General features: G+C 74.1%; 102 protein-coding genes, 2 tRNA genes and 6 pseudogenes (2 of these 110 cut by a window edge). 62 read left to right on the top strand and 48 right to left on the bottom strand.

Annotated elements, in window-relative coordinates; genetic code table 11:
• On the top strand, positions 1-561 hold the final stretch of the coding sequence (gene pknB / locus JKP75_RS19035; protein WP_200489776.1) for a Stk1 family PASTA domain-containing Ser/Thr kinase. The gene continues 1,407 nt to the left of window position 1, outside the view; 561 of the gene's 1,968 nt are visible here — the last part of the coding sequence; the start codon falls outside the window, past its left edge; it ends in the stop codon at positions 559-561.
• A 169-nt stretch (positions 562-730) separates the two neighbouring features.
• Here pknB and JKP75_RS19040 read toward each other — a convergent pair.
• Both JKP75_RS19040 and JKP75_RS19045 read right to left on the bottom strand, forming a co-directional pair.
• A pseudogene (locus JKP75_RS19040) lies at positions 731-1,415 on the bottom strand (aminodeoxychorismate/anthranilate synthase component II).
• A gap of 34 nt (positions 1,416-1,449) precedes the next feature.
• Positions 1,450-2,178, bottom strand: coding sequence for a DUF881 domain-containing protein (locus JKP75_RS19045; RefSeq protein WP_309230041.1), 729 nt, complete (start codon positions 2,176-2,178; stop codon positions 1,450-1,452).
• 149 nt (positions 2,179-2,327) lie between these two features.
• Here JKP75_RS19045 and crgA point away from each other — a divergent pair, with 149 nt between their 5' ends.
• A complete protein-coding gene (crgA, locus tag JKP75_RS19050) occupies positions 2,328-2,603 on the top strand; it encodes a cell division protein CrgA (protein ID WP_200489779.1) in 276 nt (91 codons plus the stop codon).
• Positions 2,604-3,041: 438 nt separating this feature from the next.
• Here the strand turns inward: crgA and JKP75_RS19055 are convergent, their stop codons facing one another.
• A complete protein-coding gene (locus JKP75_RS19055) occupies positions 3,042-4,202 on the bottom strand; it encodes a thiolase family protein (protein WP_200489780.1) in 1,161 nt (386 codons plus the stop codon).
• A gap of 93 nt (positions 4,203-4,295) precedes the next feature.
• Between JKP75_RS19055 and JKP75_RS24205 the strand changes: the two genes are divergently transcribed.
• Positions 4,296-4,709: a PH domain-containing protein gene (locus JKP75_RS24205; RefSeq protein WP_200489781.1), complete on the top strand. Its 414-nt coding sequence runs from the start codon at positions 4,296-4,298 to the stop codon at positions 4,707-4,709.
• Here JKP75_RS24205 and JKP75_RS19065 read toward each other — a convergent pair.
• The 7 genes from JKP75_RS19065 to JKP75_RS22145 form a co-directional block, all read right to left on the bottom strand.
• Positions 4,706-5,467 carry a rhomboid family intramembrane serine protease gene (locus JKP75_RS19065; RefSeq protein WP_200493408.1) on the bottom strand — a complete coding sequence of 254 codons (762 nt, stop codon included), beginning with the start codon at positions 5,465-5,467 and terminating at the stop codon, positions 4,706-4,708. The genes JKP75_RS24205 and JKP75_RS19065 overlap by 4 nt on opposite strands.
• A 134-nt stretch (positions 5,468-5,601) precedes the next feature.
• Positions 5,602-6,135 carry a peptidylprolyl isomerase gene (locus JKP75_RS19070; RefSeq protein ID WP_200489782.1) on the bottom strand — a complete coding sequence of 178 codons (534 nt, stop codon included), beginning with the start codon at positions 6,133-6,135 and terminating at the stop codon, positions 5,602-5,604.
• Positions 6,136-6,187: 52 nt separating this feature from the next.
• Positions 6,188-6,682, bottom strand: coding sequence for a DUF1059 domain-containing protein (locus JKP75_RS19075; RefSeq protein ID WP_200489783.1), 495 nt, complete (start codon positions 6,680-6,682; stop codon positions 6,188-6,190).
• Positions 6,683-6,830: 148 nt separating this feature from the next.
• Positions 6,831-6,903, bottom strand: a tRNA-Ala gene (locus JKP75_RS19080).
• Positions 6,904-6,928: 25 nt separating this feature from the next.
• Positions 6,929-7,072, bottom strand: coding sequence for a DLW-39 family protein (locus tag JKP75_RS19085; protein WP_200489784.1), 144 nt, complete (start codon positions 7,070-7,072; stop codon positions 6,929-6,931).
• 74 nt (positions 7,073-7,146) lie between these two features.
• A tRNA-Ile gene (locus tag JKP75_RS19090) sits at positions 7,147-7,220 on the bottom strand.
• A 50-nt stretch (positions 7,221-7,270) separates the two neighbouring features.
• Positions 7,271-7,726 carry a DUF3566 domain-containing protein gene (locus JKP75_RS22145; protein ID WP_309230042.1) on the bottom strand — a complete coding sequence of 152 codons (456 nt, stop codon included), beginning with the start codon at positions 7,724-7,726 and terminating at the stop codon, positions 7,271-7,273.
• A gap of 30 nt (positions 7,727-7,756) precedes the next feature.
• Between JKP75_RS22145 and JKP75_RS22150 the strand changes: the two genes are divergently transcribed.
• Positions 7,757-7,990 (top strand): hypothetical protein, encoded by a 234-nt coding sequence (locus JKP75_RS22150; RefSeq protein ID WP_242473646.1) that lies wholly within the window; start codon positions 7,757-7,759, stop codon positions 7,988-7,990.
• Between the two features lie 345 nt (positions 7,991-8,335).
• Here JKP75_RS22150 and gyrA read toward each other — a convergent pair whose 3' ends face one another.
• The 6 genes from gyrA to JKP75_RS19125 form a co-directional block, all read right to left on the bottom strand.
• Entirely contained in the window at positions 8,336-10,804 is a 2,469-nt protein-coding gene (gyrA, locus tag JKP75_RS19100) for a DNA gyrase subunit A (protein ID WP_200489785.1), read from the bottom strand.
• Between the two features lie 86 nt (positions 10,805-10,890).
• Positions 10,891-12,924, bottom strand: a complete 2,034-nt coding sequence (gene gyrB / locus JKP75_RS19105; RefSeq protein WP_200493409.1) for a DNA topoisomerase (ATP-hydrolyzing) subunit B — start codon at positions 12,922-12,924, stop codon at positions 10,891-10,893.
• Positions 12,925-13,190: 266 nt separating this feature from the next.
• Positions 13,191-14,612 carry an APC family permease gene (locus JKP75_RS19110; RefSeq protein ID WP_200489786.1) on the bottom strand — a complete coding sequence of 474 codons (1,422 nt, stop codon included), beginning with the start codon at positions 14,610-14,612 and terminating at the stop codon, positions 13,191-13,193.
• A 270-nt stretch (positions 14,613-14,882) separates the two neighbouring features.
• A complete protein-coding gene (locus tag JKP75_RS19115; protein WP_200493410.1) occupies positions 14,883-15,476 on the bottom strand; it encodes a hypothetical protein in 594 nt (197 codons plus the stop codon).
• Positions 15,477-15,868: 392 nt separating this feature from the next.
• Positions 15,869-16,369 carry a DciA family protein gene (locus JKP75_RS19120; RefSeq protein WP_200489788.1) on the bottom strand — a complete coding sequence of 167 codons (501 nt, stop codon included), beginning with the start codon at positions 16,367-16,369 and terminating at the stop codon, positions 15,869-15,871.
• A 79-nt stretch (positions 16,370-16,448) separates the two neighbouring features.
• The gene (locus JKP75_RS19125) at positions 16,449-17,165 is read right to left on the bottom strand and encodes a DNA replication/repair protein RecF (protein WP_375539258.1); all 717 of its coding nucleotides are present in this window, start codon (positions 17,163-17,165) and stop codon (positions 16,449-16,451) included.
• Between the two features lie 117 nt (positions 17,166-17,282).
• Here JKP75_RS19125 and JKP75_RS22155 point away from each other — a divergent pair, with 117 nt between their 5' ends.
• Positions 17,283-17,483, top strand: coding sequence for a hypothetical protein (locus tag JKP75_RS22155; RefSeq protein ID WP_242473647.1), 201 nt, complete (start codon positions 17,283-17,285; stop codon positions 17,481-17,483).
• A gap of 20 nt (positions 17,484-17,503) precedes the next feature.
• On the opposite strand, the pseudogene JKP75_RS24815 reads toward JKP75_RS22155, so the two are convergent.
• From JKP75_RS24815 to dnaA, 5 genes and pseudogenes are all read right to left on the bottom strand, one after another.
• Positions 17,504-17,614, bottom strand: a pseudogene (locus JKP75_RS24815) (hypothetical protein); the annotation flags it as partial.
• A gap of 50 nt (positions 17,615-17,664) precedes the next feature.
• The gene (locus JKP75_RS24210; protein WP_375539263.1) at positions 17,665-18,228 is read right to left on the bottom strand and encodes a hypothetical protein; all 564 of its coding nucleotides are present in this window, start codon (positions 18,226-18,228) and stop codon (positions 17,665-17,667) included.
• Between the two features lie 3 nt (positions 18,229-18,231).
• Positions 18,232-18,664 (bottom strand): annotated as a pseudogene (locus JKP75_RS22170) (NAD(P)-binding domain-containing protein); the annotation flags it as partial.
• A 40-nt stretch (positions 18,665-18,704) separates the two neighbouring features.
• Positions 18,705-19,856 (bottom strand): DNA polymerase III subunit beta, encoded by a 1,152-nt coding sequence (gene dnaN, locus JKP75_RS19135; RefSeq protein ID WP_200489791.1) that lies wholly within the window; start codon positions 19,854-19,856, stop codon positions 18,705-18,707.
• A gap of 1,027 nt (positions 19,857-20,883) precedes the next feature.
• Entirely contained in the window at positions 20,884-22,617 is a 1,734-nt protein-coding gene (dnaA, locus tag JKP75_RS19140) for a chromosomal replication initiator protein DnaA (RefSeq protein ID WP_200489792.1), read from the bottom strand.
• A 641-nt stretch (positions 22,618-23,258) separates the two neighbouring features.
• Here dnaA and rpmH point away from each other — a divergent pair.
• The 8 genes from rpmH (at position 23,259) to JKP75_RS19180 (ending at position 28,818) form a co-directional block, all read left to right on the top strand.
• Positions 23,259-23,396 carry a 50S ribosomal protein L34 gene (gene rpmH / locus JKP75_RS19145; RefSeq protein ID WP_040338882.1) on the top strand — a complete coding sequence of 46 codons (138 nt, stop codon included), beginning with the start codon at positions 23,259-23,261 and terminating at the stop codon, positions 23,394-23,396.
• 1 nt (position 23,397) lies between these two features.
• The gene (rnpA, locus tag JKP75_RS19150) at positions 23,398-23,787 is read left to right on the top strand and encodes a ribonuclease P protein component (RefSeq protein ID WP_200489793.1); all 390 of its coding nucleotides are present in this window, start codon (positions 23,398-23,400) and stop codon (positions 23,785-23,787) included.
• A complete protein-coding gene (gene yidD / locus JKP75_RS19155) occupies positions 23,784-24,137 on the top strand; it encodes a membrane protein insertion efficiency factor YidD (RefSeq protein ID WP_200489794.1) in 354 nt (117 codons plus the stop codon). The genes rnpA and yidD overlap by 4 nt, the downstream gene beginning before the upstream one ends.
• On the top strand, positions 24,130-25,206 hold the full coding sequence (gene yidC / locus JKP75_RS19160; protein WP_200489795.1) for a membrane protein insertase YidC: 1,077 nt from the start codon (positions 24,130-24,132) through the stop codon (positions 25,204-25,206). The genes yidD and yidC overlap by 8 nt, the downstream gene beginning before the upstream one ends.
• 80 nt (positions 25,207-25,286) lie before the next feature.
• Positions 25,287-25,892: a protein jag gene (locus JKP75_RS19165; protein WP_200489796.1), complete on the top strand. Its 606-nt coding sequence runs from the start codon at positions 25,287-25,289 to the stop codon at positions 25,890-25,892.
• Positions 25,889-26,563 (top strand): 16S rRNA (guanine(527)-N(7))-methyltransferase RsmG, encoded by a 675-nt coding sequence (gene rsmG / locus JKP75_RS19170; RefSeq protein WP_200489797.1) that lies wholly within the window; start codon positions 25,889-25,891, stop codon positions 26,561-26,563. Before JKP75_RS19165 ends, rsmG begins: the two co-directional genes overlap by 4 nt.
• A gap of 328 nt (positions 26,564-26,891) precedes the next feature.
• On the top strand, positions 26,892-27,710 hold the full coding sequence (locus JKP75_RS19175; protein ID WP_375539259.1) for a ParA family protein: 819 nt from the start codon (positions 26,892-26,894) through the stop codon (positions 27,708-27,710).
• 25 nt (positions 27,711-27,735) lie between these two features.
• Positions 27,736-28,818 carry a ParB/RepB/Spo0J family partition protein gene (locus JKP75_RS19180; protein ID WP_200493411.1) on the top strand — a complete coding sequence of 361 codons (1,083 nt, stop codon included), beginning with the start codon at positions 27,736-27,738 and terminating at the stop codon, positions 28,816-28,818.
• A gap of 70 nt (positions 28,819-28,888) precedes the next feature.
• On the opposite strand, the gene JKP75_RS19185 is transcribed toward JKP75_RS19180, so the two are convergent.
• From JKP75_RS19185 to JKP75_RS19225, 9 genes are all read right to left on the bottom strand, one after another.
• On the bottom strand, positions 28,889-29,884 hold the full coding sequence (locus JKP75_RS19185; protein ID WP_200493412.1) for a D-alanine--D-alanine ligase: 996 nt from the start codon (positions 29,882-29,884) through the stop codon (positions 28,889-28,891).
• Positions 29,881-31,305 carry a PLP-dependent aminotransferase family protein gene (locus tag JKP75_RS19190; RefSeq protein WP_200489798.1) on the bottom strand — a complete coding sequence of 475 codons (1,425 nt, stop codon included), beginning with the start codon at positions 31,303-31,305 and terminating at the stop codon, positions 29,881-29,883. The genes JKP75_RS19185 and JKP75_RS19190 overlap by 4 nt, the downstream gene beginning before the upstream one ends.
• A gap of 282 nt (positions 31,306-31,587) precedes the next feature.
• Positions 31,588-32,775 carry an N-acetylmuramoyl-L-alanine amidase gene (locus JKP75_RS19195; RefSeq protein WP_242473661.1) on the bottom strand — a complete coding sequence of 396 codons (1,188 nt, stop codon included), beginning with the start codon at positions 32,773-32,775 and terminating at the stop codon, positions 31,588-31,590.
• Between the two features lie 140 nt (positions 32,776-32,915).
• Entirely contained in the window at positions 32,916-33,242 is a 327-nt protein-coding gene (gene trxA / locus JKP75_RS19200; protein ID WP_089338036.1) for a thioredoxin, read from the bottom strand.
• 86 nt (positions 33,243-33,328) lie between these two features.
• A complete protein-coding gene (gene trxB / locus JKP75_RS19205; RefSeq protein WP_200489799.1) occupies positions 33,329-34,309 on the bottom strand; it encodes a thioredoxin-disulfide reductase in 981 nt (326 codons plus the stop codon).
• Positions 34,310-34,392: 83 nt separating this feature from the next.
• On the bottom strand, positions 34,393-36,039 hold the full coding sequence (locus JKP75_RS19210) for a protein kinase family protein (RefSeq protein ID WP_200489800.1): 1,647 nt from the start codon (positions 36,037-36,039) through the stop codon (positions 34,393-34,395).
• 82 nt (positions 36,040-36,121) lie between these two features.
• Positions 36,122-38,095: a murein biosynthesis integral membrane protein MurJ gene (gene murJ, locus JKP75_RS19215; protein WP_309230047.1), complete on the bottom strand. Its 1,974-nt coding sequence runs from the start codon at positions 38,093-38,095 to the stop codon at positions 36,122-36,124.
• The gene (locus tag JKP75_RS19220) at positions 38,092-40,497 is read right to left on the bottom strand and encodes a DUF6049 family protein (RefSeq protein ID WP_200493413.1); all 2,406 of its coding nucleotides are present in this window, start codon (positions 40,495-40,497) and stop codon (positions 38,092-38,094) included. The genes murJ and JKP75_RS19220 overlap by 4 nt, the downstream gene beginning before the upstream one ends.
• Positions 40,494-40,970 carry an NUDIX hydrolase gene (locus JKP75_RS19225; protein WP_200489803.1) on the bottom strand — a complete coding sequence of 159 codons (477 nt, stop codon included), beginning with the start codon at positions 40,968-40,970 and terminating at the stop codon, positions 40,494-40,496. The genes JKP75_RS19220 and JKP75_RS19225 overlap by 4 nt, the downstream gene beginning before the upstream one ends.
• A 105-nt stretch (positions 40,971-41,075) precedes the next feature.
• Between JKP75_RS19225 and JKP75_RS19230 the strand changes: the two genes are divergently transcribed.
• Positions 41,076-42,524: a CCA tRNA nucleotidyltransferase gene (locus tag JKP75_RS19230; RefSeq protein ID WP_200493414.1), complete on the top strand. Its 1,449-nt coding sequence runs from the start codon at positions 41,076-41,078 to the stop codon at positions 42,522-42,524.
• 61 nt (positions 42,525-42,585) lie between these two features.
• Entirely contained in the window at positions 42,586-43,440 is an 855-nt protein-coding gene (locus JKP75_RS19235; RefSeq protein WP_309230048.1) for a matrixin family metalloprotease, read from the top strand.
• Between the two features lie 6 nt (positions 43,441-43,446).
• On the opposite strand, the gene JKP75_RS19240 is transcribed toward JKP75_RS19235, so the two are convergent.
• Positions 43,447-44,787, bottom strand: a complete 1,341-nt coding sequence (locus JKP75_RS19240) for an MFS transporter (protein ID WP_309230049.1) — start codon at positions 44,785-44,787, stop codon at positions 43,447-43,449.
• 19 nt (positions 44,788-44,806) lie between these two features.
• Here JKP75_RS19240 and JKP75_RS23210 point away from each other — a divergent pair, with 19 nt between their 5' ends.
• Both JKP75_RS23210 and JKP75_RS23215 read left to right on the top strand, forming a co-directional pair.
• On the top strand, positions 44,807-45,268 hold the full coding sequence (locus JKP75_RS23210) for a YqgE/AlgH family protein (RefSeq protein WP_309230050.1): 462 nt from the start codon (positions 44,807-44,809) through the stop codon (positions 45,266-45,268).
• Between the two features lie 58 nt (positions 45,269-45,326).
• Positions 45,327-45,455, top strand: coding sequence for a hypothetical protein (locus tag JKP75_RS23215; protein WP_309230051.1), 129 nt, complete (start codon positions 45,327-45,329; stop codon positions 45,453-45,455).
• A 125-nt stretch (positions 45,456-45,580) separates the two neighbouring features.
• Here JKP75_RS23215 and JKP75_RS19250 read toward each other — a convergent pair whose 3' ends face one another.
• From JKP75_RS19250 to JKP75_RS19260, 3 genes are all read right to left on the bottom strand, one after another.
• Positions 45,581-46,330 carry a hypothetical protein gene (locus JKP75_RS19250; RefSeq protein ID WP_200489805.1) on the bottom strand — a complete coding sequence of 250 codons (750 nt, stop codon included), beginning with the start codon at positions 46,328-46,330 and terminating at the stop codon, positions 45,581-45,583.
• A gap of 129 nt (positions 46,331-46,459) precedes the next feature.
• A complete protein-coding gene (locus JKP75_RS19255; RefSeq protein ID WP_200489806.1) occupies positions 46,460-47,539 on the bottom strand; it encodes an inositol-3-phosphate synthase in 1,080 nt (359 codons plus the stop codon).
• Positions 47,527-48,219, bottom strand: coding sequence for a PadR family transcriptional regulator (locus JKP75_RS19260; RefSeq protein ID WP_309230052.1), 693 nt, complete (start codon positions 48,217-48,219; stop codon positions 47,527-47,529). The genes JKP75_RS19255 and JKP75_RS19260 overlap by 13 nt, the downstream gene beginning before the upstream one ends.
• Positions 48,220-48,451: 232 nt before the next feature.
• Here JKP75_RS19260 and JKP75_RS24215 point away from each other — a divergent pair, with 232 nt between their 5' ends.
• The 3 genes from JKP75_RS24215 (at position 48,452) to JKP75_RS19275 (ending at position 53,151) form a co-directional block, all read left to right on the top strand.
• Positions 48,452-48,862, top strand: a complete 411-nt coding sequence (locus JKP75_RS24215; protein WP_200489807.1) for a DUF5318 family protein — start codon at positions 48,452-48,454, stop codon at positions 48,860-48,862.
• Positions 48,863-49,437: 575 nt separating this feature from the next.
• Positions 49,438-51,606, top strand: coding sequence for a transglycosylase domain-containing protein (locus JKP75_RS19270; RefSeq protein ID WP_309230053.1), 2,169 nt, complete (start codon positions 49,438-49,440; stop codon positions 51,604-51,606).
• 87 nt (positions 51,607-51,693) lie between these two features.
• A complete protein-coding gene (locus JKP75_RS19275) occupies positions 51,694-53,151 on the top strand; it encodes a glycosyltransferase 87 family protein (protein ID WP_309230054.1) in 1,458 nt (485 codons plus the stop codon).
• Between the two features lie 167 nt (positions 53,152-53,318).
• Here the strand turns inward: JKP75_RS19275 and JKP75_RS22175 are convergent.
• A pseudogene (locus JKP75_RS22175) lies at positions 53,319-54,011 on the bottom strand (deoxyribonuclease IV); the annotation flags it as partial.
• A 65-nt stretch (positions 54,012-54,076) separates the two neighbouring features.
• On the opposite strand from JKP75_RS22175, the gene JKP75_RS19285 reads away from it, so the two are divergent.
• From JKP75_RS19285 to JKP75_RS19320, 8 genes are all read left to right on the top strand, one after another.
• Positions 54,077-55,117, top strand: coding sequence for a hypothetical protein (locus tag JKP75_RS19285; protein ID WP_200493415.1), 1,041 nt, complete (start codon positions 54,077-54,079; stop codon positions 55,115-55,117).
• A gap of 218 nt (positions 55,118-55,335) precedes the next feature.
• Complete coding sequence (gene rpsF / locus JKP75_RS19290) at positions 55,336-55,623, top strand: 30S ribosomal protein S6 (protein ID WP_200489813.1); 288 nt, start codon at positions 55,336-55,338, stop codon at positions 55,621-55,623.
• A gap of 2 nt (positions 55,624-55,625) precedes the next feature.
• Positions 55,626-56,126 (top strand): single-stranded DNA-binding protein, encoded by a 501-nt coding sequence (locus JKP75_RS19295; protein WP_200489814.1) that lies wholly within the window; start codon positions 55,626-55,628, stop codon positions 56,124-56,126.
• Positions 56,127-56,165: 39 nt separating this feature from the next.
• Positions 56,166-56,402: a 30S ribosomal protein S18 gene (rpsR, locus tag JKP75_RS19300; protein ID WP_200493416.1), complete on the top strand. Its 237-nt coding sequence runs from the start codon at positions 56,166-56,168 to the stop codon at positions 56,400-56,402.
• An 11-nt stretch (positions 56,403-56,413) separates the two neighbouring features.
• Positions 56,414-56,860 (top strand): 50S ribosomal protein L9, encoded by a 447-nt coding sequence (gene rplI / locus JKP75_RS19305; protein WP_200489815.1) that lies wholly within the window; start codon positions 56,414-56,416, stop codon positions 56,858-56,860.
• Between the two features lie 619 nt (positions 56,861-57,479).
• Complete coding sequence (gene dnaB / locus JKP75_RS19310) at positions 57,480-58,850, top strand: replicative DNA helicase (RefSeq protein ID WP_200489816.1); 1,371 nt, start codon at positions 57,480-57,482, stop codon at positions 58,848-58,850.
• A gap of 65 nt (positions 58,851-58,915) precedes the next feature.
• Positions 58,916-59,893, top strand: a complete 978-nt coding sequence (locus JKP75_RS19315) for a DUF2804 domain-containing protein (protein WP_200489817.1) — start codon at positions 58,916-58,918, stop codon at positions 59,891-59,893.
• Complete coding sequence (locus JKP75_RS19320; RefSeq protein WP_200489818.1) at positions 59,890-61,776, top strand: Ig-like domain-containing protein; 1,887 nt, start codon at positions 59,890-59,892, stop codon at positions 61,774-61,776. The genes JKP75_RS19315 and JKP75_RS19320 overlap by 4 nt, the downstream gene beginning before the upstream one ends.
• A gap of 69 nt (positions 61,777-61,845) precedes the next feature.
• Here JKP75_RS19320 and JKP75_RS19325 read toward each other — a convergent pair whose 3' ends face one another.
• Together JKP75_RS19325 and JKP75_RS19330 are read right to left on the bottom strand one after the other, a co-directional pair.
• Positions 61,846-63,048, bottom strand: coding sequence for an acyl-CoA desaturase (locus JKP75_RS19325; protein ID WP_200489819.1), 1,203 nt, complete (start codon positions 63,046-63,048; stop codon positions 61,846-61,848).
• A gap of 25 nt (positions 63,049-63,073) precedes the next feature.
• On the bottom strand, positions 63,074-64,183 hold the full coding sequence (locus JKP75_RS19330; RefSeq protein WP_200489820.1) for a ferredoxin reductase: 1,110 nt from the start codon (positions 64,181-64,183) through the stop codon (positions 63,074-63,076).
• Between the two features lie 92 nt (positions 64,184-64,275).
• Here JKP75_RS19330 and JKP75_RS19335 point away from each other — a divergent pair, with 92 nt between their 5' ends.
• From JKP75_RS19335 to JKP75_RS19345, 3 genes are read left to right on the top strand one after another with little or no spacing between them, the layout of a single operon-like run.
• The gene (locus JKP75_RS19335; protein ID WP_200489821.1) at positions 64,276-65,484 is read left to right on the top strand and encodes a CdaR family transcriptional regulator; all 1,209 of its coding nucleotides are present in this window, start codon (positions 64,276-64,278) and stop codon (positions 65,482-65,484) included.
• A 10-nt stretch (positions 65,485-65,494) separates the two neighbouring features.
• Entirely contained in the window at positions 65,495-66,079 is a 585-nt protein-coding gene (locus tag JKP75_RS19340; protein ID WP_200489822.1) for an alpha/beta hydrolase, read from the top strand.
• Complete coding sequence (locus tag JKP75_RS19345; protein WP_200493417.1) at positions 66,076-68,259, top strand: CoA transferase; 2,184 nt, start codon at positions 66,076-66,078, stop codon at positions 68,257-68,259. Before JKP75_RS19340 ends, JKP75_RS19345 begins: the two co-directional genes overlap by 4 nt.
• An 83-nt stretch (positions 68,260-68,342) precedes the next feature.
• Here the strand turns inward: JKP75_RS19345 and JKP75_RS19350 are convergent, their stop codons facing one another.
• From JKP75_RS19350 to JKP75_RS19360, 3 genes are read right to left on the bottom strand one after another with little or no spacing between them, the layout of a single operon-like run.
• Positions 68,343-68,948 carry a bifunctional 2-polyprenyl-6-hydroxyphenol methylase/3-demethylubiquinol 3-O-methyltransferase UbiG gene (locus JKP75_RS19350; protein WP_200489825.1) on the bottom strand — a complete coding sequence of 202 codons (606 nt, stop codon included), beginning with the start codon at positions 68,946-68,948 and terminating at the stop codon, positions 68,343-68,345.
• Between the two features lie 10 nt (positions 68,949-68,958).
• Positions 68,959-70,515, bottom strand: a complete 1,557-nt coding sequence (locus JKP75_RS19355; protein WP_200489826.1) for an FAD-binding oxidoreductase — start codon at positions 70,513-70,515, stop codon at positions 68,959-68,961.
• On the bottom strand, positions 70,512-71,873 hold the full coding sequence (locus JKP75_RS19360) for a DNA polymerase IV (RefSeq protein ID WP_200489827.1): 1,362 nt from the start codon (positions 71,871-71,873) through the stop codon (positions 70,512-70,514). Before JKP75_RS19360 ends, JKP75_RS19355 begins: the two co-directional genes overlap by 4 nt.
• A 30-nt stretch (positions 71,874-71,903) precedes the next feature.
• On the opposite strand from JKP75_RS19360, the gene JKP75_RS19365 reads away from it, so the two are divergent.
• From JKP75_RS19365 to JKP75_RS19375, 3 genes are all read left to right on the top strand, one after another.
• Positions 71,904-72,449: a DinB family protein gene (locus JKP75_RS19365; RefSeq protein WP_200489828.1), complete on the top strand. Its 546-nt coding sequence runs from the start codon at positions 71,904-71,906 to the stop codon at positions 72,447-72,449.
• A gap of 269 nt (positions 72,450-72,718) precedes the next feature.
• A complete protein-coding gene (locus tag JKP75_RS19370) occupies positions 72,719-73,084 on the top strand; it encodes an NfeD family protein (RefSeq protein ID WP_200493418.1) in 366 nt (121 codons plus the stop codon).
• Complete coding sequence (locus tag JKP75_RS19375; RefSeq protein ID WP_309230055.1) at positions 73,081-74,604, top strand: SPFH domain-containing protein; 1,524 nt, start codon at positions 73,081-73,083, stop codon at positions 74,602-74,604. The genes JKP75_RS19370 and JKP75_RS19375 overlap by 4 nt, the downstream gene beginning before the upstream one ends.
• On the opposite strand, the gene JKP75_RS19380 is transcribed toward JKP75_RS19375, so the two are convergent.
• Together JKP75_RS19380 and JKP75_RS19385 are read right to left on the bottom strand one after the other, a co-directional pair.
• A complete protein-coding gene (locus JKP75_RS19380; RefSeq protein WP_200493419.1) occupies positions 74,567-77,962 on the bottom strand; it encodes a DEAD/DEAH box helicase in 3,396 nt (1,131 codons plus the stop codon). The genes JKP75_RS19375 and JKP75_RS19380 overlap by 38 nt on opposite strands.
• A 126-nt stretch (positions 77,963-78,088) precedes the next feature.
• The gene (locus JKP75_RS19385) at positions 78,089-79,825 is read right to left on the bottom strand and encodes a helicase (RefSeq protein WP_200489833.1); all 1,737 of its coding nucleotides are present in this window, start codon (positions 79,823-79,825) and stop codon (positions 78,089-78,091) included.
• Between the two features lie 69 nt (positions 79,826-79,894).
• On the opposite strand from JKP75_RS19385, the gene JKP75_RS19390 reads away from it, so the two are divergent.
• Together JKP75_RS19390 and JKP75_RS23225 are read left to right on the top strand one after the other, a co-directional pair.
• A complete protein-coding gene (locus JKP75_RS19390) occupies positions 79,895-80,743 on the top strand; it encodes an alpha/beta fold hydrolase (protein WP_309230056.1) in 849 nt (282 codons plus the stop codon).
• 333 nt (positions 80,744-81,076) lie between these two features.
• Positions 81,077-81,244 (top strand): annotated as a pseudogene (locus tag JKP75_RS23225) (DUF4190 domain-containing protein); the annotation flags it as partial.
• A 65-nt stretch (positions 81,245-81,309) separates the two neighbouring features.
• Here JKP75_RS23225 and JKP75_RS19395 read toward each other — a convergent pair.
• Entirely contained in the window at positions 81,310-82,986 is a 1,677-nt protein-coding gene (locus JKP75_RS19395; protein WP_200489836.1) for a GGDEF domain-containing protein, read from the bottom strand.
• Between the two features lie 132 nt (positions 82,987-83,118).
• Between JKP75_RS19395 and JKP75_RS19400 the strand changes: the two genes are divergently transcribed.
• The 6 genes from JKP75_RS19400 (at position 83,119) to JKP75_RS19425 (ending at position 88,614) form a co-directional block, all read left to right on the top strand.
• Positions 83,119-83,970 carry a helix-turn-helix domain-containing protein gene (locus JKP75_RS19400; protein ID WP_200489837.1) on the top strand — a complete coding sequence of 284 codons (852 nt, stop codon included), beginning with the start codon at positions 83,119-83,121 and terminating at the stop codon, positions 83,968-83,970.
• Positions 83,967-84,386 (top strand): VOC family protein, encoded by a 420-nt coding sequence (locus JKP75_RS19405; RefSeq protein ID WP_200489838.1) that lies wholly within the window; start codon positions 83,967-83,969, stop codon positions 84,384-84,386. The genes JKP75_RS19400 and JKP75_RS19405 overlap by 4 nt, the downstream gene beginning before the upstream one ends.
• A 22-nt stretch (positions 84,387-84,408) precedes the next feature.
• The gene (locus JKP75_RS19410) at positions 84,409-84,744 is read left to right on the top strand and encodes a YnfA family protein (RefSeq protein WP_200489839.1); all 336 of its coding nucleotides are present in this window, start codon (positions 84,409-84,411) and stop codon (positions 84,742-84,744) included.
• 182 nt (positions 84,745-84,926) lie between these two features.
• Entirely contained in the window at positions 84,927-85,613 is a 687-nt protein-coding gene (locus JKP75_RS19415) for a TetR/AcrR family transcriptional regulator (protein WP_200489840.1), read from the top strand.
• Positions 85,613-87,859, top strand: a complete 2,247-nt coding sequence (locus tag JKP75_RS19420) for an MMPL family transporter (protein WP_200493420.1) — start codon at positions 85,613-85,615, stop codon at positions 87,857-87,859. The genes JKP75_RS19415 and JKP75_RS19420 overlap by 1 nt, the downstream gene beginning before the upstream one ends.
• Positions 87,860-87,882: 23 nt before the next feature.
• Positions 87,883-88,614 (top strand): hypothetical protein, encoded by a 732-nt coding sequence (locus tag JKP75_RS19425; protein WP_200489842.1) that lies wholly within the window; start codon positions 87,883-87,885, stop codon positions 88,612-88,614.
• Between the two features lie 4 nt (positions 88,615-88,618).
• Here JKP75_RS19425 and JKP75_RS19430 read toward each other — a convergent pair whose 3' ends face one another.
• Complete coding sequence (locus JKP75_RS19430; RefSeq protein WP_200493421.1) at positions 88,619-89,527, bottom strand: sensor domain-containing diguanylate cyclase; 909 nt, start codon at positions 89,525-89,527, stop codon at positions 88,619-88,621.
• Between the two features lie 144 nt (positions 89,528-89,671).
• On the opposite strand from JKP75_RS19430, the gene JKP75_RS19435 reads away from it, so the two are divergent.
• From JKP75_RS19435 to JKP75_RS19445, 3 genes are all read left to right on the top strand, one after another.
• A complete protein-coding gene (locus JKP75_RS19435) occupies positions 89,672-90,607 on the top strand; it encodes a hydroxymethylglutaryl-CoA lyase (RefSeq protein ID WP_200489843.1) in 936 nt (311 codons plus the stop codon).
• On the top strand, positions 90,604-91,113 hold the full coding sequence (locus JKP75_RS19440) for a flavin reductase family protein (protein WP_309230057.1): 510 nt from the start codon (positions 90,604-90,606) through the stop codon (positions 91,111-91,113). Before JKP75_RS19435 ends, JKP75_RS19440 begins: the two co-directional genes overlap by 4 nt.
• Before the next feature lie 67 nt (positions 91,114-91,180).
• Positions 91,181-91,897, top strand: coding sequence for a hypothetical protein (locus JKP75_RS19445; RefSeq protein ID WP_200489844.1), 717 nt, complete (start codon positions 91,181-91,183; stop codon positions 91,895-91,897).
• A gap of 32 nt (positions 91,898-91,929) precedes the next feature.
• Here the strand turns inward: JKP75_RS19445 and JKP75_RS19450 are convergent, their stop codons facing one another.
• Together JKP75_RS19450 and JKP75_RS19455 are read right to left on the bottom strand one after the other, a co-directional pair.
• Positions 91,930-92,247: a hypothetical protein gene (locus JKP75_RS19450; protein WP_242473648.1), complete on the bottom strand. Its 318-nt coding sequence runs from the start codon at positions 92,245-92,247 to the stop codon at positions 91,930-91,932.
• Positions 92,248-92,357: 110 nt separating this feature from the next.
• Positions 92,358-92,720: a hypothetical protein gene (locus tag JKP75_RS19455; protein ID WP_200489846.1), complete on the bottom strand. Its 363-nt coding sequence runs from the start codon at positions 92,718-92,720 to the stop codon at positions 92,358-92,360.
• Between the two features lie 187 nt (positions 92,721-92,907).
• Between JKP75_RS19455 and JKP75_RS19460 the strand changes: the two genes are divergently transcribed.
• The 8 genes and pseudogenes from JKP75_RS19460 (at position 92,908) to ngg (ending at position 102,070) form a co-directional block, all read left to right on the top strand.
• Positions 92,908-93,924, top strand: a complete 1,017-nt coding sequence (locus JKP75_RS19460) for a siderophore ABC transporter substrate-binding protein (protein ID WP_200489847.1) — start codon at positions 92,908-92,910, stop codon at positions 93,922-93,924.
• A 169-nt stretch (positions 93,925-94,093) separates the two neighbouring features.
• Positions 94,094-94,717: pseudogene (locus JKP75_RS24820) on the top strand (iron chelate uptake ABC transporter family permease subunit); the annotation flags it as partial.
• A 61-nt stretch (positions 94,718-94,778) separates the two neighbouring features.
• Positions 94,779-94,982 (top strand): iron chelate uptake ABC transporter family permease subunit, encoded by a 204-nt coding sequence (locus tag JKP75_RS22190; protein WP_200493434.1) that lies wholly within the window; start codon positions 94,779-94,781, stop codon positions 94,980-94,982.
• On the top strand, positions 94,972-95,982 hold the full coding sequence (locus JKP75_RS22195) for an iron chelate uptake ABC transporter family permease subunit (protein WP_309230058.1): 1,011 nt from the start codon (positions 94,972-94,974) through the stop codon (positions 95,980-95,982). Before JKP75_RS22190 ends, JKP75_RS22195 begins: the two co-directional genes overlap by 11 nt.
• A complete protein-coding gene (locus tag JKP75_RS19480) occupies positions 95,979-96,737 on the top strand; it encodes an ABC transporter ATP-binding protein (RefSeq protein WP_200489851.1) in 759 nt (252 codons plus the stop codon). The genes JKP75_RS22195 and JKP75_RS19480 overlap by 4 nt, the downstream gene beginning before the upstream one ends.
• Before the next feature lie 171 nt (positions 96,738-96,908).
• Positions 96,909-98,396, top strand: a complete 1,488-nt coding sequence (locus JKP75_RS19485; RefSeq protein ID WP_200489852.1) for a S8 family serine peptidase — start codon at positions 96,909-96,911, stop codon at positions 98,394-98,396.
• 93 nt (positions 98,397-98,489) lie between these two features.
• Entirely contained in the window at positions 98,490-100,322 is a 1,833-nt protein-coding gene (locus JKP75_RS19490; RefSeq protein WP_309230059.1) for an N-acetylglutaminylglutamine amidotransferase, read from the top strand.
• A complete protein-coding gene (ngg, locus tag JKP75_RS19495; RefSeq protein WP_200489853.1) occupies positions 100,319-102,070 on the top strand; it encodes an N-acetylglutaminylglutamine synthetase in 1,752 nt (583 codons plus the stop codon). Before JKP75_RS19490 ends, ngg begins: the two co-directional genes overlap by 4 nt.
• A 122-nt stretch (positions 102,071-102,192) precedes the next feature.
• On the opposite strand, the gene JKP75_RS19500 is transcribed toward ngg, so the two are convergent.
• Positions 102,193-103,251, bottom strand: a complete 1,059-nt coding sequence (locus tag JKP75_RS19500; RefSeq protein ID WP_309230060.1) for a CaiB/BaiF CoA-transferase family protein — start codon at positions 103,249-103,251, stop codon at positions 102,193-102,195.
• 80 nt (positions 103,252-103,331) lie between these two features.
• Between JKP75_RS19500 and crcB the strand changes: the two genes are divergently transcribed.
• Positions 103,332-103,784, top strand: a complete 453-nt coding sequence (gene crcB, locus JKP75_RS19505; protein ID WP_309230061.1) for a fluoride efflux transporter CrcB — start codon at positions 103,332-103,334, stop codon at positions 103,782-103,784.
• Complete coding sequence (locus JKP75_RS19510; protein WP_200489856.1) at positions 103,781-104,140, top strand: CrcB family protein; 360 nt, start codon at positions 103,781-103,783, stop codon at positions 104,138-104,140. The genes crcB and JKP75_RS19510 overlap by 4 nt, the downstream gene beginning before the upstream one ends.
• A 42-nt stretch (positions 104,141-104,182) precedes the next feature.
• Here JKP75_RS19510 and JKP75_RS23530 read toward each other — a convergent pair whose 3' ends face one another.
• Positions 104,183-104,401 carry a hypothetical protein gene (locus JKP75_RS23530; protein WP_304504694.1) on the bottom strand — a complete coding sequence of 73 codons (219 nt, stop codon included), beginning with the start codon at positions 104,399-104,401 and terminating at the stop codon, positions 104,183-104,185.
• Between JKP75_RS23530 and JKP75_RS19515 the strand changes: the two genes are divergently transcribed.
• From JKP75_RS19515 to JKP75_RS19545, 7 genes are all read left to right on the top strand, one after another.
• A complete protein-coding gene (locus JKP75_RS19515; RefSeq protein ID WP_309230062.1) occupies positions 104,301-105,662 on the top strand; it encodes a trehalose-6-phosphate synthase in 1,362 nt (453 codons plus the stop codon). The genes JKP75_RS23530 and JKP75_RS19515 overlap by 101 nt on opposite strands.
• Complete coding sequence (gene otsB, locus JKP75_RS19520; RefSeq protein WP_200489857.1) at positions 105,659-106,402, top strand: trehalose-phosphatase; 744 nt, start codon at positions 105,659-105,661, stop codon at positions 106,400-106,402. Before JKP75_RS19515 ends, otsB begins: the two co-directional genes overlap by 4 nt.
• Positions 106,403-106,608: 206 nt before the next feature.
• Positions 106,609-108,213: a methyl-accepting chemotaxis protein gene (locus tag JKP75_RS19525; protein WP_200489858.1), complete on the top strand. Its 1,605-nt coding sequence runs from the start codon at positions 106,609-106,611 to the stop codon at positions 108,211-108,213.
• 265 nt (positions 108,214-108,478) lie between these two features.
• Positions 108,479-110,125, top strand: coding sequence for a methyl-accepting chemotaxis protein (locus JKP75_RS19530; RefSeq protein ID WP_242471191.1), 1,647 nt, complete (start codon positions 108,479-108,481; stop codon positions 110,123-110,125).
• A 300-nt stretch (positions 110,126-110,425) separates the two neighbouring features.
• The gene (locus JKP75_RS19535; RefSeq protein ID WP_200489859.1) at positions 110,426-112,027 is read left to right on the top strand and encodes a methyl-accepting chemotaxis protein; all 1,602 of its coding nucleotides are present in this window, start codon (positions 110,426-110,428) and stop codon (positions 112,025-112,027) included.
• Between the two features lie 250 nt (positions 112,028-112,277).
• A complete protein-coding gene (locus JKP75_RS19540; RefSeq protein WP_200489860.1) occupies positions 112,278-113,888 on the top strand; it encodes a methyl-accepting chemotaxis protein in 1,611 nt (536 codons plus the stop codon).
• Positions 113,889-114,112: 224 nt separating this feature from the next.
• Positions 114,113-115,343, top strand: the 5' portion of a protein-coding gene (locus JKP75_RS19545; protein WP_200489861.1) for a methyl-accepting chemotaxis protein. Its footprint extends 368 nt past the window's final position; the window shows 1,231 of its 1,599 coding nt (coding positions 1-1,231); its start codon is at positions 114,113-114,115; its stop codon lies beyond the right edge, outside the window.

The raw sequence follows: 115,343 nt of genomic DNA on the forward strand, positions 1-115,343 counted from the left end.
GTCTCGGTGAGCCCCGACGAGGGCCAGCCGGTGTCGCCCGAGGGCACGATCACCCTGGGCATCTCGACCGGCAGCCTCGACCTGCCCGACGTGCTGGGCCGCAGCGAGGCCGACGCCCGCAAGGCGCTGACCGACGCCGGGTTCCGCGAGGCGCAGATCAGCACCGAGCAGGTCGACTCGCCGCAGCCCCCGGGCACCGTCGTCGCCACCACCCCGGGCGGCGGGAGCACGGCGTCGGCGGACACGCGCATCGTCCTGCAGGTCTCCGGCGGGCGCGGGAACATCGTCGTCCTCAACGTCGCGGGGCAGTCGCCGTCCACGGCCGAGACGAACCTGCGGGCCGTGGGCTTCACCAGCTTCCAGCGCGAGTCCGCCCCCAACGACGGGTCCGTGGACGCCGGTGAGGTGCTGACCACCGAGCCGCCGCCCGGCACCGCCGTCCCGGCGGACACGGTGATCATCCTGCTGATCGCCGAGGCCGCTGCCCCCGGCACCGGCGGTGGCGGTGGCGGTGGCGGCGGCGGTGGTGGCGGCGCCGGAACGGGCGGCGCCGGCAACTGAGCGACCGGATGACGAAGGGCTCCTCCCAGCCGGGAGGAGCCCTTCGCCGTTCCCGGGCCCCCGCGCTGGGATCAGGGAACCTGATCGTGGCGCGTCCTCCCTCACCGCCCACGCTGAGGGAGGACGCTCGATGATCAGGGACCCTGATCGTCGAACGGGTGCGGGAGGGTCAGGCGGTGGCGGCGTTCAACCGGTCCGCGGCGGCCGACGCGGCGGCCAGGGCGTCCGGGTCCGGGGCCAGGCCGCAGGTGGTCAGCCAGGTCGCGAGCATCCGGTGACCGCCCTCGGTGAGCACCGACTCGGGGTGGAACTGGACGCCCTCGATGGGCAGCTCGCGGTGCCGCAGCGCCATGACGATGCCCGAGGGCGTCGACCCGGTGACCTCGAGCTCCGCGGGCACCGTGGCGGCGTCGACGGCCAGCGAGTGGTACCGGGTGGCGGTGAACGGCGAGGGCAGGCCGGCGAGGACGCCCACGCCGTCGTGGACCACCTGGCTGGTCTTGCCGTGCAGCAGTTCCGGCGCACGGACGACGTCGCCGCCGAACGCCTCGGCGATCGCCTGGTGACCGAGGCAGACGCCCAGCACGGGCACGCCCTGCTCGGCGGCGGCGTGCACCATCGGCACGGTCACGCCGGCATCGGCAGGGGTCCCGGGCCCGGGGGAGAGCAGCACGCCGGCGACGTCGAGGTCGGCCAGCTCGTCCACGGGTGACGGCGTCGTTCCGCCGCACGATGCAGCGCACGCCCAGCTGCCCCAGGTACTGGACCAGGTTGTAGACGAAGCTGTCGAAGTTGTCGACGACGAGGACCGGGCGCTCGGTGGCGGTCCCGGTGGGGCGGCTCTCGGCGGGCACGGATCTCCCGGGGTGGGCTCGGTCGGGCGCTGGATCAGCCCGCGGCGGCGTACTGCAGCGCCAGGGGCCCATCGTAGGCGGGCAGCTCCACCGAGGGCCGGTCGCGCACCTCGAAGGTGAGCCCGAAGGCGTCCGCGGCCTCCTGGAACACCCTGACCTGCGGAGAGGCGGCCAGCCGCTGGCGCACGGCGGGAGCGTCGACGACGGCGCTGATGACGAACGGCGGCGAGTAGGTGCGGCCCTGCAGCAGCAGGGTGTTGCCGACGCACCGGACGGCGCTGGTGGCGATCAGCCGCTGGTCCATCACCGAGACGCCGGTGGCGCCGGCGGACCACATGGCGTTCACGACCGCCTGCACGTCGGACTGGTGGATGACCAGGTCGTCGGGCCGGACGCCGGCGGGGAGGGTGCCGTCGGCGCGCCGGGGGGCGTCGTCGAGCGTGACGACCATCCCCGGGCCGCTCACGGCGGCGAGCCCGGCCGCGGGGATCACGGCCTCACCGGCGGCGCGGGCGTCGGCGACGGCGCCGTCGCGGGCGGCCGCCTGCTCGGTGAGCCGCTCCGAGCGGCGCTGCAGCTCGGCCAGGCGCTGCTCCTGGACGGCGATGGCGTCGTCCCGCTCGCGGATCAGGGCGGCGAGCTCGGTGACCTCCCCGGCGCGCAGGTCGGTGCCCTGGGCGGTGCTGCCCGAGGTGGCGAACAGCAGGCCGGCGGCGAGGGCCACGACCGGCACCAGGGCGCCCCACGGCGACAGACGGGCCACGGGCACCTCCTGCGTCGCTCCCGGCGCGCTCCGCCCCTCGGAGGAGGGTCTCCGCCACCGTGGCGGCGTCGTCGCGCTCCTCCCACACCTTAGGCTGGACGGCGACACGGCCGGTGAGGACGCACCCGGCCTTCCGGAGGGAGCAGCACGTGCCCAAGTCCAAGGTGCGCAAGAAGTCCGTCTACACCCCGCCCGAGGGCGTGCTGCAGGCGCGCTCGGCGGAGAAGGCCCGCCTCGCCCAGCCGAGCCCGCGCTGGTACGTGGGGCTCATGGTCGGGCTGATGCTCGTCGGCCTGCTGTGGATCGTCGTGTACTACGTCGCCGGCGACGAGATCCCGTTCATGGTGTCGCTGTCGGCCTGGAACTTCGCCATCGGTTTCGGCGCGATGGTGGCCGGGCTGATCATGTCGATGCGCTGGCGCTGACCCCGGCAGGCCCCTCGGCGGCCCTCGTCCCACCCGGGACGGGGGCCGTCGTCGTTCCTGGGGACATGTGCACAGCCGATCACCGCCGTCCACAGGTCGACATGGCGGCCCACCCCCAGGGTTGTCCACCGGATGTGGAGGGACGGGACCGGCCCGTACCGCGCTGACCTGCGACGATGTCCGGCGTGGGACGGGTGTGACGGATCGTCCATGCGCGTAACTACACCACTGTGAGTCTGTCCCCAGCTGTGCACGCAGCTGTGGACGAGTCGACTTGTCCGCCGCTCCGAGGCGGTGGTGTCGCTGCCCTCTACCCGCTCTGACCTGCGATGACACCCTAAAATCGGCCGATCACAGCAGCCTGGGGACGACGACAGCCCCCGGAGCCTGGGGCTCCGGGGGCTGTCGGGTGCGGTCCTCAGGACCGCGGGGTGCGGATCAGGCGTCGATGAGCTCGAGGATGGTGGCGTTGGCCATGCCGCCGCCCTCGCACATCGTCTGCAGGCCGTAGCGGCTGCCGGTGTTGCGCATCCGGTGGATGAGCGTGGTCATCAGCCGGGCGCCGGAGCCACCGAGGGGGTGGCCCAGGGCGATCGCGCCGCCCATCGGGTTGAGCCGGCTCGTGTCGGCTCCGGTCTCGACGGCCCAGGCCATCGGCACGGGCGCGAACGCCTCGTTGACCTCGTAGACGCCGATGTCGTCGATCGACAGGCCCGAGCGGTCCAGGACCTTCTTGGTGGCCGGGATCGGGGCGGTCAGCATGATGACCGGGTCGTCGCCGGCCATGACCGTGGTGTGGATGCGCACCAGCGGGGTGAGGCCCAGCTCGCGGGCCTTCTCGCTGGTGGTGATCAGCAGGGCGGCCGAACCGTCGGAGATCTGGCTGGCGTTGCCCGCGCTGATGACGCCGTCCTCCTTGAACGGGGTCTTCAGCGAGCCGAGCTTCTCCAGGGTGCCGCCGGGGCGGATGCCCTCGTCGGCGCTCACGATGCCCTCGGCGGTGGTGACCGGGGAGATCTCCTCCTCGAAGGCGCCGTCGGCCTGGGCCTTGGCGGCCTTCTCGTGCGAGGCCAGGGAGAACTCGTCGAGCTGCGTGCGGGAGAAGCCCCAGCGCTCGGCGATCATCTCGGCGCCGATGCCCTGGTTGATCGGCTGGCCGGCGTAGCGCTCCATGAACTTCGGGCCCATCGGGCGGCCGGCCCCGGTGGCCGGGTTGCTGGCCGAGCCCATGGGGACGCGGCTCATCATCTCCACGCCACCGGCGACGACGACGTCGGCCTGGCCGCTGATGACCGTGGCGGCGCCGAAGGCGACGGCCTGCTGCGACGAGCCGCACTGGCGGTCGACGGTGGTGCCGGGGACGGCCTCGGGCCAGCCGGCGGCCAGCGCCGCGCTGCGGGCGATGTTGAAGGTCTGCTCGCCGACCTGGCTCACGCAGCCCCAGATGACGTCCTCGATGACGGCCGGGTCGATGCCGGCGCGCTCGACGAGGGACTCCAGCACGTGGGCCGACAGGTCGACGGCGTGCACCCCGGACAGCCCTCCGCCCCGCTTGCCCACCGGCGTGCGAACGGCGGCACAGATGACGGCATCCCGCATGGACCTACTCCTCAGACGACGATTCGGGCGCGCCCGAACGGTCGGCCCTGACCGTCATCGTATGACGTGGGCCTCTCCTGGCAAGGTCCCCTCGTGACCTGGACCACCCGGACGGTAGAGACGGTGACCGCCGCGGCCCTCGGCGCGGCCCTCGCGGCCGGAGCGCTGCTCGTCGGCGACGCCCCCGGCCGGCTGCTGCTGCTCCTCGCCGCGACCCTGCTCCTGGCGCTCGCCGTCCGCGACCTGCTGCAGCGCCCGCGGCTGGCGGCGGGGCCCGACGGCGTGGCCGTGCGACGGCTCTCCGGCCGCCTGCACCTGCCGTGGGGCCGGCTGCGCGTGCGGGTGCGGGAGACGCGCCGCCTGGGGCTGCGGACGGTCACCCTCGAGCTGGACACCGCCTCGGGCCCGGACGACGACGGCGTCCTCGTCGTGCTGGGCCGGCGCGACCTGGGCGCCGACCCGGCCGCGGTCGCCGCGCGGCTGCACGAGCTGGACCCCAGCCGCTAGAAGTTCAGCACCGTCAGGGTCGGCACGGTCAGCGACACCACGAGCAGCACCGCCGCGAGCAGCGCCACCCCGGGGATCTGCAGCTGGGGCCGCCGGCGCAGCACCCAGAGGATCCCGCCGGCGAGCGCGCCGGCGACCAGCCCGCCCAGGTGCCCGAGCAGGGAGATGCCGGGCAGGAAGCTGATGAACACGTTGATGGCCAGGAGGGTGAGCAGGCCGCGGACGTCCTGCCGGCCGGCCAGCATGAGCACGCCGAGCGCGCCCAGCAGGCCGTAGATGGCGGCCGAGGCACCGGCGACGACGACCCGCGGGTCACCCAGCAGCTGGATGGCGACCGCCCCGCCGAGCGCGGAGGCGACGTAGAGGGCGAGGTAGCGGGCCCGGCCGATCTGCCGTTCCAGCTCGGAGCCGAAGACGAGCAGCGCGAGCATGTTCACGGCCAGGTGCACCGGTCCGATGTGCAGGAAGGCTGCGGTGATCACCCGCCACCACTCGTCCAGGTAGTGGACGCCGGCCGGCCACTGCGCGAGGTCGACGAAGACCGGGGAGCGCTGGTTGTCCGCGGGCGAGTTGCCGACGGAGGCGGCCGACACCGCGGTCACGACGAACATCGCCACGTTGACGGCGATGAGCGCGAGGGTGACGACACCCCAGCGGCGACCGGCGGCGCGCAGGCCACCGCTGCGCGCGGTGCGGACCGAGGCGTTGCCGGCGGCCACGCACTCGGGGCACTGGAAGCCGACCGAGGCCGGGATCATGCACTCCGGGCAGATGGGCCGGCTGCACCGCGTGCAGGCGATGCCGGTGGGCCGGTCCGGGTGCCGGTAGCAGGTGGCGGGCGGGGGCACCGGCCGGTCGAGCCGGCCGGCACCCCCGTCGTCCGGGGTGGTGGTCAGCTGCGCTGCACCTCGACGGACTGGATCACCACGTCCTCGAGGGGCTTGTCGCCCCGGGCGGTCGGCACGGCGGCGATCTTCTCGACGACGTCGCGGCTGGCCTGGTCGGCCACCTCGCCGAAGATCGTGTGCTTGCGGTTCAGGTGCGGGGTCGGGCCGACGGTGATGAAGAACTGCGAACCGTTGGTGCCGGGACCCGCGTTGGCCATGGCCAGCAGGTAGGGGCGGTCGAAGGAGAGCTCGGGGTGGAACTCGTCGCCGAACTGGTAGCCGGGGCCACCGAAGCCCTGACCGAGCGGGTCGCCGCCCTGGATCATGAAGCCGGAGATGACGCGGTGGAAGATCGTGCCGTCGTAGAGCTTGTCGGTGGTCTTCTGCCGGGTCTCGGGGTGCGTCCACTCGCGGGCGCCCTCGGCGAGGTCGGCGAAGTTCGCCACCGTCTTCGGGGCGTGGTCGGGGAACAGGTCCACGGTGATGTCGCCGTGGTTGGTGTGCAGGACCGCGCGGCGGGCGGGAGTCGATTCAGTCACCCCTCCACTCTCCCACCGCGCGGCCCGGCGCGGCCTCCCGGGCCGGGAACCGTCACATCGTGAGGACCATGGCGACGTCGAGGTTGCGGAAACCCGTCTCGCCCTCGGTGACCTCCTGCATCTGCTTGGCGAAGTCGGAGGTCACCGGGTGCTCGGAGTTCCGCATCGCCGCGGCGTGGTCCGGGAAGGCGACCACCTCGACGTAGGTGTCGGGGCGGTCGCGGTCGGCGGCGACGATGCCCCAGCGGGCGGTCGTCTCCCCGCCCATGCGCTCCCGCCACAGCTCGACGAGGTTCCGGAAGCCCCCGAGGTCACGGGCGTGGAACTCGACGAACTGGAGGAAGGCGCCGTCGTCGACGGTCAGGGCGTTATCCGGCCGCATGGCCTCCCGCAGGTCGCGGCGCAGCTCGTCGCCGTCGGTGTGCCCGTGGGTGGCGACGGCGTGCGCGGCGGCGAGCTCCAGGAGCTCGTCCTCCTCGGCGCTGATCGTCACCGTGCAGTCGGTGTCGCTGGGAATCGACCGGCAGTCGATCGTCTTGCGTGCCACAGCTCCTCCTCGGTGCCGGGCCGGCCCACGGCGCGCGGGCCGGGTGCCGCTCACCGTGGCGCGAGCAGAGGCCAGACGACAGGGGCCGAGGGCCCGGCGGCTCCACGTGAAACGTGCCCACCAGGGGCGCGGGAGGCGGATCAGAGGGTGGAGACGAGGGGAATCGAACCCCTAACCCCCGCCTTGCAAAGGCGGTGCTCTGCCAATTGAGCTACGTCCCCGGCGGGGCCGGAGCCCCGGGGTTGATCAGCGTGCGGTGGGGGTGCTGACGGCCTGGGGGCCGCTGGTGGCCTCGCGCCAGAGGTCGGCCTCGACCTTGCCGCTCGACCGCTTGCGGAGGGCGGCGACGGCACCGACGGCCGCCGCGACCAGCGCCAGCTTCTTCAGCACGCGACGACCTCCTCGGGCGCGGGAGCGCCGACTCGATGCGGGCCCTGCGGCGCCCGAGGACGCCGGCACACGGGTGGGCCTGGGAGGACTTGAACCTCCGGCCTCATCCTTATCAGGGATGCGCTCTAACCGCCTGAGCTACAGGCCCGTGAACCTCCGAAAGCGTACCTGGCCCGGATCGAGGCCCCGACGCGGGGTCTAGTCGCGCTCGGAGAGGGTCAGCTCCAGGCCGCCGACGAGGTCGGAGCACATGTTGTAGATGAACGTCCCGACGGTGCACAGCGCGGTGAGCAGCACGACGTTGATCGCGCCGATGACGGCCGCCCCACCGAAGACGACGCCGGGGGTGAGCACCTCGCTGCTGCCCTCGGACCCGCTGTCGGTGCCGAGCTGGCCGAAGAGCTCGTTGAGGGTGTCGAACACCCCGAGGGCGTTGAGGACGCCGTAGAGCACGCCGACGGCGACCATCCAGATGAAGAACAGCGCAATCGACAGGACCAGCGAGATCTTCAGCGCCGACCAGGTGTCGATGTGACGCAGCTGGAGCCGGGCCCGGCGGGGGCCGCGGGCGGTGGTCCGCCCGGTCTTGCCCTTCGCGGGGCCGGTCGTGGAGGTGCCCGTCGCGCCGGGCGCGCCGGCACCGGCGGGCTGCACCGGGGGGACGCCGGGGCGCGCTGCGCGCCGGTGGCCGGGCCGGTCGGTGCGCCGGCGGGGGGCACCGGGGGTGCGGCCGGAGCCGAGGCCGCCGGAGCCGAGGGCGCCGAGGGCGCCGAGGAGCTGCTACCCCTCGCCGGGCCGGCCGGTGAGGACGCGGTGCGGGCTCCGGCGGCCCGCGCGGCCTGCTGCGTCCCCGTCGTCGGGATGGCCTGCGTCCCGGTGGTCGGGACGGCCTGGGTGCCCGCGCCGGCGGCGGGCTGAGCGCCGGTCGCCGGCTGGGCCACCTGGGCGCCGGTGGCCGGCTGGGCGACCTGGGTGCCGGTGGCCGGCTGGGCGGCAGCGGCGCTGCCGGACTGCTTCCCGGCGCCGGGGATCGCGTGCGTCCCGGTGTCGGTGGGTGCCGGCGCCGAGCCGTCGACCGGGGTCTCGGCCGCCGACCCGCCGGCCGTCTCGCCGCTGCGGGATCCGGTGCGCACCGAACCGTCGGGTCGGTCGCTCATGCCAGTCTCCCCATCGCCTGCGGCACGGACCGCTCCCTCCGCGACCGGCTCCCGGGCGACGCTCGCGCGCGCCCGGGACCCGATCAGTTCAACGCCTGAGGTCACCCTAGGCCGACGGCTCGTCGTTGTCCGTCGTACGGGCGATTGCCACGATGGACACGTCCTCCGGCAAGTTCATGAGCTTGACGCCCATGGTGGCGCGGTCCTTGTTGTGCCGCACCCCGTTGACCGGCGTCCGGATGACGCCGCCCCCGGAGGTGATGGCGTACAGCTCGTCCCCGAGGGTGACCGCGAGCGCACCGACGAGCGCGCCCTTGCGGGCCTTCGGGTCGGCGGTGAGCACGCCCTTCCCGCCGCGGCCCTGGTTCGGGTAGTTCTCGATGCCGGTGCGCTTGGCGAAGCCGCGCTCGGTGGCGACGAGGACGTCGACACCCTCCTGGACGACCATCATCGACAGCAGCCGGTCGTCCTCGGCCAGCGAGATGCCGCGCACGCCCTCGGTGGCACGCCCCATCGGCCGCAGCGCGGTGTCGTCGGCGGTGAACCGGATCGACATCGCCTTGCGGGTCACCAGCAGCAGGTCGGACTCGCTGTCGATCAGCGCGGCGCCGACCAGCTCGTCGCCGTCCCGCAGGTTGATGGCGATGACGCCGCCCTGGCGCGGGGAGTCGAAGTCGGTGAGCCGGGTCTTCTTCACCTGCCCGCGGGCCGTGGCCAGGACCAGGAACGGGGCGACCGTGTAGTCCTTGATCTGCATGACCTGGGCGATCTTCTCGTCCGGCTGGAACGCCAGGATGTTCGCCACGTGCTGGCCGCGGGCCGTGCGGTTGGCCTCGGGCAGCTCGTAGGCCTTCGACCGGTAGACCCGGCCCTTGTTCGTGAAGAACAGGATCCAGTCGTGGGTGGAGCCCACGAAGAAGTGGTCGACGATGTCGTCCTGCTTGAGCGCGGCCCCCATCACGCCCTTGCCGCCGCGGCGCTGCGAGCGGTAGAGGTCGCTCTTCGTCCGCTTGGCGTACCCGGTGCGGGTGATGGTGACGACGACCTCCTCCTCCGCGATGAGGTCCTCCATCGAGACGTCGCCCTCGTTCGCCACGAACTGGCTGCGGCGGTCGTCGCCGTACTTCGCGACGATCTCGGCCAGCTCGTCTCGGACGATCTGCCGCTGCCGCTCGGGGGAGTCGAGGATGGCCTGCAGGTCGGCGATGCGGGCCTCGATCTCGGCCAGCTCGTCCATGATCCGCTGGCGCTCCAGCGCGGCCAGGCGGCGCAGCTGCAGGTCCAGGATCGCGACGGCCTGGATCTCGTCGACGTCGAGCAGCTCCATCAGGCCGGAGCGCGCCTCCTCCGCCGACGGGCTGCGGCGGATGAGGGCGATGACCTCGTCGAGCAGGTCGAGGGCCTTGGCGTAACCGCGCAGGATGTGCGCGCGCTCCTCGGCCTTGCGCAGCCGGTACCGGGTGCGCCGCTGGATGACCTCGATCTGGTGGTTGACCCAGTTCCGCACCAGCTCGTCCAGCCGCAGCGTGCGCGGCACGCCATCGACGATGGAGAGCATGTTGCAGCCGAACGACGTCTGCAGCTGGGTGTGCTTGTAGAGGTTGTTGAGCACGACCTTGGCGACGGCGTCGCGGCGCAGGGTGATGACCAGCCGGCGGCCGACGCGGTCGGAGGACTCGTCGGCGATCTCGCTGATGCCCTGGAGCCGGCCCTCCTTCACCAGTTCGGCGATGTTCTCGGCCAGGTTGTCGGGGTTCACCTGGTAGGGCAGCTCGGTGACGACGAGCTGCACCCGGCCCCGGGAGTCCTCCTCCACGGTGACGACGGCGCGCATCTTCACCGAGCCGCGGCCGGTGCGGTAGGCGTCCTCGATGCCCTCGCGGCCCACGATCAGGCCGTAGGTCGGGAAGTCCGGGCCCTTGACCCGCTCCATGCAGGCGGTGAGCGCTTCCTCGGCCTCGGCGTCGGGGTGGTCGAGGATCCAGTAGGCGGCCTCGGCGACCTCGCGCAGGTTGTGCGGCGGCATGTTGGTCGCCATGCCGACGGCGATGCCGGCCGACCCGTTGATCAGCAGGTTCGGGATCCGGGCCGGGAGCACGACCGGCTCCTGGGTGCGCCCGTCGTAGTTGCCCTGGAAGTCGACGGTCTCCTCGTCGATGCCGGCGAGCATCTCCATGGCCAGCGGGGTCAGCCGGCACTCGGTGTACCGCATGGCGGCCGCCGGGTCGTTGCCCGGGGAGCCGAAGTTGCCCTGCCCGTCGATGAGCGGGTAGCGCATCGACCACGGCTGGGCGAGCCGGACGAGGGCGTCGTAGATCGCCGAGTCACCGTGGGGGTGGTAGTTGCCCATGACCTCGGCGACCGGGCGGGCGCACTTGACGTAGCCGCGGTCGGGCCGGAAGCCCTGGTCGTACATGGCGAACAGCACCCGCCGGTGCACCGGCTTCAGGCCGTCGCGCACCTCGGGCAGCGCGCGCCCGACGATGACCGACATCGCGTAGTCGATGTAGCTGCGCTGCATCTCCTGCTGGAGGTCGACCGCTTCGATGCGGTCGCGGGGAGGGGTCTCTGTCACGGTTCAGGTCTCCACAGGTGGGTGCACAGAGGTGGACAACGTCGCTGCTCGACGGGCGGTCCCCGCCAGGTGCGGGGACCGGCCGGTCACACGTCGAGGAAGCGGACGTCCTTGGCATTGCGGGTGATGAAGCTGCGGCGGGCCTCGACGTCCTCGCCCATGAGGATGCTGAAGATCTCGTCGGCGGCCGCGGCGTCCTCGAGGGTCACCTGGCGCAGGATCCGCGTCTCGGGGTTCATCGTGGTCTCCCAGAGCTCGCTGGCGTTCATCTCGCCGAGCCCCTTGAACCGCTGGATCATCTCGTCCTTGACCTTGCGGCCGCTCTCGGCGCCGGCCTTGACGACGGCGTCGCGCTCCTTGTCGCTGTAGGCGTACTCGTCGCCCACCTTGCCGCCCCACTTGATCTTGTACAGCGGGGGCTTGGCGAGGTAGACGTACTGCCCCTCGACCAGCGGGCGCATGAAGCGGAACAGCAGCGTCAGCAGCAGCGTGCTGATGTGCTGGCCGTCGACGTCGGCGTCGGCCATCAGCACGATCTTGTGGTAGCGCAGCTTGGTGATGTCGAACTCGTCGTGGATGCCGGTCCCGAAGGCGGTGATCATCGACTGGACCTCGGTGTTCTTGAGGACCCGGTCGATGCGCGCCTTCTCGACGTTGATGATCTTCCCGCGGATGGGCAGGATCGCCTGGTACATCGAGTCGCGGCCGGACTTGGCCGAGCCACCGGCCGAGTCGCCCTCGACGATGTAGACCTCGGAGTTGCTCGGGTCGGTGGAGCGGCAGTCGGCGAGCTTGCCGGGCAGGCCGCTGACCGAGAGCAGGCTCTTGCGGGCCAGCTTGCGGGCGTCCTGCGCGGCGCGGCGGGCGCGGGCGGCCGACGACGCCTTGTTGATGATCGTCTTGGCCTCGGTCGGGTTCGCCTCGAACCAGTGGCCGATCTGCTCGTTGCAGATCTTCTGCACGAAGCCCTTGACCTCGGTGTTGCCCAGCTTGGTCTTGGTCTGGCCCTCGAACTGCGGGTCCCCGAGCTTGACCGAGATGATCGCGGCGAGGCCCTCGCGGATGTCCTCACCCGTGAGCTTCTCGTCCTTGCCCTTGAAGAGCTTCTTCTCCTCGGCGTACCGGTTGACGATCGAGGTGAGCGCCGTCCGGAAGCCCTCCTCGTGCGTGCCGCCCTCGTGGGTGTTGATCACGTTGGCGAAGGAGTAGACCGACTCCGAGTAGGCCTCCGACCACTGCATCGCGACGTCGACCGACATGGGCATGTCGTTCTTGCCGGTGCCCTCGGCGGCGAAGCTGATGACCGACTTGTGGATCGGCGACTTCTTGGCGTTGATGTGGCCGACGTAGTCGATCAGGCCGCCGTCGTAGCGGTAGGTGATCTCGGTGGGCTCGAAGGCCTCGACCTCGGCAGCCGGGTCGGGGGCGATCTCGGCGACCGAGACCTCGTCGGCCAGGCCGGTCTCGACCTTGCTGTGGCCCGGGCGCTCGTCGCGCAGGACGATCGTGATGCCCTTGTTGAGGAAGGCCATCTCCTGCAGCCGGCGGCTGATCGTGTCGAACGAGTAGGTCGTCGTCTCGAAGATGTCGCCGTCGGCCCAGAAGGTGACCGCCGAGCCGCGCTTCTTCGTGCTGCCGACCTGCTCCAGCGGACCGGGCTTGGCCATGTCGTAGCGCTGGAACCACTCGCCGCCGTCGCGCCAGACGTTCACCTCGAGCCGGGTGGACAGCGCGTTGACGACGGTGACGCCGACGCCGTGCAGACCGCCCGAGACGCCGTAGCTCTTGCCGTCGAACTTCCCGCCCGCGTGCAGGACGGTCATGATCACCTCGAGGGTGGGCCGCTTCTCGACCGGGTGCATGTCCACCGGGAAGCCACGGCCGTTGTCCTCGACCCGCACGCCGCCGTCGGCCAGCAGGGTCACCCGGACGGTGTCGCAGTAGCCGGCCAGCGCCTCGTCCACCGCGTTGTCGACGACCTCCCACACCATGTGGTGCAGGCCGCGCTCGCCGGTGGAACCGATGTACATGCCGGGGCGCTTCCGGACCGCCTCGAGACCCTCGAGGACGGTGATGGAGCTGCCGGAGTAGGCGTTCTCGGTCTGCGGTGCTGCGACCACGGGGGGCCTTCCTTTCGCGCAACCGGCACGCGTTCCCCCGGGTGCGGGTGGGGGGTGACGCGCAGAACGGCTCTGGCCCTCAGGGGCGCAGGACGACGCTGGGCCGGTTGCTGGCGGTTTCTGCTCCCGAGGATACCGGGTCCACCGACAGGAATGCCGCCGTCCACGCCCTCACGTCGTGTCTGCGGCCCTTCGGACCCGTCTCCCACCACAGATGCTGCCCCCGGTATCGACACGCCGTCCTCGGGGGCCTCACCCGGTCGGGCTCAGTTCTTGGGGCCCGCGGGGCGGTCGCCGCTGAGATTGCTCGGGTCGAAGGAGGCCCGCTCGGCCCCGGTCCGGCGGTTCACCAGGACGGTCACGAACCACAGGACGACGCCGATCGCCAGCAGGATCCCGGCGATCCGGTACTGCTCCGCGGGACGGCCGGCCCACGGCGTCGCGAGATACCCGCAGGCCAGCGCGCCGATGACCGGCAGCACCGTCGGCGTGCGGAAGTGGTCGGCGTCCACGGGGTCGCGGCGCAGCACCAGCACCGCGACGTTGACCACCGTGAAGACCAGCAGCAGGAGCAGCGCCGTGGTGCCGCCGAGCGCGGGGACCGCCCCCACGAAGGTGATCAGGCCGAAGGCCAGCGCGGTGGTGAACAGGATCGCCGTCGTCGGCGTCCGGCGGCGGGCGTGCACCCGGCCGAGCAGCGGCGGCAGCACCCGCTCCCGGCTCAGCCCGTAGACCAGCCGGCTGGCCATGAGCATGTTGATCAGCGCCGAGTTGGCGACGGCGAACATGGTGATGACGCCGAAGAGCCCGATCGGGAAGCCCGGCGCGCCGGCCTCGACCACCTGGAGCAGCGGGGTCTCGCCCTCGCTGAGCCGGTCCGGCGGCACGAGCGCGATCGCCGAGATCGACACCAGCACGTAGATGACGCCGGTCGCGACCAGCCCGCCGAGCAGCACCTTCGGGAAGATCCGCCGCGGCTCCTTGCACTCCTCGGCCATGTTCACCGAGTCCTCGAAGCCGACCATGGCGAAGAAGGCCAGGCCGGTCGCGGCGATGACGCCGCCGAGCACCGACCGCTCGCCGGTGTCGAACTCCGTCACCCGCGAGAAGTCGCCCTCCCCGCCGCCGAGGGCCCAGACGCCGACGCCGATGACGATCAGCAGGCCGGTGAGCTCCACGCAGGTGAGGACGACGTTGGCCTTGACGCTCTCGCCGACGCCCCGGTGGTTGACCAGCGCGACCAGACCCATGAAGCCCAGGCCGATGAGCGTGATCCCGAAGCCGTCACCGAGGTCGAGGTCGAACACGCTGGCGAAGTTGGCGCTGAAGGCCCGGGCCGCGGTCGAGGCCGAGGTGATGCCCGAGCTCATGACCGCGAAGGCGACCAGGAACGTCAGGAAGTGCACCCCGAACGCCTTGTGCGTGTACAGCGCGGCGCCGGCGGCCTGCGGGTACTTCGTCACCAGCTCCAGGTAGCTGAACGCGGTGACCAGGGCGACGAGGAAGGCCACCAGGAACGGCAGCCAGACCACCCCGCCCACCTCGGCGGCGACCTGCCCGGTGAGCGCGTAGATCCCGGTGCCCAGGACGTCGCCGATGATGAACAGCAGCAGCAGGCCCGGGCCCATCACGCGCTTGAGCGCGGGCTGGCCGTCGGTGGTGCGTTCGTCGGTGGCGGCGTCGGCCATCGGGCCCTCCTGGGACGTCGTGCTGCGCCGGCGGGCGCCGTCGAGCGCGTCGATCGTCCGCCCTGTCCGCCGGCTCCGCGATCCGGGGGATCACCCGATCGGAGCGGCCCCCCGACCCCGCGCCCGTTCCACGTGGAACACGGCGCCCGCGGCGTCCCGTCGTCCTCCCCCGGCGCCCGTCGTCCTCCCTCCCCGTAGCGCGTCCTCCCTCCCCGCGCACCGCGAGGGAGGACGCGCTGGGATCAGGTCACCTGATCCCAGCGGGGGGCGTCAGTAGCCGGCGGCGAGGGCGGTGACCAGCGCGGTGAGCAGCCGGGCGTGGTGCTCGATCAGCTCGGGGCGGTGGCCGTCGGGGCGGATCGCGGCGAGGTGGCCCGCCGCCGTCCAGAACTCGTCGCCGTCGTCGGTGCCCAGGAGCAGCCCGTGGACCGCCGGGTCCGCGGCGAGCCGGCGCACCTGCGGGCCGTCCTCGGCGGCGAGCAGGGTCCAGCGGCGGTCGAAGTCGGGGTTCTCGATGGGGATCTGCACCATCCCGCCGACGCGGTGCTTCCACAGCCGCGCCGGGGAGAGCCGCAGCGCCTGCGGTGCGCCGAGCAGCGGCGCGGCGGTGATCGCGTACTCCGGCACCAGGTGCCGGCCGGAGGCGTAGACGGCGTCGAACGCGACCAGCTCCAGCGATCCCGCGCGCCCGCGCAGCACGCTGCCCGGGCGGTGGTCCTTGGTCAGCCGGACCGGCGCGGAGGTGATCAGCTCCTGGAGGGCGGCGTCCTCGGGAGCGCTGCCGTCGGAGATCGTCCAGCCGCGCTGCAGCGCCCAGCCCTGCGCGCCGACGACGTCGCCCTGGTAGGTGAACGCCCGCTCCATCTCCGGATCGCTGCGCCGGCGGCCGCCGAACAGGCCGCGCCTCGGGGGCTCCGGCTGCGCGGGGGCCTGCTGCGGCGGCGCCCACGAGGGTCGACGCCGGCCGCGCCGCGCGCCGGGTCGGGTGCGGGCCGGTCGGGCTCGGCCGCGGGCAGGTCCCACCCGGCGGGCTGCCAGGTCGCGGGGTCGACGGGCGCCTCGTCGCGCGGCTGCCGGCGGCGGTCGGCGAAGTTCGGCTCGTCCGCGGCGGGCTCGTCCGGGGCGGGCGACGGCCGGTCCTGCGCGGGGTCCTCTCCGCCGAGGTGGGCCGGCTCCTGCCAGTGGCGGCCGGTGTCGTCGTCGAACCCGTCGCGGTCCCGGGGCGTGCTCATCGCTGACCTTCCGTCGTGGTGCGGCTATCCGTACGTGTCGCGGGGCCCCCGGCCGCGCACGGAGCGCGGGCCCTTCTTCCAGCTGGGGGCCGTCGGTCCGACAACGCGCAACCGGGTCACGACGTCCCCGCCGACCCCGGCGCGCAGCTTGCCGAGGATGGTCGGGGCGAGCAGCCGCAGCTGGGTGGCCCAGGCGGTGGACTCCGCCACGATCAGCAGCTCGCCCTCCGTCAGCGTCTGCGGCGCGCAGTGGGCGGCGATCTCCGGGCCGACCAGCGCCTCCCACCGGCCGAAGACGGCGCCGGTGCGCGTGCGCTCGGACCAGTCCTGCTGGCTGACCAGCGAGTCGACCAGCCGGCCCAGCGGCTGCGGGTCGTCGGCACCGGGACCGGGGCCGCTCCAGCTGCGCCGCGGCCCGGCGATCCGCCGCCGGGTCGGCCGCGGGCGGGAGGCGGACGCCGCGCGGGCCGCCTCGAGCGCGGCGCGGGCGATGTCGCTCGGCCGGGCCGGCTTCTCGTCGCTCATGGCTCGACTCCGCGCTCGTTCCGCTCCTCGCTCGCCGGCGCTCGCTGCGATGCTCGCTCGCCCGTCGTCCTCGCGTCGCTCATGACGCCACCTCCCCGGGGTCGAGCACGCGCACGGTACCGGCGCCGACCTCCACCCGGCCGCCGCGCAGCTCCGGCGGGACGTCCTCCAGCACCGCGGCGGTGATCAGCGTCTGCTCCGCGGAGCGGGCCACCTCGGCCAGGGCGGCGCGGCGCTCGGCGTCGAGGGTGGCGAAGACGTCGTCGAGGATCAGGATCGGGTCCTCGCCGTCGGCGCGCAGCAGCGCGAAGGTGGCCAGCTTGAGCCCGAGCGCCAGCGACCAGGACTCCCCGTGGCTGGCGAACCCCTTCGCCGGTGCCGGCCCCAGGTGGATGACCAGGTCGTCGCGGTGCGGGCCGACCAGCGTCATGCCGCGGTCCAGCTCGTCGCCGCGGCGCTCGGCCACCCGCTCGCGCATCGACGCGGTCAGCTCGGCCGCCGTGGGCAGCACGCCGTCCGGTCGCATCGCCGCACCGTCACCGGCCAGCGGGGTCGTCGACGAGTAGCCCAGGCCCGCGGCCAGCGCGCCGTCCCCGGCGACCTCCGCGTAGGCGCGGGCGAGCTGCGGGGCGAGGTCGGCGATCAGCCCGAGGCGGGCGGCCAGCAGCTGGCCGCCGAGGTCGGTGAGGTGGCCGTCCCACACGTCGAGGGTCTCGATCGCCTTGCCGCGGGGCAGCCGCGCGGTCTTGAGCAGCGCGTTGCGCTGCTTGAGCACCCGGTCGTAGTCGGCGCGCACCCCGGCCAGCCGCGGCGTGCGGCTGACCAGCAGCTCGTCGAGGAACCGGCGCCGCTCGGTCGGGTCGCCGCGGACCAGCGCGAGGTCCTCGGGGGCGAAGAGCGCACGGTGCGCACCATGCCGAGGAGGTCCCGCGGGCGCTGCATGGGCGCCCGGTTCACCCGCACCCGGTTGGCCCGGCCCGGGTTGATCTCGATCTCGACCAGCAGCTCGCGGTCCCCGCGGCGCAGCGCGGCGCGCACCACCGCCTGGCCGGCGCCGTGCCGCACCAGCGGGGCGTCGGACGAGACCCGGTGGCTGCTCATCGTCGCCAGGTAGCCCACGGCCTCGACCAGGTTGGTCTTGCCCTCGCCGTTGCGGCCGACGAACACCGTCGGCCCCGGGGCCAGCGGCAGGTCGACGGCGTCCCAGCTGCGGAAGGAACCGAGTTGCAGGTGGCGGACGTACACCTCGGCCCTTCGGCTCGCGGGGGTGGTCGGACGGGGGACGTGCGGGGGGGTCAGGCGGGGCGCTCGGCCTCGGCCTGCTGCACCGCGCGGACGGCGTGGCCGCCGAACTGGTTGCGCAGCGCCGCGACCGCCTTCATCGTCGGCGAGTCCTCCTGGCGGGAGGAGAAACGGGCGAACAGCGACGCCGCGATCGTCGGCATCGGGACGGCGTTCTCGATCGCCTGCTCCACCGTCCAGCGGCCCTCGCCGGAGTCCTCGGCGTAGCCGCGCACCCGCTCGAGCGAGGGGTCCTCCTCCAGGGCGCGCACCAGGAGGTCCAGCAGCCAGGAGCGGATGACGGTGCCCTGCGTCCAGGACTTGATGACGCCGGGCACGTCCTCGATGAGGTCGACGGCCTCGAGCAGCTCGTAGCCCTCGCCGTAGGCCTGCATCAGCGCGTACTCGATGCCGTTGTGGACCATCTTGCTGAAGTGGCCCGCACCGACCGGGCCGGCGTGCACGAAGCCGGCGTCGCCGGGCACCTCCTGACCGGACTCGTCGGTGGGCGCCGGCGGCTTGAGCGCGTCGAAGACCGGCTGGACCTTGGCGACGTCCTCGGCGGTGCCGCCGACCATCAGGGCGTAGCCGTTCTCCAGGCCCCACACGCCGCCGGAGCACGCCGGCGTCGACGTAGCCGATGCCCTTGTCGCGGCACAGCACGTCGTGCACCTGGTCGTCGGTGTACTTGGAGTTGCCACCGTCGACGATGACGTCACCCGGCTCGAGCAGCTCGGCGAGCTCCTTGACGGTGGCCCGGGTGGGCTCCCCCGAGGGCACCATCACCCAGACCACGCGCGGGGCGGACAGCGCCTCCACCAGCGCCGGCAGGCTGTCGACGTCCCGCTTGCCCGGCGCGTGGTCGTACCCGACGACCTCGTGGCCGGCGCGGCGGATCCGCTCGGCCATGTTGCCACCCATCTTGCCCAGCCCGATCAGCCCCAGCTGCACGTCTGCTCCCTCGGTGACATGGCTCCGTGGCCTCGGTTGGAAGGCCCCGTCGCAGGGTCCCACGCCGAGCGGAGCGAGGCATGGGGGGCGACGGGGTCCTCCATCAGCCCGGCAGGCGCACCGGCATGATCAGGTACCGGTAGCTGCCCGGCCGCGGCGCGGGGGCGTCGTCGCCTTCGGCGGGCTCCTCGACGCCGGACAGGACGGCGGGCTTGAGCGGGCTGGTGAAGTCCATCCGCGCCCGCGGGGTGTGGACGGCGGCCAGCCCGTCGAGCAGGAACGTCGGGTTGAAGCCGATGGTCAGCGGCTCGCCGTCGAACTCGACGTCGCAGCGCTCCTCGGCCTGGCCCTCGTCGTCGGTGCCGCCGGCCCGCAGCGTGACCTGGCCCGGGGTGAACTCGCAGCGCAGCGGGGTGCCGCGCTCGGCGACCAGGGCCACGCGCTTGGCGGCGTCGGTGAACAGGCCGACCGGCAGCGTGGCGCTCGAGGCGGACTCGCTGGGCATGATCGCCCGGTACTTGACGAACTCGGCGTCGAGCAGCCGGGTCGTGGTCTGCCGGTCCTTGCCCGACAGGCCCAGGATCCCCTCGCCGGAGCTCCCCGAGGAGAGCGAGACGGTGATCTCCGGTCCGCTGGTCAGCGTCTTCGCGGCGTCGGCGAGCGTGCGGGCCGGCACGAGGACGGCGGCGGAGAGACCCGGGGTGTCCGGGCGCCAGGCGAACTCGCGGACCGCGAGCCGGTAGCGGTCGGTGGCCGCGAGGGTGATCTGGTCGCCCTCGATCTCCAGCCGGACGCCGGTGAGCATGGGCAGCGTGTCGTCCCGCCCGGCGGCCACGGCCACCTGGCCCACGGCCTCGGCGAAGACGTCGCTGTCGACGGTGCCGGCCGACGAGGGCATGGACGGCAGCGACGGGTAGTCCTCGACCGGCAGGGTCGGCAGGCTGAACCGGGCGTTGCCGCAGGTGATGGCCAGGCGCGGGCCGTCGGCGGTCACGTCCACCGGGTGCGGCGGCAGCGCGCGGGTGATCTCGGCGAGCAGCCGGCCGGGCACCAGGACCCGGCCGCTCTCGGTGGACTGGACGTCGGCCTCGGCGCGCGCGGACACCTCGTAGTCGAAGCCGGACACCGACAGCTGGTTGCCGTCGACCTCCAGCAGGATGCCGGCGAGGACGGGCACCGAGGGGCGCGGCGGCAGGCTGCGCGCCGTCCACGCGACGGTGTCGGCGAGCACCTCTCGTGCCACCCGGAACTTCATCTGTCCATCCACCCGATCTCTTCTGCGTCCACGGTGCGCCGGGCGGGGAGGGCAGGCCTCCGCGCCGGTGCGCTGCTCATGGTGCCTGCTGGGGTGCCCCGGGGGGAAACCCTGTCCCTCGATGAGTGCCCGTGCAGCTCTGCTCGTTCCTGCTGAGAGCTCCGCGGGGCCTGCCCGAGCGGAGCGTCCCCACCCTGAATGTGGTTCGAGAAATCCTGGTTGAAATACCTCATCCTCGTCATCACAGGTGTGGAAGCTGGGGATCCGACCCGTTTGCGCAGGTCACGGCCCGGATGGCCCTGTTGGCCCGATGTGGGCGGTGACCGTGCAGCTGTTGTCGACACGTGGACAAGACGACGCCCGTGCACAGCGACCGCTCCCCGTCCACCTGCACTCCCCTGGTTGCCCCCTGTCCGTCCCCATCCCCTGTGCATCGCGGTCGATGACGCCTCCCGAGGGGCCGGCGAGCGCCTGCGACCGGGTCCGGTGCCGCTCTCGTGCTCGCGCGGCCCGCTGCGCCCGGCTGAGGGGATACGTGCAGGTCAGCGACGTGCCAGCAGGTGCGGGTGGGTCGCCGTCCGTTCCGGGCCGGCGTGGTCCGGTCGACATGGCGGACCGGCATCGGGACGGATCTCCCCAGCCTGTGCACATGTCTGGGGACAACTTCTCGACGTGTCGACGCGATCGCCGGTGACCGACCGCCGTCCGTCGCTCCGTACCTGGGATTTCTCCGTCCACCGGGATCCGCACAACTGTGGACAGCGACTTGTCGACCCCGAGCGACGAGGGGGCCCGGAGGGTCCCCGAGGAGCGAAGGACCGCGCGGCAGAGAACCCGACCCCACGACGCAACTCGCGGTCCGGAACGCACGCCGCCCCGCGAGGCGGCCTCGCCGAGGCGGGCCCGGAGGGTCCCCGAGGAACCGCAGAGCAGGGCTCATCGGCACAGGGGAACGGCACGTGGCCGCGGTGCGGTCCGGAGGACCGCGATCGTCAGGGCCGCGGTGCGGTCCGGAGGACCGCAGACATCACTGCCGGGCGCGGCTCTTGATCCGCGCGGTCAGCTCGGTGACCTGGGTGTAGGTGGCCCGCCGCTCGCTCATCAGGTTGGTGATCTTCTTGACGGCGTGCATGACGGTGGTGTGGTCCTTGCCGCCGAAGGAGGCACCGATGCGCGGGAGGGAGAGCTCGGTCAGCTCGCGGCACAGGTACATGGCGATCTGACGGGCGTTGACCAGCGTGCGGCTGCGGTTGGAGCCCTGCAGCTCCTCCATCGTCACGGAGAAGTACTCGGCGGTGGCGGCCATGATGATCGCCGCGGTGATCTGCGGGCCCTGCTCGTCGCTGATCAGGTCCTTGAGGACGAGCTCGGCCAGGGGCAGGTCGACCTGCTGCTTGTTGAGAGAGGCGAACGCGGTGACGCGGATGAGGGCGCCCTCGAGTTCGCGGATGTTGGTCTGCACCTTGCTGGCGATGAACTCGAGCACGGCGTCGGGCACCTGGAGCCGCTCGCCCCACGCCTTCTTGCGCAGGATGGCGATGCGGGTCTCGAGGTCGGGCGCCTGGACGTCGGTGATCAGGCCCCACTCGAACCGGGTGCGCAGCCGGTCCTCCAGCGTCGTCAGCTTCTTCGGCGCGCGGTCGGAGGTGATGACGATCTGCTTGCTGGCGTTGTGCAGCGTGTTGAAGGTGTGGAAGAACTCCTCCTGCGTGCGCTCGGCGCGCTCGAGGAACTGGATGTCGTCGATCAGCAGGAAGTCGATGTCCCGGTAGCGCCGGCGGAAGTCCTCGGCCCGGCCGGAGTGCACCAGGTTGATGAACTCGTTGGTGAACTCCTCGGTGCTGACGTACCGCACCTTGACGTTGGGGAACATCCGCGCGGCGTAGTGGCCGATCGCGTGCAGCAGGTGGGTCTTGCCCAGCCCGGACTCCCCGTAGATGAACAGCGGGTTGTAGGCGCGGGCGGGGGCCTCGGCGACGGCGACCGCCGCGGCGTGGGCGAAGCGGTTGCTGTTGCCGATGACGAAGCTGTCGAAGACGTACTTGGGGTTCATGCCCGGGTCCAGGCCGGCGGGCCGGCTGGTCTCCGGGCGCCGGCCGCGGCCGGATGCCGAGCGACCGCCGCGCTGGTCGCCGTCGGCGGAGGCGAACGGGAGGACGTCGGCGGACTCGCCACCCCGGTCGTGGGTGCTCGAGCCGGGGTCGGTCGGCCCCCAGGGGGTGGTGCTCCAGTCCTCGGGTGCGCCGCGGTCGACCGGCGGGCGGCCCCCGTCGAGCGGGCGCAGCTCGCGCACCTCGGGGGCCCGGCCGGCGGTCTCCTCGGAGGAGTCGCGGTCCCAGGGGGCGGTGCCGACGACGTCGGTGCGGACGCCGAACGCGCTTCGCCCGTCGTCGGCGCGGTCGCGGGTGGCCTGGTCCTCGGCGGCGCGACGGGCCTCGAGCTCGGCGGCGGACCACGGACGGCGGGTCGGCTCGGGGTCGTCCTGCTCGTCGGCCTGCGGCGGCGCGTCCTCGAGCTGGATGGCGACGCGGATGTCGCGGCCGAACTGCTCGGACAGCGCCTCGGCGAGCACCCGGCGCATGCGCGACTCGAGCACGGTCTGGGTGAACTCGTTCGGTGCGGCGAGCACCGCGGTGTCCTCGACCAGCCCCAGCGGGCGGGTGAGGTTCAGCATGGCGTTCTGCTGCGGGGAGAGGCTGGTGGCCAGCCGCTCCCGGATCTGGTCCCAGACCGTCGCCAGGTCCAGCGTGGCGTCCGCCATGCCGTCGTCCTCCCCATGGTGTCGACCCCGGTGGCCCGAGCCCCTCGCTGCCACTCCCGTCAGCGTGCCGCCTGCCGGGTGTGGATGGTGCGTTCCCCGGCGGGCAGTGCGGACGCTCGTGTTCCACACGAGTGTCCACAGGCTGTGCACGAGCGGGGGCACCGGCTCCGGGGCCGGTGAGGGCCCCGGCAACCGACCAGCGTTTCCGCTGGTCAACGCCCCGTCGTCGGAGCTACGGGCGCAGAGGGGGCTGGGATGACCTTCGGGTCGGCCCGCGCGCCGTGACCCTGTCGTCCGGTGCGGGGCGACGGCGACGCTAACAGCCCCGTCCACAGCCCGGCAACGACGCGGTCGCCGCTCCGGGCGCGTCGCGACGGCGCGTCGTTCCCCCGCCGGGGCATCATGGGCGGTCCGGATCGCTCCCGGCCACCGTCGGGCGGGATTCCTCGGTTATGCTGTCCGGAGTCCGTGACGGCTCCTGCTGCCATGCCCGCCCTCGCGCGCGGCTGGTGGGCGGTGGGCCCGTTCCGGAAGACCAGCTTCCGGGGTCCGGAGCGGTGCGGCTCTCGCCGTCCCGCCCGCCCCCTGCGCGTCCGCCCACCGGTGGCGCGCACCGCCGAACGTGATTGTGGGAGTACCTCGTGAGCAAGCGCACCTTCCAGCCGAACAACCGTCGCCGGTCCAAGACCCACGGCTTCCGGCTGCGGATGCGCACCCGCGCCGGCCGGGCGATCCTCGCCGGCCGCCGGCGCAAGGGTCGCGAGAAGCTCTCCGCCTGACGTGCTGCCCGCGCAGGCACGCCTGCGCCGGCGCCCGGAGTTCACCGCGGTCGTCCGGTCCGGTCGACGTGCCGGGCGGCCGACCATGGTGCTCCACCTCCTCCCCGAGCGGCCCACCGCGGCCGCTCCCCCGTCGCCGTCCCGACCCGTGCACCCCGCCGGTGCACGGGCCGGTTTCGTCGTGGGCAAGTCGGTGGGCAACTCCGTGGTGCGCCACCGCGTGACCCGCCAGCTGCGGGCCGTCGTCCGCGCCGAGCTCGACCGGCTGCCCGCCTCGGCCGACCTCGTCGTCCGGGCCCGCCCGGAGGCCGCGACCGCCGGCTCCGCGGTGCTGCAGCGCGACCTCCGCAGCGGACTGGACCGGCTCCTCGGCCGCCGGGACGGCCGGTGAGCGGCCGCGCGCCGGTGCGCCGCGCCCTGCTGGCCGCGATCGGCTTCTACTCGCGGGCGATCAGCCCCGCCCTGCCGCCGCGCTGCCGCTTCTACCCGACGTGCAGCGCATACGCCGCCGAGGCGGTCGAGCGCCACGGCGCCGCCCGCGGGAGCTGGCTGGCGCTGCGCCGGGTCCTCAAGTGCGCCCCCTGGCATCCCGGCGGCGTGGACCCGGTGCCGACCGCCCCCGGAACCAGCGAGCCCGCCCGGGCGTCGAGCACTGCGGTGCCCGCGTCGGCGGGAGCCGCCCCCGACCGTGCCACCCCGCCGGCCCTGTGCCGGGCGAACGAGGAGATCTCCGTTGCTTGACTGGCTGTACACCGCCATCTCCTGGGTGATGGCCCGGTGGCACGACCTGCTCTCCACCTTCCTGGACCCCGCGGGCGGCCTCACCTGGGCGCTGTCGATCATGCTGCTGGTCGTCACCGTCCGGCTGCTGCTGTTCCCGCTGTTCGTCAAGCAGGTGAAGTCGCAGCGGGCGATGCAGGAGCTGCAGCCGGAGATCGCGAAGCTGCGCAAGCAGTACGGCAGTGACCGCCAGGGCATGAGCCAGGCGATCATGGCGCTGCAGAAGGAGCGCGGGGTCAACCCGCTGGCCGGCTGCCTGCCGATCCTGCCGCAGATCCCGATCTTCATCGCGCTCTTCCACGTGCTGCGCCGGCTCGCGCCGGGCGCCGACGGCCTCTACAGCTGGTCGGACGAGCTCACCGACCAGGCGGCCAGCGCCGACCTGTTCGGGGCGCCGATCTCCGCGTCGTTCAACATGGACGGCGCCAAGGAGGCGGCCATCCTGGCGCTGCCCGGGGTCACCTACGGCAGCATCCGCACCGTCGCCCTGATCCTCATCCCGATCATGTGCATCACGACCTTCTTCACGCAGAAGCAGATCATGAAGCGCTCCGGCCCGGTCGAGGGCCAGGCCGCCACCGTGCAGAAGCTGCTGCTCTACGGCATGCCGCTGAGCCTCTTCGTCACCGGCTTCTTCTTCCCCATCGGCGTGCTCATCTACTGGGTCGTCAACAACTCCTGGACCTTCGGCCAGCAGTTCTTCATCCTGCGCAAGATGCCGCCGCCCGGATCCCCCGCCGCGAAGGCCAAGGCCGCCGCCGACAAGCCCGCCATCGACCCGAAGGCCCTCGCCCCGAAGCCGGGCGCCAAGCCGGTCCGCCCGAAGCAGGGCCGGCCCGCGACGATCGCCCCGGAGAGCACGGTCGACACCGGCGCCGCTGACGGCGACGGCGTCCCCGGCGCGAACGGCGCGACCGCGTCGGGTGCCGCCGACGGCCGCCCGGCCGGAGCGGCGGGCAACGGCCCGCGCGGCGGCGCCGGCCGCGCCGGCCAGGGCCCCGCGAACCGGGGCAAGCGCAAGCGCCGCTGACGGCGCACCCCGGACCGACGGTCCGGACACCGACCACCGGGCCCGCCCCGGATGCCCGAACCCACAGTGGAGGAACCTCCGTGAGTGCCCCGCAGCAGCCCACCACCGACAGCGCCCCCGCGCTCCCAGACGCGGACGCGGCCAGCGACGACGCGCTCGTCGGGCCCGTCGACGTCGAGACCGGCGGGGCGGGTGAGGCCCCCGGGTCCACCGCGCCGCGTGGGGAGGCCCTGCTCGTCCAGGAGGGCGACGTCGCCGGCGACTACCTCGAGCGGCTGCTCGACATCCTCGACGTGGACGGCGACATCGACCTCGACGTGGAGGGCGACCGCGCCTCGGTGGCGATCGTCGGCGGCCGGCTGAACGACCTGATCGGCCCGGACGGCGCCACCCTGGAGGCGCTCCAGGAGCTCACCCGGCTGGCCGTCGCCCAGTCGACCGGCGTCCGCAGCCGGCTGATGCTGGACGTCGGCGGGTTCCGCGCCAAGCGGCGCACCGACCTCACCGCTCTGGCGGGCGAGACGGCCCGCCGGGTCGCCACCAGCGGCCAGCCGGAGCGGCTGAGCCCGATGAACCCGTTCGAGCGCAAGGTCGTCCACGACGTCATCGCCGGGGTCGCCGGCGTGCACAGCGAGTCGGAGGGCGAGGAGCCCAACCGCCGCGTCGTGGTCCTGCCGGACGCGTGAGCGACCCCGCCGTCGGCACACCCGCTCCCCCACCCCCGCCCGGGGTGGCCGGGGAGGTCTTCGGGGACGCCCTGCCGGGGGCCCGTGCCTTCGTCGCGAAGCTCGCCTCCGACGGGGTCACCCGGGGCCTGATCGGGCCCCGGGAGGTGCCGCGGCTGTGGGAGCGGCACGTCCTGAACAGCGCGGCGGTCGCCGAGGCCGTCGCCGAGGGCGCCCGCGTCGTCGACGTGGGCAGCGGAGCCGGCCTGCCGGGCATCCCGCTCGGCCTGGCCCGCCCCGACGTGACGCTCACCCTGGTCGAGCCGATGGCGCGTCGGGTGGAGTTCCTGCAGGAGGCCGTCGCCGAGCTCGCCGAGCACCAGCGCTCACCCTGGCGGGTGCTCCGCGGCCGCGCGGAGGAGCGCTCGATCGCCCAGGCCGTGGGGCCGGTCGACGTCGTCACCGCCCGGGCGGTCGCCCCACTCCCCCGCCTCGTGGGGTGGTGCCGTGGACTGCTGCGCCCGGGCACACAGCTGGTCGCCCTCGTCGGCGCCCGGGCGCTCGAGGAGCTGCCCTCGCTCGTCCCCGAACTCGAAGCGGCGGGCATGCGCGACATCCACCCGCGGGCGGTCGGTGCGTCCCTGGGGTCGGCTGCCACTACCGTGGTGGTCATGACGCGTGGGGCGCGGTGACCGTCTCTCCCCCGAGAGGTCGGAGAGCGTTGCCACCGTCGTCCTGTTCCACGTGGAACAGGTGCAGTAACCCGACCCGTTCCACGTGAAACGCCACCAGGAAGGACTGCGATGACCGACCCGGGCGAGCGGCTGCGGAGCAGTCTCGCCGCAGACCAGTCCTCCTCCGGTTCCGCGACGGACTTCGACAGCCCCATCGCCATGCGAGGCGCTCCGGGCGACGCGCGTCCTGCACGCCGCCGACCAGGACCCGTTCCCGGCGCCGTCGCGGATCCGCGTCATCACGATCGCCAACCAGAAGGGCGGCGTCGGCAAGACCACCTCGACGGTGAACCTGGGCGTCGCGCTCGCGCTGTACGGGCTGCGGACGCTGGTCATCGACCTGGACCCGCAGGGCAACGCGAGCACCGCCCTCGGCGTGGACCACACCGTCGGGACGCCGTCGATCTACGACGCCCTGGTCGGCGACAGCACGCTCACCGAGGTCGTGCACCCGACGACGGCCAGCCCGCACCTGCTCTGCGTGCCGGCCACGATCGACCTCGCGGGTGCCGAGATCGAACTCGTCTCCGTCGTCGCGCGCGAGCACCGGCTGAGGCGGGCGATCGAGGGCTACATCGCCGCGCTCCCCCCGGAGAAGCGCCCGCACTACGTCCTGATCGACTGCCCGCCGTCCCTGGGGCTGCTCACGCTGAACGCGCTCGTGGCCGGCGACGAGGTGCTCATCCCGATCCAGTGCGAGTACTACGCGCTCGAGGGCCTGGGCCAGCTGCTCAACAACATCGACCTGGTCCGGCAGCACCTGAACCCGGGCATCTCCGTGCGCACCATCCTGCTGACCATGTACGACGGGCGGACCAAGCTCGCCGATCAGGTGGCCGACGAGGTGCGCAACCACTTCGGCGACGTCGTGCTGGACGCCGTCATCCCGCGGAACGTGCGGGTGTCCGAGGCGCCGGGCTACGGGCAGTCCGTGCTGACCTACGACCCGGGCTCGCGCGGCTCGACGAGCTACGTCGAGGCGGCCCGCGAGCTGGCGCACCGCGGGTTGGACCTCCCCCCGGTTGACCGCTCGGGCACCCCCGCCGCGGCGACGGCGTTCGCCGTCGCCGATGCCCCCGCAGCAGGCACGCAGGACGGCCAGTGAGTGCGAACGTGAGCGAGGAGCAGCGATGAGCAAGCGCGGTGGACTGGGTCGCGGGCTGGCCGCCCTCATCCCGACGGGCCCGCCGCCGTCGGCGCCGGTCCCGGCGGTCGAGCCGCAGCCCACGGCGGCTCCCGCCGGCGAGCAGGGTGAGGCCGGCGAGGGGCACCCCGCCGAGCAGCGGCCCAGCTCGCCCGTCAGCCTCGTGCCGCCGCCGGCCGAGCCGGCTCCTGCCGCGACGCCCGCGCCCGCAGCTGTCGACGACGGGGCGCTCGGCGTCCCCGGCGCGCAGCTGCGCGAGGTCGCGGTGGAGGACGTCGTCCCCAACCCGAAGCAGCCGCGGCAGGTCTTCGACGACGAGGCGCTGGAGGAGCTCAGCCACAGCGTCAAGGAGTTCGGGCTGCTCCAGCCGATCGTCGTCCGCGAGAACCCCGCGACCGACGGTGCCGGTGTCACCTACGAGCTCATCATGGGCGAGCGCCGGCTCCGCGCCGCCCGCGCCGCCGGCCTGGAGAGCGTGCCGGCGATCGTCCGGGACACCACCGACGACGCCATGCTGCGGGACGCGCTGCTGGAGAACATCCACCGCGTCCAGCTCAACCCGCTCGAGGAGGCGGCCGCCTACCAGCAGCTGCTGGAGGAGTTCGGCGCCACCCACGAGGAGCTGGCCAGCAAGATCGGGCGCAGCCGCTCGCAGGTCACCAACACCATCCGGCTCATGAAGCTGCCGGTGAAGGTGCAGACCCGGGTCGCCGCCGGCGTCATCTCCGCCGGCCACGCCCGGGCGCTGCTCGGCCTGCCGGACGCCGACGCGCAGGACGCCCTCGCCACCCGCATCGTCGCCGAGGGCATGTCGGTGCGGGCCACCGAGGAGGCCGTCGCGATGGCCGCCGCGGAACGGCCCACCGCCAAGCGCCGGGCCCGCAACATCTCCGCCCCCGGGGTGGAGGAGCTGGGCTCGCGGCTCTCCGACCGGTTCGAGACGAAGGTCAAGATCCAGATCGGCCGGTCCAAGGGGAAGATCGTCGTCGAGTTCGGCTCGGTCGACGACCTCCAGCGGATCATCGGCGTGATGGCCCCGGAGATCACCGGGCGCCGTACGGAGCCCTGACCAGGCCTGTCATGGAGAACGCCCCCATAACGTCACAGACGTTATGGGGGCGTTGTCGTCGAGCGGGTGATCAGCGGGCGCGGCCCGCCCGCGCCGAGAGCAGCCGGGCGATGACGTCGCCGAGCTCGTAGCCGGCCGCCTCGACGGCCATCGGGAACATCGACGTCTCGGTCAGCCCCGGGGAGACGTTCACCTCGAGGAAGTGCACCTCGCCGTCCGGGGTGATGATCGCGTCGGTGCGGGACAGGTCGGCGAGCCCGAGGACCTCGTGCACCCGGACCGCCACCTCCGCGGCGCGCGCGGCGACGTCGTCGTCGAGTCGGGCGGGCGCGTGGTACTCGGTGAGGCCGGGGGTGTAGCGGGCGGTGTAGTCGAAGACGCCGGACTCCGGCTCGATCTCCACCGCGGGCAGCGCCTGCGGGCCGTCGCCGAGGTCGATGACGGCCAGCGCCACCTCCACGCCCTCGACGTAGCGCTCCACCATGACGGTGTCGCCGTAGGCGAAGCAGCTCACCATGGCCGCGGGCAGGTCCTCGACCCGGTTGATCCGCTGCACACCGAGCGCCGAGCCACCCGAGGCGGGCTTGACCATGAGCGGCAGGCCCAGGCGGGCGACCATCAGGTCGAGCACGGTGCCCGCGCCCAGCTCGCGGAAGGTGCTGTGCGGCAGCGCCACCCAGTCCGGGGTCGTGAGCCCGGCGGAACGGACGACGGACTTCGCGGCCGGCTTGTCCCACGCCAGCCGGCAGGCGGCGGCCGGCGAGCCGACGTAGGGCACCCCCGCGAGGTCGAGCACCGCGCGCAGGGCGCCGTCCTCACCGGTCGCGCCGTGCAGCGCGATGAACACCGCGTCCGCGGGCGCGGCGGCGAGACCCGGCAGCAGCTCGGCGTCGGCGTCCCGCAGCTCGGCGTCCAGACCGGCGCGGGTGAGCTCCTCGACCACCTGGGTGCCCGAGGAGAGCGACACCTCGCGCTCGAAGGTCAGCCCACCGGCCAGGACGACGGCGCGCAACGGGTGCGCCTCCTCGGCCGGAGCGGGCGCCGGGGCGGGTGCGGACTCGGTCATCGGCCGTCCTCGTAGGCGTTGCTGTTGGCGGGCCCGACGATCGTGCCCGAGCCGGTGAACGGGGCGTCACCCGCCGGCCGGACCGCCCGGAACGAGCCGGTGTCCACGGCGTCGAAGGTGCTGTGCAGGTCGAGCTCGGCCTCGATGACGCGGGCCAGCCGGCGCACGCCCTCGCGGATCTGGTCGGGCTCGGGGTAGCAGTAGGAGAGCCGCATGAACTCCTGGCCGCTGCCGTCGGCGTAGAAGCCGATGCCCGGCACGTAGGCGACCAGCGCGTTCACCGCGCGCGGCTGCATGAGCTTGGCGTCCAGGCCGCGGGGCAGCTTCAGCCACACGTAGAAGCCGCCGTCGGGCCTGGTCCAGGTGGTGCCGGCCGGCATGAGCGCCTCGAGGGAATCCAGGCAGGCGTCCCGCCGCTCGCGGTACAGCTCGGTGAACAGCTTGATCTGCTCGCGCCACGGCTGGGTGTCCAGGTAGCGCGCGACCGCGTACTGGGTCAGCGACGGCGGGCAGAGCACCTGCGCCTCGGTGGCCAGGACCAGCTTCTCGCGGACGGCGAGCGGCGCCAGCACCCAGCCGACCCGCAGGCCCGGGGAGAAGGTCTTGGAGAACGACCCCAGGTAGATGACCCGCTCGGCGTTGCGGGCGCGCAGCGCGCGCATCGGCTCGTGCTCGAAGCCGAGCAGGCCGTAGGGGTTGTCCTCGATGATCAGCAGGTCGTACTTCTCGGCCAGCGCGACGATCGCCTCGCGGCGCGGCTCGGTCAGCGTGACGCCGGCCGGGTTGTGGAAGTTCGGCACCGTGTAGAGGAACTTGACCCGGTCGCCGCGGGCGCGGCAGTCGATCAGCGCCTCCTCCAGCGCCTCGGGGATCAGCCCGTCGTCGTCCATCGCGACGTGCCGGACGGTCGCCTGCGCGGACTGGAACACCCCGAGCGCCCCGACGTAGGACGGCGCCTCGGCGAGGATGACGTCACCGGGGTCGACGAAGACGCGGGTGACGAGGTCCAGACCCTGCTGCGAGCCGACGGTGACGACGACCTCGCTGGCCGACGCGTCGTGGATGCCCTCCAGGGCCATGACGTCGCAGATCCGCTCGCGCAGCCGCGGATCGCCCTGCCCCGAGCCGTACTGCAGCGTCTGGGCGCCCATGCCGGAGACCAGGTCGCCGATCATCGAGCCGACGGCGTCGAGCGGGAGGGCGGTGACCGCGGGCATGCCGCCGGCCAGGGACACCACCTCGGGCCGGCTGACCACGGAGAACAGCGCCCGGATCTCCGAGCTCTTCATCCCGTGGGTGCGTGCTGCGTAGCGGTCGGCCAGCGGGTCCAGCCGCGGATGCCGCGGTGAGGGGTGGGCGGCACCGCGGTGCGCGCCCTGCTGTCCGGAACCGGCCGACGAGCCGGGCGGGAGAGTGGCCACCCCCGGAGTCTAGGCCCGCCCTCCACCGAGTTCCGGGAGGCGATGAGACCGACCCGTCACAGTGACATCGTCGTCCTCCGGACGACACCGCGGCCACGTGCCGTCCCCCTGCGGCGGCGAGCGCGTCGGTCATCCCTGCGCGGGACCCTCCGGGCCCCACTCGGGCTGCGCACTGCCGACTGCGCCCGCCGTCGTCGTCCTCCCTCAGCTCCGAGCGTCCTCCCTCACCGCGCACCACGAGGGAGGACGCTCGACGATCAGGTGACCTGATCGTGGCGGGGGTCAGAGGTCGCCGGGGAGGGCGAAGGTGCCCGTGGGAGGGTCGGCCTCGGCGGGCAGGAAGAGCCGCTGGACGGCGGCGAGCACGCCCTGGGCGATCGAGCCGCGCAGGCGGGCGTCGAGCAGCAGCAGCCGGTCCACCGGGTGGGAGAGGTAGCCGACGTCGAGGCGGACGGCCGGCATCCGGCTCATCCGGAGCAGGTCCCAGGTCTTGGCGTGCGAGTCCAGGTCGAGCAGGCCGGTGCGGGCGACCACCTCGCGGCGGGCGAGGTTGGCGAACTGCTCGCCGACGGTGGACGACGCCCCGGAGCCGGTGCCGTAGTAGAAGCTGGCGACCCCGCGGGCGTGCTCGGACTCGTGCGCGTCCACGTGCAGGGAGAGGAAGAGGTCGGCCCGCGCGTCGTTGGCGAAGGCGGTGCGCTCGGTGGCCGTCGGGTTCTGGTGCCGGCCGCGGGTCAGGTAGACCGTGGCGCCGGCGGCCGCCAGCCGGCCCTCGATCCGCGAGGCGAGGTCGAAGACGAGGTCGGCCTCGGTCGTCTCGCCGTGCGTGTGGCCGGGGTCCTCGCCGCCGTGGCCGGGGTCGATGACGATCCGGCGGCGGATGAGGTGCGGCCCGCTGTCGACGAACGACGCGCTCTGCCGCAGCAGCTGGGGGCGGCCACCGGTGACCTTGCGGCCGAGCTGGCGCAGCGCGCGCAGGGTGGCCGGGCCGCAGGTGCCGTCGGAGGTCAGGCCGTAGTCGCGCTGGAAGGCCCGCAGCCCGGTCTCGGTGTCGACGCCGAAGACGCCGTCCACCGGGCCCGCGTCGTAGCCGAGCTCGTGCAGCCGCTCCTGCAGGTTGATGACGTCGTCACCGCGGACGGCGCGCTCGGGGTCGTAGCGCAGCAGCCGGTCACCGAGGGACCAGCGGGCCTCGTTGAGTGCGCGGTAGGTCTCCTCGCCCACCCGGCCGTCCACCGACAGCCCGCGGTTCTGCTGGAAGTGCCGGACGGCGAGCTCGGTCGCGGCGTCGTAGACGGCGGCGTCGAGCGCGACGTCGGGGAGGGTGGCCGTGGCCTGCGGTGGGTGGGGCGCGGCGCTGCCGTCGCCGTCGGGCAGCAGCCCCAGGCTGCGCAGCGCCGTCTGCACGTCGGCCACCGCGGCTCCACGATCGCCGAGCCTCAGGATCTGCATACCGGTGTTGGCTCCCATCGTGCCCACGATTGTCGTCCCCGGCCCCCGTCCCGGCCCAGCGGGGGTACCCCGGAACGGCCACGGGTCCACCTGCCCGGGTGGGCGGGTGGACCCGTTGGGTTCCGCGGAGTCGTTCCCCTGCGCCGCAGGGGTCCGGCTCAGATGTAGTCGGCGAGGTCGCTGAGGATCGCGCCCTTGGGCTTGGCGCCGATGATGCTCTTCACCGGCTTGCCGCCCTGGAACACCGTCATCGTCGGGATCGACATGACCTGGTAGTCGCGCGCGATCTGCGGGTTCTCGTCGATGTTGAGCTTGGCGATCGTCAGCTTGTCGCCGTGCTCGGCGGCGATCTCCTCCAGCACGGGGGCGACCATCTTGCAGGGGCCGCACCACTCCGCCCAGAAGTCGACCAGGACGGGCTTGTCGCTGCCCAGCACGTCGCTGGCGAAGCTGGTGTCGGTGACCGTCACGGTGTTGCCTGCCATCGGTCGTTCTCCCTCTCGGTCGCTTGCTCGAAGTCCTGCGGGAAGAACCCGCGGGACGGTGGTTCTATGCCCGGTCGGCCGGGCGCTCAGCGCTCGTCGAAGGTGTCGGCGAGCCAGCGCTCGGCGTCGATCGCTGCGGCGGCACCGGTGCCGGCCGAGGTGATCGCCTGTCGGTAGATACGGTCGACGACGTCGCCGCAGGCGAAGACGCCGTCGATGTTGGTGCGGGTGGTCGGGTGCTCGACCTGGATGTAGCCCTCGTCGTCGAGCTTGAGCTGCCCGACGAACAGCTCGGTGCGCGGGTCGTGGCCGATGGCCACGAACAGGCCGCTCACCGGCAGGGTCTCGGTGGCGCCGGTGGTGGCGTCGGTGAGCTCGACCGAGGAGACGGTGCTGTCGCCGTGCACCTCGGTGACCTGCTTGCCCAGCGCCCAGCGGATCTTCTCGTTGTCCTGCGCGCGCTTCTGCATGATCTTGGAGGCGCGCAGCTCGTCCCGCCGGTGGACGACGGTGACGCTCTTGGCGAAGCGGGTGAGGAAGGTCGCCTCCTCCATCGCCGAGTCACCACCGCCGACGACGGCGATGTCCTGGTCGCGGAAGAAGAACCCGTCGCAGGTGGCGCAGGCGGAGACGCCGCGGCCCAGCAGGCGCTGCTCGTTCTCCAGGCCCAGGTACCGGTACTTGGAGCCGGTGGCCACGATGACCGCGTGCGCGCGGTGCACCTCGTCGCCCACCTTCACGATCTTCGGGGTGGCGGTGAGGTCGACCTCGGTGACGTCCCTCGGGACCAGCTCGGCGCCGAACTTCTCGGCCTGCGTGCGCATGTCGTCCATGAGCTGCGGGCCCTGGATCCCCGCGGGGAAACCGGGGAAGTTCTCGACCTCGGTGGTCGTCATCAGCGCGCCGCCGAACTGCGAGCCCTCGAACACCAGCGGGTGGAGGTTGGCGCGCGCGGCGTAGGTGGCGGCGGTGTAGCCCGCGGGGCCGGACCCGATGATGATCAGGTCGCGGATGCCGTCGTGCTCGGCCGGCGGGATGACGGGGTCGACGATCTCTTCCGTCGTCACGGCGGGACCGGGGGTGGGGGAGTCACTCACAGGCGGCACAACGACGATCGTAGGTGCGGCATTCCGGGCCGCACCCCGACGGGTCAGCCCGCTGCCTGGACGGTGACCTCGCCGATCTCGCCGGTGAACCCGTCGCCGCTCTCGACCAGCCCGGTGATCCACAGCAGCACGTACCGGGCCTGGACCGGCTCGTCGAACCGCAGGTCGCTGGACTCCTGGAGCGTGCCGGAGGCGACCTGCTCGTAGCCGTCGAGGTCGTCGGCCCGGGTGTCCGCGGTGCGGATCTCGACGGTCGCGCCGGGACGGGGGGTGGTGACGGTGACGCCGGCGAGCGGCTGCGAGGAGCCCAGGTCGTAGACGATGCCCATGCCGGACTTGAGGTTGCCGAAGGCCGCCGAGCCCCGGTAGGTCACGGTGGACCAGGTGGTGCCCGGGTCGCCGTCGTAGGTCAGCGGGACGTCGCCGTCGTTCTCCGGCTCGCCGTCGCCCTCGGGGTCGAAGACCTCCGCGCCCTGCACCGTGGCGGCGGGGCCGGCCGGAGCGGCGTCGTCGCTCCCGGAGGCGCCGGCGGTGGGCACGCTGATCGAGGGCGTCGAGCCCTCGTCGACCGAGCCCGCGACCGACAGCAGGCTCGTGCCGACCCACCAGGCGAGCCCGATGACGACCAGCAGGGCGAGCAGGGGCAGGCCGACGACGAGCAGGCGGCGCCGGCCGCGGCCCTCGTCGTCGTCCTCGTCGTCGTACCCGGAGCCGGTGGGCGGACCGGTGTAGAGGTCCTCGCCCAGCGGGGGGAGGGCGCGGTCGTCGGACCGGGTGCCCGCGTAGGCGCCGGCGACGGGCGGGACCGAGCGGGCGTCGACGGTGTCGCCGTGCACGGCCGCGGCGACGACGGTGTCGCCCGCGCCGGGCGGGCGGACCGGCGGGACGGTGCCGGGGGCCGAGGGCCCGACCGGGTCGGGACGCTGCTCCTCGGCCGGCCGCTGCCGGTCGCCCCACGGCTGCTCGGAGCGCACGCCGGCGCCGGGGCGGGTGCGCGGCCGGTCGGCGAGGATCGCGGCCATCGCGGCGACGCTGGACAGCGCCTGGCCGGGCTCGGTGGAGCGCGCCCGCCGGGCCAGCGCCACCAGGTCGGAGGGGCCGCGCAGGGGCCGGGGCTCGGCCTCGCCGGGCCGCAGGCCGGTCAGGCACACCTCGAGCAGCGCGCCGAGGGCGGCGACGTCGCCGTCGATGCTGCCGCTCGCGGCGGGTACGCCGCGCAGGCCGACCAGGCCGTTGGGCCGCAGCACCACGTTGTCCGGCGTCAGCCCGCCGACCGCCAGGCCGACGCGGTGCGCCTCGGCGACGCCGTCGGCCAGCCGGCGCAGGACGGTGCGGATCTCCCGCTCGGGCAGCGGGCCCTCGGCCAGCCGCTCGGCCAGCGGGACGCCGTCGATCCACTCGTTGACGACGTAGGCGGCGCCGCCGGGGGCCTGCGGATCGCCGCTGCCCTCCGAGGCGTCGTAGACCATCGCCAGCGCGGGGGTGGCCAGGCCGCCGGCGGTCAGCGCGCGGGTGATCCACGCGTGCGCGGCGGGGCCGGCGGGGGTGTGCACGCGGACGGCGACGTCGCGGTTCAGGATCCGGTCCTTGGCCCGCCAGGTCTGGATGACGCCGGTCTCGGTCTGCTCGTCGGGACCCACCTGGTCCAGCGGCCGGTAGCGATCCGGGAGGCCGGTGACCGTGGACGTCATCGACACTCCGACCCCCTGTCCTGCTGCGGCGGCCGGTGCGGCCCACCGGCATCGGCGCCGCCTCCCTGCGAGGACGTGCGGGTCATCCGCGTCCGATGCGGGCCCTGACGGCTGCCAGGGGTCCGCGGAGCTCCGGTACGCGGGCGACCACGAGACCTGCGAGAGCCGCGGCGCCGATGACCACGGTACCGACCGCCACCCGGCCGAGCGACCCTGCGGTGGACGATCCGAACAGGTCGTCGGTCACGATCAGGACAAGGAGGCCGAGCAGGGCCGCGGCCAACGACGCCGCGGCGACCCGGGCGACCTGGAGCAGGGTCGCGCGGGTGCGCAGCGCCCCGAGCCGCCGGCGCAGCGCGAGGTCCCCGAGGACCCAGCCGGCGAGGTAGGTGATGCTGGTCGCGAGCATCAGCCCGGCCACCACGTGCTCCGGCCCGACGACGGCCGGCACGAGCAGCAGCAGCGGCACCCGGACGGCGACCATGCCCAGCTGGATCAGCGTGGGCGTGCGGGCGTCCTTCATCGCGTAGAAGACGCGCAGCTGGAGCAGGGTGACCGCCATGGGCAGCAGCCCGAAGGCGCCCAGGGCCAGTGCGGTGCCGATCGCCTCGGCGTCGGCGACCGAGGTGTTGCCGCGGGCGAAGGCGACGACGCCGAGAGCCGGGCCGAGCACGGTGAGCAGGGCGGTCACCGGGAGCAGCCCGAGCGCGGAGAGCCGGGTGCCGAGGGAGAGGTCGGAGACGACGCCGGGAACGTCGTGCCGGGAGGCCGCCCGGCTCATGCGCGGCACGAGCGCGGTGAGCAGCGCGACGCCGATGATCCCGTAGGGCATCTGGAACAGCAGGCTGGCGTTGGCGAAGCCGTAGGAGCCCAGGCCGCCCTCCCGGCCGGCGGCGTTGGCCACCCGGGTGGCGACGACGACGCCCACCTGGCTGATCGCCACGTAGCCGATCACCCACAGGCCGAGCGAGCCGGCCTCCCTGAGCCCGGTGTCGCGCAGCCCCCAGCGGGGTCGCAGCGGGACGCCGGCCCGCGACAGGAGCGGCAGCAGCACCAGCGCCTGGACGGCGATGCCCAAGGTGGTGCCGATGCCCAGCAGCCACACCTGCCCGGAGGTGATGGTCACCGGCGTGAGCTCGCCGGGCCCGCTCGCCGCGATGAGCAGGCCCCCGGTGGCGATGACCACCAGGTTGTTGAGGACCGGCGCCCACGCGGGCGGGCCGAAGACCCCCCGGGAGTTGAGGATCGCCTGCGCCAGGGCGCCCACGCCGTAGAAGACGATCTCCAGCAGCAGGATGCGGGCCAGCCAGTTGGCCAGGCTCACCTGGTCCGGGTCGTCGCTGATCCCGTAGAGCCGGGTCAGGAGCGGCGCAGCCAGCACCGCCAGCGCGGTGACGACGACGAGCCCGGCGGTGGCGATGGTGGCCAGCCGCTGGGCATAGCCGACGCCGCCGTCGCGGTCCCGCTCCTGGGCGTGCACCAGCAGCGGGACGACCACGGAGGTCAGCACCCCGCCGAGGAGCAGCTCGTAGACGATGTTCGGCAGCGTGTTGGCGGTGTTGTAGGCGTCGCCGACCAGCGCGATACCCAGGGCCGCGGTGAGCACCATCGTGCGGGCCAGGCCGGTGATGCGGGAGACCAGCGTGGCCACGGCCATGGTGCCCGCGGCGCGCAGGATGCCCCCGCTGGCGCCGGGCGCGCCCTCGCGCTGCTCGACGTCGTCGTCGGTCTCCTGCTCCGCGCGGGGCACCGGCGGCAGCACCGGCATCGGGAAGACCTGGGTCTCGTCCGCGGCCGGCACCCAGCGGTGCCGCAGCGGCGGCAGCGGGGGGACCGGCGTCCCCTCGGCGCGCGGGCGCCGGCCCGGCTGCAGCGGCGGCTGGCCACGGCGCACCGGCGGGGGCACCGGCGGCAGTGCGTGCCGGCCGTCGTCGGGGACGGCGAAAGGGGCGCCCTCGGGCGGGGTGGCGCGGTAGGGCGCGGGCGGCAGCGGCCGCCCCACCGGCGGCCGGGCCCGGTCGGGCACCTGCTGCTCGTCGTCGGGAGGGGTGCTCACACGGGGCTCCGCGTCGGGATGCCGTCGGGGCCCAGCGGCGGCCCGCCGGCCTCGGCGCCGGCGGCGCGGGCCCGGCGGCGCAGCACGAACACCACCAGCCGGCGGAGGAACAGCAGCCCGAGCAGGGCGGCGGCCCCGATGGTGATGATCAGCGAGATCGGCCCGTAGGCGGTGCTGCGCACCTGGAGCTGCACGCGCTCGCCGAGCGGGGCGCCGCCGGGGGTGGTCAGCGTGGCCGTGACCGCGAAGCCGCCGGACTGGCCCACCGAGGTCGGCACCTGCAGCACCGCGCGCTCACCCGGCGCGAGCACCCGGACGCCGATGTCGCCGATGGACAGCGCCCGGTTGCCGCGGGCCCGCACCTCGGGCAGCACCCGCACGGCGAAGGGCAGGTCGTTGCGGACGGTGAGTACTAGGGGCGCGTCGCTGGAGGCCAGCGTGTACGTGCCGTCGGCCGGCGCCAGCAGGGTCACCTGGCCACGCATCCGCTGCATCGTGGCCGCCAGGTCGACGGCGGCGTCCCGGAAGCCGCCGGGGTCGGTCCGCCAGGCCACCGAGGTGCCGCGGGCGGTCGCGGCGTCGAACGCCTGCAGCGCGGTGCCGGCGTCGCCCTCGACGGCGCGCGCCAGGTCGTCCCGCGAGGCGGTGGCGTCGCGGACGGTCAGCAGCCCGGCCGGGTCGAGGCGGGCGGCGTCGTCGCCCGGCTCGACCAGCTCGCCGTCCTCGGTGGGGGTGCCGGCGGTGAGCGACTCGAGGGTCGTGGCGCGCAGCCAGGGCAGCGTGGCGGTGTCGGCCATCATCGCGCCGGCGCTGTCGGGCCCGGCGTCGACGTCGCGCGGCGCGGCGACCAGCACGGTCTGCTCCGTCCCGGGCGGCGCCTGCGCGGTGAGGACGCCGAGCTCGGCGAGGTAGCGCTGCTCGGCCAGCCGCGGGCCGCCCTCGGCCACCTCGCCGAGGCCGACGACGTGCCCGAGCCGGGCGTCGGCGACCAGGCCGCCGACCGGGCCGGACGGGGAGCCGACGGTGACGGCGGCCGCGGCGGTGGGGTCGCCCAGGCCGATGGCGGAGTTCCCGGTGCTGACGGCGTCGGGGCCGAGCACCACCTGCTCGATCCCGCCCTCCTGGAGGCGGGCCAGCGTGCCTGGGAGCAGGGTGCCGCCCGGCGCCCAGGCGAGGTCGGTGCGCGGCTCGACGTCGAGCGCCTCGGCGAGGATGCGTGCCCCGGCCCCCTCGTCGGGGGCGGTGGGCCCGGCGGGGGCCTCGGACTCCGCCGCGGGTGCCGTCGGGGTGCCGGTCGGGGTCCCGTCCGCAGCGGCGGGCGGGTCCTGGGCGGTGCCCGCCCCGGTGCCGGGCAGGCTGCGGGTGACGACCTCGCCGAGGCCGGCCCGCTCGAGGGCGTCGGCGTCGACGTCGCCGTAGGGCAGGGCGACGACGGCGTGCACCGCGGCCACGGTGCGCAGCCGGGCCAGGAACTCCCTCGCGGCGTCGGTGCCGGCGCCCTGCCCGCCGGGGACCTCGTAGGGGCCGGCGGCCATGACCTCGAGCTCCTCGATCAGCGCCGGGTCGATCGCGAGGGTCACCGGCACGTCCGGGACGGGGGTGGCCGAGCCCGGCGGCGTCGGCGTGGGCAGCCGCTCGACGACGCTGAGCGCGCGGTCGAGCCGGCCCTCCGGGGAGACCGACTCGGCCAGGTCGTCGTCGGCGAACCGGCCCGACGCGGTCCGGTGCGTGCGCTCGGTGAGCGGCCACAGCCAGGCGACGGCGGTGCGCGCCACCGGCTGGAGCGGCTGCTGCACGACGAAGGTGGACAGCTCGCCGACGCGGCGGACGTCGCCGTCCACGCTGCCGTTGACGTTGAGCAGCACGGGGTAGACGCCGTCGCGGTCCAGGCGCAGCTCGGCGGAGTCGACGGTGTAGCTGAAGGAGACGGTCTCGCCGGCGGGGACGAGCTCCGGGCCGTCCTGGAAGGGCGCGACGACGGCCGAGGGCTCGTCCCCGTCGGCGTCCGCGTCGGCCAGGTCGGCCCGGCTGAGCAGGACGTCGCCGCGCTGGAGGCGGATGGTGACGCCCTCGATCGGCGTCGTCCCGGTGTTGGTCAGGAAGCCGCGGACGGTCACCAGGGACCCGGGGGTGACGGTCCGCGGCTCGAAGCCCTTGACGTCGACGCGGATCGGGCGGTCGGGATCGCTGTCGTCGTCGTCGCTGGGCGCCGCGGCGAGCACCGGCGGGGCCGTGGCGGGGGCGGGTGCCGCCGACGCGGGCGGGGCCAGCGCGCACACGGTGCTGAGCAGGACGGGCAGGAGGGCGGCGCGCAGCAGCGCCCCGCGCCGGGCGCCGGGGCGGTCGGGACCGGGGGCGACGGCAGGGCGGCCACCGGTGCCGCCGGCGGCCGGCCGGATCACGCGGTGTCGGCCAGCAGACCGGGCGCACGCTCGACGAGGGCGCGCTCGTCGGCGTAGGCGAGCCGGCCGCTCAGCTCGTCCAGCGGCACCCAGGCCACCTCGGTCACCTCGACGTCGGCGTCGGAGAGCGCGCCCCCGACGGCCCGGAGGAGGAAGTGGTGCACCGTCTTGTGCACGCGGCGGCCGTCGGCGACGAACCAGAAGTCGATGATCCCGAGCGGGGCGACGACCTCGCCGATGATCCCGGTCTCCTCCTCGACCTCGCGGACGGCGGTGTCCTCGGGGGTCTCGCCGGCCTCGATGTGACCCTTGGGGAGGGACCACAGCAGGCGGCCGCGGCGGTCGGTGCGGCCGATGAGGGCGGCACGGGGCCCGTGCACGCCGTCGTCGGAGACCACCAGGCCCCCGGCGGAGGTCTCGTCGACCCGACGCAGCCGGCGGCCGGGGCGCCCTCGTCCGCCGGTCCCAGCCATGCCAGGAGGGTAGCGCGACAACTCGCACTACTCTGGTCGGTCGTGTCCGTCCCACCCGTGAGTCGTCCGGACGGGACCGGTGGGTCGCGTCCCGCCGCCGAGCCCGTGCCGCCCGCCGTCCAGCAGACCGTGCGCGACCTCGTGGACCTCTCCCCCGTCCTGGACGAGGTGGGGCGGCGCTTCGCCGCGGCCGGTTTCCAGGTCCACCTGGTCGGCGGTTCGGTGCGCGACGCGCTGCTGGCGGCGGCGTCCGGGCGGCCGGGGCTGCCGGGCGACCTGGACCTGACGACCGACGCCCGGCCGGAGCAGACGCTGGAGGTGCTGCGCGGCTGGGCCGGTTCCACGTGGAACACCGGCATCGCCTTCGGCACGGTGGGCGCGGAGGTCCGCGGCGAGCGGCTGGAGATCACCACCTTCCGGGCCGACCGCTACGACCGCGAGTCCCGCAACCCCGAGGTCGCCTGGGGTGACTCGCTCGAGGACGACCTGGCCCGCCGCGACTTCACCGTCAACGCGATGGCCGTCTCCCTGGGCCCGGACCGCACGGTGACCGACCCCTTCGGCGGGCTGGGCGACCTGATCCGCCGCCGGCTGCGCACCCCGGCGGCGGCCGAGGAGTCCTTCGCCGACGACCCGCTGCGGATGCTGCGCGCCGTCCGCTTCGTCGCCCAGCTCGGCCTCACCCCCGAGGACGACGTCGTCGTCGCCATGACGGCGATGTCGGCGGAGCTGGGCCGGATCACCGCCGAGCGGGTGCAGGCGGAGCTGTCCAAGACCCTGCTCCAGGACTCCCCGCGGGGCGCGCTGGAGCTGTTCGTCGCCACCGGGCTGGCCGACGTCGTGCTGCCGGAGCTGTCCGCGCTGCGGATGGAGATCGACGAGCACCACCAGCACAAGGACGTCTACTCCCACTCCCTGACCGTGCTGGACCAGGCGATCGCGCTGGAGAAGGCGGACCCGGACGCCCCCTCCCCCGACCTGGTGCTCCGACTGGCCGCGCTGCTGCACGACATCGGCAAGCCGGCCACGCGGCGGCACGAGGAGCGCGGCCGGGTCTCCTTCCACCACCACGAGGTGGTCGGCGCCAAGCTGGTGCGCAAGCGGTTGGTCGCGCTCAAGTACCCGAAGGAGGTCGTGGAGCAGGTCTCCCGGCTGACCTTCCTGCACCTGCGCTTCCACGGCTACGGCCGCGGCGAGTGGACCGACTCCGCGGTGCGCCGCTACGTCACCGACGCCGGCCCCCTGCTCCCCCGGCTGCACAAGCTGGTGCGCTCGGACTGCACGACCCGCAACCGCCGGCGGGCGGCCGCGCTGGCCGAGACCTACGACTCGCTGGAGCTCCGCATCGCCGAGCTGTCGGCGGCCGAGGACCTCGCGCGGGTGCGGCCCGACCTCGACGGCAACGCGATCATGGAGCTGCTGGGCGTGCCGCCCGGCCCGGAGGTCGGCCGGGCGTGGCGCTTCCTCAAGGAGCTGCGGCTCGAGCGCGGCCCGCTGGACCGGGACGAGGCCGAGGCGGCGTTGCGCGAGTGGTGGGCGGGCCAGCAGGGCTGAGGTCCTGACGCCCCCGGCGTGCCGGGTGCGCGAGGGGCGCCGCAGCGCCGACAGTGCTGGTGTGAGGGCTTTCCGTCGGCTGCTGCGCGGGGCCGGCGTCGTGCTGGTCCTGCTGGTGATCGTGCTCGGCGCCGGCGTGCTGAGCGGCCCGGGCGGGCTGCCGTGGGCGGTGCGGGTGACCGCGCTTCCGGCGCCCGCGCCGCCGTCCCCGCCCCCACCCCCGGAGCCGGAGAAGCCCCGGGACCGGCCGCCGGCCGGGCTCGAGGTCGCTGAGTTCCCGCGGGGGGTGCCCCAGCCGCCGCCGGCCGGCGGCGGCACGTACGCCTTCACCGGCCTGCAGGGGGACGGCGTCACCCCGGTGGCCTACGACCCCTGCCGGCCGATCCACTACGTGCTGAACGGGCTGGGTGCACCGCCCGGCGGCGAGCCGATCGTGCACGCGGCCGTGGCGCGGATCAGCGAGATCACCGGCCTGGTCTTCGTGCACGACGGCGCCAGCGACGAGCCGATCGCCGTCGACCGCCCGGTCTACCAGCCTGAGCGGTACGGCGACCGCTGGGCGCCGGTGCTCATCGGCTGGCAGTCGGAGCAGGAGGAGCCCGCGCTCGCCGGCGACGTCGTCGGCCAGGCCGGCAGCGCCGCGGTCTCGCTGGGCCGCAGCCCGAGCATCTACGTCACCGGCACCCTCGTCCTGGACGCCCCGCAGATCGCGCCGGTGCTGGAACGCCGGGGCGGCCGCGCGGTCGTGGAGGCGATCGTGCTGCACGAGCTGGGCCACCTGGTCGGCCTGGCGCACGTCGACGACGCCACCGAGCTCATGTACCCGCAGGTGCAGCAGCAGGTCACCGACCTCGGCGCCGGCGACCGCACCGGGCTGGCCCGGCTGGGCGCGGGAGCGTGCGTGCCGCAGCTCTGAAGGGGGTCAGCCGCGGACGGGGGCGGGGGTGCGGCGGCGCAGGCCCAGGAACGCCACGACGGCGAGCAGGTACCCGGCGCCGATCGCCAGCAGCACCGGCACCGAGCGGCCCGACTCGGGCAGCACGAACGCGGCGGCCACGACGGCCCCGACGAAGGCGACGTTGAACAGGGTGTCGTAGACGGAGAACACCCGGCCGCGGACGTCGTCCTCGACGTCCTCCTGCAGGGTCGCGTCCACGCAGATCTTCACGCCCTGGCCGACCAGGCCCAGGACGAAGCCCCCGGCGAGGACCGCCGGCGGTGAGAACGGCAGCCCGAGCAGCACCTGGGCCACCCCGCCGACCAACAGCAGCCCGACGGTCCAGCGGACCCGCCCGGCGCGGCGCACGGCCGCCGGGGTGACGAACGCGGCCAGCAGCGAGCCGGCCGCGATCGCTGCCACCAGCTGGCCCAGCCCGGCCAGCCCGCCCCGGACGAGGCCGGTGGCGTCCTCGAACGGGCCGCGGTGCAGCAGCAGCGTCATGAGGGTGAACAGGCCGAAGCAGACCCGGTGCAGCCCGATCGCGGCCAGCGCCGCGGCGACGCGGGGCAGCCCCCAGGCGTACCGGGCGCCGGCGACCATGCCGGCGACGACGTGCCGGGCCGCCGGCTGCTCGGCACCCGCGTCCGGCCCCAGGTAGCGGCGGTCGAAGCCCGAGACGACGGCGGAGGCGGCGAGGTAGGGCAGCGCCGCGGCCAGCGCGATCGCGGCGTACCCGGCGTCGCCCGAGCCGGTGAGCGGCAGCAGGAGCAGCGCCGTGCCGCCACCGGCCACGGTGGCGATCGACCCCGCCGTCGTCGACAGCGCGTTCGCCGGCACGAGGGCGTCGGTCGTGTGCGGCAGCCCGGCCGACAGCGCGGCCAGCACGAACCGGTTGACCGAGAAGACCGCCAGCCCCGCGAGGTAGAACGGGACGCCGTCGACCCCGCCGAGGATGACCGCCGCGACGACCGCGACCAGGGCGGCGCGCAGCACGTTGGCCCGCAGCAGCACCGCCCGCCGGCTCCAGCGGTCCAGCCACACGCCGGCGAACGGGCCGAGCAGCGACCAGGGCAGCAGCAGGACGGCGAACCCCGCGGCGACCTCCAGCGGGTCCGCGGCGCGCTGCGGGTTGAACAGCACCGTGCCCGCCAGCGCGGCCTGGAAGACGCCGTCCCCGAACTGGGCCAGCAGGCGGGTCGCGAACAGCCGGCGGAAGTCGCGCCGGGCGAGCAGGGAGCGCACCGTGGCCCCCTCCTCCCGCACCCGGCCAGCGTAGGAGGACGGCGGGACGACGACGACGCCGGCGGCCCGGAGGTGGGGCACACTGGGGACGATGACGCCGGTGCCCGATCCCGAGTCCGGCCCGCCCGCGCGGCCCGGGACCGGTCGTCGGCGCGCGCCGGTGCCGGCGCTGTCCATCGGCGACCTCGACGACGTGCGCCCCGGCTCGTTGCTCGTGGCCATGCCCGGGCTCTCCGACCCCACCTTCGCGGGCTCGGTGGTCTACGTCCTCGACCACTCGGAGACCGGCACGCTCGGCGTCGTCCTGGGCAGCCCGAGCCAGGTGGAGATCCGGGACGTGCTGCCCGGCTGGCGCGACCTGGCGGTCGAGCCCGGCGTGTTCCACGTGGGCGGGCCGTGCGAGACCGACACCGCGCTGTGCCTCGCCCGCTGCCCCGCGCCGGGGCCGCCGGCCGGCCTCGGGCTGCGCCCGGTCGCCGACGGGATCCACCTGATCGACCTCGACGTCGACCCCGAGCCGCTGACCGGCTGCGTGGCCGGGCTGCGGGTCTTCGCCGGTTGACGCGGGCTGGTCGCCCGGGCAGCTGGCCGGCGAGCTCACCGAGGGCGCCTGGGCCGTGGTGCCGGGCTCGCCGGACGACGTCCTGGCCGATATCTCGGGCCCGGAGCTGTGGCGCGCGGTCGTGCGGCGGCAGCGCGGGCGGCTCGCCGTGCTGAGCACCGCGCCGGCCGACCCGACGGTGAACTGAGGGTGGCTGCCGGAACGCCGCGCATCTGGTAGGAAGTACCCGGGAAGGGGCGGTCTGGGGAAGAGGCCGCCCCTTCCCACTTGTCTGCCCGGGCCCGGATGGGCCCTATAGGCGCCCTACAGGCCCTAGAGGCCGATGGCCCCGGCGAGCTCCGGGTGCTCGGCCAGCGGTGCCGACTGCGCCTCCCCCGGCAGGTCCAGCGCGCGGGGGCCGTGCTCGGCCAGCGTCGTCATCGCCTCCAGCTCGCCGTCGGCGGCCGGCAGCGGCGTCGCGAACTGCACGAGCAGGTCCTCGGTCGAGGAGACCGCCACCGTGCGCTCGCCGGGCAGGCCGAACAGGTCGGTCGGGCGGCCGTCGATCGAGCGCCGCCCCTCCCAGCTGTAACCGCCGGCCAGGAAGCCGGCCGGGTCGTCGCCGTCGTCGGCGGCGAGGCCCAGCACGATGCCCACCAGGACGTCGACCAGCGGGGGCTCGGCCTCGCCGGCCTCCACGGGGCGGGTCAGGAAGGTCGCGCCCGAGCCGCCCAGCGCCTCGGTCGCGCCCGGGACGTCGCCGAACCACAGCTGATCGCGGGAGAAGAAGACCGTGCGCACGAGGTCCACGCCGTCGGCGCTGGTCACCGCCGTCGCCCGACCCGTCCCGGCGCGGAAGTCGACCTCGCCGGTGAGCGTCAGGACGGCGCCGTCGCCGAAGGGCGCGGTCACCACGAAGTCGGCGCCGCCCTCGGCGCGGTTGCGCTCCAGCAGCGCGGCCAGCACCGCCGCCTCGTCCCGCGTCACGGCGTCCCCGGCGTCGCGCCGCCCGCCGTCCCCCGCGCACCCGGTCAGCAGCGCGAGGGCCACCGCCGCGGCGGGGAGCAGGGTCCGGGGCCGCATGGCCGCCAGCGTAGGCAGCGCGCGGCCCGCAGCCCCGCAGACGCGACGAGGGCCCGCACTCCGGGTGGAGTGCGGGCCCTCATGCGGTGCTGGGATCAGTGCGGTGCTGGGATCAGTGCGGTCCCGGGATCAGCGCTCGATGTCGCCGCGGATGAAGGCCTCCACGGCGTCCCGGGCCTGGCTGTCGTCGTACTGCTCCGGCGGGGACTTCATGAAGTACGAGGACGCCGACAGGATCGGGCCACCGATGCCACGGTCCTTGGCGATCTTCGCGGCACGGACGGCGTCGATGATGATGCCGGCCGAGTTCGGGGAGTCCCAGACCTCGAGCTTGTACTCCAGGCTCAGGGGGACGTCGCCGAACGCGCGGCCCTCGAGGCGGACGTAGGCCCACTTGCGGTCCGAGAGCCACGGCACGTGGTCCGACGGGCCGATGTGCACGTTGTCCTTGCCCATGTCCCGGTCGACCTGGCTGGTGACGGCCTGGGTCTTGGAGATCTTCTTGGACTCCAGGCGCTCGCGCTCGAGCATGTTCTTGAAGTCCATGTTGCCGCCGACGTTGAGCTGCATCGTGCGGTCCAGCTGCACGCCGCGGTCCTCGAACAGCTTGGCGAGCACGCGGTGGGTGATGGTGGCGCCGACCTGGCTCTTGATGTCGTCACCGACGATCGGCACGCCGGCGGCGGTGAACTTGTCCGCCCACTCCTTGGTGCCGGCGATGAAGACCGGGAGGGCGTTCACGAACGCCACACCGGCGTCGATCGCGGCCTGGGCGTAGAACTCCGCGGCCTGCTGCGAGCCCACGGGGAGGTAGCAGACCAGGACGTCGGCACCGGACTCGCGCAGGGCGGCCACGACGTCGACCGGCTGCTCGTCGGACTCCTCGATCGTCTCGCGGTAGTACTTGCCGAGCCCGTCGAGGGTGGTGCCGCGCTGGACGGAGACGCCGAGCGGCGGGACGTCGCAGATCTTGATGGTGTTGTTCTCGCTGGCGACGATGGCCTCGGAGAGGTCGCGGCCGACCTTCTTGGCGTCCACGTCGAACGCGGCGACGAACTCCACGTCGGAGACGTGGTAGTCGCCGAAGCGGACGTGCATCAGGCCGGGCACGGACGTGGACTCGTCCGCGTCGCGGTAGTAGTGAACGCCCTGCACGAGCGACGCGGCGCAGTTGCCGACGCCGACGATGGCGACCTTCACGGAGCCCATGGCTCTCCTTCCCCTGGACCCTCAGCGGGTCCGACGGACGCGGACCGGGTGCGGTCCGCGGATGACGGTGCAGGGGCCGCCGGTGCCGGGGCGTCGCCCGGCTCCTCGCGTCCTGCTGTGCTCCCCGACGCCTCACGGCGTTCGGAATCGATCAGCTCCGAGAGCCAGCGGACCTCCCGGTCCACCGATTCCAGGCCGTGGCGCTGCAGCTCGAGGGTGTAGCGGTCGAGCCGCTGACGGGTCCGCGACAACGAGGACCGCAACCCTTCGCGCTGCCGCTCGACGGTGCGACGGCGGCCCTCGAGGATCCGCAGTCGCACGTCGGAGGCCGTGTGCCCGAAGAAGGCGAGGCGGACCCCGAAGAGCCCACCGTCGTCGTACGCCTCCGGCCCGGTCTGGCTGACCAGGTCGTGGAAGCGCTCCTTGCCCTCCGCGGTGATCGTGTAGACCACCTTCCCGCGCCGGCCGGTGAGCGCCGGGGCGTCCGCCGGGAGCAGCGCGTGCGGCGTGGGCTCGTCAGCGCTGATGAGCCCGGCCGCGCGCATCCGCTTGAGCGCGGGATACAGCGAGCCGTAGGAGATGCTCCGCAACCCGCCGAGCACCTGCGCGAGCTGCTTGCGCAGCTCGTAGCCGTGCATCGGCGCCTTGTGCAGCAGACCGAGGATGGCGAACTCGAGCACCACGCCTCCTCGGTCCCACGGTCGATGTATCGAGACGATACAACGACATGTGACATTGCGACCCTCCGGGTCGCACCGCGGCCAGGAGTCGTCCCCCGGCTGGGTGGAGCGCGTCCGTCGCGCCTGCGCGGGACCCTCCGGGCCCCACTCGGCACGACACGGCGCCGGTGTGCCGCGTGTAGCACGGCTCACGAACCTGCCCGTTCACAGGTCCGGCACGTACATTGGCGCGGTGCCCGGACGTCGATCCGTCGTGGACTACTCGCTGCAGCGGCGAGCCGTCCTGGCCGACGTGCACTCCGGGCGCACCGGCCTGTTCGAGGTGTGCGACGCCAGCCCGTACCTCTCACGGGCGGCCAAGTACCACGGCGAGGCGACGGAGACGCCCTGCCCGGTGTGCCGCCGACAGCGCCTCACCCGCGTGAACTACGTGTACGGCGACCGGCTCGGCCCGGTGTCCGGGCAGGCCAAGTCACCCGTCGAGCTGGCCCGGATGGACGCCGCGCAGGAGGAGTTCACCGTGTACGCCGTCGAGGTGTGCCGGAGCTGCGGCTGGAACCACCTCGAGTGCTCCTACGTCCTCGGGGTCGAGCCCGCCCCGGGCCGGCCGCAGCGCGGCCGGCGCCGGACCGCCACGGACTAGCCACCCGCGCGGGAGGGTTCACCGTCACGGCGGACCCCTCCGTCACACCAGCCCCTGGCGGGGCGAGCACCACGCGGGCCTCCCCCGCGCCCACAGCTGAAGACGCAAGGCTGCCACCACGCACGACCGCGACCGGGCACCGCCCGCCGCCCACCACCAGTTCAGGAAGGGGTTCACCGCGTGCCGACCCACGACGAGACCTCGCCCGTCGGACCGCGCGCCGGTTCGGTGCGCCGTCCGGCTCCCACCCGCACCCGCAGCACGGGGGGTGGTGGCGGGTCCGCACGCGGGGGCTCCGGCGCGCGACGGCCGGCGGGTCAGCCGGCCGGCCGGCCCCGCACCCCGGCCGCGCGCAGCGGCGGCCGGGCGGCGGGCGACCGCCGTCCTCCGGTGGCCGCCCGCCCGGCTCCGGCGGCGGCCGTCCGCCGGGGTCCGGTGGCCCGCCCGGGTCCGGTCGCCCGCCGGGCTCCGGTGGCCGCCCCTCCGGCAGCGGCAAGGGCCGGCCGGCGCGCACGAAGAAGCAGCGCCGTCGGCGGCGGCTGAAGATCGGCGCCGGCATCATCGGCGGGCTGGTCGTGCTGCTCGGCGTCTTCATCGGCGTCGTCTACGCCAGCACCGAGGTGCCGAGCCCCGACTCGATCACCAACGCCCAGACCACCGTCGTCTACTACGCCGACGGCACTACCGAGATGGCGCGGCTCGGCGACGAGAACCGCACCAACGTGCGGCTGGACCAGGTGAGCGAGGCCGCGCAGAACGCGATCCTGGCCGCGGAGAACCGGGACTTCTACAACGACCCGGGCATCTCGGCGACCGGCATCGCCCGCGCCGCCTGGAGCAACCTGACCGGCGGCTCCACCCAGGGTGGCTCGACGATCACCCAGCAGTACGTGAAGAACGCGATCCTGCAGAACTCCGAGCAGACGTTCAGCCGCAAGTTCCAGGAGCTCTTCCTGGCGATCAAGCTGGACAACAACTACTCGAAGGAGCAGATCCTCGAGAACTACCTGAACACCATCTACTTCGGCCGCGGCGCCTACGGCATCGAGTCGGCGGCGAACACCTACTTCGACGTGCCGGCCTCCGAGCTGACCGCCCAGCAGGGCGCCGTGCTGGCCGTGCTGATCCGCAGCCCCGGGGCCTACGACCCGGAGACCAATCCCGAGGGTGCGCAGGACCGCTGGGGCCTCGTGCTCGACGGGATGGTCGGCGAGGGCTGGCTGTCGGCCGAGGAGCGCGCGCTGTCGGTCTACCCGCCGGTGCTGCCCAAGGTGGCGCCGTCCATGGGCATCCCGTCGGGCCCCGAGGGACTGATCGTCAGCCGGGCGCTCGCCGAGCTGCGCGGCAAGGGCTACACCGACGACCAGCTCTACGGCGGCGGCCTGAAGATCGTCACCACGGTCGACCAGCGCTCGCAGGAGCTCGCCGTCAACGCCGTCAACACCGTGATGGAGGGCGAGAACCAGGAGGTGCTCCGCGAGGCGCTGGTGGCGGTCGACCCGCGCACCGGTGCGGTCAAGGCCTACTACGGCGGGCCCAACGGCACCGGCACGGACTACGGCATGAACCAGCGCCAGCCCGGCTCGTCGGTCAAGCCCTACGTGCTGGCCACCGCCCTCGAGGAGGGCATCAGCGTCACCGCCCGCCGCGACGGCAGCGCGTCGAAGACCTTCCCGGACCGCCCGGACAAGCCGGTGCGCAACTCCGGCGGCGCCTCCTGCCCCTCCTGCACCCTGGAGGAGGCGATGAAGCGCTCGCTCAACACCACGTACTACGGCCTCACCTACGAGCTCGGGGCGGAGAAGGTGCGCGAGACGATCCTCGCCGCCACAGGCCTGCCGGAGACGTGGGAGAGCGGCAGCGACCTGTTCCGCGGCAACCGGACGCTGGCCGACCCGCAGACCGCGGGCGTCGACGCCGGTCTGGGCATCGGCCAGTACGACATGCGACCGATCGACCAGGCGGTCGGCTTCAGCACCTTCGCCAGCGGGGGCATCCGCCGCGACGCCTACTTCGTCGCGAAGGTGACCGACAGCGAGGGCACGGTCCTGCTGGAGAACGCCGGCCAGGCCGGCGAGCAGGTCATGGACGCCCGCGTGGCCAACGACGTCACCTACGCGCTGCGCGACGTCGCCAGCTACTCCAAGCGACCGCTGGACGACGGCCGCGAGGTGGCCAGCAAGACCGGCACCGTCGGCTCCTCCGACGAGGAGAACGCGGACGCCTGGATGGTCGGCTACACGCCGTCGCTCACCGCGGCGGTCTGGATGGGCACCGACGCCTACGAGCCGATCCGCAACGCCCAGGGCAGGATCATCTACGGCTCCGGGCTGCCCGGCGCGATCTGGCAGCAGTTCATGGACGGCGTCCTCGAGGGCACGCCCAAGGAGAAGCTGCCGTCCTCGCCGTCGATCAAGGGCGACACCGGCGAGGGCGTGCCCGAGCCGACCCAGGAGGCGCCGGCCGAGCCGACCGGAACCGCCACCGAGACGGCCACCCCGACGACGTCGGCGCCGACCACCACCGCCCCGCGGCAGCCGGTGGACTCCGACGGCGACGGCGTCCCGGACGAGCAGGACTACGCCCCGAACGACCCGAACGTCTCCACCCGGCCGACCTACACCGGGCCCAGCACGAGTACACCGCCGACCCAGGGCCCGGGCACCCAGGGGCCGCCGGTCGCGCCGGGCGTGCCGGGCGGGCCGGGCGGACCGGGTGGTCCGGTGCTCCCCGAGAACGGCTGACCGGTCCCGCACACTGAGCGGGTGAGCAGCACACCGACGGGCCCGTTCGCTTCCGCGGGCGGGCCCGCGGCGTCCCCGGACCGGGTTGTGCCGACCTGGACCGATCCGGTCGCCGCACAGGCCAGCGAAGCGGTCGGCGGCCCGTGGGGGCGGCACGCGGTCACCGGGCGGGCGCTGTTCTGGACGCCGCTGCGGGTCTGCCTGCTGTTCGCCGTCCTGGCGCTGAGCCTGGCGTGGGTGAAGCAGGAACCGTGCGCCGACGGCGACTGGACCGGCTCCCCGCAGTACACCCACTTCTGCTACTCGGACACCGTTCCGCTGTTCGGCGTCTACGACCTGGACTCCGGAGCGCTGCCCTACCTGGACACCTCGGTCGAGTACCCGGTGCTGACCGGCGCGTTCATGGTCGCGGCAAACGCGCTGGGCGGGGCCTACGAGGCGCTCGCGGAGACCACCGGCCTGCTGCCCGAGGTGCCCCCGGTGCAGGCCTACTACGTGGTGACCTGCCTGCTGCTCGCGATCTGCGCGCTGGTCACCGTCCGCGCCGTGCAGGGCGTCTCGGGCCGGCGGCCGTGGGACGCCGCGATGATCGGGCTCTCCCCGCTGCTGGTCGTGCACGCCTTCACCAACTGGGACCTGTTCGCCGTCGCCCTGGCCGCGCTCGGCATGTGGGCGTGGGCCCGCCGGATGCCGGTCACCGCCGGCGTCCTGCTGGGGCTGGGGGTGGCCGCGAAGTTCTACCCGGTGCTCGTCCTGGGGGCGCTGTTCCTGCTCTGCGCCCGTGCGGGGCTGCTCCGCACCTGGCTGCGGACGGCGGTCGCCGCAGGGGTGGCCTGGCTGGCGGTCAACCTGCCGGTCGCGCTGGCCGCCCCGGAGAACTGGGGCCGGTTCTTCGAGCTGAACAGCTCCCGCGAGGCCGATCCGGACTCGCTGTGGAACATCGCCCTGCACCTGACCGACGACCGCATCCTGGACGGCCCGCTCGCCCCCGGGCAGACGCCGGTCGTGCTCAACGGCGCCGTCGCCATGACCACGCTGCTCATGCTCACCGCGGTCACCTGGCTGACCGTCGCCGCTCCCGTGCGCCCGCGGCTGCCCCAGATCGCCTTCCTGCTCGTCGCCGGGTTCCTGCTCCTCAACAAGGTGTGGAGCCCGCAGTACTCGCTGTGGCTGCTGCCGCTGGTGGTGCTGGCCCGCCCGGCCTGGCGCTCGCTGCTGGCATGGCAGGCCACCGAGGCGCTGGTCTGGGTCACGCGGATGCTCTGGTACCTCGGCCCCGAGGACAACGGCATCGCCGTCGAGTGGTTCCTGCTCGCCGTCGTCATCCGCGACGTCGCCGTCCTGGTGCTCGTGGCGCTGGTGGTCCGCGACGTCCTCGACCCCGACCGCGACATCGTGCGCACCAGCTGGCCCGGCGTCGACGACCCGGCCGGGGGCCCGCTGGAGGACTCCCCCGCCGACCACCGGCTGGGCGCGCGCCGCCCCGCCCGCACCGCCGCGGAGCCCGCCGGGGCGCCGCCCGGGCCGGTCACCGGGCGGGGCTGAGCGCCTCCCGCAGCAGGGCGATCTCCCCGGCGTGGCCCGCCGCGTCGCCCGGTGTCTCCAGGACGACCGGGCAGCCCGCGGCCCGGGCCACGTCGAGCAGCAGCTCCGTCGGGAATCTCGCCGTCGCCCAGGGGGGCGTGCCGGTCGCGGCTGGAGCCCGCCGGGTCCCGGCTGTTGTTGAGGTGCACCAGGTCGATCCGGCCGGTGATCGCGCGGACGTCGTCGACGACGGTGGTCAGGTCCCAGCCCGCGGCCCAGGCGTGGCAGGTGTCGAGGACGAACCCGGCGCCGAAGTCGCCGAGCGCCTCCCACAGCCGGGCGACGGCGTCGAGGTCGCGCGCCATGGCGTTGCCACCGCCGGCGGTGTTCTCGATCAGCAGCGGCAGCGCGAAGCCGCCGTCCTTCTCCTGGTAGGCGAAGGTCTTGCGCCAGTTGTCGACGCCGACCGCGGGGTCGTCGGTGGCGAGCACGTGCCCGCCGTGGACGACCAGGCCGATCGCGCCGAGTGCCGCGGCCGCCGTGGCGTGCTGGCCGAGCAGCTTGCGGCCCGGGACGCGGATCCGGTTGTTCGTGGACGCCACGTTGAGCATGTACGGCGCGTGGACCACGACGGTGACGTCGGCCGCCCGGAGCTCCGCCTCGTCAGGCCGGGGACGGGGCGCCTTGTAGCTCTGCGGGTCGGTCAGGAACAGCTGGACGACGTCGGCGTCCAGCTCGGCGGCACGGGCCAGCGGCCCGCCGTCGAGCAGTTGCCCGTCCTCGTCGAGCCCGGAGCCCACGTGTACGCCGATCGGGTGGTTGGCCACGCCTGGCGACAGTAGTTCGCGACCGGATCCGGGTTTAGCCGTAACCGCGATCACACATCATCGTTCAGCAGCGTGACGCTGGTTACCCAGCAGTAGGTCGAGTCGGAGGTACTACGCAGATGGCAACCGGTCGCATCCACCGGACGGCACGGCGCGGTGTCGCCGTCGCGGTTCTCGGCTGGCTCTCCGTCGCCGCGGCCTCGGTCGTGCTGGCGCCGCCCGCCGCGGCCGCTCCCGCCGTCACCGTGCCCATCCGCGACCTCACCCCGCCGATCGTCTCCGTCGACGGCGGCGGCTCGGTCACCTTCGTCAACGAGATCCAGGACAAGCCGGTCCAGGTCGGCGGGGGCGGGCTGCTGCCCACGCTGGTGAGCGTCACCGCGAAGACCGAGGTCACCCTCGGCCTGCCGTCCGGCAAGCGGGTGCTCGCCCCGGGCGCCTCGGTCACCGAGACGTTCGCCTCGACCTGCCTGACCTGCTCGATCACCTACACCCACAAGCTGCAGAGCAACGCCTCGCTCACGTCGATCCTCACCGACACCGTGCTGGGGTTGCTGCCCCCGCTGCCGGCGCCCACGCCGTTCGTGGTGAACACGCTGGTCCCGCTGCCGAACCTGCCCGGCGTCAACCTCCCGCAGCTGCCCCCGCTCACCCTCCCGGCGCCACAGGCCGGTGGTCTGCTGCCGGTGCCGAGCACGCCGGGCACCCAGCCGGCACCAGCGCCCGCGCCCACTGCCACGCCGGCGGTGCCCGAGCAGCCGGCCGCGCCCGCCGTCGAGGGCGTGCCGGGCAGCCAGTACGCGTACGCGACCGGTGCCGGGGCCGCCCAGCTGCGCCCGGGGGCGGGGTCGGCCGCCGCGGCCTTCGACCCGGCCCGCTTCCTGGCCGAGCGCGGCACGACCCGCTCGACCGGGACCGGGACCGGCGGCTCCGGCGGGCTGGCGGGCAGCTACGACGGCGCGACCGTCCCGGTGTTCGGCCAGCTGGCCGGCCTGAACGGCACCGGGCTGGACGAGGACGGCGAGCAGCTCGACACCACCGCCGACACCGCCTCCGCGGCGGAGCCGCTGCCGGCAGCAGCGCTGGCCGCCGTCGTCGCCCTGGCCGCCGCCGGCGCGGCGCTGGTGCGCACCCACCAGGCCGCGCGCGCCTCGCGCTGACCGACCGGCACGCACGCGGCCGCCGTCCCCGGCAGGGGGCGGCGGCCGCTGCCGTCCGGGGCTGCCTGTGGACGGCGCCGGGGCGGTCCGGTGATCACTGGTAGCCTGGGCCCGCGCGTTCCGGCTCTCCACGAGCTCGTCGGGACGCGCAACGCATGCACAACCCTCCTGCCGCAGATCCCCTGCGGCCGCTGAGACCAGAGGAGGTGGGGTTCTCCGTGCGCAATTACGAACTGATGATCATCCTCGACCCCGATCTCGAGGAGCGCACCATCGCGCCCTCGCTCGACCGGTTCCTGACCGTGGTCACCAACTCCGGTGGCACCGTCAAGACCGAGATCTGGGGTCGTCGTCGGATGGCCTACGAGATCAACAAGCAGGCCGAGGGCATCTACGCGATCGTCGACATCCAGGCCGAGCCCGCCGCCGTCCAGGAGCTGGACCGCCAGCTGAACCTGAACGAGTCGGTGCTCCGCACGAAGCTGATGCGCCCCGAGGCTCACTGAGCATGGCCGGCGAAACCGTCATCACCGTGATCGGCAACCTGACGTCGGACCCCGAGCTGCGGTTCACGCCGTCGGGTGCCGCCGTCGCCAACTTCACCGTGGCCTCGACGCCGCGCACCTTCGACCGCCAGTCGCAGGAGTGGAAGGACGGCGAAGCGCTGTTCCTCCGGTGCAACGTGTGGCGCCAGGTCGCCGAGAACGTCGCCGAGTCCCTCACCCGCGGTTCGCGGGTCATCGTCAGCGGGCGGCTCAAGCAGCGCTCGTTCGACACGAAGGAAGGCGAGAAGCGCACCGTCATCGAGCTGGAGGTCGACGAGATCGGCCCCTCGCTGCGCTACGCCACCGCGAAGGTCACCAAGGCCTCCCGCGGTGAGGGTGGCGGCGGCGGCTTCGGTGGGGGCAGCGGCGGTGGCGGCGGCTTCGGTGGCTCCAGCGGTGGTGGCGGCGGTGCGAGCGACCCCTGGTCGACGCCGGCCGGCCCCTCCGACGAGCCGCCCTTCTGATCCTTCGATCCCTGTTCCACTGAACTCTGGAGTACTCCGGTGCCCAAGCCACCCATTCGCAAGGCCAAGAAGAAGGTCTGCCAGTTCTGCAAGGACAAGGCGACCTACGTGGACTACAAGGACACGACGCTGCTGCGGAAGTTCATCTCCGACCGCGGCAAGATCCGTGCCCGCCGCGTCAGCGGCAACTGCAGCCAGCACCAGCGGGACGTCGCCGTGGCCGTGAAGAACAGCCGCGAGATGGCCCTGCTGCCCTACACCTCGACGGCGCGCTGATCATGTCGACGATGAAGCTGATCCTCACGCAGGAGGTCACCGGTCTCGGGTCCTCCGGCGACACCGTCGAGGTCAAGGGCGGCTACGGCCGCAACTACCTCCTGCCCCGCGGGCTGGCCATCAAGGCCACCCGGGGTGCCGAGAAGCAGGTCGAGTCCCTCCGCCGGGCGCGTGCCACCCGCGAGGTGCGCTCGCTCGAGGAGGCGCAGGCCGTGGCCGGCCAGCTGTCCGGCCTCAAGGTCCGCGTCCCGGCTCGCGCCGGTGACGGTGGCCGCCTGTTCGGCCGCGTCACGACCGCCGACGTCGCCGCCGCGGTCACCGCGGCCGGTGGCCCGGAGCTCGACCGCCGCCGGATCGAGCTGCCCAGCAGCATCAAGACCACGGGCCAGCACGCCGTCACCGTGCGCGTGCACCCGGAGGTCAGCAGCACCCTGGCGATCGAGGTCGTCGCGGGCTGAACCGCCTGAGCGCGCCCTGAGCGCGTGCAGCGTCCCCGAGGGGCGTCGGACTCCGGTCCGGCGCCCCTCGTGGCGTTTCCGGGGCGCTGAGCCGCCTCGTGCACCCGCGCCACCGGCTCCTCTCGCAGCGAGATCGGCGATCTCGCGCTGTCGGAGCCCCTTAGCGCGCGAGATCGGCGATCTCGCGCTGTCGGGCGCCGGGAGCGAGCGCTGCGGGAGGGGTGCTCGGGTGTGGACGGGACGGTCCCGTCCGTCACGGCGACACCACGCGTGCCAACGCGGAAAAAACTTTCGGGGAACTTCCCGTCCACAGCCCGGGGACGGCGTCGGCGCAGGTGGGGCGCTCGTGGTGGGGACCCGCCCCCACGCCGTCCCCCGCCGTCTCCACATGTCGACACGCCTCCGTCCACCGACTTGTCCACATGTTGTGCAGATCGAGGTGTTGGACGCCGCCGCTCCGGGTTCCTAACGTCGTCCCCAGCTCTCCGGGCTCGAAGTGTCAGTGCCCGGCGGTAGCAATTCCCCGAACACGCGTTCGGTCCGGCGTGCCCGCCGAACTCCCGGCTTCCCCTCGGTGAGCGGCGGTGCGGGCGCGCCTGCAGGAGAAGGAGGACGACCCGTGGCGGTGGCCGACGAGTACAGCCGGCCGATGGCGTCGGCGCCGGAGTACGACCGGCAGCCGCCGCAGGACGTGCAGGCCGAGCAGTCGGTGCTCGGCGGCATGCTGCTGAGCAAGGACGCCATCGCCGACGTCGTCGAGGTCCTGCACGGGGCCGACTTCTACCGCCCGGCGCACCAGATCATCTTCGACGTCGTCCTGGACCTCTACGGCCGTGGCGAGCCCGCCGACGCGATCACCGTGGCCGCCGAGCTCAACCGCACCGACCAGTTGTCGAAGATGGGCGGCGCGGTCTACCTGCACACGCTCATCGCCTCGACGCCGACGGCGGCCAACGCCGGCTACTACGCCGCGATCGTCGCGGAGCAGGCCGTGCTGCGCCGGCTGGTCGAGGCCGGCACCCGCGTGGTCCAGCTGGGCTACGGCGCCGCGGGCGGCCGGGGCGACGTCGACGACATCGTCGACCGCGCCCAGCAGGAGATCTACGACGTCACCGAGAAGCGGATGAGCGAGGACTACTCCCGCCTCGCCGACGTCCTCCAGCCCACCATGGACGAGCTGGACGCCATCGCCTCCCGGGGCGGCACCGCGCGCGGCGTCCCCACCGGCATCCGCGACCTCGACGAGCTGACCAACGGCCTGCAGTCCGGCCAGATGGTCGTCATCGCGGCCCGGCCCGGTGTCGGCAAGAGCACCCTCGGGCTGGACATCGCCCGCTCGGCCGCGGTGAAGCACCACATGCCCGCCGCCATCTTCTCGCTCGAGATGAGCAAGCACGAGATCACCATGCGTCTGCTGTCCGCCGAGGCGAAGGTGCCGCTGCACCACATGCGCGCCGGCTCGCTCAGCGACGAGGACTGGTCGAAGCTGGCCCGCCGCATGGGCGAGATCGCCGACGCCCCGCTCTACATCGACGACTCGCCGAACATGACGATGATGGAGATCCGGGCCAAGGCGCGCCGGCTCAAGCAGCGCAACGACCTCAAGCTGATCGTCATCGACTACCTCCAGCTGATGACCTCGGGCAAGAAGGTCGAGAGCCGCCAGCAGGAGGTCTCGGAGTTCTCCCGTGCGCTGAAGCTGCTGGCCAAGGAGCTCGAGCTCCCGGTGATCGCGATGTCGCAGCTCAACCGTGGCTCGGAGCAGCGTCAGGACAAGAAGCCGATGCTGTCCGACCTCCGCGAGTCCGGCTCGATCGAGCAGGACGCCGACATGGTGATGATGATCCACCGCGAGGACATGTACGAGAAGGAGTCCCCGCGGGCCGGCGAGGCCGACATCATGCTGGTCAAGCACCGCAACGGGCCCACCGCGAACGTCACCGTCGCCTTCCAGGGCCACTACAGCCGCTTCGTGGACATGGCCAACTGACCCGTCCCCGGCACGTCTGGTTCCACGGGAAACATCGCGCACCGGCCGCCCGCTAGCCTGCCGCGGTGCCCACCAGCGAACGCGAGATCACCGAGCCCGTCGACCTGTGCGGCCCCGACGGGCGGCTGAACCCGGCCGCGGTGGGCTGGAGCCGGACGCCGCTGCACCGCGCCAACCTGCGGGGCTGGGGGCGGGCGAAGCGCTGGGAGTACTGGGGCGTCATGACGCCGACCCACGTCCTCGGTGTCACCGTCTCCTCGCTGGACTACGCCGCGCTGTACAGCCTCTACGTGCTCGACCGGGCCACGGGGCACGAGATCGAGCGGGCCGACATCGTGCCGCTGGCCAAGGGCGTCGTGCTGCCGGAGCGCACCGGCACCGCCGCCGGCCGCGGCAAGACGCTCGCCTTCGACTTCGGCGGCACCCCGGCGGCGACCACGCTGAAGGGCACCGCCCCCGACGTCGACTTCGACCTCACGGTGCACCGCGCCCCGGACCACGAGGCGCTCGCCGTCGTCGTCCCGTGGAGCGCGAAGCGCTTCCAGTACACGGTGAAGGACGTCGCACTGCCGGTCACCGGCTCCCTCCTGGTCGCCGGCATCGAGGTGCCCGTCGGGGAGGGCTCGTTCGCCGTCCTCGACTCCGGCCGGGGCAAGTGGCCCCGCTCCATCACGTGGAACTGGGCCGCCGGCAGCGCCCCGGGCGGCCGCGGGCTGACCGTCGGCGGGAAGTGGACCGACGGCACCGGCTCGACGGAGAACGGCGTGCTGGTCGACGGCCGGCTGCACAAGATCGGCGAGGAGCTGCGCTGGGAGTACGACCGCACCGACTGGGAGCGCCCCTGGCGGATCTCCGGCGAGACGGTCGACGTCACCTTCCACCCCTTCCACGAGCGCTCGGCCGCCACCGACCTCACGGTCATCTCCTCGGAGACCCACCAGTGCTTCGGTGAGTTCACCGGCTGGGCGACCACCGACGACGGCGAGCGGGTGAGCGTCGACGGCCTGGTCGGCTGGGCCGAGGAGGCCCGCCAGCTCTGGTGACCCCCCGCCCCCGGCACCGCATGACGTCCGCCGCCGCCGCGCTGCTGCTGGCCGCGGCGCTGGCGGTCACCGCGACGCCCGCGGCCGCCGCCCCGCGGACCGCCGAGCCGCAGGGGCTCTTCCCCACCGACGCGCTCACCGTGCCCGATCCGGGGCAGGCCACCGGCCGGCGGATCGCGCTGCCCACCGGCGGCTGCGAGGGCGAGCAGCAGTGCGGCCTGGCCCGCCGGCTCAACCAGCTGGACGGCTTCGACCTCGACCCGCGGATCTCGGTCCGCTTCAGCGCCCCGGTCGACCCGGCCGAGATCGCCGAGCTGCTCTCCGTGGAGGACGAGGACGGCGTGCGCACCGGGGTGGACCGCGTCGTCTACGACCCGGCGACCTCCACCGTGCACGCCTCCCCGGAGCGGCAGCTGGCGCCGGCGACGACCTACCGGCTGGTGCTGGCCGAGGGGCGCGGGAACGCGGCCGCGGAGACCACCTTCACGACCCTGAGCGCCCCCGACGGGCTGCAGGACCTGCAGCGGCAGATCGACAGCGGGGAGGCATCGAGGCGGCTCGGGATCCGCCCCGGGCTGCGGGTGGAGGGCGTCTTCGCGGTCGGCGGGGCGGGCGGCGCCGTCGTCAGCCGGCTGCCGGACCGGGCGCCGGGTGCGGACCGGAACCCGGTGCCCACCGCCCAGCTGCCCGAGGGAAGCCGCATGGTCGTGGGCTCCTTCCTCGCGCCCAGCTGGCTGCAGCCCGACGGGACCATCCGGCAGGCCCCCACCGCCGGCCCCGGGCCGGGGCCGGTGACGGCCGAGCGGCTGCCGTTCGTGGCCGTCCTGCCGCCCGGTCAGGCGCCCCCCGGCGGCTGGCCGGTGACCGTCTTCGGGCACGGCTACACCGGCTCCACCGACGCGATCGGCCTGGCCGCCACCCTGGCCGCCCGGCGCGGCACGGCGATGATCGCCACCGACGTGGTCGGCCACGGCGCGGGGCCGCGCAGCGCCTGGGAGTTCGTCGAGGGCGGCCGCACGACCGTGCTGCCGGCCCACGGCCGCGGCGAGGACCAGGACGGCGACGGCGTCATCGAGGGCGGTGAGGGCTCCCGGGCCACCGGGGACGCCGCGGCCGTGTGGTTCCGGGACGCGCTGCGCCAGACGACCGCCGACCTGGTCACCCTGGTCCGATCGCTCGGCGGCACCGACGTCGACGGTGACGGCGCGGCCGACCTGTCCGGCGACGGTGTGACCTACCTCGGGCAGAGCTTCGGCGGCGTCTACGGCGCGCTGCTGGCCGGGGTGGACCCCGCCGTCACCCGGGCGGTGCTCGACGTCCCCGGCGGGCCGGTGGTCGAGTTCTTCCGGCTGTCGGACCACTTCCGGCCGATCGTCGGCCGCGCCCTGGCCGACGCCGGCCTCCTCGACGACGCGGACGACGGCTTCGACGAGCAGCTGCCCCTGCGCGGGCAGCCGCCGGTGGTCGCCGACGCCGCGGCGCTGGCCCTCCAGGACCACCTGGCCCGCGTCGCGTGGCTCAACCGGCCCGGCAGCCCGGAGACCTTCGCGCCGCTCGTCGAGCCCGACCGGGTGCTCGTGCAGGCGGCCTTCGGGGACGGGCTGGTGCCCAACCCCACCACGTGGACGCTGGTCGAGGCGGGCGAGCTGTGGGACCGGACCAGCCTCTTCCGCAACGACCGCACCGCGACCGCCGGGTTCGACCCGCACGCCTTCCTGCTCGACCAGGGGCTGTTCTGGATCCCCGGCCTGCAGGGCCTCGGGCAGGCGATGACGTTCCTGGCCGACGGCCGCGTCGTCGACCCGGACGCCGAGGGGGACGTCTGGGAGGTGCCGGTCGCCGATCCGGGGGTGCTGCGCGCGCTGAACACCGGCCCCCGCTGACCCCTGCAGGACGCCGGAGGCCCGGGACCGCGGTGCGGTCCCGGGCCTCGGGGTGGTGCGGACGAGCGATCAGGCGGCGGCGGGCCGTGCCTGCATCGCGCGGCGCACCTTCTTGCCACCGGTCGTCATCTTCCAGAGCTTGCCCAGCTGGGAGGGCAGGTTCGCCGGCGTCGTCTCGGCCAGCCAGTCGTTGGGCAGCGAGAGCCGGATGACCTTGTGCCACGCGGAGGCGACCTGCTGCGGCAGCGGCGCGGAGTGGTAGGTCAGGTCGTACCGGTCGAAGATGTCCTTCACCTTCGGGGCGATCTCGGCGTAGCGGTTGCTCGGCAGGTCGGGGAACAGGTGGTGCTCGACCTGGTGGCTCAGGTTGCCGGTCATGATGTGCATGGCCTTCGACCCGGAGATGTTGGCCGAGCCGAGCATCTGCCGCAGGTACCACTCGCCGCGGGTCTCGCCGTCGATCGAGGTCTTCTCGAAGGTCTCGACGCCCTCGGGGAAGTGCCCGCACATGATCACCGAGTGCGACCAGAGGTTGCGGACCACGTTGGCGGTGAAGTTCGCGGCCAGCGTCGAGACGAACGAGGGGCCCGAGAGCAGCGGGTGCAGCAGGTAGTCCTTGCCGGCCTGCTTGCGGATCTTCTTGACCACCTGGCGGGCGCGGGCCCGGAACTCCGGGTCGTTGCGGCGCCGCTTCGACGACAGGTTCTTGCCCAGCTCGAGGTCGTAGGCGGCGATGCCGTACTCGAAGCAGCAGGCGTTGACGAAGTTCCACAGCGGCTGGCCCAGGTACAGCGGGTGCCAGGGCTGGTCCTCGTCGACGCGCATGATGCCGTAGCCGAGGTCGTTGTCCTTGCCGATCACGTTCGTGTACGTGTGGTGCAGCTCGTTGTGCGAGTGCTTCCACTGGTCGGCCGGGCTGGCGCTGTCCCACTCCCAGGTCGTGGAGTGGATCTTCGGGTCGCGCATCCAGTCCCACTGGCCGTGCAGGATGTTGTGCCCGATCTCCATGTTCTCGAGGATCTTGGCGACCGACAGGCCGACGGTGCCCACGATCCAGGCCGGCGGGAAGAACGAGGCCAGCAGGACGGCGCGGCTGCCCAGCTCGAGCTTGCGCTGGGTGTCGATGACCTTGCGGATGTAGGCGGCGTCGGACTCGCCGAGGCTGTCGCGCACCTCCTGGCGGATCGTGTCCAGCTCCTTGCCGATGAGCTCGATGTCCTCGGCGGAGAGGTGGGCGATCGGGTTCTCGGGCTTCTTCTGGATGGCGGTCATGTCCGGCTCCTCTGCTGTGGATCGGTCAGTGGTCGATGGCGCAGGCGCCCGCGGGCGCGCTGATGCAGGTCTGGACGAGGACGCCGTCGCCGATGTCCTCCGCGGTGGTGATCTCGCCGGTGCGCAGGTCGCGCACGGCGCCCTCGCGCAGGGGCAGGACGCAGCCGAAGCAGATGCCCATGCGGCAGCCGCTGGGCATGAGGACGCCGGCCTCCTCGGCGGCGTCGAGGATCGGGGTGGTGCCCTCGACCTCGACGGTGGTGCCGTTCGTCGTGAACGTGACGGGGCCGCCCTCGCCGGCACCGGCGAGGATCCGCGGGCGGAAGCGCTCGGTGTAGAGCCGGTCGGCGATGCCCGCTGCGGCCCAGTGCTCCTCGAGCGCCTCGAGCATGCCGACGGGGCCGCAGGCCCAGGTGGCGCGCTCGTGCAGGTCGGGGACGAGCTCGGCGATCGACCGGGCGTCGAGCATGCCGGCGCTGTCGGTGTGCTGCTCGATCAGCCGGATCCGGCCCTCGGCGGCCATCTGCCGCAGCTCCGCGCCGAAGACGACGTCCTCGGCGGTCGGGGCGGAGTGCACCAGCACGGTGTCGGCGAGCCGGTCCGCGGCGTTGCGCAGGATGCCCATGACCGGGGTGATCCCGGAGCCGGCGGTGACGAACAGCGCCTTTTCCGGCGCCTGCTCGGGCAGGCAGAACTCACCGGTGGCCTGGTCCAGCTGGATGATCGTGCCGGGCTGCACCCGGTGCACGAGGTGGTTGCTGACCTTCCCCTCCGGGATGGCCTTCACGGTGATCGTGAAGCACCCGTCGCCGCGGCCGAGCACCGAGGTGATCGAGTACGCGCGCCACTGGCGGACGCCGTCGATGTCGATGCCGATGCGCACGTACTGGCCGGGGCGGTGCGGCTGCCAGTCCCTGCCGGGGCGGATGACGATGCTCGCCGCGTCCCGCGTCTCGGGCAGCACGGCCTCGATCCGGCCGCGCAGCGCGGCGCCGGAGCGGAGCGGGTCGAACAGGTCCAGGTAGTCGACGGGCAGCAGGGGCGTGGTCACCAGCTCGGCCAGCCGCACAGCACGCTTCCGCAGCGAGGCCAGGGGCGACCGCACCGAGTCCGGGCGGGGAACGGTCGTCGTCATACACCGACTGTGTCCGACTCCTGGATCAGTTACCTGTGTTCCCGACGTGAATCAACCGGTACGTTCTGTTCGCTGCGAACAAAGGGGGCGGGATGACCGGCGAGCTGACCGTCATGCCGGATGCCGTCGCCCGGGCCATGCGCGCCGAGCTGCCCTCGGTCGCCGAGCAGACCGTCGCCGAGATCATCGTCGAGGTCCCCAGCTACGCCGACGCCTTCTCCGGCCGGATGGGCCAGAAGATCCGCAACGCCGTGGAGCTGACCCTTGCCGGCTTCCTCGAGCTGGCCACCGCCGGGACAGGTGTGGACCCCAGCACGCCCATCGGCCCGGCGCTGGCCGCGGCCTACGAGCTGGGCCGCGGCGAGGCCCGCGACGGCCGGTCCATGGACGCGCTGCAGGCGGCCTACCGCGTGGGCGCCCGCGTCTCGTGGCGGGAGATGAGCGCGACCGCCGTCCGCGCCGGCCTGTCGGTGGAGCACATGGCGCGCTTCGCCGAGCTGGTGTTCGCCTTCATCGACCAGCTCTCGGCGGCCAGCGTCGCCGGGCACAGCGACGAGCTGGCGACGACGGGGCGGGTCCGCCAGCGCTACCTCGAACGGCTGGCCACCCTGCTGCTGGCCGGGGCGCCGGCCGACGAGCTGCTGGCCGCGGCCGAGCGCGCCGGCTGGACGCCCCCGCGCACGCTGACCGCCGTCCTGCTGCCCGAGGAGCGGGTGCGCGGCGCCATGGTGTCGCTCGACCCGCGGACCCTGCGGGCCACGGTCGAGCTGCCCGAGCTACCCGAGCGGGTCGGCGAGGGCGAGCTGGTCGTGCTCCTGGTCCCTGACGCCGAGGGCCGGTCCCGGCCGGCCCTGCTGCGCTCGCTGGACGGCCGGGGCGCCGTCGTGGGGCCGGCCCGCCCGTGGCCGGGGGCCGCCGACTCGCACGCCCGGGTGGTCCGCGCGGTGCAGCTCGGCCTGACCGCGGGCGGCACCGAGCCGCTGGACACCGACTGCCGGCTCACCGAGCTGGTGCTGCGCGCCGACGAGACGGCGCTGGCCGACCTGCGGGAGCGCGCCCTGGCCCCGCTGGCCGACCTGGGCGAGAGCGCCCGGGAGAAGCTCACCGAGACGCTGCGCTCGTGGCTGCTGCACCAGGGCCGCCGCGACGCCGTCGCCGCCGAGCTGTTCGTCCACCCCCAGACCGTCCGCTACCGGATGGGCCAGCTGCGCGAGCTGTACGGGGACCGGCTGGAGGACCCCCGCGCCGTGCTGGAGCTGGTCCTCGCCCTCGGGGTGCACGATGGGACGACGACGACGTGAGGGGTCCGGCGTGAGCGTCCTGATCGTGCACGGCTGGCAGAACCACCGCCCGGAGGGGCACTGGCAGCGCGAGCTGGCCGGGAAGCTGGCCGCGGACGGGCACGAGGTGCGCTACCCGCAGTTCCCGTCGCCCGACGAGCCGGTGCTCGCCGACTGGCTGGCGCTGCTGCGCGCGGAGCTGGCCGCCCTCGGGGCCGACGGCGGCGAGCGGGTGCTGGTCTGCCACAGCCTCGCCGTCCTGCTCTGGTGGCAGGCGGCGCCGTCGCTGGGGGCGCTGCAGGCCGACCGGGTGCTGCTCGTCGCCCCGCCGGCGGCCGACGTGCTGCGCGGCTTCCCGGAGGTGGCCGCCTTCGCGCCGCCGGGCATCGAGACGACGCCGCTGCCCGAGGAGCTGCGCGCGCGGGTGCGGCTGGTCGCCAGCGACGACGACCCGTACTTCCCCGGTGGGGCCGCCGCGCTGTACGCCGACCGGTTCGGCCTGGACACCGACGTGGTCCCCGGCGGGCAGCACCTCGACCTGCCCGCCGGCTACGGCTCCTGGCCCTCGGTGCACGCCTGGTGCACCGACCCCGCCACCCGGGTGGTCGCGCGGTGAGGGGGCTGCTCGCCGAGGTCGCGGCCGCCACCGGGCTGCCCGCCGGGCCGGTCGAGGTGAGCGGCACCCCCGGCCTGGGCGGTCCGCTGGCGGTCGACGAGCTGGTGACCGGCGCCGTCGCCGCGCAGCTGCTGGCCGCCCGGGCGCTCCGCGGCGACGACGCGCCGGTGCGGATCGACGGGCCGCACGTCGGGCTCGCGGTGCGCAGCGAGCGGTACGCCCGGCTGGCCGGGCGGCCGGTGGGGCTCGGCTTCGCCCCGCTGTCCCGCTTCTTCGCCACCTCCGACGGCTGGGTGCGGCTGCACGGCAACTACGCCCACCACCGGGCGGCCGCGGCGACCGTCCTGGGCTCGGAGGACCCCGCGCAGGTCGCGCGAGTGGCGACCCGCTGGCGGGCCGAGGAGCTGGAGAGCGCGGTCGTCGCGGCCGGTGGTGCGGCGGCCGCCGTCCGGACGCCGGAGGGCTGGGCCGCGTCGGAGCCCGGCCGGGCGGTGGCCGGGCTGCCGCTGCTGGAGCTGCGCCGCAGTGCCGAGGCCCCGCCCCGCCGTCCGCCGCTCGAGGGGCTGCGCGTCCTGGACCTCACGCGGGTCATCGCCGGCCCGGTGGCCACGCGGGTGCTCGCCTCGCACGGCGCGGACGTGCTGCGCGTGGACGGGCCGCAGCTGCCCGACCTGCCCGGCGGGCTGCTGGACACCGGCGTCGGCAAGCGGCACGTGGTGCTCGACCTGGCCGCGGCCCGCGACCGCGCCACGGTCGAGGAGCTGCTCGCCGGGGCCGACGTCGTCGTGCAGGGCTACCGGCCGGGTGCGCTGGACGCCTTCGGCCTGGACCCCGCCGCGCTGGCGGAGCGGCACCCGCACCTCGTCGTCGTCCGCATCTCCGCCTGGGGACTGCACGGGCCGTGGGCCGGCCACCGCGGCTTCGACTCGCTGGTGCAGGCCGCGAGCGGGATCGCGACGGTCTGCGGCTCCCCGGAGCAGCCCGGCGCACTGCCGGCGCAGGCCCTCGACCACGCGACCGGCTACCTCGCCGCCGCGACCGTGCTGGCCGGGCTGGTGCGGCAGCGGGCCGAGGGCGGCGGCTGGCACGGGGAGCTGTCGCTGGCGCAGACCGCGCGGTGGCTGCTGGACGCGCCGCGCGACCCGTCGTCCCCGGCGCCGGACCCCGATCCCGCGCCCTACCATGCAACGCCTGGACTCGCCGGGCGGGCCGGTCGAGGTCGTGGCCCCGCCTGGTTCCCCGCCGTGGACGTCGGCGGCCGTGCTGCCGCCGGTCACCGAACCGGCCTGGCGCGAGCGGTGACCGTCGACCTGGCCGCGGCCGGTGCGTTCCTGGCCGCGCACGGGCGGCTGCTCGACCGGCGCCGCTTCGAGCTGCTCACCGGCGCCGGGGACGCCGACGCCGTCGTCGCGGCCGTCGACGGCTACCGCAACCCCGACGGCGGCTACGGCTGGGGCCTGGAGCCGGACCTCCGCTCGGCGACCAGCCAGCCCGGCGGCGCGCTGCACGCGCTGGAGGCGTTCGCCGACCTGGCACCGGTCGCCACGCCCCGCGCGGCGCAGGTGTGCGACTGGCTGGCGTCGGTCTCCCTGCCCGACGGCGGCGTGCCGTTCGCGCTCCCGGTGCCCGATCCCGCGGCGTGCGCGCCGTTCTGGGTGCAGGCGGACGCGGCGACGTCGTCGCTGCAGCTCACCGGCGTGATCGCCGCGACCGCGTACCGGGTGCCCGGCCTCGACCCGGCCACGACCCCCTGGCTGGCGCGGGCGACGGCGTACTGCCTGGATGCGATCCGGGAGCTGGACGCCTCGGTGCACGCGATGGAGCTGGCGTTCGCGGTCCAGTTCCTCGACGCGGCCGGCCGCTCGGTGCCGGAGGCCGCCGACCTGGTCGACCGGGTGCGGCCCTGGATCCCCGCCGACGGGCTGCTGCACGTGGCCGGCGGGGCCGAGGGCGAGTTCATGCGACCGCTGGACTTCGCGCCGTTCCCCGGCGGCCCGGCCCGCGCGCTGTTCGCGCCGTCCGTGGTCGAGGCCGAGCTGGACCGGCTGGCCGCGGGGCAGCAGGACGACGGCGGCTGGACCGTCGACTTCGACAGCTACTCACCCGCGGCGGCGCTGGAGTGGCGCGGGCACGCCACCGTGCGGGCGCTCGTGCTGCTGCGCGCCAACGGACGCCTCTGAGGTGTCGTCTCCGGGCCACGCTGTGCGCGAGTCGGCAGTTCCGGGCTCCCGACCTGCCGACCGGCGCACACCGTCGGCGGGCCTCAGACCGGGCGGAGCACCGCGACGAGGAAGTCCGCGTCGGGGGTGAACGGGCGCAGGTCCCAGGTGGACAGCAGCAGGTCCTCGGCCCACCCGGTCGCGCGGGCGTCGGCCAGGAACTCGTCGAACTCGTAGCCGCGGCCGGCGCCGAAGCCGAAGACCGCCCGGCCGTCGGCGGCGATCACGTCGCGCAGCCGGCGCAGCACCTGCCGACGGGTGCTCTCGGCCAGGAACGCCATGACGTTGCCCGCGCAGACGATCGCGTCGAAGGCGCCGTCGACGCCGGCCGCCCGCAGGTCCAGCTCGGCGAGGTCCTGCACCAGCCAGCGCGGGCCGGGGTGGTCCTCCTCGGCGGCCGCGATCAGCACCGGGTCGCCGTCGACCCCGACCACGCGGTGCCCGACCTCGTGCAGGTGGGCGCCCACCCGGCCCGGGCCGCAGCCGGCGTCGAGCACCCGCGAGCCGCGCGGCAGCATCGCGTCGACCAGCCGCGCCTCGCCGACGAGGTCCACGCCCTGGGCCGCCAGCGCCCGGAACCGCTCGACGTAGGCGGTCGAGTGCGAGGGGTCCTCCTCGGTCATCCGCATCCACGCGCTCTGCTCGGTCACGCCCCCCGTTCTACACGGGGTCGACGAGCACCCCCGGGTTGAGGACGCCGGCCGGGTCCAGCGCGGCCTTCGCGGCCCGCAGCGCGACGGCGAACGGATCGGGGCGCTGCCGGTCGTAGCCGGGGCGGTGGTCGCGGCCGACGGCGTGGTGGTGCGTGACGGTGGCGCGCAGCCGGGTCAGCACCTCCATCGCGGCGGTCTTCACGTCGTCCCACATGGCGACCTCGGAGCCTGGCCGGCCGACCCCGACGACGGTGAAGTACGGCGCCGGGCCGTCCGGGTAGACGTGCGTGAACCGGCAGTTGACCAGGCCCGGCGCGCCGGTGACCTCGCGGACCGCGGCGCCCACCTCGGCCTGCACCGTCGCGTAGAGCTCGTCCACGCGGTCCCACGTGGTGGCGGTCTCGAAGGTCTCGACGACGGCGCTCATCCGCGCCAGCCCGTCCCGGCCGTAGGGGGCGCGCAGGAACGACGACCGCCAGGCGTCGGCGGCGGCGTCCCGGGGGCCGTCCGCGCGGGGTGCGACGACCCCGCCGTGGTCGCTGGCCAGGTCGGTGAGCTCGGCCAGCCGCGACTCCACCGGGTGGTGCGCGGACTCGACGCCCAGCACGAGCACGCAGCTCCCGTCCGCCGAGGCGCCCGAGGTGGCGGCCTCGCCGGCGTCGAGCAACCGGCAGTTCGCGGGGTGCAGGCCGGCCTGCGAGACGGCGCGGACCGCGCCCGTCGCGGTGGCCATGTCGCGGAAGGTCACCGACGCGGAGGCCTTGAACCGCGGCCGGTCCTGCAGCCGCATCCAGGCCTCGGTGATGACGCCGAGGGTGCCCTCCGAGCCGAGGAACATCCGGTCCGGCGAGGGCCCGGCGCCCGAGCCGGGCAGCCGCCACGACTCGCTGACGCCCACCGGCGTCACCACGCGCATCGACTCGACCAGGTCGTCGATGTGGGTGAGGACGGTCGCGAAGTGCCCGCCGGCGCGGGTGGCCAGCCAGCCGCCGAGCGTGGAGAACTCGAAGCTCTGCGGGTAGTGCCGCAGCGTCAGCCCGTGCGGGCGCAGCTGCTCCTCGAGCACCGGGCCCAGCGCACCACCCTGGATGCGGGCCGCCCGGCTGGTCCGGTCGATCTCCAGGACGCGGTCCAGCGCGGTGAGGTCCATCGACACCCACGGGCGCTCGCCGCGGTACTCGACGCCGCCGACCACCGAGCTGCCGCCGCCGAAGGGCACCACGACGACGCCGGCCGTCGTCGCCCAGTCGAGCAGCCGGACGACGTCGGCCTCGTCCGCGGGGTGCGCGACGGCGTCCGGCGCCCCGGGCAGCTCGCCGGAGAGCGCGCGGACGACGTCCCGGTAGGCCTTGCCGTAGGCGTGCCGGGCCCGGTCGTCGTGGTCGGTGGTGACCGGCAGCCCGTCGGGGGCGGTCACCCGGGAGGTGGGCAGGACGACGTCGGCGAGCGCCGGGACCGGCCGCGGCCGGTCGGGCAGCCCGGGCAGCGCCGCCGCGCGGGCGGTGCACTGCTCGTCGGTCAGCGCCTGGTCCTCCGTGCCCCAGCCCCACCACGACCTCGTCACCCGCCGCAGTCTGCCGCAGGGTCCTCTCGCCAGTCCGGCGGGTCCGCCGGGTGCAGCAGCGGGTCGTCCGCGGCGAGCGTGCGCACCGGACCGGGCGCGGTGAGCGGCCCCTCGAAGCGCACCGTCACCCGGCCCAGCCCGCGGCCCCACACCCAGCCGGCACCGAGCTCGTCGTGCCGCACGTCCTGCCCGGGCCACCAGCGCTTGTCCGCCGGCAGCGGCTCGGGCGGCAGGTCGACCGCGGTGCTGGTCTCCTCGGCGGCCGACACCGGTGAGCCGTCGTCCTCCTCGGCGAACAGGTCGCCCTGCGCGTAGAGCGAGAGCCCGGAGACCCCGACGCCGAGCAGCCGCAGGCCGCCCTCGGCACCGGCGTCGGCGAGCAGCCGGCGAGCGACGGCGGCGATCTGCCGGGCGTCGTCGGTGGGCTGCGGGAGCGTCTGCGAGCGGGTGAGGGTGGTGAAGTCGTAGCGGCGGAGCTTGAGGGTGACCGTGCGGCCGGAGAAGGCGGAGTCGCGCAGCCGCTTGCCGACCCGCGTCGCCATGGAGTCGATCTCCCGGCCCAGGACGGCGAGGTCGGTGAGGTCGCGCTCGAAGGTCTCCTCGTGCGAGACCGACTTCGCCTCGCGGTCGGGGACGACGGCGCGGTCGTCCTCGGCGCGGGCCAGCGCGTGGAGGCCCGCGCCGTGCGCGCGCCCGGCCAGCGCGACGAGGTCGGCGAGGGAACGGGCCGCGAGATCTCCCACCGTCTTGATGCCGACCTGGTGCAGCCGCTCCGCCGTCGCCGGGCCGACGCCGCCCAGCGTGGTCACCGGGAGCGGGTGCAGCAGGTCGAGCTCGTCGCCGGGCGGGACGACGACCAGCCCGTCGGGCTTCTGCAGCTCCGAGCCGATCTTGGCCATCAGCTTCGACGAGCCGATGCCCACCGAGCCGGTCACGCCCCCGGTGGCCGCGGCGATCCGCTCCTTGAGGGCCCGGCCGAGTTCCGTCACACCCGCGACCGACAGGTCGTGCCCGCCGGCGGCGAGGTCGACGTAGGCCTCGTCGATCGAGACCGGCTCGACCAGCGGTGACAGCTCGCGGAGCATCCCCATCACGACGTCGGAGGTCCGGCGGTAGGCGGCGAACCGGCCGCCGAGGAACGCCGTCCCCGACGGGCAGCGGCGCCGGGCCTCGGCGGTGGACATCGCCGAGCGGGCACCGTAGGCGCGCGCCTCGTAGGACGCCGTCGCCACCACACCCCGGCCGCCCACCCCGCCGACGACGACCGGCCGCCCGCGCAGCGAGGGCTTGTCGCGCTGCTCGACGGCGGCGAAGAAGGCGTCGAGGTCGAGGTGCAGCACGCTCGCCTCCCGCCTCACCCCTCCATCCTCCCCGCTACGTTCGATCCCGTGACGGACGGCGGGCAGGGCGAGCACGACCGCGTCGAGCCGCCGCCGGCGGGCGACGAGCTCGCCGTGCTGACCGGGTTCCTGGACTACCAGCGCGCGACGCTGGCCTGGAAGACCCGCGGGCTGGACGCCGAGGGCCTGGGGGTGACCGTGGCCGCCTCCACCGTGACGCTGGGCGGGCTGCTCAAGCACCTCGCCTTCGTCGAGGAGATGTGGCTCTCCCGGCGGCTGCTCGGGCGCGACTGGGGCCCGGCGTTCGCCGACGTCGACTGGGACGACGACCCGGACTGGGAGTGGCACTCCGCGGCCGACGACACCCCGGAGCAGCTGCGCGCGCTGTGGTCGGGCGCCGTCGAGCGGTCCCGGGTCATCCTGGCCGAGGCGGTGGCCGACGGCGGCCTGGACCGGCTCGCCGCCGCGAGCTCGCCGGACGGCACCACGCCCAGCCTGCGCTGGATCCTCGTGCACCGGATCGAGGAGTACGCCCGGCACAACGGGCACGCCGACCTGATCCGGGAGTGGATCGACGGCGAGGTCGGCGAGTAGCCGGTTCACCCGACTGTGGACAGCCGTGGCGTGGGCGTACCGGAACTGCGAAGCTGCAGGTCGGACGGGGACGAGGAGGGCGCGCGGAGTGGCAACGGTCTTCCTCGTCCTGGGTGCCGTCGGCCTCGTCGTCCTCGTGGTCTCGCTGTTCGTCGGTGAGCTCGACCTGGGCCTGGGCGACGCCGAGGGGCCCTTCTCGCTGCCGGCGATCGCGGCGCTGATCGGCGGCGTCGGCTTCGGCGGTGCCGCCGCCACGGCGCTGCTCCCGGATGACCTGCCCGACGGCGCGGCCGCGCTGCTCGCGGCCGCCGCCCGGTCTCGTCGTCGCAGTCCCCCTCGCCTGGGGTGCGATCCGGCTCTCCCGCGCGCTCACCGACATGCCGACCGAGCCGACGCTCACCCGCCACTCGCTGATCGGCGCCCAGGGCGTCGTCGTCTCCGCCGTCCCGAGCACCGGGTACGGGGAGGTCCGGCTCGCGCTGGCCGGGCAGCAGCTCAAGTACTCGGCCCGCAGCGCCGTCGCGCTGCCGGCCGGCACGCCCGTCTACGTGATCGACACCCTCAGCGAGACCGCGGTCGAGGTCGTCTCCACCGCTGCCGACCCCCTTCCCCTGCCCGGAGGCGACCCCTCGTGACGCTGCTCTACGCCATCGGTGGCCTCGCCGCCCTGGTCATCCTGCTGGTGCTGCTCGTGCTCTCCCGGATCAAGGTGGCCGGCCCGAACCAGGCCTTCCTGGTCACCGGGCGGCAGGGCCGGCAGATCACCGACGCCGCCGGCGTGGTGTCGCGGGACAGCTCGGGCCAGAAGGTCGTCATGGGCGCCAGCGTCTTCGTGCTGCCCGTCGTCCAGAAGCTGCACACGATGGACCTGTCCAGCCGCCGGATCCCGGTGGGCATCCGGGGCGCGGTGTCCAAGCAGGGCGTGAAGTGCGACCTCGAGGGCGTCGCGATCGTGAAGGTCGGCGGCACCGAGGACTCGATCCGCGCCGCCGCACAGCGGTTCCTCAACCAGCAGGAGGGCATCGACACCTTCACCTCGGAGGTGCTGGCCGGTGCGCTGCGCTCGATCGTGGGCCGGCTGACGATCGAGGAGATCATCCGCGACCGCGCGGCGTTCGCCTCCGCCGTCGCCGAGGAGGCGGAGTCCTCGCTGACCGGGCAGGGCCTGGTGCTGGACACCTTCCAGCTGCAGGACATCCAGGCCGAGGGCTCCTACCTCGCCGACCTGGGCCGCCCCGAGGCCGCGCGGGTGCTCAAGGAGGCCAGCATCGCCGAGGCGCGCGCCCGGCAGGCCGCGCAGCAGGAGCAGCTGCTGGCCGACGAGGCGATCGCGGTCGCCCAGCGGCAGCTGGCGCTGCGCCAGGCCGAGATCACCGCCGAGACCGACGCCGCGAAGGCCCGCGCCGCCGCGGCCGGGCCGCTCGCCCAGGCCGCGCAGGACCAGGCCGTGCTCATGGAGCAGGAGAAGGTCGCCGAGCGGACGGCGTCGCTGACCGAGCGGCAGCTGGACACCCAGGTGCGCCGCCCCGCCGACGCGCAGCGGTACAAGGTCGAGCAGGAGGCGGAGGGCCGCAAGAACTCGGCGATCCTCACCGCCGAGGCGCAGCGGCAGGCGACGATCGCCGCGGCCCAGGCCGCCGCCGAGCAGGCGAAGCTCTCCGGTGAGGGCGAGCGGGCCCGCCGCTCGGCCCTGGCCGAGGCGGAGGCGATCGAGGGCGCGAAGCGCGGTGAGGCCGAGAAGCTGCGCCGCCAGGCCATCGCCGACGCCGTGGAGCGCGAGGGTGCCGCCGAGGCGGCCGCGATCCTCGCCCGCGGCCAGGCCGAGGCCGAGGCGATGGACGCCCGCTCCGACGCGTTCGCCAAGTACGGCGAGGCAGCGATCCTGGAGATGCTGGTCAAGGTGCTGCCCGACGTCGTGGGCGCGGCGTCGGCCCCGCTGGCCGGCGTGGACAAGATGACCGTCATCTCCACCGACGGCGCGGGTTCGCTCGGCAGGTCGGTCGCCTCGAACGTCGCGCAGGGGCTGCAGCTCTCCGGCGACCTCACCGGCATCGACGTCGCCGCGCTGCTCCGCCGCCTCGGCGGCGCCCCTGGCACCGAGCCGGTCAGCATCCCGGTCACGGGCGACGGCGCGAACGGCAACGGGCTCGCCTGACCCGGGCCCACTGTGCGGGCGTTCTCCGGACGTTGCCGGGACGATCGCGCCCGCATCGTCCGGAACGGGTCCGCAGAGTCGCGCCTGCGGGGGCCGGGCGGGACGTCAGCTGAGCAGGCCGCGGACGTCGTCGGCGGTGAGCGCCCCGGAGCTCAGCCGCGCCGTCGTCGACCACCCGGGAGAACAGCGCCGACTTCCGCGCCTTGAGCTCCATGACCTTCTCCTCGATCGTGCCGACGGACACCAGCCGGTAGACGATCACCGTCTTGTCCTGGCCGATGCGGTGCGCCCGGTCGACCGCCTGCGCCTCGGCGGCCGGGTTCCACCACGGGTCGAGCACGAAGACGTAGTCGGCCTCGGTGAGGGTGAGGCCGAAGCCGCCGGCCTTGAGGCTGATCAGGAACACCGGCGCGGTGCCCGTGCGGAAGTCCTGGAGCACGGCGTCCCGGTCGCGGGTGCGCCCGTCCAGGTACACCCAGTCGATGCCCTCGGCGGTCAGCCGGTCGCGGATGCCGCGCAGGAACCGGGTGAACTGGCTGAACACCAGCACCCGGTGCCCTTCGGCGACCACCTCCCGCAGGTGCTCGAGGAAGGTGTCGGCCTTGCTGGAGCGGACGTCGGCGTAGGCGGGGTCGACCAGCGCGGGGTCGAGGCTGAGCTGCCGCAGCAGCGTGAGCGACCGGAAGATCGTCATCCGGTTCTTCGACATGTCCTCGACCAGGCCGAGGATCTTGCTCCGCTCCCGCTGCAGGTGGGTCTGGTACAGCTTCTCGTGGCGCGGGTTGAGCACCACCTCCAGCACCTGCTCCTGCTTGGGCGGCAGCTCCGCGGCGACCATCTCCTTGGTCCGCCGGCGCACCAGCGGGCGGATCCGGCGGCGCAGCACGGCCAGCTTCTCCGCGTCCCCGTCGCGCTCGATCGGCACCCGGTACTGCTCGGTGAACCGCTGCGGGTCGGGGAACAGCCCCGGCGCCACGATCGACAGCAGCGCCCACAGGTCCATGACGCTGTTCTCCAGCGGCGTGCCGGTCAGGGCCAGCTTGACCGGGGCCCGGAGCCGCCGCGCGCACTGGTAGGTGCGGGCCCGGTGGTTCTTGACGAACTGCGCCTCGTCGAGCACCAGCCCGCGCCACGGCAGCTCCGCCCAGGCGTCCTCGTCGATCCGGAACAGCGCGTAGGAGGTGAGGACGACGTGCGCACCGGCCACCCGGTCGCGCAGCGGCGTCCCGGCCTTCCGCTCGGTCTCCTCGACCACGGCCACCCGCAGGCCGGGGGCGAACCGGGCGGCCTCCCGCGCCCAGGTGGAGACCACGCTGGTCGGCGCCACCACCAGCACCGGTGAGCCGTCCAGCTCGCCGGCCTCGAGCGCGCGGACCAGCAGCGCGAGGGTCTGCAGCGTCTTGCCCAGCCCCATGTCGTCGGCCAGGACGCCACCCAGCCCGTGCTCCCACAGGAACGCCAGCCAGCCGTACCCCTCGAGCTGGTAGGGCCGCAGCTCGGCCAGCAGGCCGGCCGGCGGTGGCGGGGGATCGGTGAGCTCGACGTCGAGCAGACCGCGCACGGCGCGGTTCCACCGCTCGCTCTGCTCGTCCACGACCCCGAGGGCGAGCAGCTGCTCCCACAGCGACGCCTGGTAGCGGCTCACCCGGGTGCCCTCGCCGGGCACGTCCTGCAGCGCGCGGGCCTCCTCGATCAGCAGCCGCAGCTGCTCGAACTCCGGGCGCTGCAGCGAGAAGTAGGTGCCGGTGATCAGCAGCAGGCGGGTGCGCCCGGCGGCGAGCGCCTTGTACAGCGTCTCGAACGGCACGCTCTGGCCGTCGACGGTGACGCTGACCCCCAGGTCGAACCAGTCGGACTCCCCGGTGTCGCGGACCGAGAAGCTGATCTGCGGCGCCGCGGTGGAGAAGCGGTAGTCCGGCGGGGTGCCCACCACGGTGACCTCGACGTCCGGGTCGGCGCGCAGGGCGGGCAGGACCTCCGTGGTGAACTCCAGCGCCTCCATCCCGCTCAGCTCGGCCGTCTCGGCGAGCAGGCCGCCTGGCGTCCACAGCTCGGGCAAGGCACCGACCGGGCCGGGCAGCGCCTCGACGAGCGACCGCTCGGCCGCCGCGTCCCGGCCGTCGCCCCGGGTGGACGGCGAGTCCGGCGGGAAGGACCGCTCGGGGCCGTAGCGGACCGCCCAGGTGACGCAGGCCGCGGCATCGCCGGGGTAGCGGACCTCCACGGCCAGCCGGGGCGGGACGACGTCGGGCAGCTCCACCGAGCCGTCGGCGGACATCACCGGGACCGCCTGCCGCAGGCCCGGGAACCAGTCCCGCCGGAAGCGGTCGACGTCCCCGGCCGGGATGGTGATCGCCCCGCCCCGCGCGACCAGGCCCGCCAGAGCCGGTGGGGCCGGCGTCGAGAGGCGGGCCAGCACCAGGCCGGGGCCCTCGTCACCGGGTGGCCCGTCGAGGGTGACCCCGTGCGGGGGCATGCCGAGGAAGGACAGCGCGCCGGGGGCGACGGCGTGGCCGTCGACCCGGAGGACGGCGGACAGCTCGGTCGCGTCGCCGCTCCGGCGCAGGTCGACCGCGATGTCGGCCCCGTCCGCCGCCAGCACCACGGGCCGGGGCGGGCGGTCGGCGGTCATGAGCTGCACGCCGTCGCCGACCGCCTCGGCGAGCAGCCGCCACAGGCCCGGGCCGAACTCGTGCAGGTACACGTCGACCGGGGCGTAGGAGTAGTACTGGTTGCGCGCCGCCGAGTGCGTGGCGTGCAGCGCGCGCAAGGCTGCCAGGTGCGCCGGGTCCCACCCGGCCCGCGCGCTGTCGTACTGCAGCTGCTTCCAGGAGATCCCGCTGCGCACCCAGTTCCCGCGGGCGCCGGGGATGACCGGCCGCAGCCGCACCAGCCGCTGCCGCACGCCGGGAGAACCGACCGAACCGCGGCCACCCTCGGCCGTCTCGAACTGCAGGCCGATCGGCACGGTGCTGGCGGGCGCGGCGTCGGCGGCCGCGGACACCAGCTCCTCGAGCTGCTGCTCCCAGCCGGGGACGCCGGGCCGCCCGCCGCCGACGGGTCCCACCCGCGGCCGCAGCGCCAGCAGCACCGCGACGGCGTGCTTGCAGTCGTCACCGACCGGGCAGGTGCACGCCCCGATCCAGCCCGTCCGGCCGCCGTCGGTGCGCACCACCGTCGTCCGGTAGGGAGCGGGGTCGCCGCCCTGCACGTGCGCGGTGGCCCGGCGCCCGTCCTCGGTCAGCTTCAGGCCGAGCACGCTGCGCCGCGCGTAGGGCCGGGCCCGATCCAGGGTGGCCGGGCCGACCGCGTGGGTCAGGGCCTCGTCGGTGACCACCTCCTGCCAGCCACCGAGCACCCGGCCAGGTTACGACCGACCTCCGACGGTCCGGCCGACGTCGACGACCCTGCGGGCCGGTTCCGGGCGGTGCGGCCGCGATCGCGCGCGCATCGTCGGCAACGCGCCGGCAGAGTCGCCGCCCGGTCAGCTCTCGCTGAGCGCCGTCCCGGGTAGCCAGTCGGCGTCGAGCAGCTCGGCGATCTCCTGCAGCGCCGAGGTGTCCGCGCCCGCCGTCGAGCCGGTGACCGCCAGCCGCTCCACCATCACGCGGGCGACCTGCTCCTCCACCGTGTCCTCGGCGAACGCGACCAGCCACGGCGAGGTGCGGCCGTCGCGGTGCGTGCGGCCGGTGACCTGCCGGGCCTGGATGCCGGAGAACCGCGGCTGGTGGAACAGGCCCACCCGCGGCAGCTCGGAGGCGTGCGACCCGTCGGGCAGCAGCTCACCCGCGTGCAGGCTGATCGAGGCGGTCACGGTGAACACGCAGACCTGCGCCCCGCCCCGCTGGAAGCGCAGCCGCTCGGCCTCGACGTCGAACCGGTCGCGGCCGTAGATGCCGGCCACCTCGATCCCGGCCGAGAGCAAAGCCTCCCGGATCGGATCGGCCGCCGTCTCCACGAACTCGACCGACACCGCCACCTGGCGCTCCGCCTCCACCTGCGCCTTCACCCAGTCGACGGTGGCCTGCACCCGGATCAACCCGGCCTTCTGCCGGAACCGCAGCAGCGCCGCGCGCCCGCGGGCGGTCTGCCGTGCCCTGCGGGCCAGCTGCATCTCCGCCCGGAACTCCGACCACTCGGCCTCGTAGGACGCGCGCTCCGCCGGGGTGAGCGCGACCGGCGCCCCGCTCACCGAGACCGGCCCCCAGGGCGCCGGCCGGTGCAGCGTCGCCGGCGGATCGGTGTCGGCGAGCCAGCCCTGCAGCGTGGTGAGGTCGGCCCGGCGCTCGTCGGCGTCCTCGGTCCACTGCCAGCCGTAGCGGCCACGTTCCACGTGGAACCCTCGCGCGGCCAGCCGCGCCGGGAGGTCGACCCAGTCCTTGAGCGGCTCCCCGTGCTGGACGGCGAACTGCGGCGCCAGGTACGGCAGCTCGAGCGGCGTGTGCGCCGGCGTCGCGGTGCAGGCCAGCACGTACGGGGCGTCCTTCACCCGGCCCGCGCCGGAGACCGCCTTCCAGTGCTTCCAGCGCTGCGTGGTCGTGTGCCGCACCATGTGCGCCTCGTCGGCGACGACGACGTCGAACCGCGCGCCGGTCGCCCGCTGCACCGCGGCCACCTTGCCCAGCCGATCCCACGTCGTGACGCACCAGCGCAGCCCGCCGTCGCCGAACCCGGCGATGGAGCGCGACCAGTGCGGGATGGTGATCGCCGCGGGCCGGTCGGCGACGACCAGCACCCGCGTGACGTCGCGCTGCTCGGCGATCGCCTTGACCGCCAGGATCGCCGTCCCGGTCTTGCCGACGCCGGGGTCGTCGCCGAGCAGGAACACCCGGCCGCCCGCGGCGGCGTGCGCGGCGACGACGTCCGCGCCGTCGCACTGCTGGTCGCGCGGGGTCAGCGGGCGCCCCTCGGGCAGCGGGCGGGGCCCGTCGTTCAGCTCGTCCTCGACGAACCGCTCGAAGCTGTACGGCGGGGGGTCGTAGGGCACCAGGGCCGCGGGCAGCTCACCGCCCACCCAGACGTGCGCCTGCAGGCCGGCGTGCCAGGTGGCGCCCGGCGCCGGGGCGCGGAAGGGGACGGCGAGCACCCACACCCGCTCCCCCGGGCCCGCGACCGGCAGCTCGGCGGCGGGCTTCGCCGCCGCCCGCTTCCGAGGCGTCGCCGCGCGGGTGCGGGCCGCCGCCGCCCGCGTGGTCGTGCTGCGCCGTCGTCGTCCGGGCATGCCGGCACCTCCCCCTCGTCCCCGGGGCACGGTAGGCGGCGCCACCGACGGGCTGGTGGGATGGGCGTCGTGAACGACGACCTGCGGCTGCACTCGCGCACCCTCGGCGAGGCCGGCCCGCGGGTGGTGTTCGTGCACGGGCTGTTCGGCCAGGGCAAGAACTGGACGACCGTCGCCAAGGGGCTCGCCGACCGGCACCGGGTGACGCTGCTCGACCTGCCCAACCACGGCCACTCCCCCTGGACCGAGCGCGTCGACTACGTGGACATGGCCGAGCTGGTCGCCGCCGAGCTGGCCGGGTTCGGCGAGCCGGTGACGCTGGTCGGCCACTCGATGGGCGGCAAGGTGGCGATGACGCTGGCGCTGCGCCGGCCGGAGCTGCTGCGCGCGCTCGTCGTCGTCGACATCGCGCCGGTCGAGTACCCGCTGCAGGGCGGGCGGACCGACGACGCCGACGAGGAGGCCTCCCCGTTCGGCGCGTTCATCGCCGCGATGAAGGCGATGGACCTGGGCGCCCTGCAGACCCGCGACGACGCCGACGCCGCCCTGCGCGCCGCCGTCCCCAGCCGGATGGTGCGCAGCTTCCTGCTGCAGAGCCTGGTCCGAGAGGGGCGGGGTGCCGACGGCGGCTGGCGCTGGCGGCTCAACCTCGACCTGCTCGAGCGCGACCTCGGCGAGCTGCGCCGGTTCCCCGATCCGCCGGCCGGAGCGAGCTACGACGGGCCGGTGCTCTGGATCGCCGGGGCGAACTCGCACTACGTGCTGCCGCAGGACCGCGCCCGCATGGACGAGCTCTTCCCGGCCACCCGGCTGGTGCGGATCAAGAACGCCGGCCACTGGGTGCACTCCGAGCAGCCCGAGGTCTTCCTGCAGACGCTGCAGGTGTTCCTCGACGCCGTGGAGCGCGCGGAGGGCTGAGCCTGCCCCCTGGGGGTGGTGCGGCCGCGCGCCTCGTCGGCGCCGGACCGTTCTGACCGCAGGATGGCGGGAACGCCCGGGGATCGGTACCCGCCCGGGCCCTCGAGCAGGAGCGAGCAGATGACACACCCCGGCCCCGAGCAGCCCGGCACCGACCCGCACGGCGGCCCGTGGCAGCAGCCCGCTCCGGGGCAGCAGCCGTACGGCCAGCAGCCCCCGCCGCCGTACGCCGGTCAGCCGCCGTACGCGGGCTACCCGCCGGCCTACGGCCAGCCGCCCTACGGCCAGCCGCCCTACGGCTACGGCTTCCCGCCGCCGCGGCGCACCAACGGCATGGCGGTCGCGTCGATGGTGCTGGGGATCCTCTGGATCTACTGGATCGGCAGCGTCCTGGCGCTGGTGTTCGGCTACATCGCCAAGCGGCAGATCCAGGAGCGCGGCGAGTCCGGCGGTGGCATGGCGACGGCGGGCATCGTGCTGGGCTGGATCGGCATCGGCTTCCTCGCCCTCGCCGTCGTCGGCCGGGATCGCCTCGTCGTCGTCGTACGGCTACTGACCCCGGCGGGTCAGGCGTCCAGCGCGCGGGCGCGGCGGCCCGGTCGCCTCGGCGCGGGCACGACGACGACGGGCTCCCCGCGGTCGGCCTGCTTGGAGCGGTACATGGCCTGGTCGGCCTCCCGGACGAGGGCGTCGGCGTCCCACCCGGCCCGGCCGCAGGCCACGCCGATGCTGGCGCGCAGCTCCACCGTCCCCCGGGAGAGGACGGCCGGGCCGTTGAGGGCGTCGCGCACCCGCCGGCCGAGGGCCTCCGCGGTCGCCTGACCCGCGTGCCCGCTGCTGACCAGCAGGAACTCGTCTCCGCCCAGCCGGCCGACGACGTCGTCGGGCCGGACGAGCTGGGCCAGCCGCTGGGCGGTCAGCCGCAGGAGCTCGTCGCCGGCGGCGTGCCCGTAGGTGTCGTTGATCGGCTTGAACCGGTCGAGGTCGACGAAGACGACGGCCGTGAAGGTGTCGGAGGAGGCCGCGAGCGCCCGCTCGAGGGCGGTCAGGGTCGAGGCGCGGTTCGCCGCACCGGTGAGCGGGTCGGTGGTGGCCCGCAGCACCAGCTCCTCGCGGGCGCGGACCTGCAGGGTGACGTCGGTCAGCGACAGCAGGGCACCGGGTGCGCCCTCCCGGTCGCCCAGGCCGACGATGCCGACGGTGCAGATCCGCGGGTCCTCCGTGCCCGGCGGGGAGAGGGGCACCTCCAGCTCGGCGTCGTCGCCCGTGTCCAGGGCGGCGACCAGCGCGGCCTCGAGGGCGGCGCGGTCGGTCTCGCGCAGCGCGGTCACGAGCGCGGTCAGCCGGTCGCCCTCGGCGCAGCCGAGCAGCGCGTCGTAGCGCTCGTTGGCGAACACGACCGAGCGGTCGGCGGCCAGCTGCAGGATGGCCACGGGGAGGCTCTCGGCCACCCGGCGCAGCAGCCGTTCCTGCTGGCGCAGCGCCTCGTGAGCGGCCATCTCGTCGGAGATGTCGTTCATCACCGTGACGACGACGGAGTCGGCCGGGTCCTCCGCCGCCACGTACTGGTTCTCCAGCTCCAGCCAGGCCCAGCTGCCGTCGGCCCGCAGGTGCCGCAGCCGGACCCGCTGTGACGCCTGCGTGGAGAGCAGCTCCATCCAGTTGCTGATGGCGCGTTCCTGGTCGTCGGGGTGGATGAAGTCCGAGGAGCGGCGGCCCAGCAGCTCCGACTCCGCCCAGCCGAGCATGCGCGGGGTGCGCTCGTCGACCTCGATGAAGTTCGCCAGCACGTTCTTGCGCACCACCGCCGTCCGGGGCAGGCGCGACACGGTGAGCCAGGCGCGCTCGTGGTCCCCCGGCGCCGCTTCCTCGGGCAGCTCGCCGTCGGCGATGTCGAGCGTGCCGAGCAGGACGCCGTGCTCGGGGCGCAGGTCGACGAAGGTCAGCACCACGGGCTGGTCGGGGTCCTGCCGGGTGCGCACCGTGGCGACGGCGTGGCCGAGGGCCAGCACCCGTTCCCAGGCGGCGACGACGGTGAGCCGGTCCTCGGGCAGGACGACGTCGAGCATGGTGGCCCGGTTGGACGGGGCCTCCAGGAACCGTGCGGCGGGCACGTCCAGCGACTCCGGTGCCGGCACGAGCACGCCGTCGGAGGCGATCGCCGCGAAGACCGCACGCGGCAGGCGGCGCAGGAGCTCGGGCAGCTCCGCGTTCCCCTCGAGGGATGGACCGTCACTGGTCATGCCCTCTCGAACGGAACCGGCCGGCCTCGCCTTGAACTGTGACGTGGAACTCCATCCGGAGGGGTGAGGCCCGGCGGGACGGCGGTGGCCGGGCCCGGTGACAGCGCTCCGGCCTGCGGGGATGCTGGCGTCGTGAGGCAGGAGTCGGTCGTGCACGCGGTGCACCCGCGGCTGCGCCCGTACGTCGCGGCCGCGGTCGGCTACCGGCACGAGGGGCTGCCGCCCGGGGAGCACCGCGGGCTGCCCTCGCCGTTCCTCACGGTCGTGATCACGCTCGACGAGCCGCTGCGGATGGCGGCCCACCCGGATCCCATGCAGCCGCCCGGCAGTTACGACGCGCTGGTCGGCGGGCTGCACACCCGGCCGGCCCGGATCGCGCACCCGGGGCGGCAGGCCGGCATCCAGCTCTCGCTCACCCCGGCCGGGGCCCGGGCGCTGCTGGGCTGCCCGGCCGGCGCGCTGGCCTCGCTGGACTGCCCGCTGGACGCCGTCCTCGGCGCGCTCGGCACCGAGCTGGTCGACCGGGTGCGGACGGCGTCGACCTGGCCGGCGCGCTTCGCCGTCCTGGAGGAGGCGCTGCTGCGGCAGGTGGGGGACGGCGCGCTGCGGCCGGAGCTGGCCGAGGCCTGGCGGCTGACGACGGCGACGGCCGGGCGGCTGCCGGTGGCCGAGGTCGCCGCGCGGGTGGGCTGGTCGGTGCGGCACCTGGAGCAGCGGTTCCGCGGCGAGACCGGCCTGGGCCCCAAGGAGGCGGCCCGCGTCGTCCGCTTCGACCGGGCCCGGCGGGCGCTGGCCGGACGCGCCGCGGCCGGGCGGCCGCTGGACCTCGCCGGGCTGGCCGGCGCCGCGGGCTTCGCCGACCAGGCACACCTCACCCGCGAGTGGCGGGCCTTCTCCGGGCTGCCGCCCACGCGCTGGCTCGCCGCGGAGTTCGGATTCGTGCAAGACACCGCGGCGCTGTCGGCGGCACTCTCCTCGGCATGACCGCCTCCTCCAGCACCCCGCCGCCCACCGTCTGGCCCGCCTTCCGCGCCCGCGACGCCCGCGCGCTCATCCGCTTCCTCGTCGACGCCTTCGGCTTCGAGGAGACCGCCGTGTACGGCGAGGGGGACGTCGTCGCGCACGCGCAGCTCTCCTGGCCCGAGGGCGGTGGCGTGATGCTCGGCTCGGTCCGCGACGAGCCGGACGACGCGTGGCCCGCCGTCCCCGGCACCGCCGCCTGCTACGTCGTCACCGCCGATCCGGCCGCCGTCCACGCGCGCGCCGTCGCCGCCGGCGCGACCGTCGTCCGCGAGCCGAACTCGACCGACTACGGGTCGGAGGAGTTCTCCGCCCGCGACCCCGAGGGCAACCTCTGGTCGTTCGGCACCTACGCCGGGGAGCCGCGCCGGGCCCGGTGAGCCGCCGCTCTACGGTCGGCCGGTGACCGTCGCGCGTTCCGTCCTGCTGTTCGTGCTGGCCGCCGTCGCCGAGATCGGGGGCGCGTGGCTGGTGTGGCAGGGCGTCCGCGAGTCCCGCGGGTGGCTGTTCATCGGCGCCGGCGTCATCGCCCTGGGCCTGTACGGCTTCGTCGCCACCCTCCAGCCCGACGCGAACTTCGGCCGGATCCTCGCCGCCTACGGCGGGGTGTTCGTCGCCGGCTCGCTGCTCTGGGGCATGGCCGTCGACGGCTTCCGGCCCGACCGGTACGACGTCGTCGGCGCGCTGCTGTGCCTCGTCGGCGTCGCGGTGATCATGTACGCCCCCCGCACCGCCTGACCCGCCGCCGCTTCCCCGCACCCGTCCTGCCCGGTCCCGCGCCGGCAACTGCGCGGTACTTGGCCCTCCAGAAGCCGGCGGAACGCCACGTTCCCCGCACTTGGCGCACGGGGTGGGACGTCGGCCACATCAGGCCGGCTCGACCTCTCGATGCACTCGTGCATCCAATACATTCGTGCATCGTGAGCACCGACATCGTGGAGGCGCGGCCGAAGCGGCGCCGCGCCGAGACCGTCGAGCGGCTGCTGGACGCCGCCCTGGAGACCTTCGCCGAGCTGGGCTTCGCCGGGGCCAGCGTCGAGGACGTCTGCCGCCGCGGCGGGTTCACCCGCGGCGCCTTCTACTCGAGCTTCAGGACCAAGGACGAGCTGTTCGCCGCCCTGTTCGCCCGGGAGACCGGGCGCGAGCTGGCACACGTCGAGCAGCAGCTGGCCGGGCTCGAGCACGAGGACGACCCGGTCGCCGCGGCCGTCGAGCGGTGCCTGTCCACCTTCCGCGCCGACCGCGACTGGGTGCTCGCGCAGGCCGAGTTCGCGCTGCACGCCGCCCGGCACCCCGAGGCCGCCCGAGCGCTGCGCGCCCACGAGGAGGTCCTGCTGGCCCGGGTGACGGCGATCATCGACGACACCCTCGGCCGCACCGGCCTGCGCCTCACGCTGCCCGCCGACCGGCTCGCCCGGATCCTGCTCGCCCTGCACGACGGCCTCGCCCTGCGCGACGTCGTCCGCGCACCGGACGCCGACGACGCAGCACACGCCGACGACGCACCGCACGCCGACGACGCGGCGCACGCCGACGCCGACCTCGAACGCACCGCGCTGCTGCACCTGCTGCGCGCCGTGACCGACCGACCGGGAGAGAACCCCTGATGGCCACCCTGCTCGCCCGCCTGGGCTCAGCGTCCTTCCGGCACCGACGGCTGGTCGCGACGGCGTGGGGCGTGCTGGTGGCCCTCGTCGTCACCCTGCTGGTCACCGTCGGCGGCGCCTTCGACGACCAGTTCACGATCCCGGGCTCGGAGTCGCAGGAGGCGCTGGACCGGCTCGACGAGCTCTCCCCCGAGGCGGCCGGCGCCGGCGCGCAACTGGTGTTCGTCGCCCCCGAGGGGCAGGCGGTCACCGATCCGGCCTTCACCGCCGCGATCGAGCAGACGCTGGCCGCCGCCGCCGAGGTGGACCAGGTCGGCACCGTGCTGAGCCCTTTCGACACCCTCTCGCTCAGCGCCGACGGCCGGGCGGCGCTCGCGCAGGTCCGGTTCGACGTCTCCCCCGAGCTGCTGGCCGACGACGCGCTCGACGCCCTGGTGACGACGACGGAGCCCGCCGAGGAGGCCGGTCTGGAGACCGCCGTGGGCGGGGACGCGTTCGGCACGACCGGGGTGGAGGTGGGCCCGCTGGAGTTCGTCGGCGTCGGGGTCGCCGTCCTGGTCCTCGTGCTCACGTTCGGCTCGCTGCTGGCCGCGGGCATGAACCTCGGCATCGCGCTGACCGGCATCGCCGTCGGCATGGGCGGGCTGCTGCTCACGTCGAACCTGGTGACGCTCTCCTCGACCGCCCCCACCCTGGCGCTGATGATCGGCCTGGCCGTCGGCATCGACTACACGCTGTTCATCCTGTCCCGGCACCGCACCCAGCTCGCCGGGGGCATGGCGCCGCTGGAGTCCGCCGCCCGCGCCGTCGGCACCGCCGGCTCCGCGGTCGTCTTCGCCGGCCTGACCGTGATCATCGCGCTCTCCGGGCTGGCCGTCGTCGGGATCCCGTTCCTCACCGTCATGGGCATCGGCGCCGCCGGGACCGTGGCGGTCGCCGTGCTGGTTGCGCTCACGCTGCTCCCGGCGCTGCTCGGCTTCGCCGGCGAGCGGCTGGTCCCGAAGGCCGGTTCCCGGGCGGCCCGCCGCGAGGAGGCCGACGCCCGCGAGTCCAGCGGCGTCGGCGGCTCGATGGGTGCCCGCTGGACCCGGCTGATCACCCGGCGGCCGCTGGTCACGGTGCTCGCCGCGCTCGCCGGGCTGCTCGTCCTGGCGCTGCCCGCCCCCCAGCTGGAGCTGGCGCTGCCGGACAACTCCGCGGCCGCCGAGGACACCCCGCAGCGGCAGGCCTACGACCTGGTCAGCGAGTTCTTCGGCCCCGGCGTCAACGGGCCCCTGGTCGTCCTGGTCGAGGGGCTGGACCCGGCGACGGCGGAGGGCGCGCTCGGCGACGTCGTCGGCGCCATCGCCGGCACCCCGACGGCGACGCCGGGCGAGTTCGAGGGCGGCCTGGACGGCGTCCGGTTCGCCTCCCCCACGCCGCTGCCCGGCGGGACGGCGGCGATCGTCAGCGTCATCCCCGAGACCGGCCCGCAGGACGAGGCCACCCACGACGTCGTCGCGGAGCTGCGCGCGCTGGCCGGCGACCTGGAGGAGCGGACGGGGGCCGAGCTCGCCGTCACCGGGCAGACCGCCGTCGCCATCGACATCTCCGACCGGCTGGCCGGGGCCCTGCTGCCGTTCGCGCTGGTCGTCGTCGGGCTGGCGTTGGTCCTGCTGCTGCTGGTGTTCCGCTCGGTCCTCGTGCCGATCAAGGCCACCGTCGGGTTCCTGCTCTCGGTGGCCGCCTCGTTCGGCGCGGTGGTCGCGGTCTTCCAGTGGGGCTGGCTGTCCGACGCGCTCGGCGTCCCGACCACGGGCCCGGTGATCAGCTTCCTGCCGATCATGCTCATGGCGATCCTGTTCGGCCTAGCCATGGACTACGAGGTCTTCCTCGTGTCCCGGATGCGCGAGGAGTTCGTGCACGGCGCCGCGCCGCGCGACGCCGTCGTCACCGGCGCCCGGCATGCGTCGCGGGTGGTGGTCGCCGCCGCGCTGATCATGTTCTCGGTGTTCGCCAGCTTCGTGACCATCGACGACGTCACCGTGAAGGCGATCGCGTTCGGCCTCGCCGTCGGCGTCCTGGTCGACGCCTTCCTCGTGCGCATGACGCTGGTCCCCGCCGTCCTGGCGCTGCTGGGCCGGGCCGCGTGGTGGCTGCCCGCCTGGCTGGACCGGCTGCTGCCCGACCTCGACGTCGAGGGCGCGGCGCTGGCCGACGGCCCGGTGCCGACGACGACGCGCGAGCCGGCCACCGCGTCGCGCTGACGCCCACCCGGCACACTGACCGGATGAGCGTCGACGGGTCGCAGCAGGACGGGTCTCCGGAGGACTACCCGGGGCCGCCGTCCTACGGCCCGCCGCCCGGGTACGGGGCGCCGGGCTACGGCCCGCCCCCCGGCTACGGCCAGCAGTACGGCCAGAACCAGTACGGCCAGAACCCCTACGGCCAGCAGTACGGCCAGCCCCCGTACGGCCCGCCCCCGGGGTACGGGCAGCAGCCCGGCTACGGCCCGGGGTACGGCCCCGGCTACCCGCAGGGATACGGCCAGGGCTACCCGCCGCCCGGGTACGGCCAGCCCCACGGCTCCTGGCCGGGCCGGGTGCCTGCCTGGCCGGCCGGGCCGGGGCGCCCGAGCGTGGCCACGGCCGCCGCCGTCCTCGGCTTCGTCACCGGGGGGCTGACGATCCTGGTGACCCTCGGCTTCCTCATCGGGCTGTCCTCGGGGCAGGACGAGGCGGCGTTCCTGCTGCTGATCTTCTCCGGCCTGGTCGTGGCACCCGGGCTGATCACCGGCGGCGTGCAGCTGATGTCCGGGAAGTCCTCGGACGTGCTGTTCTTCTCCGCCCTGGCCGCGGCGATCTCGCTGCTCGTCATCGGCGTGCTGGGCTCGGCCACGCTCTACGGGGACGACGCCGACACCGTCGTCGCCGTCGTCGTGCTGGGGTTCTCGCTGCCGGTGGTCACCGCGATCCTGGCCCGGGTGCAGCACACGGTGGGCTGGGTGCGGTCGCGCCGCTGAGCGCTCAGCGCGAGCGCGGCCGCCCGCGGCGGCGGCGCGCCTTGTCGGCGTACATCGCGTCGTCGGCGGAGCGGATCACCCGCTCGTGCACCTGGCCCGGGTCCTCGCCGCCGGGCGCGGAGCCGATCCCGATGCTGAGGCCGATGGCGACCTCCTGGCCGCTGAGCTCCAGGGGAGCGGTCACCGCGGCGCGCAACCGGCCGGCCAGCACCTCGGCGTCGGCGAGGTCGGTGTTCTCGCAGACGATGCTGAACTCGTCGCCGCCGAGCCGGGCGGCGGTGTCGCTGGCCCGCAGCACCGAGCGCATCCGGTCGGCGAACGCCTCGAGCACGAGGTCGCCCATGGGGTGGCCCAGCTCGTCGTTGATCGCCTTGAAGCCGTCGAGGTCCATGATCAGCACGCAGGTGGGCGTGCGCTCGCGGTGACCGCGCTCGAGGGCGTGCCACAGCCGGTCCTGGAACAGCAGCCGGTTGGGCAGCCCGGTGAGCGGGTCGTGCAGCGAGCGGTGCACCAGCTGGGCCTCGAGCGCCTTGCGCTCGGTGATGTCCTCGAGGATCACCACGAGGTGCGCGGGCTGGCCCTCCGGCGTCTCCTCCACCCAGGAGGCGGTGAGCTGCACGGGGACGACGGCGCCGTCGCCCCGGACCAGCCGGGTCTCGTGCCGCAGCGGGCGGCCGCGGTCGCCCAGCAGGTGGGCGTGCGCGGCCCGGGCCGCCGGGGCCCCGTCGGGGTGGATGAGGTCGAGCAACGACGTGCCGTGCAGCTCCTCGGCGCCGCGCTCCAGCAGCGCGCAGAGCGCCGGGTTCACGTCGACCAGCACGCCCTCGGGGGTGGTCAGCGCGACCCCCATCGGGGCGTTGGCGAAGGCGCTTCGGCGGTCGGCAGGGGGCAGGGCGTCCACCACCTCGATCACATCCCCACCTCCGACACGGACACCCATCTTGCGCGACGGGTTGGGCGAAAGGCACGGCAGGCGTCACGGAACCGTTCCGGGTCGCCTCATCGGGGGACCACGGACGGGTGCAGGATGCACGGGGGGTCACATCAGGAGGCAGCAGTGCACGAGTTCGACCTGGTCCTGCCCGCGGAGGTCGACGTCCGCGAGGTGGGCATGCGCGACGGCCTCCAGCTCGAGGCGCCCGTCCCGCTCGACGCCAAGCTGGAGATGCTCGACGCGCTCGTCGCCACCGGCGTCCGCCGGATCGAGGTGACGTCGTTCGTCTCGCCCAAGGCCGTGCCCGCGCTGGCCGACGCCGACCGGGTCGCCGCCGAGCTGGACCGCTGGCCGGGTGTGCACTGGTCGGCGCTGGTCGCCAACCCGCGCGGCGCCGTCCGGTCGGTCGACGCCGGCGTCGCCGACCTCGAGTACGTGGTGTCGGCCGCCGACGGGCACAGCCGGGCCAACGCCGGCCGCTCCACCGCCGAGGCGGTCGCCGCCGTCGGCGAGATCGCCGGGCTCGCGCACGGCGCCGGCGGCTCGCTCGAGGTCATCATCGCCACCGCCTGGGACTGCCCCTTCGACGGGCGGACCCCGATCGCCCGCACCGTCGACGTCGCCCGCGCCGCCGTCACCGCCGGCGCCGACCAGCTGTGCCTGGGCGACACCATCGGGACGACGACCCCGCTGCGCGTCGTCCAGATGCTGGACGCCGTCCGCCGCGCCTGCCCGGGGATCCCGGTGGGCGTGCACTTCCACGACACCCGCGGCACCGGTCAGGCCAACGCGCTGGCCGCGGTGCAGGCCGGGGTGACCCAGCTGGACGCCTCCATCGGCGGGCTCGGTGGCTGCCCGTTCGCGCCGGGGGCCAGCGGCAACATCGCCACCGAGGAGCTGGTCTACATGCTGGAGGAGTCCGGCGTCCGCACCGGGCTGGACCTCGACGCGCTGCTGGTGGCGGCCGCCGCGACCGAGCGCGCCGTCGGGCACGAGCTGCCCAGTTCGCTGTACCGCGCGGGCGGGCGCTCCGTGCCGCGCACCGCGGACGCCCCGTGAGCGCCGCCGGCGAGCCGCAGCGGATCGTCGACCCGCGGGTGATGCGCGACGTCCTGGGCCACTTCGCCTCCGGCGTCACCGTGCTCACCGCGGTCACCGCCGAGGGCCCGATCGGCTTCACCTGCCAGTCGTTCAGCTCGCTGTCGCTGGACCCGCCGCTGGTCGCGTTCGCCCCCGCCCGCTCCTCGCGGACCTGGGCGCAGCTGCGCACCCTCGGCCGGTTCTGCATCAACGTGCTGGCCGAGGGGCAGGACGACGTCTCGCAGAACTTCGCCCGCTCCGGTGCCGACAAGTTCGCCGGGGTGCCGTGGACGGCGAGCCCGCACGGCGCACCGGTCCTGGACGACGTCGTCGCCTGGATCGACGGCGAGCTGTGGGCGGAGTACGACGGCGGGGACCACACCATCGTCGTCGCCCGCGTGCTCGACCTCGGCGCCTCCGCCGACCGGCGCCCGCTGCTGTTCCACCGCGGCTCCTACGGGCTGCTGCACCGCCCGGAGGGCTGACCCCGCGGGTGTGACGGGGCGGCCCGGCGGGCACCGCTGGGGGCGGACACCGCGAGGAGGGACCGCCATGGGACTGCTCGACCGGCTCTTCGGCCGCCGCCCGCAGCAGCACGCCGCGCCGTACGGGGCCCCGGGGCACCCGGACCGGGCCCCGGGCCGCTACGCCCGTCAACCCGACGGGCAGCCGCTGCCGGACGAGCAGGCCGTCGCCCGCTACCGCTACCTGCTGCGCACCGCGCCGCCCGAGCAGATCGAGCAGGCGCACGCGGAGGCGTTCGCCCAGCTCACCACCGACCAGCGCCAGCAGGTGCTCGCCCAGCTGGCCGCAGTCACCCCGGCCGCCGAGCGCCCGCGCACCGACGACGTCGAGACCCTCGCGCGGGTGGCCACCCGCGCGGAGATGCGGCAGCCCGGCACGCTCGAGCGGGCGCTCGGCGGCTACGGCCCCGGCTATGGCGCCCAGCCCGGCTACGGCGGTGGCTACGGCGGGCGCCCCGGCTACGGGTACGGCGGCGGGATGGGCATGGGCGGCATGATCGGCGGCAGCCTGCTCGGCACCATCGGGGGCCTGGTCATCGGCTCCGCGGTCGCCGACGCGCTGTTCGACACCGGCCTGGGCGACGGCGGCCTGTTCGGCGGTGGCGACGAGGAGGCCTACGCGGAGGGCTACCAGGACGGCGCGGACTCCGGCGACTACGGCGGCGACCACGCGGGCGGCGACTACGGAGGGGACTTCGGAGGTGGCGACTTCGGGGGTGGCGATTTCGGGGGTGGCGACTTCTGAGCTGCGCGCCTGCCGGCTCGAGCCTCCTGGACTCAGTGCCCCGCCGGGCCCGCCGCCCGGCGCCGGAGCAGCAGCCACAGGCCGAGCACCGGCAGCACCAGCGGGATGAACAGGTAGCCACGGCCGTAGCCCGACCACACCGTCTCGTCCGGGAACGCCGCCGCGTCGGCCAGCGACAGCGTGCCCACGACCAGCACCCCGACCAGCTCGATGCTGATCGCGACCAGCGCCACCCGGCGCCCCCGCGGCCCGCGCGCCAGCGCCACGGTCGCGACGAGGTAGATCACCGCGGCCAGCGCGGACAGCAGGTAGGCCAGCGGGGCCTCGTCGAAGCGGGTCGCCAGCTGCACGGCGGCCCGGGCCCCTCGCGGCGAGCGCGAAGACGGCGTACAGCGCCACGAGCACGCGGGCCGCGCCGGATCCGGAGCCCGCCTCGGCGGGCGCCCCCAGCGCGCGGTCGTCAGGCACCCGTCGCCTCCCAGAGCTCGAGCAGCCGCCACACCATGACACCGACCGAGGCGCCCGCGACGGCGAGCACGGTGCCCGCCCAGCGGCTCACCTCGGAGCGGGCCCACAGCACTCCGGCGACCGGGATGAGCACCGCGCCGGAGAGGTAGCCGAGGAAGGTCGGGGGGTCGGCGGGGGTGTCGCCGTCCATCGCGAGCAGCGCGGCTCCGGCCTGCAGGAGCAGCAGCGCCTCGAGGACGCCGGCCAGCACCAGGTGCACCAGGCCGGTGCGCCGGCGGGCGAGCGTCGAGGCCAGCCCGGCCACCACCAGCAGCGTCGCCACGACGGTGATCGCGACGACGAGGGGGAGCTGCACCCGCTCATCCTCCCGCGCGGCTCCGCCCGCCCCGCGCAGGGGCGGGCGGAGCGTCGCTCAGCGGTGCACCGAGGACATGTCCGGGGCGACCGGGCGGCCGACCCCCCTGCCGGGCATCCGGAAAGGGTGTGGCAGGTTAGGCGCGGCTTACTTAGGCATACCTACCCTCACTCCCGACAGGAGCACGATGCGCACCGCCGTCCGGCCGCTCGCGGCCCTCGCCCTCCCCCTGGCCGCCGTCCTGGCGCTCTCCGCCTGCGGGGAGGACGCCGCTGCCGGGACCGCCGCCGACGACGCGGGCACCGTCTCCTTCACCTGGGACCGGAACGTCAACGCCGCCGACGAGGACGCCGACCCCGAGCTCGAGGAGACCACCGTCGAGGTCCGGAAGAATCCGGAGAGCATCGTCGTCTTCGACATGGCCAGCCTGGACACCATCGGTGCCCTCGGCGGCGAGGTCGCCGGGGCACCCCTGGACTCCGTGCCGGACTACCTCGAGAAGTACCTGGCCGACGACGCGTTCAACGCCGGCACGCTCTTCGAGGCCGACCTCATCGAGGTCGAGGCGCAGCAGCCCGACCTCATCGTCATCGGCGGCCGCTCGTCGGCGCTCTACGACGAGCTCAGCGAGATCGCCCCGACGGTCGACCTCAGCCTGCGCGGCACGTACCTGGAGAACCTCGAGCGCAACGCCACCTTCCTCGGGGAGGTCCTCGGCGCCGAGGACGAGGCGGCGGCCGCGATCGCCGAGATCGCCGACGGCCTCGAGGAGGCGCGCGCCGTCACCGCCGACGCAGGCACCGGCCTGGGCCTCATGGTCTCCGGCGGTCAGCTGAGCGCCATGGCGCCGGCGGGCGAGGGCACCGACGCCCGCGGCGCCCGCGGTGGGCTCATCTACGACGCGTTCGGCGTGCAGCCGGTGGTCGACGACATCAAGGCCGCCACCCACGGCGAGCCGGTCTCCTTCGAGTTCCTGCTCGAGACCAACCCTGACCACCTGTGGGTCGTCGACCGCGACGCCGCCACCGGTGAGGCCGGCGCGCAGGCGGCCGAGGCCGTGCTGGACAACGAGATCGTGAAGCAGACCAAGGCGGCGCAGGCCGGCCAGATCGTCTACCTGGACCCGGTCGCCTGGTACGTGGTCTTCGGCGGCATCGACACCACGAAGATCATGATCGACGACGTCCTGCAGATCGCCGGATGACCGGGCCGGTGCCCCCCCGGCGCCGTCGCTGACCGACGTGACCGTGCTCGACCGCCCCCTGACGAGCACCCTCCCCCGCCTGCGGCCCCGCCGCACGTGGGTGGGGGTGCTCGTCGGCGTGCTGCTCGCCGTCCTCGCCGTCCTCAGCCTGTTCGTCGGGGTCTCCGACGTGACGCCGCTGTCGGTGCTCCGCGGGGACACCGACGGCCACGCGGCCTTCCTGCTCGTCGCCAGCCGCATCCCGCGCACCCTGGCGGTGCTCCTCGTCGGTGCCTCGCTCGGCATCGCCGGGCTGATCATGCAGATGCTCGTGCGCAACAAGTTCGTGGAGCCGGGCACCACCGGGGTCAGCGAGTTCGCCACCCTCGGCATGCTCGTCACGATCGTGTTCTTCCCGGGCCTGGCCGTCGTCGGGAAGATGGGCGTCGCCGCCGTCTTCGGCCTGGTCGGCACCTGGGTGTTCCTGCGGGTGGTCCGCGTCGTGCCGGTGCGCCAGCTGGTGCTGGTGCCGCTGGTCGGGATCATGCTCGGCGGCGTCGTCGCCGCGGTCACCACGTTCGTCGCCTACCGGCTGGACCTGCTGCAGTCGCTGGGCCAGTGGTCCCAGGGCAGCTTCGCCACGGTCATGCAGGGCCGCTACGAGTTCCTGTGGATCGCCGGGGCGATGGTCGTCGTCGCCTGGATCGCCGCCGACCGGTTCAGCGTCATCGGCCTGGGCGAGGAGTTCGCCACCAACCTCGGCCTGGACTACCGGCGGGTGGTCGCCATCGGCATGGTGGTGGTCGCGGTCATCACCGCGGCGGTGCTGGTCACCGCGGGCATGATCCCGTTCCTCGGCCTTGGTGGTCCCCAACGTGGTCAGCCTGATCATCGGCGACAACGTGCGCCGCGCCATCCCGTGGGTCGCCGGCCTCGGTGCCCTGCTGGTGCTGGCCTGCGACCTCGTCGCCCGCGTCGTCCGCATGCCCTACGAGATCCCGCTGTCGGTGGTGGTCGGCGTCGTCGGCGCCGTGCTGTTCCTCTGGCTGCTGCTGCGGAGGGGGAGCCGTGCTCGCTGACCCGACCGCCCCGGCGCGCCCGCCCGCGCCCGCCCGGCTCGCCGGCGCCTGGGCGCGGCCCGCCGTCCGGCTCGCCGTGCTGGCCGCCGTCGTCCTCGCGCTGGTCGGCGCCTACCTGTTCACCGACGTCCCGGGCTCGCTGTCCTTCGCCCTGGAGCACCGCAGCCGCACGGTGCTGGCGATGCTGGTCGTCTCGACGGCGGTCGGCGTCTCGACCGTCGTCTTCCACACCATCACGCAGAACCGCATCCTGACGCCGTCGATCATGGGCTTCGACGCCTTCTACGTGCTGATCTCCACGGTGATCGTCTTCTTCTCCGGGTCCGCGGCGTTCCTGGCGTTCGACGAGCTCACGCTCTGGCTCACCCAGGTCGCGGTCATGGTGGCGTTCAGCGTGCTGCTGTTCACCTGGCTGTTCGGGGGCAAGCGCCGCTCGATCCACCTGATGCTGCTGGTGGGCATCGTGCTGGGCACGTTCTTCCGCGCCTTCACCGAGTGGATGCAGCGGATGCTGGACCCGCTGGACTTCCAGGTGCTCTCCGATGCGATGTTCGCCTCGCTGACCCGGCCGGACGAGACGCTGCTGGCGCTGAGCGCCGTCCTCGTCGCGGTGGGTTGCGCCGCGGTCGTGCCGCTGCGGCGCACCCTCGACGTGCTCACCCTCGGCGAGCCGACGGCCGTCGGACTGGGCGTGGACCACCGCCGCGTCGTCATGGTCCTGTTCGCCGCCGTCTCGGTGATGATCGCGGCGTCGACGGCGCTGGTCGGGCCGATCCTGTTCTTCGGCCTAATCGTGGCCAACCTGGCCTACTCCTACGCCGGCTCCTTCCGGCACGTCTGGACCCTGCCGACGGCGGTGCTGCTCGGCATGGTCTGCCTGCTCGGCGGCCAGCTCGTCCTCGAGCGGCTGCTCGGCTACGGCGGCACCCTCTCCACCGTCATCGACTTCGCCGGTGGGCTGTTCTTCCTGTACCTCGTCCTGCGGAAGGGGGCGCGGTGATCGCGCTCGAGCACGTCACGAAGCGCTACGGCAGCACGACGGTCGTCGACGACGTCTCGCTCGCCTTCGGCGAGGAGGGGGTGACGGCGCTGATCGGCCCCAACGGCGCCGGGAAGTCGACGCTGTTCTCCCTGGTCGGCCGGCTGCTCGCCCCGGACGCCGGCCGGGTGACCGTCGACGGGCAGGACGTGGCGACGACGCCGTCCAGCCGGCTGGCGACGACGCTGGCGGTGCTGCGCCAGGACAACCACGTCGCCGCCCGGCTCACCGTGCACGACCTGGTCGAGTTCGGCCGCTTCCCGCACTCGCGGGGCCGGCTGACCGTGCACGACCGCGAGCACATCGAGCGGGCGATCGACTACCTCGACCTCGGCGCCTACCGGGACCGGTTCCTCGACGAGCTCTCCGGCGGCCAGCGGCAGCGGGCGTTCATCGCGATGGTGCTGGCCCAGGACACCCGCTACGTGCTGCTCGACGAGCCGCTGAACAACCTGGACCTGCGGCACATGACCGAGATCATGCGGCTCATCCGGCGCATGGCCGACGAGCTCGGCAAGCGGGTGGTCATCGTGCTGCACGACATCAACTTCGCCGCGACCTACGCCGACCGGATCGTCGCGATGCGCGACGGAGCGGTGGTGGCCGACGCCCCCGCCCGCGAGGTCATGCGCCCCGAGGTGCTCGGCGCGGTCTACGACACCCCGGTCGACGTGCGCGAGATCGACGGCAAGCCGGTCGCCCTCTACTACGGCTGACCCCCGCGCTGGGATCAGGGAACCTGATCCCAGCGCCTCCTCCCCCACGGTGCACCACGAGGGAGGACGCGCTCCGGTGAGGGAGGACGACGTCGGGGCGCCGGGGTAACCGCGCGGCGACGGCGTCGTTGGGACAGGGCGCACACCGTCGTGCTCCCGCCTGGAGGGCCCATGCGCCGCTCGTCCCGCCGTCTCCCCCGCCGCCTCGCCGGTGCCCTGAGCGGGGCGGTCGTCGTCGCCGCGCTGACGGCGCCGTCGGCCTCGGCCGCGCCCCCCGAGGCACTGGCACCGGTCCAGGACTTCCTGGCCGACCAGCTCGCCGGCCTCGCCGCCGGGGTCCCGACGACGGTGCTGGTGCACGGCACCGACATCGCCGCCGCGCGCTCGGCGGTCGAGGCTTCCGGCCTGGTCCCGGTCACCGAGTTCGAGAAGATCGGCGTAGTCGTGGCCTCCGGCACCGCCGACCGCGTGGAGCAGGCCCGCCGGCAGCCCGGCGTCACCTACCTCGAGGGCAACGCCCCGATCGAGTTCGCGCAGGAGACCTCGAACACCGCCACCCGCGGCGCCGAGGCCGTGGCCACGCTGACCGGCGCCGACGGTAGCCCGCTCGACGGCAGCGGCGTCTCGGTCGCGGTCATCGACTCCGGCGTCGACTCGAACCACCCCTACCTCCGCGACCCCGACGGCAGCAGCGCCGTCGTCGCCAGCCTGAAGAGCCTGTGCCTGGTCGAGGCGACGCCGACGACGGACTGCGTCGTCCCGGTGCCGACCGTGCTGGACACCGACACGCTCTCCCTCGGCGGGCACGGCACGCACGTGAGCGGCATCGTGGCCGGCCGGCCGACGACGCTGTCGGACGGCGCGCGGCTGCAGGGCGCCGCCCCCGGCGCGAGCCTGGTCAGCATCTCCACCGGCGCGGTGCTGCTCATCGTGGGCGCCGACTCCGCGCTGAACTGGGTGCTGGAGAACCACGAGGCGCCGTGCGGCGCGGGCGTCTCCCCCGAGGTGTGCCCGCCGATCAAGGTGACCAACAACAGCTACGGCCCGACCGGCGGTGGCGCGTTCGACCCGAACTCCGCGACCGTCAAGCTGCAGCGAGCGCTGGCCGCCGAGGGCGTGGTCACGGTCTGGGCCGCGGGCAACGACGGCGGCGACGGCTCGGCCTCGCTCACCAACCCGCCCGGCCAGGACCCGACCGGCGGCATCCTCTCGGTCGCCTCCTACTCCGACCAGGAGACCGGCACCCAGGACGGCGCCGTCAGCGAGTTCTCCTCCCGCGGCGCGGCCGCCGACCCCTCCACCTGGCCCGACCTCTCGGCCCCTGGCGACACGATCACCTCGGCCTGCCGGCCCTACCTGCCGATCTGCGCCACCGGCCTGGACTTCCGCAACGGGCCCGGCCTGCTCGACCTGGGCACGTTCAACACGATCAGCGGGACGTCGATGGCCGCTCCGCACATCGCCGGCATCGTCGCCCAGCTCTTCCAGGCCGACCCGACGGCCACGCCCGCCGAGATCGAGGCGGCCCTCACCGGCACCGCGCACCGCTTCGGCGACGGCGCGCCCTACGTGTCGGTCGGTGGCCGCACCACCTCCTACGACAAGGGCGCCGGCCTGGTCGACGTCGTCGCCGCCGTCGCCCGCCTGACCGGGAGCTGAACTCGCCGGGAAAACCCCAGGGGCGGAGATGGCCATTTCCGCCCCGGGGGTGTTCCACGTGGAACGGTCGCGTGATCTTGCTCTCGGAGGGGCGTGAAGGGCGCCGAGCGGGTTAGATCGTTCTGCATGTGCGGCCTGTGCGGAGAGATCACCTTCGACGGAACGACGGCGGACACGACCGCCGTCGCACGCATGGTGGAGGCGCTGGTCCCGCGCGGACCGGACGGCCAGGGTTCGTGGAGCAACGGCCGGGTCGCGTTCGGGCACCGCCGGCTGTCGGTCATCGACCTCTCCACCTGCGGCTCGCAGCCGATGGTCGACAACGAGCTCGGCCTGACCGCCGTCTTCAACGGCTGCATCTACGACTACCAGGAGCTGCGGGCCGAGCTCGAGGGCCACGGCTACCGCTTCTTCTCGCACAGCGACACCGAGGTGATCCTCAAGGGCTACCACCACTGGGGCCCCGACGTCGTCTCGCACCTGCACGGCATGTTCGCGTTCGTCATCGCCGAGCGGGACACCGGCCGCGTGGTCATGGCCCGCGACCGGCTGGGCATCAAGCCGCTCTACCTGGCCGAGACGCCGGGCAAGCGGCTGCGGTTCGCCTCCACGCTGCCGGCGCTGCTCAAGGCCGGGGACGTCGACACGAGCATCGACCCGGTCGCGCTGCACCACTACCTGACCTGGCACGCCGTCGTCCCGGCGCCGCGGACCATCCTCAACGGCGTCCGCAAGCTCCCGCCGGCGACGCTGCGGATCATCGAGGCCGACGGGACGAGCACCGAACGCCGCTACTGGAACGCCACCTACGAGCGCCGCGCCGAGCACGCGACCTGGTCCGCCCGCGACTGGGAGGACGCCATCGAGGAGGCGCTCCGGGTGGCCGTGCGCCGGCGCCTGGTCGCCGACATCCCGGTGGGCGTGCTGCTCTCCGGTGGCCTGGACTCCAGCCTGATCGTCGGCCTGCTCGCGCAGGAGGGGCAGACGGGCCTGGCCACCTACTCGATCGGCTTCGAGTCAGTCGGCGGGCACGAGGGCGACGAGTTCGCCTACTCCGACGTCATCGCCGAGCACTTCGGCACCGACCACCACCGCATCCGCGTGGGCGCCGACGAGCTCGCCGGCGCGCTGGGCCACGCCATCGGCGCGATGGCCGAGCCGATGGTCAGCCACGACGTCGTCGCCTTCGACCTGCTCAGCGAGCGGGTGTCCCAGACGATCAAGGTGGTGCAGTCCGGGCAGGGGGCCGACGAGGTCTTCGCCGGCTACCACTGGTACCCGCCGCTGGCCGGTGTCGGCCGCGAGCAGGCCGTGCAGACTTACGCGAAGGCCTTCTTCGACCGCGACCACGCGCAGATGCGCGGCGTCGTCTCCGACCGGTACGCCCTGGCCGAGGACCCGAGCCTGGCCTTCGTGCGCGCGCACATGGAGGCGGCCGGGGCGGAGACGGCGGTGGACGCCGCGCTGCGGCTGGACAGCGAGATCATGCTGGTCGACGACCCGGTCAAGCGCGTCGACAACATGTCCATGGCCTGGGGCCTGGAGGCCCGGGTGCCCTTCCTGGACCACGACCTGGTGGAGCTGGCGGCGTTGTGCCCGCCGGAGCTCAAGCTGGCCGACGGCGGCAAGGGCGTGCTCAAGGCGATCGGCCGCCGGATCATCCCGCCGGAGGTCATCGACCGGCCCAAGGGCTACTTCCCGGTCCCCTCGATCACCCACCTCGAGGGCAAGGTGCTCGGCCTGGTCCGCGACGCGCTCACCAGCGACGCGGCCCGCGACCGCGGCCTGTTCCGCGACGAGTACGTCCGCGAGCTGCTCGCCGACCCCAACGGGGAACTGACCCCGCTGCGCGGCAACAAGCTCTGGCCAGCTGGGCCTGCTCGAGCTGTGGCTGCAGAGCCACGTGGTCTGAGGTGTCCGGCATGACCCGCCTCGCCGGCCACCGGCGCCGCACCCCGGTCAGCACCCCGCCCATGACCGACCGGTCGTGGCGCGAGCCCTCGGAGCACCAGCGCCAGGGCATGCGGGCCGACGTCGTCCTCGACATGGGCTGGGGCCGGCTCGTGATGGGGCAGACCTTCGGCGACCTGCGCGGCATCGTCGACGCCCTGCGCGCGGAGGAGAGCGGCGAGCGGGACATCTGCATCTACCCGCGGGACCCGCACGTGCTGGTCGGACTCGCCCCCGACGAGCTGTTCATCGACCCGAGCTACACCTACCGGCTGGACCTGCACCGCTACCGGCCGCGCCCCGAGCTGATCCGCGACGTCTTCGTCCGGACTGCGACCTCCCGCGCGGACATGGACGCGATCAACGAGATCTACGCGCTCAACGGCATGGTCGTCGGGGAGTCCGACGTCATGTGGTCCAACCACCGGACCCGCGCCTTCACGTACCTGGTCGCCGAGGACCAGCGCACCGGCCGCGTCATAGGCACGGTCACCGGCGTCGACCACGCCCTGGCCTTCGACGACCCCGAGGCCGGCACCAGCCTGTGGTGCCTCGCCGTCCACAACCAGGATGCCCCGCCCGGCACCGGCGAGGCGCTGGTGCGGGTGCTCGCCGAGCGGTACGTCGGCCGCAGCCGCGCTTACCTGGACCTCTCGGTCATGCACGACAACGAGGCCGCGATCCGGCTCTACCGCAAGCTCGGCTTCTCGCGGGTCTCCGCGGTCTGCGTCAAGCGCAAGAACCCGATCAACACGCCGCTGTTCGCCGCCCGGCCCCCGGGCCTGGAGGAGCTCAACCCGTACGCGCTGATCATCGCCGAGGAGGCGCTGCGCCGCGGCATCCGCGTCGAGGTGACCGACGCCGAGTGGGGCGAGCTGCGGCTGTCGGTCGGCGGGCGGACCGTCGTCACCCGTGAGTCGCTGTCGGAGTTCACCACCGCGGTGGCGATGAGCCGCTGCGACGACAAGCGGGTGACCCGCCGGATCATGGAGCGCGCCGGTGTGCGCGTCGCCCGCGGCGCGCTGGCCTGCGACGGCGAGCTGGACGACGCGCTGGCCCTGGTGGCCGACGTGGGCGCCGTCGTCGTCAAGCCGGCGCGGGGCGAGCAGGGCCGCGGGATCACCGTCGGGGTGGAGGACGAGGAGGCGCTGCGCCGCGCCGTCGACCACGCCCTGCAGTTCTGCCCCGACGTCCTGGTCGAGGAGCTCGTGCCCGGCCAGGACCTGCGGGTGCTGGTCATCGACCGGGCGGTCGTGGCGGCCGCCGTCCGCCGTCCCGCCGAGGTCATCGGCGACGGCCGCAGCACGGTCACCGAGCTGATTCGGGCCACCAGCCGCCGGCGCGAGCGGGCAACGGGCGGTGAGTCGCGCATCCCGCTGGACGCCACGACCACCGAGGTGGTCGCGGCGGCCGGGTACGGGATGGACGACGTCCCCCCGAACGGGGAGCGCATTCAGGTGCGGCGCACGGCGAACCTGCACACCGGCGGCACGATCGACGACGTCACCGACCAGCTGCACCCGGAGGTCGCCGCCGCCGCCGTCCGCGCCGCCGAGGCGCTGGGCATCCCGGTGACCGGCATCGACTTCCTGGTGCCCGACGTCGCCGGGCGGGACTACGTCTTCATCGAGGCCAACGAGCGCCCGGGCCTGGCCAACCACGAGCCGCAGCCGACGGCGGCGAGGTTCGTGGACCTGCTGTTCCCCGAGACCCGCCGCCGCTGACGCCCGTCGCTGGGATCAGGTGACCTGATCGTCGAGCGTCCTCCCTCGCGGTGCGCGGTGAGGGAGGACGCTCGGCGGGAAGGGAGGACGCCGCTCAGAGACCGAGCTCGGCGCGGATCTCGTCACTGTGCTGGCCGGCGCGCGGAACGGAGCCCACCGAGCCGGGGGTCGCCGAGAACCGGGGGGCGACGGCGGGGCTGCACGGTGCCGTCGACCTCGACGAACACCTCCCGCTCGCGGTTGTGCTCGTCCTGCGTGGCCTCGAGCAGCGACCACACCGGCGCGACGCAGGCGTCGGTGCCGGAGAAGACCTGCCACCACTCGTCGCGGGTCCGGCTCGCGAACAGCTCGGTGAACCGCTCGCGAAGCGCCGGCCACTGCTCGGGCTTGTACCGGTCGGGGAAGGACTCGTCACCGGCCACGCCCAGGCCCTGGAGGAGGGCGGCGTAGAACTGCGGTTCGAGCGCGCCGACGGCGAGGAACTGGCCGTCCGCGCAGCGGTAGACGTCGTAGAACGGCGCGCCGGTGTCGAGCAGGTTGACGCCCCGCTCGTCCTGCCACCCGCCGGTGGAGAGCATCCCGTGGATCATCGTGGTGAGGACGGCGGTGCCGTCGACGATCGCGGCGTCGACGACCTGGCCGGTCCCGGTGGCCCGGGCGTGCAGCAGCGCGGCCACCGCGCCGAGGGCGAGGAACACGCCGCCGCCGCCGAAGTCGCCGAGCAGGTTGATCGGCGGCGCCGGGCGCTCGTCGGGGCGCCCGCTGGCACCCAGGGCGCCGGTGAGGGCGATGTAGCCGATGTCGTGGCCGGCGCTGTGCGACAGCGGGCCGGTCTGGCCCCACCCGGTCATCCGGCCGTAGACCAGCGCCGGGTTCTCCGCGAGCAGCGCGTCGGGGCCCAGGCCCAGCCGCTCCATGACGCCGGGGCGGAAGCCCTCGAGCAGCACGTCGGCGCGCCGCACCAGCGCGCGGACGACCTCGAGGTCGGCCGGGTCCTTGAGGTCCAGGGCGATCGAGCGCTTGCCGCGGTCCAGCAGCGAGGTCGCGCCGAGGCCTCCCCCGCCGCCCTTGCGGTCGATGCGGATCACGTCGGCGCCGAGGTCGGCCAGCAGCATGCCGCAGAACGGCCCCGGCCCCAGTCCGGCGAACTCCACCACGCGTACACCCGAGAGCGGACCCACGCCCATCTCCTCTGCGCCCCGGGGCCACGCCGTCGTGCCCCCACCTCGGTGGCATGCTGCCCGATGTCGGTCCAGGTGTGGTGACGGGGGGCACAGTGGGCGCCTACGTCGCCGCCGCGCTCGGGGGCGCCCTGGGTGCCCTGGCCCGCTGGGGGGTCGCCGAGGCGCTCCCCCACGAGCCGGCCGCGTGGCCGTGGGCCACGCTGCTGGTCAACCTGGTCGGCTGCCTGGTCCTCGGCGTGCTCGTCGGCCGGCTCTTCACCCGCACCGCGAACCCGCCGTGGCTGCGCCCGTTCCTCGGCACCGGTGTGCTGGGCGGCTTCACCACCTACTCGGCCTTCGCGGTGGAGACGGTGCAGCTGACCGAGGCGGGGCGCCCGGCGCTGGCCGCGGGGTACGTCGTCCTGTCCGTCGCCGGCGGCGTCGCCGCCGCGGGGCTGGGTGCGGTGGCCGGCCGGGCGCTGACGCGCCGTGCCCCGACGACGACGGCCCCGACGACGACGGCCCCGACGACGACGGAGCCACCCCGATGACGCCGCTGCTCGTCGTCCTGGGCGCGATGGCAGGGGCACCCCTGCGGCTGCTCGCCGAGCGGGTCGCGACCGCCCGCCGCGGCCCGGGGTCGGTCGCGGGGACGGCGGTGGTCAACGTCGCCGGCAGCGCCGTCCTCGGTCTCCTGCTCGGGCTGGCCGACGCCCCCTCCTGGCTGACGGCTCTGGTCGGCGTCGGCTTCTGCGGCACCCTCACCACGTTCTCCACGTTCGGTGCCGACGTCGTCCGGCTCGGCGAGCAGCGGCGACCCGGACCGCTGGTCGCCTACCTCGCCGGCACGCTGGTGCTCGGCATCGGCGCGGCGGCGGCCGCGTACGGGGCCGCCGGCCTGCTCTGACCGCCGCCTGTCGGTAGGGTTCCCCTCGGTATGACCGATCCCTCAGGAGAACAGGTCGGGGCCGAGAGCCCCGTCGTCGTCGTCGCCAACCGCCTCCCCGTCGACCAGGTCACCGACCCCGACGTGCAGCACCCGCTGGCAGCGCAGCCCGGGCGGGCTGGTGACCGCGCTGGAGCCCTTCGTGGCCGGCCGGGGCGGCGCCTGGGTCGGCTGGTCGGGCTCGGCGGGCGAGGCGCCCGAGCCCTTCGAGTCCGGCGGCATGTCGCTGATCCCGATCCCCCTCACCGAGGACGAGGTCGACCGCTACTACGAGGGCATGTCCAACGCCTCGCTGTGGCCGCTGTACCACGACGTGGTCGAGAAGCCGGAGTACCACCGCGCCTGGTGGGACACCTACGTGCAGGTCAACAAGCGCTTCGCGGAGCGGACGGCGGAGATCGCCGCGGAGAACGCGGTCGTCTGGGTGCACGACTACCAGCTGCAGCTGGTGCCGGCGATGCTCCGGCAGCAGCGGCCCGACCTCACCATCGGCTTCTTCCTGCACATCCCGTTCCCGCCCTACGAGCTGTTCACCCAGCTGCCGTGGCGCTCGGCGATCGTCGAGGGGCTGCTCGGCGCCGACCTGGTGGGCTTCCAGCGGCCGGCCGCGGCCGCGAACTTCGTCCAGCTCGCCCGCCGGCTGCACGACCTGCCCGCCCGCGGGCCGGTCGTCGAGTACGACGGCCGGACGGTCGCCGCCCGGGCGTTCCCGATCTCGATCGACGTCGCGTCCTTCGACGAGCTGGCCCGCTCCCCCGAGGTGCTCGCCCGCGCCGCGGAGATCCGCGAGGAGCTCGGCAACCCGTCCAAGATCATCCTGGGCGTGGACCGGCTGGACTACACCAAGGGCATCGGCGTCCGGCTCAACGCCTTCGAGGAGCTGCTCGAGGACGGCGCGGTCGAGGCGCCGGACACGGTCCTGGTGCAGGTGGCCACGCCCAGCCGCGAGCGCGTCGAGCACTACGTGCACATGCGCGAGACGATCGAGCAGCAGGTCGGCCACATCAACGGCGTCTTCGGCTCGATCGCCGGCCCGGCGGTGCACTACTTCAACCAGTCGATGCCCCGCGAGGAGCTGGCCGCGCTGTACCGCGCCGCCGACGTCATGCTCGTGACGCCCTACCGCGACGGCATGAACCTGGTCGCCAAGGAGTACGTCGCCGCCCGCGGGGACCTCGGCGGCGCCCTGGTGCTGTCGGAGTTCGCCGGCGCCGCCGCCGAGCTCAAGCAGGCTTTCCTGGTCAACCCGCACGACATCGCCGGCGTGAAGAGCCAGCTCCTGCGTGCGCTGCGCATGGAGCCCGCCGAGGGCGCCAAGCGGATGCGGGCCATGCGACGGCACCTGGCGAAGAACGACCTGGACCGCTGGGCGAGCTCGTTCTTCCAGGCGCTCCACGACCAGGCCGACGGTCAGCCGACCGGCCGCTCGATCGGGCGGGAGTCCGCGCCCTTGTCGAACGGCCGGGGCGGAGCCCAGGGGTGAGCGGCCTCCCCGACGGACTGGCCGCGGCGCTGCGGGGGTTCGCCGCCCGGCGGCCGCTGCTGGTGGCCAGCGACTACGACGGCGTGCTGGCGCCGCTGGTCGACGTCCCGTCGGAGGCCGTGCCGCAGCCCGGCGCCGCCGAGGCGCTGGCCCGGCTCGCCGCGGCCCCGGGCGTGACGGTCGCGCTGGTCAGCGGGCGCGGGCTGGCCGACCTGCAACGCACCAGCGGGCTGACCGGGGAGCTGCGCTGGATCGGCAGCCACGGCGCCGAGTTCGACGGCCCGCTGACCGGGGAGCTCGCCGAGCGGCGCGACGCCCTCGCCGCCCGCTTCGCGGACCTGGTGGCGGGCACGCCCGGGGCGCGGCTCGAGGTGAAGCCCGCGGCCGTCGCCGTCCACGTGCGGCAGGTGACCGACCGCCCGGCCGCGGCCGCGCTGCTGGCGGCCGCGGGTGCACTCGTGGATCCGTCACTGACGGTGAAGCCGGGCAAGGACGTGCTCGAGGTCGCCGTCACCGACGCCGACAAGGGCTCGGCGCTGCGCCGCCTGGCCGCGGAGCTCGGCGCCGCCGGCGTCCTCTACCTCGGGGACGACGTCACCGACGAGGACGCCTTCCGGGCGCTCGGCGCGGACGACGTGACGGTCAAGATCGGCGAGGGGGTCACCGCGGCCGCGCACCGGGTCCCCGACCCCGCCGCCGCGGTGCAGCTGCTGGAGTTCCTGGCCGACGCACTGGCCTGACCAGCGCTTCCTGCACCATTCCGCCGAACCCGGCGACCATTCCGGCAAGTCGACACATGGTCATTCCGGGGACGGTGACCACGGCCCGTCGTCACGATTGGGAAATCGGGCTCGAATGGTCTGGTGGAAATGTGGGCGGAGTCACCACACTTTCGCGCACCGACCCGGCCGCCCGGCCGTTTCCTCCGCTCCCCCGAAGGTGTGCCATGACGACTCCCGCCCCGCCCCGCGCCGCCCGGCGCACCGGCTGGTTCGCCGACCGCCCGCTGGCCGTGAAGTTCGGGGTGCTCATCGGCGTCGTCGTGCTGGCCCTGGCCGGGCTGGTCGGCGCGGCCCTCCTGGGCAACGCCGCCGTCCGTGACGGGAGCTCGGAGCTCGCGCACCTCAACGAGGCGGGCGAGCTGGTGCTGCAGCTCGACACCCGCGCCAGCGAGCTCAAGGTGGACGGCTTCAAGGCCGCCGTCCGGCCCGACCCCGAGGCCCAGCTCGAGGAGCTCGCCGAGGACATCGCCACCCCCGAGGCGCTGCTGGCCGAGCTCGCGCAGGTGCCGCTGACCGGGGACGCCGCCGCCGCGGTCGACGGGCTGGCCACGAGCTACGAGGCCTACACCGACGCGATCACCCTCTTCGTGAACGGTGCGATCGTCGACCAGGCGGCCGCCCGGCTCGCCTGGGAGGACATCCAGACGGCCAACGACCTGACCGACAGCGCCGTCGGGACGGCGAAGGACGCGCTGCTCGCCGAGAGCGCCGAGGCGCAGGTGCGCCTCGACGACGCGATCGCCCGCTCGCAGCTGACCTCGCTCGCCGTGGCCGGCGTCGGCCTGCTGGTGGTCCTCGGCATCAGCCGGCTGACGATGCGCTCGGTGACCCGGCCGGTGCAGGCGGTCCAGCGCTCGCTGCGGGCGCTGGCCGCCGGCGACCTGACCGTCGGGACCGGCGTGACGTCGAAGGACGAGCTGGGCCGGATGGCCGCCGACCTGGACGCCGCCCAGGCGGCGCTGCGCGAGGTGATGGCCGGTGTGGCCGGGTCCGCCCAGGCCGTGGCGGCGTCGTCGGAGGAGCTGTCGGCGTCCTCGGCGCAGATCTCGGCGTCGGCCGAGGAGACCAGCACGCAGTCGGGCGTGGTCTCCACCGCGGCCGAGGAGGTCTCCCGCAGCGTGGAGACCGTGGCCGCCGGTGCCGAGCAGATGGGCGCCTCGATCCGGGAGATCGCCAGCAACGCCGCCGAGGCCAGCCAGGTCGCCGCCCGCGCGGTCAGCGCCGCGGAGCACACGACGGCCACCGTGGCCAGGCTCGGCGAGTCGTCGGTGGAGATCGGCAACGTCGTGAAGGTGATCACGAGCATCGCGGAGCAGACCAACCTGCTGGCGCTCAACGCGACCATCGAGGCCGCGCGGGCCGGCGAGGCGGGCAAGGGCTTCGCCGTCGTCGCCAACGAGGTCAAGGAGCTGGCGCAGGAGACGGCGAAGGCGACCGAGGACATCGCGCGCCGGGTGAACGCCATCCAGGGCGACACCACCGCGGCGGTGGCGGCGATCGAGGAGATCAGCACGATCGTCGCTCAGATCTCCGACCGGCAGACCACGATCGCCTCGGCGGTGGAAGAGCAGACGGCGACGACGAACGAGATGAGCCGCTCGGTGCAGGAGGCGGCCTCCGGATCGGGGCAGATCGCGGAGAACATCGTCAGCGTCTCCACGGCGGCGGACTCCACCACCCAGGCGCTCGCCCAGACGCGCACGGCGGTCGACGAGCTCTCCCGGATGGCGTCGGACCTGCGCACGACGGTCGGCCGGTTCACCTACTGATGCCGCCCGCCGATCGGCGCACCTGCTGATCGGTTCGACTGCTGATCCGTTTCTACTGCAGAGCACCCGGTCACCGCATTCCCGTTGTCGACAAAGGGACGACGGGAATGCGGTGACCGACCATTCTGCGCCGTGTTCTCCGACACGCCTGAGGCGCGTGTGAATCCGGACCATCCAGTGCCACATCCTGTGCTCGGACGCATTTCGCGTCATTCAGAGAGCGGCTCCCATCCCGCCGCTGCAGCGCCGAGCGAGGAATACCGACATGTCGAAGGCACGAAGCGAGCGGTTCCGCGAGAACGGTCCCCCGCGCCACTGGTACCGGGACCGCGGCATCGCGACCCGCATCTTCGCGATCAGCGCCGCGCTGATGATGGGCACGCTCGCGGCCACCGTGGCGGGCATCCACGGGACGCAGCGGGTGGGCGAGCTGCACGAGCAGGCGACGGCGGCGGTCGGGGTCCAGCGGACCGTCGAGGCGGCCCGGTACGACCTGCTCTGGGCGGCCAACTGGCAGAACATCACCGCCTGGAACGCCCGGGTGGTCGGCGGCCCGACGGCTGCCGCGCCGGGCGGGGACAACCTGGCCAACTACCGCGACGGCGCCGAGGGCTTCGAGCGGCTGTTCGACATCGACCGGGCCGAGCTGGACGCGCAGGCCGAGGCCAGCCTCGACGTCATCCAGGAGAACTGGACGGCGATGAGCGGCTACAACGAGCAGATCTTCGCGCTGTGGGCGCAGGGCCGGCTCGACGAGGGCGACGCGCTGTCCACCGGCGACAAGTGGGACGTCTTCTACGTCCTGGACCAGGCGATGACCGAGCTGGTCGACTCGGTCGACGCCCGGGTGGCGAGCACCGAGGCCGAGGTCGTCGACGCCAAGCGGGAGACCGTGCTGCTGTCGGTCGTCGTCTCGCTCGTCGCCTTCGTGCTCGGCGGCGGCCTGGCGTTCGCCGTCTCGCGCGGCATCGTGCGCGGCGTGCGCGAGGTGCAGGGCGGCCTGGAGCGCCTCGCAGCCCGCGACCTCACGGTGCGGATGCCGGTCCGTGGTCACGACGAGGTGGGCCAGATGACGGCGGCGCTCAACACCGCCGCCGACGCCATGTCCTCGACGATGGGCGAGATCGTGGCCGCCGCGGGTGCCGTGGCCGCCTCGTCGGAGGAGCTCTCCGCGTCCGCCGCCCAGATCTCCGCCGGTGCCCAGGAGACCAGCGCGCAGTCCGGTGTCGTGGCCGGCGCTGCCGAGGAGGTCAGCCGCAGCGTGGAGACCGTTGCTGCGGGCGCGGAGCAGATGGGTGCGAGCATCCGGGAGATCGCCAGCAACGCCGCGGAGGCCTCGGAGGTCGCCGGCCGGGCGGTGCTCGCCGCGGAGCGGACGACGGCCACGGTCGCCAAGCTGGGTGAGTCCTCGGTGGAGATCGGCAACGTCGTGAAGGTGATCACCAGCATCGCCGAGCAGACCAACCTGCTCGCCCTGAACGCCACGATCGAGGCGGCACGGGCCGGCGAGGCGGGCAAGGGCTTCGCCGTGGTCGCGAACGAGGTCAAGGAGCTGGCCCAGGAGACGGCGAAGGCGACCGAGGACATCGCCCGCCGGGTGCTGGCCATCCAGGGGGACACCACCGCTGCGGTGAGCGCCATCGAGGAGATCAGCAGCATCGTCGCGCAGATCTCCGACCGGCAGACCACCATCGCCTCGGCGGTGGAGGAGCAGACGGCGACGACCAACGAGATGTCGCGCTCGGTGCAGGAGGCGGCCTCGGGTTCGGGACAGATCGCGGAGAACATCACCGGGGTCAGCGCCGCCGCGGACTCCACCAACCAGGCGTTGAGCCAGACCCGCATCGCCGTCGACGAGCTGTCGCGGATGGCGGCCGACCTGCGCACCTCCGTCGGGCGGTTCAGCTACTGATCCCGGCGGCCTGCGGCCGCGACCCAGCCGAGAGCGCACGGCCTCCGGGCCGTGCGCTCTCCGCATTCCCGGGGACCGCGTGTCGACATGGGGAGAACGGTGAATCGGTAGCGCGTCGACAATTGTCGACTTCGTTGCCGAATCGTGTCGAGGAATCGTGTTCCGACACGCACCGGAATGGTTACGGCAACCATTTCCTGCCCTCTAGGTTCTGCCCGGAGCCGGCACCTCCCGGCACTTCCCACTCGTTCGACGACGGGTCGGGCAACCCTTGCGAGTGCGGAACGGAAGCGTGTGGCAATGGCGATGGCGAAGGGCAGGAGCGCCCGGAGGGGTCTCACGGACCTGTCGATCTCGAGCAAGATCCTGGCCTCGGTGGCCGTCGCCGTCGTGGCCGGCACGTCGGTCGGCGCCGTCGGCATCGTCTCGCTGGACGCCGCGGCGGACAACGCCGCGGACAGCTACGAGCAGAGCACCCGCGGCCTGGTCGAGGTCGGCGAGATGCGCGCCCAGCTGCTGACGCTGCAGCTGGACCAGGCGATGGCCTACCTGCAGCCCAGCGCCGAGCTGAAGAGCCAGTACTCGACGTCGTCCGCGGCCGCGGGCGTCGCGGTGGGTGACGCCGTGCAGCGCTACCTCGAGACCGACCCCACCCCGGCGCAGCGCGCGACGGCGCAGGACGTCGTCGACACCTACGCCACGTACACCAACCTGAACGACCAGCTCCTGCGGACCACCGACCAGGAGCTCATGGGCAGCCTCTACGCCCAGACGCAGCCGCTGATCCCCGAGATCGGCACGGGCATCGACGCCCTGCTGGCCTCCGAGACGGCGGAGGCCGAGGCAGCCGCCGACGCCGCGGCCGACACCGCATCTTCGGCGCGCGTGCTCCTGATCGCCGTGATGGCGGCCGGCTCGTTGCTGGCCCTGGGGCTCGGCTGGCTGGTGGCGCGGGCGATCCGGCGCACCCTGCTCGCCGTCCAGCACGTCGCCGAGGGCTTCGCCGCCGGTGACCTCACCCGCAGCACCGGCGTCGACCAGCGCGACGAGCTCGGCCGCACGGCCGCCGCTCTGGACGCCGCGCAGGTGGAGCTGCGCTCGGTCATGTCCGCCGTCGTCGCGTCGGCGGACGCCGTGGCCGCCAGCTCGGAGGAGCTGTCGGCGTCGTCGGCGCAGATCTCGGCCTCGGCGGAGGAGACCAGCGCCCAGTCCGGCGTGGTTTCCGGCGCTGCGGACGAGGTGAGCCGCAACGTGCAGACCGTGGCCGCGGGCGCGGAGCAGATGGGCGCGAGCATCCGGGAGATCGCGTCCAACGCCGCGGAGGCCTCGGAGGTCGCCGGCCGGGCGGTGCTCGCCGCGGAGCGGACGACGGCCACGGTCGCCAAGCTGGGCGAGTCGTCGGTGGAGATCGGCAACGTGGTGAAGGTGATCACGAGCATCGCCGAGCAGACGAACCTGCTCGCCCTGAACGCCACGATCGAGGCCGCGCGGGCCGGCGAGGCGGGCAAGGGCTTCGCGGTGGTCGCGAACGAGGTGAAGGAGCTGGCGCAGGAGACGGCGAAGGCGACGGAGGACATCGCCCGCCGGGTGCTGGCCATCCAGGGGGACACCACCGCTGCGGTGAGCGCCATCGAGGAGATCAGCAGCATCGTCGCGCAGATCTCCGACCGGCAGACCACCATCGCCTCGGCGGTGGAGGAGCAGACGGCGACGACCAACGAGATGTCGCGCTCGGTGCAGGAGGCGGCCTCGGGGTCGGGGCAGATCGCGGAGAACATCACCGGGGTCAGCGCCGCCGCGGACTCCACCAACCAGGCGTTGAGCCAGACCCGCGTCGCCGTCGACGAGCTGTCGCGGATGGCGGCCGACCTGCGCACCTCCGTGGGACGGTTCAGCTACTGACCGGCCTCTGAGCTCCTCCGACGTACCATCCGCGACGGGGTGGCGGCCCGCACCGGCCGCCACCCCGTCGTCGTCGTGACGGGTGTCGACAAACGGTCGCGCACAATGCGGTCACGGGCCATTTTCTGCGTCGTTGCGGCACTCGGTGCCACGCGGGGCTCACGATCGGACGGAATGGCGCGGCGGCCCGCCGCGCCGGTGCCGACCGAGGCGGTCGGTGCCACCCGTACGACGAAGGACGGCAGCACCCATGCGCACCACCCCCCGATCGATGGCCGACCGCTGGGCCGACCGGTCCGTCGCCACCAAGGTGCTGACGGCGGTGAGCGTCGGCACGCTGGTCGCGATCCTCATCGGCGTGCTGGGCATCGCCTCGCTGAGCTCGGCCGCGCAGCGAACCGAGGTCATGTACGAGGCCAATGTTCAGGGCGTCTCGAATGCCGCGGCCCTGCGCAACGCCCTGCAGAACGTGCGGCTGGCCAGCCGGGACGCCGCCCTCGCGATCGATCCCGCGACCGCCATGAACGAGCTGGAGGCCGTGCCCGGCTACGTGAGCCGGTTCGACGAGGTGCTCGCCGACTACCGCGCCGGCGCGGCGTCGACCGAGACCGCGGCGCTGCTCGACGACGTGGAGGCCGGCTTCGACGAGTACGTCGCCGGGATGGACACCGTCGCGGCGCTCCTGCAGGCGCAGGACCTGCCTGGCTGGCGGCAGTACAACGGCACCGTCCTCAAGCCGGTCTCCGACCGCGTGCAGGCCAGCGCGCAGGCGCTGCTCGACCTCGAGCGCGCCGAGGCCGCCGATGCGGCGACCGCGGGCCGCGACGAGGCAGGTTCGGCCCGGACCCTCTCCGTGGTCGTCATGGCCGTCGGTGCGGTCGTCGCCTTCGGTCTCGGCCTGGTCGTCGCCCGGGGAATCGCCCGCAACGTGCGACGCGTCCAGGACGTGGCGACGGCGCTGGCCGACGGCGACCTGACCCGCACCAGCGGTCTCGCCTCCGAGGACGAGCTCGGGCGCATGGGGCAGGCGCTGGACACGGCCGTGGGGTCGCTGCGCGAGGTCATGGCCGGTGTGGTCGGTTCGGCCGACGCGGTCGCGGCGTCGTCGGAGGAGCTGTCGGCGTCGTCGGCGCAGATCGCCGCCGGTGCGGAGGAGACCTCGGCCCAGGCGGGGGTCGTCTCCGGCGCCGCCGAGGAGGTGTCCCGCAACGTGCAGACCGTGGCCGCCGGTGCGGAGCAGATGGGTGCGTCGATCCGCGAGATCGCGTCCAACGCCGCGGAGGCCAGTGACGTGGCCGCCCGCGCGGTGGTCGCGGCGGAGACGACCACCGCCACCGTGGCCAAGTTGGGCGAGTCCTCGGCGGAGATCGGCAACGTGGTGAAGGTCATCACCTCGATCGCCGAGCAGACCAACCTGCTGGCGCTGAACGCGACGATCGAGGCGGCGCGGGCCGGTGAGGCGGGCAAGGGCTTCGCCGTGGTCGCCAACGAGGTGAAGGAGCTGGCGCAGGAGACGGCGAAGGCGACCGAGGACATCGCCCGCCGGGTGCAGTCGATCCAGGGCGACACGACGGCGGCGGTGGCCGCGATCGAGGAGATCAGCACGATCGTGGCGCAGATCTCCGACCGGCAGACCGCGATCGCCTCGGCGGTGGAGGAGCAGACGGCGACCACCAACGAGATGTCGCGCTCGGTGCAGGAGGCCGCGGCCGGCTCGGGCCAGATCGCGGAGAACATCACCGGCGTCTCCACGGCGGCGGACTCGACCACGCAGGCGCTGACCCAGACGCGGACGGCGGTGGACGAGCTCTCCCGGATGGCCGCCGACCTGCGCACCACGGTGGGCCGCTTCACCTACTGAACCGCGCGGGAGGGGTGACGACGAATGGGTCGCCACCCCTCCCGTCGCACCATTCCGTACACCGATCGACCGGTGACGGGAATGGCTGCTTGTCGACATCCGCGAGGAGGTCGCCGACCTTTCTCCGGCGTCGAGTTGCGACACGCGCCGCAATAGCGGATCGCACCGTCCGAAATGCCCCAGGCTCCTGCTCGTCCGACCCGTCAGTCACAGCAGGAGCTCCCGTGAACAGCAGCCCCACCCCCCGCCGTCGGTGGTTCGCCGACCGGCCCATCGCGGTCAAGATCGGGGCGGCCATCGCGGTGCTCGCGCTGGTGGCCGTGACGATGACCGTCATCGCGGTCACGCGGATTGGCTCGCTGAGCGCGGCCTCGGCCGAGATCAACACCAACGTCACCTCGCTGGCGGACCTGGCCAACATCCAGCGCAGCTGGCAGGGCGACCGGGCCCGCTACAACCAGTACGCGCTCGCCGACGAGACGACGCGCGCGGCGCTGGAGACCGACCTGGCGGAGCGGCGTCAGACCATCGAGCAGCAGCTCGACGACTACGCCCAGTACACGGTCAACAAGGAGGCCTTCGCGGTCTTCCGCGGCCACCTGGACGACTACTACGCGGCCGCCGAGGGCCAGCTCCTGCCGGCGGCCCGGGCCGGGGACCTCGTGACCGCGGGACAGGTGATCGCCGGACCGCTCCAGGACGCCGCGGACCTGGCCATGGACGAGTACCAGGCCGCTCAGGACCGGCGGGTGGCCGCGGGCCAGGAGGACACCGATGCGGCGGAGAACATGGCGTCGTCGGCCGTGCTCACGCTGTGGATCGCCCTCACCGCGGGTGTCCTGCTGGCGGGCGCACTGGCCTTCTACGTCGTCCGGCAGATGGTCCGCACGGTGAAGGACGTGCAGGCATCCGTGGTCGCGCTGGCCGAGGGTGACCTGACCGCCGTGCCGCCCGTGCACTCGCGGGACGAGCTGGGCCGGATGGCCGAGGCGCTGGGCGAGGCCCAGAGCCAGCTGCGGCTCGTGATGGCCGGCGTGGTGAGCTCGGCCGACGCCGTCGCGGCCTCGTCCGAGGAGCTCTCCGCCTCGTCGGCGCAGATCTCGGCCTCGGCCGAGGAGACCAGTGCGCAGTCGGGCGTGGTCTCCGGTGCCGCCGAGGAGGTCTCGCGCAGCGTGCAGACCGTCGCCGCGGGCGCGGAGCAGATGGGCGCCTCGATCCGCGAGATCGCCAGCAACGCCGCGGAGGCCTCGGAGGTGGCCGCCCGCGCGGTCACCGCAGCCGAGACGACGACGGCCACGGTCACGAAGCTGGGGGAGTCCTCGGTGGAGATCGGCAACGTGGTGAAGGTGATCACCAGCATCGCCGAGCAGACCAATCTGCTGGCGCTCAACGCGACCATCGAGGCCGCACGTGCCGGTGAGGCGGGCAAGGGCTTCGCCGTCGTCGCGAACGAGG

Origin of the sequence: Blastococcus sp. TML/M2B, assembly GCF_016612865.1 — a bacterium.
Classification (GTDB): Bacteria; Actinomycetota; Actinomycetes; order Mycobacteriales; family Geodermatophilaceae; genus Blastococcus.

Bases quoted from the DNA above. Each gene is read 5' to 3' on its own strand.
- JKP75_RS19055 (WP_200489780.1), bottom strand. From the start codon at position 4,202: ATGCGGGATGCCGTCATCTGTGCCGCCGTTCGCACGCCGGTGGGCAAG.
- JKP75_RS19065 (WP_200493408.1), bottom strand. From the start codon at position 5,467: ATGATCCCGGCCTCGGTCGGCTTCCAGTGCCCCGAGTGCGTGGCCGCC.
- JKP75_RS19110 (WP_200489786.1), bottom strand. From the start codon at position 14,612: ATGGCCGACGCCGCCACCGACGAACGCACCACCGACGGCCAGCCCGCG.
- JKP75_RS19115 (WP_200493410.1), bottom strand. From the start codon at position 15,476: ATGGAGCGGGCGTTCACCTACCAGGGCGACGTCGTCGGCGCGCAGGGC.
- JKP75_RS19120 (WP_200489788.1), bottom strand. From the start codon at position 16,369: ATGAGCGACGAGAAGCCGGCCCGGCCGAGCGACATCGCCCGCGCCGCG.
- JKP75_RS22155 (WP_242473647.1), top strand. From the start codon at position 17,283: ATGCCGAGGAGGTCCCGCGGGCGCTGCATGGGCGCCCGGTTCACCCGC.
- JKP75_RS24210 (WP_375539263.1), bottom strand. From the start codon at position 18,228: ATGGTCGGCGGCACCGCCGAGGACGTCGCCAAGGTCCAGCCGGTCTTC.
- dnaN (WP_200489791.1), bottom strand. From the start codon at position 19,856: ATGAAGTTCCGGGTGGCACGAGAGGTGCTCGCCGACACCGTCGCGTGG.
- dnaA (WP_200489792.1), bottom strand. From the start codon at position 22,617: ATGGCGGACGCCACGCTGGACCTGGCGACGGTCTGGGACCAGATCCGG.
- JKP75_RS19180 (WP_200493411.1), top strand. From the start codon at position 27,736: ATGAGCAAGCGCGGTGGACTGGGTCGCGGGCTGGCCGCCCTCATCCCG.
- JKP75_RS19185 (WP_200493412.1), bottom strand. From the start codon at position 29,884: ATGACCGAGTCCGCACCCGCCCCGGCGCCCGCTCCGGCCGAGGAGGCG.
- JKP75_RS19195 (WP_242473661.1), bottom strand. From the start codon at position 32,775: ATGGGAGCCAACACCGGTATGCAGATCCTGAGGCTCGGCGATCGTGGA.
- trxA (WP_089338036.1), bottom strand. From the start codon at position 33,242: ATGGCAGGCAACACCGTGACGGTCACCGACACCAGCTTCGCCAGCGAC.
- JKP75_RS19210 (WP_200489800.1), bottom strand. From the start codon at position 36,039: ATGACGTCCACGGTCACCGGCCTCCCGGATCGCTACCGGCCGCTGGAC.
- JKP75_RS19225 (WP_200489803.1), bottom strand. From the start codon at position 40,970: ATGGCTGGGACCGGCGGACGAGGGCGCCCCGGCCGCCGGCTGCGTCGG.
- JKP75_RS19250 (WP_200489805.1), bottom strand. From the start codon at position 46,330: ATGCGGCCCCGGACCCTGCTCCCCGCCGCGGCGGTGGCCCTCGCGCTG.
- JKP75_RS19255 (WP_200489806.1), bottom strand. From the start codon at position 47,539: ATGGGCTCCGTGAAGGTCGCCATCGTCGGCGTCGGCAACTGCGCCGCG.
- JKP75_RS19285 (WP_200493415.1), top strand. From the start codon at position 54,077: ATGGCAACCGGTCGCATCCACCGGACGGCACGGCGCGGTGTCGCCGTC.
- JKP75_RS19295 (WP_200489814.1), top strand. From the start codon at position 55,626: ATGGCCGGCGAAACCGTCATCACCGTGATCGGCAACCTGACGTCGGAC.
- rplI (WP_200489815.1), top strand. From the start codon at position 56,414: ATGAAGCTGATCCTCACGCAGGAGGTCACCGGTCTCGGGTCCTCCGGC.
- JKP75_RS19325 (WP_200489819.1), bottom strand. From the start codon at position 63,048: ATGACCGCCATCCAGAAGAAGCCCGAGAACCCGATCGCCCACCTCTCC.
- JKP75_RS19330 (WP_200489820.1), bottom strand. From the start codon at position 64,183: ATGACGACGACCGTTCCCCGCCCGGACTCGGTGCGGTCGCCCCTGGCC.
- JKP75_RS19335 (WP_200489821.1), top strand. From the start codon at position 64,276: ATGACCGGCGAGCTGACCGTCATGCCGGATGCCGTCGCCCGGGCCATG.
- JKP75_RS19370 (WP_200493418.1), top strand. From the start codon at position 72,719: ATGACCTGCCCGACGGCGCGGCCGCGCTGCTCGCGGCCGCCGCCCGGT.
- JKP75_RS19385 (WP_200489833.1), bottom strand. From the start codon at position 79,825: ATGCCCGGACGACGACGGCGCAGCACGACCACGCGGGCGGCGGCGGCC.
- JKP75_RS19395 (WP_200489836.1), bottom strand. From the start codon at position 82,986: ATGACCAGTGACGGTCCATCCCTCGAGGGGAACGCGGAGCTGCCCGAG.
- JKP75_RS19405 (WP_200489838.1), top strand. From the start codon at position 83,967: ATGACCGCCTCCTCCAGCACCCCGCCGCCCACCGTCTGGCCCGCCTTC.
- JKP75_RS19420 (WP_200493420.1), top strand. From the start codon at position 85,613: ATGGCCACCCTGCTCGCCCGCCTGGGCTCAGCGTCCTTCCGGCACCGA.
- JKP75_RS19425 (WP_200489842.1), top strand. From the start codon at position 87,883: ATGAGCGTCGACGGGTCGCAGCAGGACGGGTCTCCGGAGGACTACCCG.
- JKP75_RS19445 (WP_200489844.1), top strand. From the start codon at position 91,181: ATGGGACTGCTCGACCGGCTCTTCGGCCGCCGCCCGCAGCAGCACGCC.
- JKP75_RS19460 (WP_200489847.1), top strand. From the start codon at position 92,908: ATGCGCACCGCCGTCCGGCCGCTCGCGGCCCTCGCCCTCCCCCTGGCC.
- JKP75_RS19485 (WP_200489852.1), top strand. From the start codon at position 96,909: ATGCGCCGCTCGTCCCGCCGTCTCCCCCGCCGCCTCGCCGGTGCCCTG.
- ngg (WP_200489853.1), top strand. From the start codon at position 100,319: ATGACCCGCCTCGCCGGCCACCGGCGCCGCACCCCGGTCAGCACCCCG.
- JKP75_RS19510 (WP_200489856.1), top strand. From the start codon at position 103,781: ATGACGCCGCTGCTCGTCGTCCTGGGCGCGATGGCAGGGGCACCCCTG.
- JKP75_RS23530 (WP_304504694.1), bottom strand. From the start codon at position 104,401: ATGCCGCCGGACTCGAAGGGCTCGGGCGCCTCGCCCGCCGAGCCCGAC.
- JKP75_RS19525 (WP_200489858.1), top strand. From the start codon at position 106,609: ATGACGACTCCCGCCCCGCCCCGCGCCGCCCGGCGCACCGGCTGGTTC.
- JKP75_RS19530 (WP_242471191.1), top strand. From the start codon at position 108,479: ATGTCGAAGGCACGAAGCGAGCGGTTCCGCGAGAACGGTCCCCCGCGC.
- JKP75_RS19535 (WP_200489859.1), top strand. From the start codon at position 110,426: ATGGCGATGGCGAAGGGCAGGAGCGCCCGGAGGGGTCTCACGGACCTG.
- JKP75_RS19540 (WP_200489860.1), top strand. From the start codon at position 112,278: ATGCGCACCACCCCCCGATCGATGGCCGACCGCTGGGCCGACCGGTCC.